This window comes from uncultured Anaerobiospirillum sp. (assembly GCF_902485895.1).
Taxonomy (GTDB): Bacteria; Pseudomonadota; Gammaproteobacteria; order Enterobacterales; family Succinivibrionaceae; genus Anaerobiospirillum; species Anaerobiospirillum succiniciproducens.
On the sequence record NZ_CABTML010000007.1, the window covers coordinates 57,672 to 164,667 of the forward strand.

The 106,996-nt window shown below is 43.9% G+C and carries 57 protein-coding genes, 3 tRNA genes and 1 pseudogene (1 of these 61 running past the window's edge); 27 read left to right on the forward strand and 34 right to left on the reverse strand.

Annotated elements, in window-relative coordinates; translation table 11 throughout:
- Positions 1-45, reverse strand: the beginning of a protein-coding gene (locus RDO37_RS00575; protein WP_273325660.1) for a hypothetical protein. Its footprint begins 354 nt before the window's first position; the window shows 45 of its 399 coding nt (coding positions 1-45); it begins with the start codon at positions 43-45; its stop codon lies beyond the left edge, outside the window.
- 468 nt (positions 46-513) lie between these two features.
- Here RDO37_RS00575 and RDO37_RS00580 point away from each other — a divergent pair, with 468 nt between their 5' ends.
- On the forward strand, positions 514-1,785 hold the full coding sequence (locus RDO37_RS00580) for an O-acetylhomoserine aminocarboxypropyltransferase/cysteine synthase (RefSeq protein ID WP_308497750.1): 1,272 nt from the start codon (positions 514-516) through the stop codon (positions 1,783-1,785).
- Between the two features lie 247 nt (positions 1,786-2,032).
- Here RDO37_RS00580 and mpl read toward each other — a convergent pair whose 3' ends face one another.
- The 3 genes from mpl to RDO37_RS00595 all read right to left on the reverse strand — a co-directional run bounded on the left by mpl (position 2,033) and on the right by RDO37_RS00595 (position 5,709).
- Positions 2,033-3,406: a UDP-N-acetylmuramate:L-alanyl-gamma-D-glutamyl-meso-diaminopimelate ligase gene (mpl, locus tag RDO37_RS00585; RefSeq protein ID WP_308497751.1), complete on the reverse strand. Its 1,374-nt coding sequence runs from the start codon at positions 3,404-3,406 to the stop codon at positions 2,033-2,035.
- A gap of 385 nt (positions 3,407-3,791) precedes the next feature.
- A complete protein-coding gene (locus tag RDO37_RS00590; RefSeq protein WP_308497752.1) occupies positions 3,792-4,919 on the reverse strand; it encodes an FAD:protein FMN transferase in 1,128 nt (375 codons plus the stop codon).
- 499 nt (positions 4,920-5,418) lie between these two features.
- Positions 5,419-5,709: a hypothetical protein gene (locus tag RDO37_RS00595; RefSeq protein WP_308497753.1), complete on the reverse strand. Its 291-nt coding sequence runs from the start codon at positions 5,707-5,709 to the stop codon at positions 5,419-5,421.
- 494 nt (positions 5,710-6,203) lie between these two features.
- Between RDO37_RS00595 and RDO37_RS00600 the strand changes: the two genes are divergently transcribed.
- From RDO37_RS00600 to RDO37_RS00615, 4 genes are all read left to right on the forward strand, one after another.
- Positions 6,204-7,931, forward strand: coding sequence for a proline--tRNA ligase (locus RDO37_RS00600; protein WP_308497754.1), 1,728 nt, complete (start codon positions 6,204-6,206; stop codon positions 7,929-7,931).
- A 1,571-nt stretch (positions 7,932-9,502) separates the two neighbouring features.
- Complete coding sequence (locus RDO37_RS00605; RefSeq protein WP_273326329.1) at positions 9,503-10,531, forward strand: galactose ABC transporter substrate-binding protein; 1,029 nt, start codon at positions 9,503-9,505, stop codon at positions 10,529-10,531.
- Positions 10,532-11,471: 940 nt separating this feature from the next.
- Complete coding sequence (locus tag RDO37_RS00610) at positions 11,472-12,974, forward strand: sugar ABC transporter ATP-binding protein (protein WP_308497755.1); 1,503 nt, start codon at positions 11,472-11,474, stop codon at positions 12,972-12,974.
- Between the two features lie 10 nt (positions 12,975-12,984).
- On the forward strand, positions 12,985-14,205 hold the full coding sequence (locus RDO37_RS00615; protein WP_308497756.1) for a beta-methylgalactoside transporter permease: 1,221 nt from the start codon (positions 12,985-12,987) through the stop codon (positions 14,203-14,205).
- A gap of 770 nt (positions 14,206-14,975) precedes the next feature.
- Here RDO37_RS00615 and RDO37_RS00620 read toward each other — a convergent pair.
- Entirely contained in the window at positions 14,976-15,743 is a 768-nt protein-coding gene (locus RDO37_RS00620; protein ID WP_308497757.1) for a basic amino acid ABC transporter substrate-binding protein, read from the reverse strand.
- Between the two features lie 702 nt (positions 15,744-16,445).
- On the opposite strand from RDO37_RS00620, the gene RDO37_RS00625 reads away from it, so the two are divergent.
- Together RDO37_RS00625 and RDO37_RS00630 are read left to right on the forward strand one after the other, a co-directional pair.
- Positions 16,446-18,959 (forward strand): FAD-dependent oxidoreductase, encoded by a 2,514-nt coding sequence (locus RDO37_RS00625; protein ID WP_308497758.1) that lies wholly within the window; start codon positions 16,446-16,448, stop codon positions 18,957-18,959.
- Between the two features lie 619 nt (positions 18,960-19,578).
- Positions 19,579-19,941, forward strand: a complete 363-nt coding sequence (locus tag RDO37_RS00630; protein ID WP_027939449.1) for a MarR family winged helix-turn-helix transcriptional regulator — start codon at positions 19,579-19,581, stop codon at positions 19,939-19,941.
- Between the two features lie 543 nt (positions 19,942-20,484).
- On the opposite strand, the gene RDO37_RS00635 is transcribed toward RDO37_RS00630, so the two are convergent.
- The 5 genes from RDO37_RS00635 to RDO37_RS00655 form a co-directional block, all read right to left on the reverse strand.
- Positions 20,485-21,588, reverse strand: a complete 1,104-nt coding sequence (locus tag RDO37_RS00635; protein WP_308497759.1) for a flagellar basal body P-ring protein FlgI — start codon at positions 21,586-21,588, stop codon at positions 20,485-20,487.
- A 130-nt stretch (positions 21,589-21,718) separates the two neighbouring features.
- Entirely contained in the window at positions 21,719-22,411 is a 693-nt protein-coding gene (gene flgH / locus RDO37_RS00640; protein WP_308497760.1) for a flagellar basal body L-ring protein FlgH, read from the reverse strand.
- 229 nt (positions 22,412-22,640) lie between these two features.
- Complete coding sequence (flgG, locus tag RDO37_RS00645) at positions 22,641-23,426, reverse strand: flagellar basal-body rod protein FlgG (protein ID WP_027939452.1); 786 nt, start codon at positions 23,424-23,426, stop codon at positions 22,641-22,643.
- A gap of 15 nt (positions 23,427-23,441) precedes the next feature.
- Entirely contained in the window at positions 23,442-24,188 is a 747-nt protein-coding gene (locus RDO37_RS00650; protein WP_027939453.1) for a flagellar basal body rod protein FlgF, read from the reverse strand.
- A 1,341-nt stretch (positions 24,189-25,529) separates the two neighbouring features.
- Complete coding sequence (locus tag RDO37_RS00655) at positions 25,530-26,669, reverse strand: flagellar hook capping FlgD N-terminal domain-containing protein (protein ID WP_308497761.1); 1,140 nt, start codon at positions 26,667-26,669, stop codon at positions 25,530-25,532.
- 432 nt (positions 26,670-27,101) lie between these two features.
- Here RDO37_RS00655 and RDO37_RS00660 point away from each other — a divergent pair, with 432 nt between their 5' ends.
- A complete protein-coding gene (locus RDO37_RS00660) occupies positions 27,102-27,683 on the forward strand; it encodes a flavin reductase (RefSeq protein WP_308497762.1) in 582 nt (193 codons plus the stop codon).
- A gap of 264 nt (positions 27,684-27,947) precedes the next feature.
- The gene (locus RDO37_RS00665; RefSeq protein ID WP_308497763.1) at positions 27,948-28,142 is read left to right on the forward strand and encodes a hypothetical protein; all 195 of its coding nucleotides are present in this window, start codon (positions 27,948-27,950) and stop codon (positions 28,140-28,142) included.
- Positions 28,143-28,301: 159 nt separating this feature from the next.
- Here RDO37_RS00665 and flgC read toward each other — a convergent pair whose 3' ends face one another.
- The 4 genes from flgC to RDO37_RS00685 form a co-directional block, all read right to left on the reverse strand.
- Positions 28,302-28,760: a flagellar basal body rod protein FlgC gene (flgC, locus tag RDO37_RS00670; protein WP_027939457.1), complete on the reverse strand. Its 459-nt coding sequence runs from the start codon at positions 28,758-28,760 to the stop codon at positions 28,302-28,304.
- 173 nt (positions 28,761-28,933) lie between these two features.
- Positions 28,934-29,362, reverse strand: a complete 429-nt coding sequence (gene flgB, locus RDO37_RS00675) for a flagellar basal body rod protein FlgB (protein WP_027939458.1) — start codon at positions 29,360-29,362, stop codon at positions 28,934-28,936.
- A 922-nt stretch (positions 29,363-30,284) separates the two neighbouring features.
- Positions 30,285-31,595, reverse strand: a complete 1,311-nt coding sequence (locus RDO37_RS00680) for a protein-glutamate O-methyltransferase CheR (RefSeq protein WP_245580442.1) — start codon at positions 31,593-31,595, stop codon at positions 30,285-30,287.
- Positions 31,596-33,044: 1,449 nt separating this feature from the next.
- Positions 33,045-34,013 (reverse strand): chemotaxis protein, encoded by a 969-nt coding sequence (locus tag RDO37_RS00685; RefSeq protein ID WP_308497764.1) that lies wholly within the window; start codon positions 34,011-34,013, stop codon positions 33,045-33,047.
- Positions 34,014-35,083: 1,070 nt separating this feature from the next.
- Here RDO37_RS00685 and flgA point away from each other — a divergent pair.
- Positions 35,084-35,842, forward strand: coding sequence for a flagellar basal body P-ring formation chaperone FlgA (gene flgA, locus RDO37_RS00690; RefSeq protein WP_308497765.1), 759 nt, complete (start codon positions 35,084-35,086; stop codon positions 35,840-35,842).
- 1,131 nt (positions 35,843-36,973) lie between these two features.
- Positions 36,974-37,303 (forward strand): flagellar biosynthesis anti-sigma factor FlgM, encoded by a 330-nt coding sequence (flgM, locus tag RDO37_RS00695; protein WP_273326874.1) that lies wholly within the window; start codon positions 36,974-36,976, stop codon positions 37,301-37,303.
- Positions 37,304-37,768: 465 nt separating this feature from the next.
- On the opposite strand, the gene RDO37_RS00700 is transcribed toward flgM, so the two are convergent.
- From RDO37_RS00700 to RDO37_RS00725, 6 genes are all read right to left on the reverse strand, one after another.
- Positions 37,769-39,343 carry a PAS domain-containing methyl-accepting chemotaxis protein gene (locus RDO37_RS00700; RefSeq protein ID WP_308497766.1) on the reverse strand — a complete coding sequence of 525 codons (1,575 nt, stop codon included), beginning with the start codon at positions 39,341-39,343 and terminating at the stop codon, positions 37,769-37,771.
- A gap of 729 nt (positions 39,344-40,072) precedes the next feature.
- Complete coding sequence (locus RDO37_RS00705) at positions 40,073-47,137, reverse strand: AAA family ATPase (protein WP_308497767.1); 7,065 nt, start codon at positions 47,135-47,137, stop codon at positions 40,073-40,075.
- A gap of 102 nt (positions 47,138-47,239) precedes the next feature.
- Positions 47,240-49,852: a hypothetical protein gene (locus tag RDO37_RS00710; RefSeq protein ID WP_308497768.1), complete on the reverse strand. Its 2,613-nt coding sequence runs from the start codon at positions 49,850-49,852 to the stop codon at positions 47,240-47,242.
- Positions 49,853-50,743: 891 nt separating this feature from the next.
- Positions 50,744-51,214, reverse strand: coding sequence for a flagella synthesis protein FlgN (locus RDO37_RS00715; protein ID WP_052338925.1), 471 nt, complete (start codon positions 51,212-51,214; stop codon positions 50,744-50,746).
- Positions 51,215-51,492: 278 nt separating this feature from the next.
- A complete protein-coding gene (locus RDO37_RS00720; protein ID WP_308497769.1) occupies positions 51,493-51,951 on the reverse strand; it encodes a hypothetical protein in 459 nt (152 codons plus the stop codon).
- 26 nt (positions 51,952-51,977) lie between these two features.
- Positions 51,978-53,225 (reverse strand): FlgO family outer membrane protein, encoded by a 1,248-nt coding sequence (locus tag RDO37_RS00725; RefSeq protein ID WP_308497770.1) that lies wholly within the window; start codon positions 53,223-53,225, stop codon positions 51,978-51,980.
- 547 nt (positions 53,226-53,772) lie between these two features.
- Here RDO37_RS00725 and RDO37_RS00730 point away from each other — a divergent pair.
- The 10 genes from RDO37_RS00730 (at position 53,773) to RDO37_RS00775 (ending at position 68,446) form a co-directional block, all read left to right on the forward strand.
- Entirely contained in the window at positions 53,773-54,951 is a 1,179-nt protein-coding gene (locus RDO37_RS00730; RefSeq protein ID WP_308497771.1) for a flagellar assembly protein T N-terminal domain-containing protein, read from the forward strand.
- 144 nt (positions 54,952-55,095) lie between these two features.
- Positions 55,096-55,170: transfer RNA gene (locus RDO37_RS00735), tRNA-Arg, on the forward strand.
- A 520-nt stretch (positions 55,171-55,690) separates the two neighbouring features.
- The gene (locus RDO37_RS00740) at positions 55,691-56,221 is read left to right on the forward strand and encodes a DUF805 domain-containing protein (protein ID WP_308497772.1); all 531 of its coding nucleotides are present in this window, start codon (positions 55,691-55,693) and stop codon (positions 56,219-56,221) included.
- Positions 56,222-56,344: 123 nt separating this feature from the next.
- Positions 56,345-57,028 (forward strand): DUF805 domain-containing protein, encoded by a 684-nt coding sequence (locus RDO37_RS00745; RefSeq protein ID WP_027940302.1) that lies wholly within the window; start codon positions 56,345-56,347, stop codon positions 57,026-57,028.
- Between the two features lie 102 nt (positions 57,029-57,130).
- The gene (locus RDO37_RS00750; RefSeq protein ID WP_308497773.1) at positions 57,131-57,568 is read left to right on the forward strand and encodes a DUF805 domain-containing protein; all 438 of its coding nucleotides are present in this window, start codon (positions 57,131-57,133) and stop codon (positions 57,566-57,568) included.
- A gap of 582 nt (positions 57,569-58,150) precedes the next feature.
- Entirely contained in the window at positions 58,151-58,756 is a 606-nt protein-coding gene (locus RDO37_RS00755) for a DUF805 domain-containing protein (protein ID WP_308497774.1), read from the forward strand.
- Positions 58,757-59,004: 248 nt separating this feature from the next.
- Positions 59,005-60,237 (forward strand): DUF805 domain-containing protein, encoded by a 1,233-nt coding sequence (locus RDO37_RS00760; RefSeq protein WP_308497775.1) that lies wholly within the window; start codon positions 59,005-59,007, stop codon positions 60,235-60,237.
- A 616-nt stretch (positions 60,238-60,853) separates the two neighbouring features.
- Complete coding sequence (dctP, locus tag RDO37_RS00765) at positions 60,854-63,970, forward strand: TRAP transporter substrate-binding protein DctP (RefSeq protein ID WP_308497776.1); 3,117 nt, start codon at positions 60,854-60,856, stop codon at positions 63,968-63,970.
- 950 nt (positions 63,971-64,920) lie between these two features.
- The gene (locus RDO37_RS00770) at positions 64,921-65,589 is read left to right on the forward strand and encodes a winged helix-turn-helix domain-containing protein (RefSeq protein ID WP_027940275.1); all 669 of its coding nucleotides are present in this window, start codon (positions 64,921-64,923) and stop codon (positions 65,587-65,589) included.
- Positions 65,590-66,043: 454 nt separating this feature from the next.
- Positions 66,044-68,446 (forward strand): ATP-binding protein, encoded by a 2,403-nt coding sequence (locus RDO37_RS00775; RefSeq protein ID WP_308497777.1) that lies wholly within the window; start codon positions 66,044-66,046, stop codon positions 68,444-68,446.
- Between the two features lie 151 nt (positions 68,447-68,597).
- Here the strand turns inward: RDO37_RS00775 and RDO37_RS00780 are convergent, their stop codons facing one another.
- The 3 genes from RDO37_RS00780 to purL form a co-directional block, all read right to left on the reverse strand.
- Positions 68,598-70,082, reverse strand: coding sequence for a sigma-54 dependent transcriptional regulator (locus RDO37_RS00780; protein WP_303074007.1), 1,485 nt, complete (start codon positions 70,080-70,082; stop codon positions 68,598-68,600).
- A gap of 454 nt (positions 70,083-70,536) precedes the next feature.
- On the reverse strand, positions 70,537-72,540 hold the full coding sequence (locus RDO37_RS00785; RefSeq protein ID WP_308497778.1) for a PAS domain-containing sensor histidine kinase: 2,004 nt from the start codon (positions 72,538-72,540) through the stop codon (positions 70,537-70,539).
- A 918-nt stretch (positions 72,541-73,458) separates the two neighbouring features.
- Positions 73,459-77,358, reverse strand: a complete 3,900-nt coding sequence (gene purL / locus RDO37_RS00790; RefSeq protein ID WP_308497779.1) for a phosphoribosylformylglycinamidine synthase — start codon at positions 77,356-77,358, stop codon at positions 73,459-73,461.
- 725 nt (positions 77,359-78,083) lie between these two features.
- Between purL and RDO37_RS00795 the strand changes: the two genes are divergently transcribed.
- The 4 genes from RDO37_RS00795 (at position 78,084) to RDO37_RS00810 (ending at position 82,755) form a co-directional block, all read left to right on the forward strand.
- The gene (locus RDO37_RS00795) at positions 78,084-78,221 is read left to right on the forward strand and encodes a hypothetical protein (protein ID WP_156907587.1); all 138 of its coding nucleotides are present in this window, start codon (positions 78,084-78,086) and stop codon (positions 78,219-78,221) included.
- 499 nt (positions 78,222-78,720) lie between these two features.
- A complete protein-coding gene (gene fliS, locus RDO37_RS00800; RefSeq protein ID WP_052339006.1) occupies positions 78,721-79,206 on the forward strand; it encodes a flagellar export chaperone FliS in 486 nt (161 codons plus the stop codon).
- Positions 79,207-79,470: 264 nt separating this feature from the next.
- Entirely contained in the window at positions 79,471-79,815 is a 345-nt protein-coding gene (gene fliT, locus RDO37_RS00805) for a flagellar protein FliT (RefSeq protein ID WP_027939898.1), read from the forward strand.
- Between the two features lie 525 nt (positions 79,816-80,340).
- Positions 80,341-82,755 (forward strand): 6-hydroxymethylpterin diphosphokinase MptE-like protein, encoded by a 2,415-nt coding sequence (locus RDO37_RS00810; RefSeq protein WP_308497780.1) that lies wholly within the window; start codon positions 80,341-80,343, stop codon positions 82,753-82,755.
- Between the two features lie 368 nt (positions 82,756-83,123).
- Here RDO37_RS00810 and RDO37_RS00815 read toward each other — a convergent pair whose 3' ends face one another.
- From RDO37_RS00815 to parE, 11 genes and pseudogenes are all read right to left on the reverse strand, one after another.
- Positions 83,124-85,007: a ProQ/FINO family protein gene (locus RDO37_RS00815; RefSeq protein WP_308497781.1), complete on the reverse strand. Its 1,884-nt coding sequence runs from the start codon at positions 85,005-85,007 to the stop codon at positions 83,124-83,126.
- Between the two features lie 1,267 nt (positions 85,008-86,274).
- A pseudogene (der, locus tag RDO37_RS00820) lies at positions 86,275-87,846 on the reverse strand (ribosome biogenesis GTPase Der); the annotation flags it as partial.
- A gap of 1,179 nt (positions 87,847-89,025) precedes the next feature.
- Positions 89,026-90,675: an outer membrane protein assembly factor BamB gene (gene bamB, locus RDO37_RS00825; protein WP_308497782.1), complete on the reverse strand. Its 1,650-nt coding sequence runs from the start codon at positions 90,673-90,675 to the stop codon at positions 89,026-89,028.
- A gap of 250 nt (positions 90,676-90,925) precedes the next feature.
- Positions 90,926-91,618: a tetratricopeptide repeat protein gene (locus RDO37_RS00830; protein WP_273320214.1), complete on the reverse strand. Its 693-nt coding sequence runs from the start codon at positions 91,616-91,618 to the stop codon at positions 90,926-90,928.
- Between the two features lie 143 nt (positions 91,619-91,761).
- Complete coding sequence (hisS, locus tag RDO37_RS00835) at positions 91,762-93,036, reverse strand: histidine--tRNA ligase (RefSeq protein WP_273320211.1); 1,275 nt, start codon at positions 93,034-93,036, stop codon at positions 91,762-91,764.
- A 642-nt stretch (positions 93,037-93,678) separates the two neighbouring features.
- Entirely contained in the window at positions 93,679-94,764 is a 1,086-nt protein-coding gene (gene ispG, locus RDO37_RS00840; protein ID WP_044121837.1) for a flavodoxin-dependent (E)-4-hydroxy-3-methylbut-2-enyl-diphosphate synthase, read from the reverse strand.
- A 424-nt stretch (positions 94,765-95,188) separates the two neighbouring features.
- Positions 95,189-96,715 (reverse strand): RodZ domain-containing protein, encoded by a 1,527-nt coding sequence (locus RDO37_RS00845; RefSeq protein WP_308497783.1) that lies wholly within the window; start codon positions 96,713-96,715, stop codon positions 95,189-95,191.
- Between the two features lie 114 nt (positions 96,716-96,829).
- Complete coding sequence (rlmN, locus tag RDO37_RS00850; RefSeq protein WP_027939891.1) at positions 96,830-97,975, reverse strand: 23S rRNA (adenine(2503)-C(2))-methyltransferase RlmN; 1,146 nt, start codon at positions 97,973-97,975, stop codon at positions 96,830-96,832.
- A gap of 572 nt (positions 97,976-98,547) precedes the next feature.
- Positions 98,548-101,103: a glycogen/starch/alpha-glucan phosphorylase gene (locus tag RDO37_RS00855; RefSeq protein WP_308497784.1), complete on the reverse strand. Its 2,556-nt coding sequence runs from the start codon at positions 101,101-101,103 to the stop codon at positions 98,548-98,550.
- A gap of 1,327 nt (positions 101,104-102,430) precedes the next feature.
- Positions 102,431-103,567: a flagellar biosynthesis protein FlhB gene (gene flhB / locus RDO37_RS00860; protein ID WP_281710797.1), complete on the reverse strand. Its 1,137-nt coding sequence runs from the start codon at positions 103,565-103,567 to the stop codon at positions 102,431-102,433.
- A gap of 609 nt (positions 103,568-104,176) precedes the next feature.
- On the reverse strand, positions 104,177-106,087 hold the full coding sequence (gene parE, locus RDO37_RS00865; RefSeq protein WP_308497785.1) for a DNA topoisomerase IV subunit B: 1,911 nt from the start codon (positions 106,085-106,087) through the stop codon (positions 104,177-104,179).
- 678 nt (positions 106,088-106,765) lie between these two features.
- Between parE and RDO37_RS00870 the strand changes: the two genes are divergently transcribed.
- Both RDO37_RS00870 and RDO37_RS00875 read left to right on the forward strand, forming a co-directional pair.
- Positions 106,766-106,841 (forward strand) — tRNA-Ala (locus RDO37_RS00870).
- Positions 106,842-106,867: 26 nt separating this feature from the next.
- Positions 106,868-106,943: transfer RNA gene (locus RDO37_RS00875), tRNA-Ala, on the forward strand.
- Positions 106,944-106,996: the final 53 nt, after the last annotated feature.

Consider the following 106,996-nt stretch of genomic DNA (forward strand, 5'->3'; position numbering starts at 1 on the left):
AGAACTACCTAGCACAAGCGACACGATCTTTTTAGAAAGAATCATAAAACACCTCAACATTCTAAATGAGTAATGAATAGCATAACTCAAGATCTACAGCCTAATCTTAGCTGCACAAGATCACTAACCTATCCTTCCTAGCATCCGTATACGAGAGCAGCCTGTATCAATATGGCTACTCAATGCACATTCAATACAGCACTACAGCTTATATGTACTATGGCTTTACAGCTATGCAAAGTTTTGTAAGGCAATACGTTTAGATGCTAAATATCTCCCCATAAGTGCGCAATATGCTGGCCATTATGGTTTAGCGCCCTATTTTTGGCTCAAATTTAGTGCGAAATAGCTAAAACCATAGTTCTATCCTTGTGAGCTTGTGATGGAGGTGCATATTATTGAGACATGATTTAGAGCACAAACCGTAAGGTTATCGGCTTACCTGAACTGACTATTGTCAGTGCCGCGTGCGCAACTTACATTGGCAATCAATTGCAAAGAAGGATAAATCTCATGGAATTTGCAACTAAATGTCTTCGCGCAGGTTATCAGCCAAAGAACGGTGAACCAGGTGCCCTTCCTATCGTACAGAGTACAACTTTCAAATACGACACCACTGAACAAGTTGCTAAGCTTTTTGATCTGCAGGCTGCAGGCTTCTTCTACAGTCGCTTAGCTAATCCAACCGTGGATAGTGTTGAGCAAAAGATCGCCGCTTTAGAAGGCGGTGTTGGTGCAATCTGTACATCATCAGGACAGGCCGCCGTGTTCCTGTCCATTATGAACATCGCGCAGTCAGGTGACCACATTGTCGCCTGCTCCAACCTCTACGGCGGTAGTATTAATTTACTGGCCGTTACCTTAAAGCGTTTTGGTGTAGAAGTAAGCTTTATTGATGAGTCATTACCTAACGAAGAGTTGTCAAAGGCTTTCCGTCCAAACACTAAAGCCGTTTACTCAGAGACCATTGCTAACCCATCTACTCGCGTTTTAGATATTGAGCGTATAGCTAAGCTCGCTCATGACCATGGCGTACCTTTAATTGTCGACAATACCTTTGCTACCCCTTACTTATGCCGTCCAATTGAGTACGGTGCAGACATCGTAATGCACTCCACCTCTAAGTACATTGATGGCCATGCTTTAAGCATAGGTGGCGTAGTAGTTGACTCTGGCAATTTCGATTGGCTAGCTCACAAGGATAAATTCCCTGAGTTTGCTCAGCCTGATGAGTCCTATCATGGATGCAAGTATGTAGAGGCCTTTGGTAAGGCAGCTTATATCGTTAAAGCTCGTGTACAGCTCATCCGTGATCTTGGCTTTTTACAAAGCCCGCAGAACGCTTTTTATATCAACCAAGGTTTAGAGACCTTACCTTTAAGAATGGATCGCTACTGCTCTAATGCTTTAGAAGTTGCTAAGTTCTTAAAAGGTAATGACAAGATCGAATCTATATACTACCCAGGCCTCGAAGATCATCCAGATTATGAACTGGCCCAAAAGTATCTGAAGAAAGGCAGCTCAGGCGTAATCTCTTTTGATATCAAGGGTGGTCGTGATGCAGGTGCTCGCTTTATTGATAGTCTCAAGCTTATCGACCTTAAGGTTCACGTAGCCGATATCAAGTCATGCGTTCTTCATCCTGCCACTTCAACACACCGTCAGCTTACTGATGAGCAGCTTGAAGCTTGCGGCATTAAGCCTGGCACAATTCGTCTGTCCGTTGGTCTTGAGGATGTTGCCGATATCATTGCTGATCTTAAGCTGGCACTTGAGCATGTCTAGCACTAGTTAAACTTAGAATCTAAAACAAATAATTTAGCCAAGTATTGCTTCACTAAGAGGCCAAGTACAAGGCTCAAACAGAACCACTACACAAAATAACACGTCTTAGATGGCGTGTTATGCGTATTAAGTCTAAAAGGCCCTGAGCATTGCTGCTCAGAGCCTTTTTTCTTGGATACAAATTACTAAAAAGCTAGTTACTTATCTTTAGCGTCCTCTAAAGATTTAGAACCTACATTCTAAGTAACTAAGCCTTAGCTGCCTTAAGCGCATCAGCTAAACGGCCCTTTACATTCTCAAAGCCACCATTACTCATCACCACTACAGTAGTGTTGTCATCGGTTGCCTTTACTACCTCATCAATTAAATCTGCAGTGCTAGTTTCAACGATATGAAGAGGCTTGGCGCAGTCTTTGACTAGCACAGACATATCCCAGCTTACAGCCTCATTGTGGTATACAAAAACCTCATCGGCATCGTTGAATGATGCACCAAGCAGTTCACTGTTGCCACCCATTTTCATGGTATTGGAGCGAGGCTCAAATACGCACACAATACGGCGATCTTCGCCAACATGCTTACGTAAACCATCTAAAGTAGTTTTGATAGCAGTTGGGTGGTGAGCAAAGTCGTCATACACTTCTACAGTTCCGATCTTTGCGACTAACTCCATACGACGCTTTGGCATCTTGAACAGAGCCATAGCCTCTGCACCCTTAGCAAAAGGAACACCAGCCTCATGAGCTGCCAGTAATGCCATGAAAGCATTACGGGCGTTATGCATACCGGTGGCGTTGAGCTCAACTTCGCACTCTAAAGCACCAGAGGTATTGAGGATCTTAAACTTAGAACCATCAGCAGCAGTGATCTCAAGCTTGTATGGGCAATTTTCTGAACCAACACCAATGTCTTTAGACCACAGGCCCATCTTAATGGTGGAGAGGGCATTAACATCATCATATGGATAGATAACTGCGCCGTTGGATGGAACGATACGTACCATGTGATGGAACTGCTTTTTGATATCTTCAATGGAGTTGAAGATATCGGCATGATCAAACTCAATGTTATTGATGATGGCGATATCAGGGTGGTAGTGAACAAACTTAGAGCGCTTATCAAAGAAAGCACAGTCGTACTCATCAGCCTCGATAACAAAGTACTTGCTATCACTACCACGAGCAGAGTAGCCAAAGTTCTCAGGAATACCGCCAACCAAGAAACCTGGATTTAAACCTGCATGTTCTAAAATCCATGTAAGCATTGCAGTTGTGGTGGTCTTACCATGAGTACCGGAAACAGCAAGCACAGTCTTCTCACGTAGGTACAGCTCCTCAAGGAAACCAGGGCCTGATACATACTTTAAGTGCTCATTAAGCATACGCTCAATTACCGGCATGCCGCGCTTCATGACATTGCCAACCACAATCAGATCTGGCTTAGTGTCGAGCTGCTCAGCACCGTAGCCTTGGTAGATTTCAATGCCAGCCTCTTGGAGCTCATCAGACATTGGTGGATAGACATTTAAGTCTGAACCAGTAACCTTGTGACCTGCCTGCTTGGCAATTAAAGCGATACCACCCATGAAGGTACCGCAGATTCCTAGAATATGAATGTGCATGACTAGCGCTGCCTGAGCATCTGTGCATCAGCTTAAGCATAAGCATATCCCTCACAAGCAAGCCTACTTTAATTAGGTCTAGCTGTTATCGGAGCTCTTGCTTAAATGAAGATGCAATAACAAAGAAGAATAAAATTGATTTTATGACCACAAAAATGGCCAGCATCCTCAAGCCTAAGCGGCTGAAAATGACTGGCCTATTGTAGCAAATGTACTTAGCTTTAAGTATGTAAGCTTGCTATGTACGAACCTTAGCTTGACGCAATTAAGCTCTCTAAGAGCTTGACTGCTAATTGCTCGAGCAATGCTATGGTCTGCTGTTAATTGCTCTCTAAGAGCTGTGCGCTGCAAACTCTATGGCATGACCTCTATGGGGAGATAATGACTATGGCTTTGGCATAGATGGCATGATGTTAGGGTCAACGACGCACTTTAAGTATGGCTCAAAGGCACGTGAGTAAGTAGCTACTGGCTTACCATCCTTATCAATCTCAATAGCATAGACAGCAACAGAGTTCTTCTCGCCCCACTCAACTGCTTTTTTAGCGCCTAACACTAATAAACCAGTATCCACTGCATCGGTAATTAAAGCGCTACGATCAATGACTGATACAGAAACAGTACGGTGGCTAATTGGCTTGCCAGTCTTAGTATCGATAATGTGGGAGTAGAACTTGTCAGTATCTTTATCTAAGAAGAAGTTACGGTAAGAGCCAGCAGTTGAAATAGCCATAGACTGTGGGCAGGCAACGGCAAAAACCTTAGAACCTTGGCTTAATGGGTCTTCAATACCTACACGCCAGAGCTTACCATCAGGATTTGCGCCCTTAGTACGAATAGCACCCGCAACAGCAATCATGTAGTTTTCAACGCCCTTTTGATCCATGAGTGCAGCAAGCTCGTCTGCAGCTAAGCCCTCACCAATGGTAGATAAATCAAGCTCAACACGAGGATCAGTCTTCTTTAAGAAAGCACCCTCATCACCTGCTCTGTAAAGACCAAAACGCTCTAAACCTACATACTCTAAGGTGTTCTTAATATCCTCTTCGCTTGGAGATCGGCTAACTTCGCCTTTTGGACCAAAGCCCCACAGATTTACTAATGGGCCGACAGTTGGATCCATGGACTGTTCCACGCGACGAGACTGCATAACCACTTCTTCAATAACATCAGCTAAATAAGAGGTAATGATAAAAGAGTCAGTGCTCTTGAACTCATTAAAGCGTGCAATTTCAGCCTTTGGATCGAAAGTTGAAATGGCATCAGAAACCTTCTTGAAGACAAACTCAGCATCAGCACGTAAAGTCTCTTCACCGCCTGGATAGCCACCTGGTACGGTTACATAGTAGAAAGTGCCGAAAGTCTTGCCATCGATCTTAGTAACTTGATCGAATTTTTGTGTCAGAACATCGCTCTTTGGAACTTCTTTATCTCCACCGCATGCACTTAAACCTAAAGCGAGTAACGAGGCAACTACACATTTAACTGCCGTTGAAACAATAGAAGCTTTCACGATATTTATCCTTCACACAACAAATAATATGCGCCAATCAGTAAATCATCATTAACTTGATTACTAATCAGCAATCTTGAGTTATCAGCCTGTCGCTCGATCAACCGACGCTTGAGTATGAATAGCTCTATCGAACTAAGCATGAGCGTAAATTCAAGCTAATAGCTGACTAAAACGATTATGCCGCTTTTGAATCAATTTATAGAGCTAAAGAACGGGCAATTGCAAGTTAGACTAAAATTTTTGTCTAGCAAAATAAGCTCCTATGCAACTTGTCATGCCATTAAGTTCAATAGATAGCCCATGTAAACTAACATTGTAGCCATCTAGCTATTTAAGACAAAAAAAGCCTGCATTAGCCTTCAACCTAGAAGTGCTGTGCAGGCTTCGTGGGACAAATGACTATCAACCAACCTAAAGGAGAACATTATGACTATCATCTAAGCAATCACGCTAGACAACACACTTTAGTCATTTGTCATTCTTTAAGGCGGCGAGTTTAGACTTCCTTGAAGCTAATTTCGCACTGACCAGTTGAACAACCGGTGCCCTGTAAAGCTGTCTTAGTAGTTAAATTCTCTTCAGTCTTAGTGAGGCAATTCTTAGTAGGCTTACGGTTCTTCTGGCCATGGAAGCCGCAACCGCTATTGCTACACATAGCGCAGCTGATGCCCTCTAAAATCTCATGGGCTTCACTTTCGCTCTTTAAGCCACCACGCTTGAAGATAAGTCCGAGTGATAAGAAAAAGATGAAGACACAGAAAATGCCGAAAGATAAAAGATAAATCATACAAACCTCAAACTGTGCCGACTCAAACTAAAATCCTCTATCGGCGCTGCAATAACATAGCATAAAAAACCATAATATCGCTTATACATGACAATTTTTAACGCATTAATGCCATCACATGTTTGAAGTTGTGACCACTAGCACCCCTTGAGTACGATGAATCTGACAACACAAGGCTATTAAATTCGCTATGAAGCTCTGGCCATAATCGTATGTTTGGCGGCAGTAATTCACGCTATGAGCAAATAAAGTCCCTATCAAATGGCTTTTAGATAGGCCAATTACACGAATGTATATGCAAATCTATTGAATGTATGCCGTTCGACTACTACAATGACCAAGATCACTTAACGAGTAATCTGATTTAACGTGCCATGGGTTCGTAAAATCAGATTGCTCTTGTTAAGAGCTCTCTTAGCAAGCTTAAGCATACTGCTACAAGCAAATGATTAAAGAGCGCTCTTGTAGTTACTTTTTTAAAGGTTTGATTTTCAATGCGCACTAGTCGTTACATGCTCGCAACCTTAAAAGAGAATCCAGTTGAAGCAGCTGTTGATTCTCATCGTCTGATGTTACGTGCCGGTTTAATCCGCCAGGTTGCCTCTGGTATTTACACTTGGTTACCGACCGGCCTTCGCGTCTTACAGAAAGTAGAAGCCATCATCCGTGAGGAGATGAACGCAAAGGGCGCTATTGAAGTTTCCATGCCTGTAGTTCAGCCTGCTGACCTGTGGCGTGAGTCTGGCCGTTACGTAAAATACGGCCCAGAACTGTGCCGTTTAAAGGACAGAAAGGACAACGAGTTCGTATTAGGCCCAACCCACGAGGAAGTCATCACTGCTTTATGCCGTTATGAGATCAAGTCTCCTCGTATGCTGCCTATGAATCTCTATCAGATTCAGACTAAGTTCCGTGATGAAGTACGTCCACGTTTCGGTGTAATGCGTGGCCGTGAGTTCATCATGAAGGACGCATACTCTTTCCACATGGATCACGAGTCTTTAACTCAGACCTACAATGACATGTACGATGCTTATTCACGCGTCTTCACCCGTTTAGGTCTTACTTTCCGCGCCGTAGAGGCTGACACTGGTTCAATCGGTGGTAACCACTCTCACGAGTTCCAGGTATTAGCAGACGCTGGCGAGGATACTATTGCTTACTCTGATACCTCAAACTATGCAGCCAACATCGAAATGGCTGAGGCTTTAGCTCCAAACGAGCAGCGTGGTGAGGCTAAGGATCCATACTCTAAGGTTGCAACCCCTGGCTGCCACACTGTAGACGAGGCTGCTCAGGCTTTAGCAGAAGACACTAACAATGTACTTAAGAGCTTAGTTGTTTTAGGCGAAGAGAAGGAAGATGGCTCACGCGAGCTTATCATGCTCTGCCTGCGCGGCAATCAAGAGTTAAACGAGATCAAGGCTGGCAAGCTTAGCGGTGTTGCTGATCCTGTTGAGTTTGCAACTGATGAGCAGATCTTTGCTTTCACTGGTTCTCACACCGGTTCATTAGGTCCTGTTGGCTTCAAGGGTCGTATCGTAGTAGATCGCAACGCCAATGTTATGAGCAACTTTGCTTGCGGTGCTAACGAAGATGGCTTCCACTTAAAGAGTGTTAACTGGGATCGTGATGTTCCTACATACGAGGTTGCTGATCTGCGTAATGTTGAAGAAGGCGATCCAAGCCCAGATGGTCAAGGCACTCTGCACCTACGCAAGGGTATTGAGGTTGGTCAAGTCTTCATGCTTGGCACTAAGTACTCTGAGGCTATGGGCGCAACTGTTACCGATAAGGATGGTAAGAACATCCCTATGCTGATGGGCTGCTATGGTATCGGTGTTACCCGTGTAGTTGCTGCAGCTATTGAGCAGCACCACGATGACTACGGTATCGTATGGCCTGACTCTATGGCTCCATTCTCTGTTGCCATTGTAGCTTTAGGTCTTGGCAAGTCTGAAAAGGTTAAGGAAGCAGCCGAGAAGCTCTATAACGAGCTTGAGTCTCTTGGTATTGAAGTTCTTTACGACGATCGCGATGAGCGTGCTGGCGTTATGTTCTCTGATATGGAGCTCATTGGTATTCCACACATTATTACTGTTGGTGCTAAGGGCTTAGATCAGGGCGTTATTGAGTACAAGAACCGTCGTACTATGGAAAAGGAAAGCTTTGCTGTTGCTGATGCTGTTGCATCAATCAAGGCTAAGCTTGGGCTTAACTAAGATCTCCAACTTATATATAGCTGCATTATCAGCACTCAGGTAATGCATAAGCATCACCTAGAAATATAAGATCTCACATGGCGATCTTAAGATCGCTATGTATACTCACAAAGCCCGCATAATGCGGGCTTTTTACTTTAACAGTAATAAGATCACACCAGACAAATCCCTCTATAAGATCACGCATGATCTCATGCTCACACCACCTCACTCACGATCTCTCTACATATATAGCTGTTTAAAACTAAGATCGCTAATGCCTCGAGCATGCATATACTCTTGACTAGACGCAGCTAACACAAGATCGCTCTGAACGTTCAAAACCCCATAAAATCAATCATCCCACGATCTGCACGCTTTAACTACAGCACCATAAGATCACCACATTATTTAGAGCTGCAACAACAAAGATCGCCCAGATCATTAGTGAATCGTTTCTACTTAATGGATTACAAATGTTGAGCTTTTGCACTTGCTTTGACAGATGCTGAGATCTTGAGAGTAGAAAAAGAAAGATCAAATACCAAGGCAAAGTTTGCTTGGCTAATTATGACGTGTTTGTGTAACAAAAATGTCATCTATGCCAACCATATGATTACTATATTTTTTGTTGTAAACCGCATATATCTCTTATTTATAGGTAATTCTCAAGAGACTGCATAAGTTTTACTTATGTAAACGTTTACACAGTCTCTAAACCCTGTATATTTTGGATCTACATCTTAAAATCGACATAATTTAAAGATACAGACTGTAGCTTTTTGAATGTTAATAATGAGATGTACAACAAAGTGTTACTAATTTATTAATCATTTTCATTTTAAACACACCCAACAAATGCCTTATATATCGTATTTATGTTAAAAAACCAGTCATACCAACAAGATATAATTAAGTTGTCATACCCGTACGATATTGCACTGTATTGGTAATATTTTCAGTTTGAGAGAAATGCACCAATTTCCGTGCACGAACACACCTTTATAGATTGGCTTATCTACGGCAAATTTTACACAGCACTGTTTTAGTGCTTAAAGAGCACGCATCTATTCGGCGATTCACTTAAACCTGCCTATCTTTAAGAAAGTATTGTTTATACACAACTTATTTTGCAATACTTTTGGTGAGTTGCCTCACATTTTTTAATTGAAACTAGTGTGTAAACGTTACCATTTTGACCTATGAAAATTTGTAACACTAGCTTATTTATCGGACAAAACCATAGTTTTAATAGCAAACTTAGCTATTTGTATAACAAAAGCCACATATTGAAAGTGGGAGAGGCCTCTCACTTTTTATCTAGACAAATCACTATCATGGTATCGAACTTAAGGTTCTTTGTGCCTTGGCTTCAAAACTCCCTGACTTGATGCATCTGTGCTTATGTTTGTCTCACACAGCTGCTAAAAGTTAGAGAACTTAGGGCACGAAAAGATGCACCGCTTAACTTTGCTACCTCATTTGAGGATTCTTAAGCGGATAGTGAAGCACTTTATCTTCAACGCTTCATTTGCATCGACTGTTGTTAGTGCCTTAAGAAATCTTTGTTTCCTTTGGAGGATTAAATCCATATGAAGAAGTCTCTTACTGCTATCGCCGCTGCCGCTTTATTTGCAACCGCCGCTGTTGGCACCGCCCAGGCTGAAGACGTCCTTATCGGCTCATGCATTTACAAGTTCGACGACACCTTTATGACTGGCGTTCGTAACAACATGCAAAAAGCAGCTGAGGCTGTTGGCGCAGAGATTGAGTTAGTAGACTCACAGAACCGCCAGCCAATGCAGAATGACCAGGTTGATACCTTCATCACCAAGGGCGTTAACGCTCTGATCATCAACCCAGTAGACCGTTCTGCTGCTGGTCCTTTAGCTGACAAGGCTAAGGCTGCTGACGTTGCTATCGTTTACATCAACCGTGAGCCTGATGCAAAGGTATTAAAGGGCTACGATAAGGCCTTCTACGTAGGCGCTCGTGCTGAAGAGTCTGGCACTATCGGTGGTCAGTTAATCGCTGAATACTTCAAGGCCCACCCAGAGGCAGACAAGAACAAGGACGGCAAGTTACAGTACATCTTAATCAAGGGCGAGCAGGGTCACCAGGACGCTACCTTACGTTCTGAGTACTGCGTAAAGGCAATGAAGGACGCTGGTCTTGACATCGTTGAGATTGGTTCTGACAACGCTAACTGGGATAAGGTTCAGGGCCACGACAAGATGAAGAACTTCATCACCTCTTTAGGCGTTGAATCAATCGAAGCTGTTCTTTGCAACAACGACGACATGGCTTTAGGCGTAGTTGAGGCTCTCAAGTCAGAAGGCTACAACTTAGGTACCGATGGTAAGGATCCTTCTAAGTTCATCCCAGTTGTTGGTGTTGACGCTACCGCTCCAGCTCTTCAGGCTATTTCTAAGGGTCAGCTCTTAGGTACTTCCTTAAACGACGCTGTTAACCAGGGTACTGCTGCTGTTCGTATCGCTAACCAGGTTGCTCAGGGCAAGCCAGTTGACGAGGCTTCAATCGGCTACACCGTAACCGACGGCAAGTACGTTTGGATTCCATACGTACGTGTAACTGCTGAGAACTACAAGGACTTCCAATAATCCTTCTCTCAGAAGTTAAGCTAAGCAGATAGGACTTTGCTTTAGCTGAGTAACCAATCTGTACTTCAAAACGGGGCCTACTCAGGCCTGTCCTGAGTAGGCCCTTGTTCTTAGTGCAAAATACAATCTATCTGTTTTCACGCTGCGCCTCATGATCCTTTGGGTCATGGGGCTGAGTGCGTAGAAGCGGGTGAGTTTTCACTCGCTCAAAGGTTCATAAAGTTATTTAAGGTTTTGCCCAAAGATAGCTAACGGGCCTTTGGATAGTGGCAGTAATTCATACAGCCACTGGGTAAAAGACTGAAGTTTTAGATATGTAAATGAGGGGTTAACTACAGCGACACTCGCTTTAGTTAGTTCTTCTATAGCAAGATGTAGAACTTTCAAGCACTAATAGACATTCGTTCATTTGCTTTTCAGAAGATAAGGTTCAAAGGTTTTTAATGTGGACTCTATCTTAAGATAAGCCCACATCTTTTCTTCACTTGTAGCGCTTTTCACTTTCAGCATTGCGCTGAATCATAGCCTGCAAGCATTAGAACCTCTTAGACATGAAGATACAGTTCTGACAATACTACTTGTTAGTCAGTATCTTAAGTCATTTTGTAGTATCGATACTTGATACTTTTTCTTAAGAGGCTCAAAAATGCTCTTACAAGGTGGTTTTTTAAAAGCTCCTAAGCCGAAAAAACCGCATGCATGCAAGACATCGTAGCATTTTGGTGAATATTACGATTTACCAAAGTGCTTAACAATGACGATGTTGGTAAGGGCTAAAACAAGAAAACTAATTGAATGTGATTACTATTAGTCGCCATCTTAAGCATCTATTGTCATGGTTTACCGTGGTTACAAGGTGACAAGATTGCCAAGCTAGTGGAACTACTCAAGCTATCCTCTTAAGATTTTCAGTCTGGTTGCAGTAAGAGGATCTTTTTTCATGAGTCAGTACGTCCTTGAGATGAACGACATTGTGAAGCGCTTCCCTGGTGTATTGGCACTCGATCATGCCAATCTAAAGGTAAGACCTGGTACTGTTCACGCTCTTATGGGTGAGAATGGTGCAGGTAAGTCTACGCTCATGAAATGTCTATTCGGACTGTATCATCCTGATGAGGGCACCATTTTATACAATGGTAAGAGCATCAATGATATTCCGAACACCAAAGCAGCTCTGGCCATGGGTATCTCCATGATTCACCAGGAGCTTCACCCAATCCGTTTCCGTTCTGTTATGGAAAACGTATGGATTGGTCGTTTCCCTACCAAGTTTGGCTTCGTTGATCACAAAGCTATGTACGATCAAACCGTTGAGCTCTTCAAGAGCATTGGTTTGGACGTAGATCCAGCAGTTAACGCAGGTAAGGTTTCTGCCTCTAAGTTACAGCTGGTGGAAATTGCTCGCGCTATCTCCTACGACGCTAAGATCATCATCATGGACGAGCCAACCTCTTCTCTTACCGAGAACGAAGTTGAGTATCTGTTCAAGATTATCAACAAGTTAAGAGACGAAGGCCGTTCTATCATCTATATCTCTCACAAGATGGAAGAAATTTTACGCATCTCTGATGACGTAACCATCATGCGAGACGGTAAATTTATCGGCACTTACTTAGCTAAAGATATTGATCAAGACTTCATCATCAAGAAGATGGTGGGTCGTGATATGTCCAACCGTTTCCCTATACGTGATACTGCTCCATCTGAAGAAGTTATTCTTGATGTTAAGCACTTCACTGCTGAAGATAAGCGTTCTTTCAAGGATGTTAACTTCCAGCTGCACAAGGGCGAGATCTTAGGTATCGGTGGTCTGGTTGGTGCTCAGCGTACCGAGCTGGTTGAGGCCATCTTCGGTCTGAGAGCTTTAGCTGGTGGCGAACTTTACAAGAATGGTAAGAAGATCGAAGTTAAGTCTGTTCGTGACGCTAAGCGTAATGGTATTGCGCTGCTCACTGAAGAGCGTCGTCAAAACGGTATCTTCGGCATTCTGTCAATTCTCGACAATACCCTTATTGCAGCACAAAGCACCTTTGCCAAGATGGGTGTTCTTGATGATGCTAAGCGTATTCCAGCTGCTGAGGCCTCATGTAAAGAACTGCGCGTTAAGACCCCTAACTTAGATACTCCAATTAAGAACTTATCTGGTGGTAACCAGCAGAAGGTTCTGATTGCTCGTTGGCTCTTAACCAACTCTGACATCATCATCTTCGACGAACCAACTCGTGGTATCGACGTAGGTGCTAAGTACGAAATCTATACCTTAATGCTTGATCAGGTTAAGCAGGGCAAGTCAATCATCATGATTTCCTCTGAAATGCCTGAACTTATGGGTATGTCTGATCGAATCATGGTTATGTGCGAAGGCCACGTAACTGGATTTGTTGATAAAGAAAACTTTGACCAAGTAGAAATCATGCGCTTGGCTTCAAGCTTTAAGAAGTAGAGAGGGCTTTATGGCTAATACTATTTCACAGAACTCTTACTACAAGGCTCTGACCGGCCTGGGAGTTGCTGTCGTTGTTCTGGGCGCAATTCTTTTCTTCGCTCATATCAAGACTTTATATGATCTTCCAATCATCCTGATGATCATCGGTGCTTGGATGACCCTGCAAAATGGCTGGAGATTAACCCACCCACGTGCAGGTGCTGCAGACATTATTATTAACTCTAAAACGCTGAATAACGTTTTAACCAACTACGCCATCATCATCGCGATGGTTGTGCTGGTCTTAATCATCTGTATCATGCAGCCTCGCTTCATGCAGATCCGTGTGGTACTCGACATTATGACTCAGTCATCCACCAAGTTGATTATTGCACTGGGTATCTGCTTTACCTTAGTAATCGCAGGCTGTGACCTTTCAGCTGGTCGTATTGTAGGTTTAGCTGCAGTTATCTCAACTTCCATGTTACAGACAGCTGATTATGGCAACCGCTTCTTCCCTGAATTAGCTCAGTTACCATTATTCATCCCAATTCTTGTAGCTGTATGTATCTGTATGTGCTTCGGTGCCTTGAACGGCTTCTTAGTAGCACAGTATGAGATGCACCCATTCATTGCAACTCTGGCAACTTCTGTTATCGTTTACGGTTCTTGCTCACTGTACTTCGACTTACCACCTAACAACTCACAGCCAATTGGTGGTGTACGTCCAGACTTCGCAGCTTTAGGTCAGACTAAGTTCTTCCAGGGCGGCGGCTTCCCAGGCGTATCCATTCTGATTCCTATTGCTGCTGTTATCACCGTTGCTATCTGGTTCGTACTGAACAAGACCATCTTCGGTAAGAACGTATACGCATTAGGCGGTAACCGTGAAGCAGCTGTTGTTGCTGGTGTTAACGTTTACGCTACCAACCTCTTCATCTTCATCCTCGCAGCTGGCCTCTATGGTATCGCTGGTGTGCTCGAAGCAGCACGTACCGCTGGTGCTACTAACCAGTACGGTATGGGTTACGAGCTTGACGCCATCGCAGCTTGCGTAGTAGGTGGTGTATCTCTGATGGGTGGTATCGCAACCGTATCAGGCATTATCGCTGGTGTATTCGTATTCACCATTATTACTTACGGTCTGCAGTTCATCTCCGTATCCCCAATGTGGCAGCAGGTTATTAAGGGCATCATTATTGCCACCGCTGTTGCTATCGATATGGGTAAGTATCGTAAGAAGAACTAATCATTTAGTTCTCTTATTAAAAAGAGGCGTCCTTTATAAAAGGGCGTCTTCTTTAAAACCAAATCTCTTAGCTAAAGGCACAATTGACTTTACGATAGTGCCTTTAGTTAGTTACTCCAAGCTTTAGCAAAGCGCTTTTCATGCTCAATGCTTGTGACCTTATAAGGCAAAAGCATGTAATCAAAAGCCCATGCCTAAGCTTGTAAAGTAAGACACCGTTTAAACCTTGTCTTATAGATGTCACACATGCATGTGATGTCACCAGGGGTGTAGTCTTCTCTACGCCCTTTTTGTGCTCCCTCCTCTAGCTACTCCCCATCTTCTAACTAATCACATCTTCATCAATTCACTCTACCCGAGATCTTTTACTCAAACCAGCTCAATCCGCGCTACCCAAGCTGTTTTCACTCAAACCAGCTCAATCCACGCTACCCAAGCTGTTTTCACTCAAATACTCATCAATCTACGCTACCCAAGCTGTCTTCATTTATCTGCAGCAACCACATTCCATCTGGTGCTTTAACTATAACTATCTTTCCTACTACATCAGCGACCATTTTATTTCTTATGCTTAAGCTAAGCGTGTAATTGCTTTGCTAGTGCAGCTCTTTAGAGCGCCCGCCCCCGAAGCTTCGCTACTGTCTCCCTCTGTCTCTTAAGCCATTAGAGTTGTGCCTGATAAGTAAAAGACAAAAAAATACCGCAGGGCTGTAAAGCTGCTGCGGTACTTTTGAATGGCTTATCGCCAAATGATTGAGGGGCGTTTGAGATTACTTGGTATTTTCAAGGCCCTTGCCGAACCACTTAACGTGCAGAGCATCAAGCTCGCCAGAGGCAGAAATCTTCTCAAAGCCTTCATTGAGCTTCTTTAACAGCTCTTCATTGCCCTTACTTACAGCAACACCGAACTGATCTACATTGTCCTTGAACTTAGGATCAACAAACTCAACAATGTCTTTTAAGTTAGACTTCTGCAGGTAGTAAAGGTTAACTGGACGATCGTTAATCACAGCCTCACAACCGCCGTTAGATAACTCCATAATCGCATCGGACTCATTGTTTAAAGCCTTAATGTTATCTTTGGAGATAGTCTCAGCAAAAGCGTGGCCAGTGGTACCGATTTGCACGCACAGAGTCTTGCCCTTAAGTGCATCAGCAGAAGTGTACTCAGCCTCCTTGTCCTTCTTAATGAGGATAGAAAGGTTTGAGTTGTAATAGCCCTCAGTGAAGTCTACACGCTTCTGACGAGCCTCAGTAATGGTCATGCCAGAGATGATAGCATCAATGTTGCCAGTAATCATTGATGGAATCAGACCATCAAATGGCATGGACTCGATCTGAACAGTATCACCATTTGCCTTAGCAATAGCATTGATGAGATCGATATCAAAGCCAACTACATTACCGTCCTTATCTACAAACTCAAAAGGAGCGAAAGTTGGGTGAGTACCAACCTTAATGGTGTCTGCAGAGGCAGTAGAGGTAAAACCACATAAAGCTGCGCCTAAAGTTAAGGCTACTAAGGTATTCTTAAACAAGATAAAACTCCAAATGTTCAATAAATAGGTTGAGCTGCCGAGGTCTATCTCGTTTATGGAGATGATACTTACCAAGAACTATTTCTAATAGCTAAACTATCATGCTCCAAACAGCTGAATGTATCGGATTGTAGCACCCGCAAACCGTGCTGCTTTAAAAGTGTACATGTGAGGGCATAAATGCACCTATTACATGCACAATCGTCTATATATGCACTGTTATGGACTAAGCAAAAACTAGCAAATACATAATTCTCAGGTGCATTAGCCCTACTCGTGAGCAAGCTAAGACACTGTGCAAGCAATGGGTTCACTGCCTAAGGGGCTATCTGTTTATTCCTTGTCTGTGCTCTGAAATCTTTACTTTTGCATGATGAATCGCATGTATTAGTGATGTCTTTTCTGAGGTTTTGGCGATCTCACTTTTAGCAAAAGCTGATATTTATAGGATTTATAAACACAAAGCGTGAGATGGATATTATTTATCGATCTTTCACTGTTTTAATGTTTGACTTTATCCCGAGTCACAATTATTCTTAATATCAATAATTTGTTGTGTTAAAAATTTCCATTGGAAATAATCATCAGCAAGTCATAATTCTTCTATTAGACGAGTTCGACTTTGATTACTAGTTGGCCATAGAGCCAATTTTTTTAGCAAACTTAATTTCCATTAGAAACTTTTGCAATAAGGAACTAAACATGAAGGTTGTAATTATCGGTGGTGTAGCAGGCGGTGCAACAGCTGCAGCCCGTATGCGTCGTAATTGTGAAGATGCAGAAATCGTCTTAATTGAGCGAGGTGATTACATCTCTTACGCCAACTGTGGTCTTCCATACTATTTAGGCGGCGTGATTTCCGATCGTGACGACCTTTTTGTTCAGACCCCAGCAAGCTTTGGTAAGCGCTTTAATGTTGACGTTCGTGTACAGCAGGAAGTTACAGCAATTGACAAGGACGCCAAGAGCTTAACCATCCGCACGCGTGACGGCAAAGAATACACCGAGAGCTATGACAAGCTCTTACTCTCCCCTGGTGCCGCTCCAGTTCGTCCACCACTTCCAGGCATCGACAACGAGGGTATCTTCACCCTGCGTAACGTACACGATACTGATGCTATCAAGTCATACATGCAGACTCACGATGTACAGCAGGCTGTTATCGTTGGTGGTGGCTTCATCGGCCTTGAGATGGCTGAAAACTTAGTTCACTCAGGTGTAGAGGTTTCTGTAGTTGAAATGGCCAACCAAGTTATGGGCCCTATCGACTACTCCATGGCTGCCATCGTTCACCAAGAGCTCGTAAATAACGGCGTTAAGCTCTACTTAGAGCAGGCTGTTGAGTCCTTTGAAAAGGTTGATGCTGGTTTACAAGTTAACTTCAAGTCAGGCATCAAGACTCAAGCTCAGCTCGTTATTCTCTCTATTGGTGTTCGCGCTGAGACCAAGCTGGCTGTTGATGCTGGCATCGAATTAGGCGAGATGCGTGGCATTAAGGTAGATAAGTACTTAAAGACCTCTGCAAATGATGTTTATGCAGTTGGTGATGCTATTGAGTACCCACACCCAATTACCGGCAAGCCATGGCTCAATTTCTTAGCCGGCCCTGCTAATCGTCAGGCCCGCATAGTTGCCGATAACATTATCTTCGGCGATAAAGTAGTTTATGAAGGTTCAATTGGTACTGCAGTAGCCAAGGTCTTTGGCCTTACTGTAGCCTCTACCGGTCTGCCATCAAAGCGTCTTGATTTAATGGGCATTGACCACATCGGTTCATATACCCACAGCGCAGCTCATGCCTCTTACTACCCAAGTGGCGGCATGCTCGACATCAAGATCACCTTTGATAAGAAGACTGGTCAGCTTTATGGTGCACAGGTTGTTGGTCCTGAGGGCGTAGACAAGCGCATTGATGAGTTTGCTATGGTCATCAAGCACAAGGGCACCATCTATGACCTGATGGAGTTAGAACATGCTTATGCTCCACCATTCTCATCAGCTAAAGATCCTGTAGCTATTGCTGGCTACGTTGCTTCCAACCTGATTGAGGGTCGTTGTGAAGCCATCGGTTGGCGTGAACTTAGAGACATCGATCGAGACTCTATCGCTCTTATCGACGTACGTACCCAAGAAGAGCACTCTGTGGGTCACATTCCAGGTGATGTAAATATTCCTCTTGATAGCCTGCGTGATCGCCTCAGTGAGATCCCTCGTGATAAGAAGGTGGTTATTTACTGCGGTGTTGGCCTGCGTGGCTATGTTGCCTGTTGTATCCTCAAGGGTCATGGCTTTAACAACGTTGTAAACCTCAGTGGTGGTTTACGTACTTACAGTATTGCAAATGCGAAAGTTCCTATGCCCAGTAGTAGCTCATCCGTAACTAAAGCATCTAACTGCAGCTCCGGCTGCTCCACCGCCTCATCTCAGGTAGCATCAGGTGAGGTTGATTTAAGCAATGTAGAGAAGGTTATTGATGCCCGTGGTCTGCAGTGTCCAGGCCCTATCCTTAAGCTCAAAAAGGGTATTGAGGAGTTACAAGACGGCCAAGTAGTTCAGATCACCGCTGCTGAGGTTTCCTTTACTCGTGATGCTGAGTCATGGTGTAAGTCCACTGGTAACACCTTCATCAAGGCAGAGAACAAGGACGGCGCATGGCAGGTATTCATCCGTAAGGGTGGCACCACTGCACTTGCCGAGGCTCAAGGCTCCATGAGTGCCTGTGCAGCAACTGCTTTAGCTCCAAAGAATGATGGCAAGACCTTCATCATGTTCTCAGATGATCTGGATAAGGCATTAGCTACCTTTGTTCTTGCTAACGGCGCAGCAGCAACTGGTAAGAAGGTAACCATCTTCTTCACATTCTGGGGCTTAAACGCTATCAAGAAGATTGATAAGCCAGCCGTTGAGAAGGACTTCTTTGGCAAGATGTTCGGCATGATGCTGCCATCAAGCACTCACGGCCTCAAGCTCTCTAAGATGCACATGATGGGCGCTGGAACTAAGATGATGCGTTACCTCATGAACAAGAAGGGTATTGAGTCACTCGAGTCCTTACGTCAACAGGCTATCGACAATGGCGTTGAGTTCATCGCCTGCGAGATGTCCATGGATGTTATGGGCGTTAAGAAGGAAGAGTTACTCGATAACGTTACCTTAGGCGGCGTTGCTACTTACATGGAACGCGCTGACCACGCTAACGTAAACCTCTTCATCTAGCAACTAAAGTGTATGCAGCTAAAAGTCGCTTAAAACTGCATACCTTAAAGCGGTAGAGAAAATAACCTCTACCGCTTATTTAAAAAGATTTAATCCCTCTTTACAAAGACATCTTGCAATTGCAGCTAAGTGACGCATCTTTAGGCAAAAGTTCACCTAACACTGACAAGTTAGCTGCAGTTTCAAGATCTATTAAAGAGTAAAAGTTTTCAACAAAGCAAGCGCAATCTGCAGGCGGGAGCTAGTTGCTACCGCCTGTTCCTATTTGTATGGTATACAGTAGATTTTTGACACTTGCTATTTGACACCTGCTTACTCATGGGGGAAGCACCTTAGCCTGTGCTCTTTCATGATTGGTACATGAGGTGAATTTATAACCTTAGTTTCTGTGCTAACTGCGCACCTATCAGCAACTATTGCCTAGAAAAGAGCGATTTGGCCTTATCTAGGAACATATACAACAAACATAAGCCCCAAATTATTTGCTCTTAAAATAGCGCTTAATTTTCTAAGCTTTATTGCTTGTTGCATCTTTTAGCTTTCAAGTGCACGCGTAATGGTTTAGCATATGTCGAACTATCAAATAGTTTCGCCACAATGTAACTGGAGCCTCGAATCGATGGAAAAGATCAAGTGCATTTGTCTCATGCGAGACCTGTTTAGGGCTCTATCAGTTTTTGAAGAGCGCTTAACTCAAGCTTACGGCGTAAGTCTCAATGAGGCTATGGTTATGTGTTCTATTGGTAAAGAGTATATTGCTGCAAGCACTATCTCTGAGCGCACCGGCCTTACCGCCTCTCACACTTCTAAAGTAATCCGCTCAGCAGAGGAAAAGGGCTTACTAGTCCGTAGCCTGTGTGATGAAGATAAACGTAAGATGTACTTTTCTTTAACTGATGAGGCTAAGGCCATCTTAGAAAAGATTCGTAACCAAGGCGTTGAAATCCCAGAAATGCTTCAGCCTCTCTTCGACAGCCACTAAATTACCTTTGCTATCAGGCCTCACGGCCTGATACATCTTCCCAAGATATATTGTCCCCAGATATTTTTCCCAAGCTATATTTTCCCACCCCCAAACATCTCCACTGCAAGCGCATTTTGCCAAGTACGCATTACGCTTAAAGGCCCCATCTACGCTAAAAGACCCAATCTAAGCTCCAAGCACTCATCTATGCTCTTGGACCTCTTAGCGTATTAGCCCCAATCAGGCTACTGCTATCACCTTTTCTTATACTGAGGCATTGGATTGGTTAACTAATACAGCTGTAAATAAGCATCGGATTGTTTTAATAATGTTAGGCTGCACATACTTTTGAATGACGTTTTGCTCGCGCTTAATGGGCTAATGAGATGGGATTGCAGCTTAGAAAGCTTAGCTTAGTTTGTCTGGCAGGAGCTCTAGTGAGCGTGTGTTTACATGCTTTAGACTAAAAAAAACGCGAGCTAATGCTCGCGTTTGGAATACTGCTGCCAACAGCCAAATATGAGGCTATGGGCTGTTGCAGGATTAAGTGATGGTAATCGATTAGATGATCACGAGACGACCTTCGATAGCACCTGCTTGATCAAGTGCCTCTAAGACTGACATGAGATCACCTGGAGCCAGACCAACTTCATTGATAGCTCTTACGAGGTCATCAAGAGTGGTGCCGGTGTCAAACTTGAACATACGGCCCTGCTTTTCTTCAACAGCGATACCTGAGTTAGGAACAACAGCGGTACGGCCTCTTGAGAAAGGTGCAGGCTGAGAAACTTGTGGATCTTCGTTTACAGTAACAGTTAAGCCACCGTGGGTAACTGCAACTGGACGCAGTCTAACTGATGCGCCAACTACGATGGTGCCAGTACGAGAGTTAACTACGATACGGGCCTCTTCCTTACCTTCAGTGATGTCGAGATTCTCTAAAGCTGAGAGGAACTCAACACGCTTAGCTGGATCACGTGGAGCGCTTACGCGGATGGATACAGCGTCCTGAGCTAAAGCTGAGCCGGTACCATAAATAGAATTGATAGTATCAGCTACATTCTTAGCAGTGGTGAAATCAGCACGGTCAAGGTTAAAGGTAATGGAATCGGTGAGGTTGAAATCGTTAGGGATTTCACGCTCTACGGTAGCGCCATTTACGATACGACCAACAGTTGGGGTGTTTACAGTTACACGAGAACCGTCAGCGCCTTCAACACCAAGACCACCTACAACTAAGGAGCCCTGAGCGATAGCGTAAACGTTGCCGTCAATACCACGTAGCATGGTCTGCAAGAGTGAGCCACCACGTAAAGAGTCGGCTTCACCAATGGCAGATACTGTTACATCAATAGTCTGACCAGGCTTTGAAAATGGAGGCATTTCAGCGTGAACTACTACTGGAGCTACGTCAGAGATCTTGATACTGGTGTTATCAGGAATCTTAATGCCGAAATTGTTGAGCATGGAACGGAAAGACTGCTCAGTGAACTTTGAGTTACTCTCACCAGTTCCAGTAAGACCAGCTACCAGACCGTAACCTACCAGCTGGTTGCTTCTTACGCCTTGTACAGAGGCCAGATCCTTTAAACGTGCAGACTGAGCTGCAGTCATAGCCAGGCCAACTACACAAGTAAGGGCGACTAAAATCTTAAAAAGACGCATATTGAATCCTTGCAGCCACAAAAGCTGTCATGCAAATTGATTCATCTGTGCAAATGAGTTTTGTCAGCGCTTCACAACATCCTCTAGATGATGCGCTCTTGCATCATCATAAAGTAGCTACAAAACAAAACTAGAAGAAGACGTTGAATGCACTGTTAAAGAAGCGGCTTAACCAACCACGCTCTTGGGTGTTAGCAAAGTCACCAGTGCCACCGTACTGAATACGAGCGTTAGCAATACGCTGTGATGAAACAGTGTTGTCTGAGCTTACGTCTTCAGCACGAATAATTCCGGTTACACGGATGTACTCGTTACCATTGTTAAGCATCAGCCACTTTTCACCGCGTACTACGAGGTTGCCGTTAGCTAAAACCTTTACGACACTTACAGAGATGTTACCCTTCAAGCTATTTGACTGGTTAGCATCTGAAGTACCGTTGAAATCGGATGAGTTAGAGAGACCTAAAGAAGTATCGTAACCACCTGCAGTAATTGGACGACCGCCCACAGTAACTGCGCCGATGTTTACGTTATTCTCTTTGCCTAAAGAGGTACCTGCATTCTTAGAGGCGCTAGTACGCTCTTCTAATACTACAGAGATTAAGTCACCAACTTTATGCGCACGGGTATCTGTGTATAAGCCATTATTCGACGAATATGGATTGAACAGACTTCCTGTAGGCACAGCAGTGGTGTAGTCCTCTTCAGGGAGAGCAGGAGCAAAGTCAGGATCATCTGGCTGAGGCCCCATAGCATCGAGTGCACAGCCTGTCAGGATGAATGGCATGAGCGCAGCAATAGCGCATACCTTAATATTCGTCATAGCTTTCACCATCGGTAAACTATCAGTTTTGCCAAATCCAAAGATCCCCACTACAGCGTTGCTGTTTAGTGGCAGCAAATCTTTAGCTTGGTTTCTTAGCATACAAACTAAAAAGCGCCTCTAACTAGGCCCAGATTTATTAACACTGAGCCTAAGTTTTGGAGGCTATGCTTTAGTTTGCAAGTTAAGCTAAGCCATATAAAGCTTAGCTTTAAGCGCTTACTAAGCTTTAAACTGACTGGATTAAAGAACCCATCATAGTGTCTACGGTGGTCAGAACCTTGGAGTTCATTTCGTAAACACGCTGAGCCTGAATCAGGTTAACGAGTTCTTCGGTAACCTTTACGTTAGAAGTCTCGAGCTGGCCCTGACGAATGGTACCAATACCGTTTTCGCCTGCTACACCCTGAATTGGGTTACCAGATGCGGAGGTCTCTAAGTAGAGGTTGTTACCGATTGGCTCAAGACCGCTCGGATTGATGAAGTTGGTTACGGTAATCTGGCCGATGTCCTGAGACTGAGTCTGACCTGCAGTCTGAACAGAAACCTGACCATCGATAGAAATACTAATACCGGTAGCGTCCTCAGGAATGGTGATCTGAGGTAAAAGGGTATAACCCTCGGCAGTTACAATGGTGCCTTCTTCGTTCTTGGTGAACTGACCATTACGGGTATAGGCTGTGGTGCCGTCTGGCATTTCGATCTCGAAGAAGCCAGAGCCGTTGATCATAATGTCAAGAACGTTATCAGTTGACTCTACGTCACCCTGAGCGAAGTTCTTCTGAGTTGCAACTACGCGGGAACCTGCACCTACCATTAAGCCTTCAGGTAAGAAAGCGTCAGCAGTGGAACGACCACCTGGCTGATTTACCTTTTGGTAGAGCAGATCTTCGAAAATTGCACGTGACTTTTTAAAGCCGACAGTTGATGCGTTAGCAAGGTTATTAGAAGTCACAGAGATATTGGTCTGCTGTGAATCTAAACCAGTCTTACAAATCCATAAAGCTGGGATCATGATTACATAGCCTCTTTAATCATAGCTTAATAAACGGTTCTGCGCGTCGTCCATCTCACCGGCAGACTGCATCATCTTTACCTGAGTATCGTATTGACGCTGAATACGGATAAGACTAGTCAATTCTTCGACAGGATTAACGTTGGAAGCTTCAAGCATACCGCTGCGAATTGCTACTGTGTCGTCCTGATCTAAAGGTGCGCCATTGCGACCACGGAACAGACCGTCATAGCCCTTTTCAATGCTACGAACGTCAGGGTTTACAAGCTTGATACGCTGATAGGTTTCTACCACGTTGGCATCTGCGCCCATTGGCTTGCCAGTGATATAGCCATCAGAGTTAATATCGATCTGATCTAATGGAGCTGGGAGTACGATCTGATTGCCGTCCTCATCAAGAACGTCAAGACCGTTAGAGGTACGCAGCACACCGTCGGAACCTAAAGATAAGTTACCGTAGCGTGTGTATGCCTCACCACCAGTCTTATCGCGAACTGCAATAAAACCATCACCTTGCAGTGCGATATCCAATGTACGACCAGTAGTCTGCATGGCACCACCGTCAAAGTTGTAACCAGGCAACTCGGTCATAGCAAAGGCACGAGTAGGATAAGCATCACCAAAGACGCTCATTGCACGGGTATTTTCAAACTCTGCCTTGAAGCCAGTAGTGTTAGCGTTAGCAAGGTTATTTGAACGTACGGACAAGGAATGGAAATTTTCCTTGGCTCCGGCCATTGCGACCCATAACAAATTATCCATTTGGACCTCCGAAAAACATTAGATCACACCTAATTGTGCAACTGATGTGCCATACTTGTTAAACCGCATATATAAGCCGTTTATAAGGCATAAAAAGTCATTTTTTTGAATCTAAAACACCCCCAAAACTCATACTTTTCATAACTTTTTTAAAATATCCTCACCACCGCCCCACAGCCCCCGCTAAAACATGATAAATATCGCATCCATCTCGAATATCAAACTTCTTCAAAAAGATCATCCTTAACGATGATCACTCGATCATTGTTAAGATCTTGACCACTAGTAAGATGACGATCCCAAACTCACAAGCACACTGCTACAGCTACAGCGCAACTCCCAAGATCAATATTCACATCTAAGTTCACTTAACCATTAGCGCTTTATCACCAGAGAAGATCGCATAAATTTCGTGTTTACAGCGCATCTCCATACGGCCAGGTAGAAAAGATCTCTAATAGCGACCAAAGCTTAGTTAAGATCTTTGATCTGCAAACCACTAGTGCCAACATTTTGGCCCTCGACACTAGACCACGCTTAGGTTTATGAGTGTCAAGAAAGCGATCACATCCACTCAAAAGATCACAGCCATTCACCCCTGGCGATCTTAAAAACCGTCACAACCCTACTCTCTCTAAGATCTCAAGTTCACTGCCTGCCACCAGTTCAAATAAGATCTTATGAATGACTACTAAACTCTACATAAGATCTCAAGATCACAGGTCACCACCAATTCAAAATAAGATCTTAGGAATGACTACTACTAAACTCTACATAAGATCTTAAGATCGCCAATAAGTCGGCTAAAAGAGAGCTCAAGATCGCCGATACCGATAGCTGCTAGCAATCTTAAGATCACTACTTCGTCTATACCTAGTGAGATCTTATGAAGACAGAGCTATACGGCTTTATTTTCAGATCGTGAGTCAATGAGCTCATTAGACAGGCATGACGCTATAAACGCCGTGTTCTTATTCATTACCCATGACACGATCTTGCTTAGGGCTTGATAGTGTTACTTTGTCGAAGAGCTGGTCAATGATCTTATGTTCAGGACATTAATGGTTAGAAGTGTACTTCGAGCGCTTTAGAGAGCCTGATGCTAGGCTTGGAAAGGTGGGATGTAAGCGAAGGCTTCAGCGTTAACGTTAACGTTAGCTTCAGCGTGAGCTTAGCTTAGCTTAGTTAGGTGAGCAGTAGTTGCAGTTAATGGGTGTTTTGGTTGCGCTCAAAAAAACAAAGGCCAGCATGAGCTGGCCTTGTGCGAGGATAGTGGCGTGAAGCCCTGTGCAAGGGCTACTGCGTTGCAAACAATAGCCTTGTCTATCAAATAAGATAAGACTACAGGGTAACGCGGTTTGCCTTTTCGAAGGACATTTCGCCTAAACCTGACAGGTTGAGCATGGTGTCCTTTAAGGTCTTGCCAAGGGTAACTGAGGATACGAAGCCTAAGCCCTTGGTCTTTAAGTTAACTGACTGGCCGTTGCTTGCGGTACCAGTTACTTCGATTACATAGCGACCTGGGTTGCAGTAGGTGTACTTGTTCTCTTCACCTTCTGGCTTGGTCTCGCCATCTGGCTTAGTTTCTGGCTTTGCATTTGGATCAGTTGGCTTGCCATCAGCATCTGTACCTGAACCGTTTGCAGCAAGCTTGGTAGCTGGATCCTTATCGCCACCGGTGCCACCAGTAGTGCCGCCTTCGGTAGTACCACCATCAGGCTTACCCTCTGGCTTACTCTCAGGCTTAACAGGACCATCCGGAGATAAAATGCCTGGCCATGCATACTTGATTTCGCCGGTGATGGACTCAGCAGTATCAGTGTATACAACCTGACCAGTAACAGAATCTTTAATAGTGAGCTTAACATCGGAGTAAGTCTCATCGCCTGCGTCAATTGACCATAAGGCAGGGGATGATGGGGAACCACCGAAGTAGCCCTGGTTCTTATCGGTGTAAACGTAAGTACCGATAAGGTTAGTTGCGTTCATTGCAGATGAAGCACCTACAGATGAAAGCACATTATCCATGTTGCTGTTAATGGAGTTTAAGCTCTCAACCATGGATAACTGTGACATCTGAGAAACCAGCTGGTTGTTATCGGCAGGCTTGGTAGGATCCTGAGCCTGAAGCTGGGTAGTCAGAAGTAATAAGAAGTCTTTCTGGGTAAGGACTTGATCCTTTACCTTACTAGCAGCGTCTTTGATGTCCTCTTGTGGCTTAAGACCAGCAGAACCGTAATCAAAGTTACCATTGCCGCCCTGGCTCTGGTCAGGAGCTGGTGCAGTGGCACCACCGTTAGTACTAGAAGTGCGGCCCATTGGGTTAAAGCCAGTATCTGCTTTAGCACCTGCATTGTTTAAGGTGTTTCTAGCAAGATTGTATGGATCCCATGCGGATCCGCCGTTTTGGCCACTACTTAATGGATTAAAGCCTGGCATGATTTCCTCGCTAATAAATTCTGCGCGTAAGCTATGCCTCATGAACATAGCAAAGCATTGTTGTGCCCAAGCTAAGTAATAGATCGATTTGCAACAGATGATCTGACATAGCTTTAGCCAATACGATTACTCAGTTATATACACTTTTTGTGCCAAATCATGCCCTAACACCTAACCTTGCAAACAATCATGATAGATAAGCCTCGCAAATAGCCTTAAGCCTCATCAATTTTCCTTAAACTCAGCCTCTGTGTCTCAGCTTTATATGTGTTTGCTCATGCTAATACGATCTGTCAAAAACACGGCCATACATGTAGCCACAATCTGATCTCTAGACATTTTTCAAACAAGTATATTTTTCAAACAAGCCTATTCATGCGGCTATTTAGGCACAGATCTTAAATTACGAGGCTATAATCAAACAAAAACGATTTGCCTAGAATCATCATCAAAACTAGGTATTAAGGAGTCTATATGTCAGAGCTTTTACAAGAACAGGACGTTGCCAAGTCATATCGTATTTTAGGTTTAGGCGCTACTACCTTAGTTGGTGCTGCGCTTGATGGCGATGTTAACTACATGGCTGCAGCCTGGGCTGGCGTGAGTGACTTTGATAAGGGCTACGTTGTAGTGGCAAAAGATCACTACACGCGTAAGCTCATCGAAAAGTCAGGCCGCTTCTTACTTTGCTACCCTGGTGCAGGCATTGTTGAAACAGTCATGAAGCTCGGTACTGTCTCAAAAAATGATGAGAGTAAAAAGCTTGAGCTTTCTGGTGCTCAGTTCATCGAGCAAGAAGGCTTTTCTCTGCCACTGATCAAAGGCTGCTCAGCTTACTTAGAGTATGAGGTTATTAAAGAGCCTCATATGGAAGATGAGTACGACATGTTCTTTGGTAAGTGCTTACGTGTAGTTACAGACTCACGTGTCTATCGCGATAACCACTGGCACTTTGATAGCGCTCCAGATGAGCTGCGCACCCTGCACTATGTAGCAGGTGGCCATTTCTACACCATCGGCAAGGAGCTTGTGCTCCCTCAATATGGTGACGAATGATCTCAATATCTTCAATCATGAAGCACAAGCAGCTCTGGATTGAATCCAAGCTGTTATTGACATGAGCTCGAGGATTTAAATCTCTCCGATCGCAAAAGATCACAACGTGGCGCTACACTGTAGCGCCATGCATTGCCTAAATAACCTACGCCTATTTTCGCCACGTTATTGCAAGCCCATCCTGAAAATTAATAGCTGTACATCCGCTATTTACAGTGATTATTTTATTACTCAGCCGTGATCTATGATAGGCAAATTGGCTATTTGTCAGTTGAAGCTCTAGATGAAATGGGCGTTAAGCTCTTGATGTGCGACTATGTTGAGGATGTTTTAGATAAGTGGTGTGAATTAGTAAGCTACGATCGCGACGATGAGGATGTTGATGAGATGCTTGAAATCATCAATACCTATGAGGACGAACATGAAAACACCAAGATTAAGGCAGGCTTAGTTGAATAACTAAAGCTGCTCTTAAGCTTAGTCAATCAACACTTTCATTTGGGTCTTTATGAGACCCATTTTTTTTGTCTTGCGCTAATAAAAAGCCCAGCACAAGGCTGGGCTTTGAATTTGTATATGCTTGGAGGAATTGACAGCAATTGCTATCAAAAACTGGTTTTAGCTCTGACCTAAACGTAAGGTCTGCAGGAGCATGCTCTTAGCAGAGTCAGCTACCTGAACAGCGGTCTGATAAGAACGCTGAGCACTCATCATATCGGCCATTTCTTCAACTGGGTTGATGTTAGGACGGTAAATGTAACCGTCAGCATCAGCTAAAGGATGGCTTGGGTTGTATTCTTTAATGGTTGGAGCGTCAGACTCAATGATGCCCTTTAAGGAAACACCAATACCGTATGGCTCACCTGAAACTGGGTCTACTGGCTCACCTTGCTGGTTGTTACGTGCAATAGCCTCTTCCCAAGCTGCAGAGAACAGTGGGCGACGAGCCTTGTAAGTAGTCTCAACTGAAGAACTAACGGACTCGGCGTTGGCTAAGTTAGAAGCAGTAGCATTCAGACGAACTGATTGGGCGTTCATTGAAGTACCAGCGATATCTAAAATTCTGAAAACACTCATGATGCACTCTAAAAATCTGTCGTGGCCTAGTTGCTGTACTGTAGTCTTACCTTGTCACTTTTGTGACATCGCATAGCACTAGCGGGCCAAAATTCTGTTTAAGCTCAACTCTACTTAGAGTTTAAAGCCTGTTTTAAGCACTAAATAAAAAGTACTTAGCTAATTGGGGTCGATTACTGACCGCCCTTGAGAGCAGAACGCAGCTTTGAAATACGGCCGTTTAAGAACTGCATAGTGGCCTGGTATTCAATATTGTTGCTAACGTAGTTCATACGCTCGGTGCTGACTTCTACGGTATTACCGTTACCAGTATCTGGCTGGAATGGATTACGGTACTTTAAGGTCAGCTTTGGATCCTTTAAGGCATCCAGATCAGAAAGATCCATATGACCAGCAGTAGTCTTGGTCATAGGTGCATTGTTGTTGACAGTCTGAAGATACTTTGACTGTTGAGTCAGAGCTTCAGCAAAGTCGAGATCACGAGCTTTGAAGCCTGGAGTATCAGCATTTGCAAGGTTACCTGCAAGTACTTCTGCGCGGTTGTTACGTACGCGCATGGTGTGCTGATGAACACCGAATACTTGATCGAAACTAAGAGCCATTTAAACCTCCAACGACGCGTCAAACTTTCTGAACGCGTACAAGCATATGACCCCTAAGTATCAAAAGGCGTGCCATGTCATATAAAGCCGATATATAAGCCATTTATCAAGCAATTTTTAAGACTTTTGACGACTTTTTAACACTTGCAAAATGACGCCACTACTAATTTTAAAAAACCACTCACTTAAACAGAAAAGTAACATCTACTCCACTTTTTAGACGCCCTCCAGTTAACTGCTACTCATCAACAAATCTCACTCATGCTTTAAGATCTTTAAAAATCTCGCGATCTTAAGCATAAAGATCTCATTTAAGTGGTAATTATGCAGCGCACAAGACTGTCGACAGATCGTCAGATCGCATGATTATGAGATCTCAAGATCGTGAGATCTTACGATCGTCAAAAATAAGATCGTGAGATCTTAAGATCACGCTTTTACTTGCTAGATCTTGGCTTTATGCTCGCATAGTAGAAACTTGTGATCCTGGCTTTTGGCGATCTTATGACGTACCTTCTTGTGTTGTTACAACTGATCTTGCGATCTTAAAAGGTGAGGTGCCAAGAGGCTTAGTGTGTAGCCAAAAGAAAGACCATATAGAATCTATAAACAATCGAGAAAGATTTTGAGATAAACCTAAACAGCTTGAGAGCTTTGCGAATGCTAGGCCGTGCTCGTGTGGAAAGGCTAAGTCTAAGGTTGCAGCTGAGGTTATGGCTGGTGTTCTTAATGTTGCTGGGGCTGATGATAAGGCTGAGGCGGTTGCTCAGGGTGCTGCTGAGACTGATCTGGGGCTTTGGTTTTGCGTGAGCAAAAGTGGTGGGGTAAAAATAATAACAGCCCGCAAGGAGGTGACCTGGCGAGCTGTGGGTGTTCAGACATACATCTGAACGTGAGGTAAGTTTGTGTTCTTAAAATGTAATTATGACTTCAGGCGGTAAGCGATACCTGGGTTGCAGCGTACCATTTCGTACTTATCTGACAGACCCTGAATAGACTCTGAAGAACCTAAGATGAGGTAACCACCTGGGTTTAAGCAAGCTGAGAACTTCTCTAAGATCTGTGCCTTAACTTCATTAGAGAAGTAAATGAGCACGTTACGGCAGAAGATAACATCGAACTTGCCTAATAAGCTGTATGAACCTAAGAGGTTCATCTGCTTGAAGGTAACCATGTTCTTAACAACGTCATCCACGCGCATTACGTTTGGATCTTCAGTTGGCTTGAAGAACTTAGCCTTACGCTCAGCACTTAAGCCACGAGCAAGAGCATGGTTGTCATAGTGGGCAAAACGGGAGCGCTCGAGCATCTCAGGGGAGATGTCGGTGCCGATAATCTGACATGAATCAGGATTTACACGTACAACAGAGGTAGCCTGCTCACGTACGACCATAGCGATAGAGTAAGGCTCCTGACCTGATGAACATGCTGCAGACCAAATACGAACTGGATTCTTGTTAGCCTTTGCCAGCTCAGGAAGAATCATGTTCTTTAATGCTACATATGGATAGGTATCACGGAACCATAAGGTCTCATTGGTGGTCATTGCGTCAATTACAGCACCACTGATCTCTTTGTAGATGTTTGGCTGCATTGCACGGTTAATGAGCTCATCAATGGTTGGCACCTTAAAACGGAGCAGCAGTGATGATAAACGGCTGTTTACTAAGTAATGCTTGTTATCGCCTAATACGATACCGCTTTGCTCTTCAACATACTGAGCAAAACGCTTGTACTGCTCATCAGAAACACTACGTGACTTAACATTGAGGCGATCAGTAGTAGTAGGAACGAAACCAGGGTTACGAGCTGCAACAGAGTCGTAACCTGCACGCTGTGATGCGATAGCCAGACGACCTGCGCCTGGATAGGTGCTAGGAGTGAACTGAGCACGGTTTGGCACATCAGCAGTTTTCTTCAGAACGGAAGCAATAGCGTTGCCGCTGTGACGAGAGGTAGAACTACTGCTGAATGCAGATGAACCCGAAGTGCGGGAACGTGAAAAAGGAGAATTATTGTTTTGCATGTAACTCGTGGTTCTAAAACTTGAAGCGTTGCTGTTGTTTGAAGCAGCTGTTGCTGATGATGAAATAGAGCGAGCGGCTCCTATGGAGCTATCCTGAAGATCACTTGTTGATGATGGTGATCTGCTACTGGAGTATAAAGACCCGTCGGTTCTTGAAAAAGAACTAGGACGATCGCTACTGAAACGATTACGCGTATTATCAGACATACTTACCTCGATAGAAAAGACAATGTGCTTAACTTTGTCTTTTCATTATTCTGACTACTTATACACATTAAGTTGAGAAGATCAGTACATCTCATTAACTAAATACGCTTAATCCCTTTGATTGTCGTTCTCATAGTCCTTATGCATTGCTAAAGCACAAAGAATCTTCAATCACACCTATAAGGGCAAGTATCAAAGATACTTAAGCAGTACAGAATCAATAACCAACTGACATCTGTTGACTGTCAAACTACATTTAAGCTTCGAAGATGAACTTTAGTTAAGCTAGCTGCGTTAGTTCATGCACTCAAGGTGGCGAACTTTAGTTATATGCTTGCTAGCAAATGCAAAGTTCAAGTTTAGCCTATATAGACACTGACAAAACTTAGACTTAGTTAGATGTGAATTGCTCCGGCCAAATCTTACGATTATTGCGTGAGCTTCATGGCGTCGTTGCGCCAAATCTCATACGGTTAACAAGTTACCCATATCGGCTGAAACACGCAGCCGCTATCAAATAGCTTCTTTACAGAAGCATTTTGAATACTTTTCTAATGATATTAACGTTAGAAAGATACTAGGCTTACATCTCCACCTAAACTCTTCGAGTTATAGGTGGAGAATTACGCCTATTTGTTAAATCTAACTTAACAACACAAACTTTATAGCCGTTCTATCAGTGCTAAAGCACAGTAGAATTGGTTAACAATAGGCATTGACATGTGAGATTACAACCATTCTACACACTAACTTTCAGTGAAGCTTACTAAAAGTAAGCACTTGCATCTTAATAAATGCTCGCAATATCTAAATGAAAGTGTGCTTTGCAATGATTGAATATAGCCCAAAAGGATACTTTTTTCCATATCAAGTCACTAATCAAAGCAAATTAATTTGACATAGCACACGCTTGTGAGCTTATGTATTGTCAATGGCTAGACTAGTTCACTTATCTGTCTAAAGACATACCCTAATACGCGCTATAGTATACCTGTTTTGGAAATATTTTTCTGTATCTAGAAAAGACTTTATGCATAAGTAAGATATATACCTACTTTGCAAGCCTTTTAACTTATACGACGACCGTCAAGTAGCTTGGCAAAATAGCTATTTTTACAAATTTTGCCATATGACAATACACATAACAACAGGCATTCTTGCAAAGTTTTGCAAAAAACTACCAATTGCACCGTTAATCACTTCAACCAACACTAGATAAAGCAAAGATAAAAATTTTTTCCAAATTTTACAGATGTGCGCTTAGCAAGGTAACGTTCAACTTAATCACAGCTTAAATTTCTACACAAAATTAACCTCTATGAAGGATCACTTAGAAAAAGCGACTTCAAACTATCGCTATAGCGGACGTGATCTTTAAGCACAAAAAAAGCCCTGCGATGTTGAGCATCACAGGGCTTTTTTTCAATTTCTAGCGATCGCTAGATACAATTAAGTATTCTTACGACGCATTCCGCAGTCAGCACCGGATACACCACTGCCAGTTAAATCCAGGCCTCTTTCTACAGCACCTGCAAGCTCTTCTGGGTTGAACTTAGGAATGAAGTCGTTAGCACCTGCCTTAGATACCATTGACTCATTGAAGACACCTGATAAGGAGGTGTGGAGGATCACGTAAAGATCACGGAGGTTTGGATCGTTACGGATGTTGGCACACAAGGTGTAACCATCCATCTCAGGCATTTCAACGTCTGAAATGACCAGAGTAAGGGTCTCTTTAATGTTGTGGCCGTTTCTAACCATCTCGTGCAGAGTATCAAGAGCTTCCTTACCGTCGTGGCACTCGATAACATCAACACCGATTTCAACTAATGCACGCTTGATCTGCTTTAAAGCGATCTTAGAGTCATCAGCAACCAATACGCGGGTACCTTCAGGTACTGACAGCTTCTTAATAGCGTCGGACTCTAAAGCTCCACTAATAGGAGCAATTTCGTCTAAGATCTTTTCTACGTCTAAAATCTCGATGAGCTCGTTATCGATTTCGGTAACAGCAGTCATGTAGTTGGAATGACCGGCACCCTTTGGAGGAGGCATGATCTTATTCCAGTTCATGTTGATGATGCGTTCAACACTTGAAACGAGGAAGGCGTGGGTAGAACGATTGTACTCAGCAATAATGATGTAGGACTTTTCGTAGTTCTTGGTCGGACGACCACCAATAGCATAAGCCAGATCGATAACACTTAAAGTACTACCACGGATGTGAGCTACACCAATAACGAACTGGTGAAGACGTGGCATTACAGTCAGCTTTGGACAAGGTAGAACTTCACGTACCTTGAACACGTTAATACCGTAACGCTGTGAAAGACCTGACAACTTAAAGAGCAAAAGCTCCATACGGTTTTGACCAACCAGCTCAGTGAGCTGATTGACTTTATCCATTACGCCTGCCATACATTCCCCTATATTTGCAATGACTGACTTAGGTCATCAGCAAAACAACCAAGCCCGAAAGAAGCTGTAAGCGCATGCCCGTTAGATGCGACCATGGGCTTACAGCTCCCAAGCGGGCATCCGCTTAGAAGCACCTACTGATAGCATGTCAAAAGCCGATGCGGCAGATTTCAGCTTTAGCCTTAGGTAAGGAGCTTATCAGAAACAAGTAAAGCAATATGAACACAACACGCTCATCTTACTTAGTAGAGTAAGTATTATTGCAAAAGCACTATTATTTGACAAACACAACTGATGCTTTAGCGCACAAAACTGGCCTTAGATTACACTTTTGGTATAACAGAAATCATGCAACGTTGCCTAGGTCACATCTTTTCAAGATACGATAAACAAGGCAATCTACATAAAGTGTTAGCTAAAAGTTTCAAACTTACAATCTAGATACAAAATGATAAGAAATCCTAGTTTTTCTGCACAAAATGTATGACAGTTACGCGTTTTTATGGGGCAATAACCATCTAAAGTCGCAACTTTGCCCACTTATTAGAAGCTAACCTCTTAGCAGCTAACCTCTTCTCGTGGACTAAAGAGCAAAATCTAAATAATTAACCTGACTTTATACTGTTAATTGCTCTACAAGAGCTTTTAGCCGCCTTTGAGCAATTTCCTAAGCTTCAGATAAGTTAAAAGCGCGATAATGCTAACAGCAATAGAGCGGCATACGCTGCATTACGGCCCAAAATCGTAGCATTGCATTACCAACATAAATCTTGGAGCTAAATTCCAACCTAAATCTTGCTTGGTGCTGCGCTACTGACCCAAATCGTGGCAGCGCACTTAGTACTTTGTTTCATGGTTTGCATGTCTTAACGTTTGTATGCATACTTAGTGACGCGCTGTAGTTAACTTGCGTAATTACCAATCTAAAGCAGTACAGCACCATACGCTTTAGAGCATTGCGCTTTATCTTAGGCGTATTTTGCACCCTAGCCTTTTTGGCCCGTCTATCTTAAGACTAGCTATATTGGCCCTACCTAAATGGGCATTAGTATTAGGAGTTCGTTGTTAACATGATTAAGAATACAGGCTTTGCAACAAAACTCAGAGCCGCCGCACACTCAGCTAAGAGATCTGTAGGTGCTGTTGTTATGGGCGCAGTAGCTTTCTCAGCCACAACTCCTAATGCCATGGCTACTCCACAAGAGGCAGAGTTCTTACGTACTGTAGCTGAACAATATATCTTGGCTCAGTTTGAACATCAGGACATGGGCAACAAAAAGATTTCTGTAACTGCAGGCAAGCTTGATGATAGACGTAACTATGGTGGCCGCTGCACCGACTATTTAACTGCAGAGTTAAGAGGCTCTGAGATCAAGAGCACCTCACAAGTTAAGATCACCTGCTCTAAGCCTGGCAATCAGTACACCCTCTACATCCCGGTAAAGGTATCTATTTTAAGCCCTGCTTTAGTTGCCTCTCGTAACCTAAGTCGTGGCCAAGTTATCGCTCCTTCAGATTTAGAAACAGTTTATCTAAATGAAGATACTAATCTCACTACTGCAGTGTCAGATGCTGACATGCTCGTAGGCTCCCGCCTCAAGCGTGATGTTAAACAAGGCGATCAGATTCGCTCCAACTCATTTTGCGTAGTCTGCAAGAACGACAAGATTAATATCATTGCTAGAAGCGGCGGTCTTTCTTTAAAGACCAGTGGCATCGCATTAGATGATGGCACCGTCAATCAGTCAGTTCGTGTTAAGAATCTTAAGACCCAAAAGATCATTTCAGCTGTAGTTTCTGCACCTGCTGAAGTTGAAGTAGTGTTCTAAAAAACACTGCTACCCTTTTGAAACACTCATACTATTTTCAAACACTCCTACCCTTTTCGAGCCTGGCGCTCTGTCAGGCTCAATCCAACATCCCCGACCTACCCTTTAACAGCTAGTCCTGTAGCGTTGCCCCCCTTTTATTGTGCGCACTTTCTATCTTTTGCCAAAAAGCCATTAATTCACTGTGGATATCTATTATCTAAGGCTTCAAATAGATGCATTTGGTTGAGGCACAATCTGCTATGGCCTTATAACCTTAAGCATATAGTTACAACTCAAACCTTAATTGATGATGGTTTAATTACCAAGAATTTATACACGTGCTCAAACTAGATGAGTCCGTACTCTGCGTGAATTGTGATTGCTTTTATGTCTTATTTTTATTAATTTTAACCATACGTAATAGCCATTTTTGTAAGCGTTTTTAAGCGCAAAATGTTGTATCTATACAATCGCTTTTAAGCTTAATTATCCACCTGTATGAATACATGTGTAAATTAGCATAAACACGATTTATACGGGGGATGTATGGATACTTACATTTCAGTGTTGTATCTATATAACAATCACATTTGTAGGCAATGAATGTTGTAACTAGAGTTAGATAAATGTTTCACAGTGTTTAAAACACATTTTTCATTACTATTTAACAAAACCATGGAGGATTAACTTAGGTACTCTCAGGAGTTAGAAGGGGCGATTTTTGGAATAGGATGGCTTTGTGCAAACGCTTATATATGGGCTTTACATACACTATGCATTGGAAAATGCATAGTTAGAGGGGAGTTTTATGATGGGGGTAAGAAATAAGATTTGCACCATTTTTGTGATCAAGGATCTAGTTTTTTAGCCATTGTTCCTCAACAAATATATTTTCAGACCGTATAAGAAAGCAAAGAGAGAGAGAATAAATCAGCGCAGCAGCGCCTTGAAGTTTGTTTTAAAGCTTGAAGGTCGTAACTAAGCAAGAGATTAATCCTTAGCTTATAACTGCTGAATAATAAGAGTTCATAAATTAGCTGACTCTCAATCAATTTCTATTAAGCATTTACTTTAGTGAAACAGTCACTTGTAGCCATAGATTGCGGCTTTTGTAATGCTTGTAACGTTTGATTCGTGAGGGATACAACCATGGCAATCGACTTTTTGCGTGATCGCGCAGTTAAGGCCATGCCCGAGAACCTGGCCTATGCCCAAAAAATCAAGGCCGCTAAGGCAGCTAGCGAAAGCGCAGCTGTAACTAAGGCTGAAGCACCTAAGGTAGCAGATACTGACGTATCTCTTACTCCTGAGGCAAAGCTCTATGCTAAGGCTACTGAAGTAGCTATGTCCTCTAGCGGTGTTGATGCTGAGAAGGTAGCACTCTTACGCCAGCAATTTCTCGACGGCACCTTAGAGTTCGATTACGATCGTATGGCAGATAGCATTATCGAAACTTCTCTTGAGATGTACGAGGGCTAGACTCGTCCTACAGGTCAATGTGGTAGCCCCTGCGCTATCAGCGAAAAAACCGGCTGCGTTATAGCAGACGGTTTTTTTGTGCCTAAAATTTACCCGCAATCACTGCGCATTTACCCTCTATCTCTGATGCATTTACCCGCCATCACTGCGCATTTACCCGCAATCTCTGATGCATTTAAATGCCATTACTGCGCACTTACCCGCAATGTCTGATGCATTTACTTAGCATCTCTGCACTCGACGCCTTGGCATCTTTACCGCAACATATAAAAGATAAGATCATAAGCAAGCCTTGCAGTTCGGCTCTGCGTATACAAAGATAAAAGTACGTCTAGCCAAGACCAGGCTAAACGTACTTATGGTATGCGCCAAGACTATGAGCTTGTGCCTTAAACGAATGCATGGGGTGCTCTTGTATGTCTTAGCGCATGACGTGCTTATTTGCCACTTTGTGGCTATTGAAGCTTAGTTGTGACGATTGGAGAAGCGATCAACCATAGAGGTTAAATCGCTAGTGTAACTACTGATCATATGCGAGCCATCAAAGCTTTCTTCTGAGCTATTGAGGTTGTCCTCCGTAATAGACAAGATATGCTGAACTTTAATATTCACCTCTTGTGCAGTTGAGGACTGATCTTGGGTTCGTGTAGCTACTTCACTAGCTAATCGTTGAATATTACTAATCGCATCTAAGATCTCATCGAGCTTTTGATTGGTAAGAGCTACCTGCTCAACACCATTGTTAACATGCTCGTGCCCTGACTCCACCATAGCGACAGTCTTGCCGGCAATGACCTTAAACTCATTAATAAGATCATGGATTTGAACGGTGGTGCTCTCAGTGCGTAAGGAGAGGGATCGCACCTCATCAGCAACCACAGCAAAGCCACGACCTGCCTCACCAGCACGAGCTGCCTCAATGGATGCATTTAAAGCTAAGAGATTGGTTTGACTTGCAATACCCTTAATTAAGGCTGAGGCTTTTTCAATATCATCAACGTGGGCTGCCAGAGTGTTAATTAAGGTACGAATTTGATCGGATACTTCTTGTAGGTCATTAATAGCATCCTTAGTGGCAAAGGCTACCTCTTTGCCTGAACCCACAAGATCACGGGCGGCAGTGGTATTGTTAGCAGTCTCTCTAGCTAAAGAGCTAATATCAAAAACCATGTGGGAGATGTTCTGACCAATGTCTTTCATCTCATTCATAAGATCAGTGGTAAAACGACTACGTCTTTGTGCCTCGCTTAAGCTATTGGACTGATCTTCTAATCGATCTTGAGCTACCTGATTGATATGCATAGCCGAGCTTCGTACTCGAGTTAAGATCGTATCAATCTCTTTAAGCCTATACATGACGTTGTAAACGCGCTCTGATTCTTTACCGGCACGATTGGTATAGATCAATGTATTAATGACATTAGGCTCAGCTGGGAAAACACGCGTGATGAAATCTAAGATAGAACGGCGACGATAAGAGCCGTAGATGAGCAGGCCAAATAAGACCACAAAGCTTGCGGTAGTCACATACTGATCGTGCATCACGATAGTTAAGATATAGGCTAGTGCAAAGAAGACATAGAAACACCAAGATGGGATTTCAAAGCGTAAGCTAGTTGGAACCTTACCTTCATTAATCATCTTGTAGTAATGCTTTGCACGAGCAATTTGAGTTTCAGTAGCTGCAGTTCTCACTGATTCATAGCCAACGATCTCGCCATTTTGAATAATCGGCATGATCATAGCGTTAACCCAGTAATAGCTACCGTCTTTGCAGCGGTTCTTGATGATGCCCATGAATGGACGACCAGATTTGATGGTCTTCCACAAATCTGCGAAGATCAGAGCAGGCATGTCAGGATGACGCACAATGTTTTGAGGTTGACCAATGAGTTCCTCGCGAGAGAATCCACTCATTTGTACAAAAGTATCATTAACCTCAGTGATAATACCCTCTCTATCCGTCACCGAAATAATCTTAGCGTTGGGGTCGCTAGGAAACTTGTGCTCAAAATCTGTTACAGGGCCATTATTTTTCATTTATCGAACTCACAGCAGCGCAAAAAGTATGGGATATCAAGTCTTAACACAAGAGTGCATATATAGACGGGCACTTCGCATCAATAAGGTCAATCCCTCAACTGACAATGAGATCAGATCTATTGTGTCGAGAGTCGACCATCTTATCCTCTAATCAGATTCAAGATGGCGATTCTAATTGAGCACAATTAACTAAAAATTGAGCATCAAATTCCAATTCACACACTTAGATGCAGAGATTTTTTACAACGCTCCACTCATAAGATACTGCATTATGTATCTATGCCATCGAATGGTGTGAGTTTAATTGCGTAAACTTAGCTTAGACTTAGTGATATTGCTGGCAAAACATTTTCATACATAATTATTTTCAAGATGTGATCTAGATACAGAATATTTGTATGTCATAACCACCTCTATACTGCCAAACACTCGTCTTTAGCAGGTAACATGACACTTTGTTTGTGAGTTAATAAAAAATTAAGCAAGTCCATAAATATCAAAATCTACGTCCAAAACATTCACTATTTCTTAGCAAAGCTATATGCAAAGCCTCTTGCTTCTCACAAGACCTTACTAAGATTCACAATGCCGTTGTGATCCACATAGCAGGCGCTAGAAAACAACACACTTTCTACTCAAGATGACAGCTTTCTTAGTCATATATAAAGCAGATGTACGTTAACTAGCGCTTGCTAAAGGGACAAATGCCCAATGTTCTAATTAAACCTACTCTGTCTTTTCAGTCTCCTCGGATGCATCAGATAAAAGAGCGGTCGATGCTGTTGAGTCAGGCTCTGCAAAGGCAGCTGCAGATACTTCAGATGCTGCAGCTGAGGACTCAACACTCTCCTCAAGCTGAGCCTCTTTTACTTTGGCGCTATTAGTTCTACGAGTACGCTTTAGCTTGGTAGCTACTTCATTGCTAGTTTGAGCAGCACTATCGGCTACTTTAGCTGAACCATCAGCGCTAGCAGATGCTACACAAGTAGCAGCGACATCAGCGCCCGCACTAGTTGAGGCTGTGTCATCAGAGCACTGGGCTGATGTTTCAGATACGCACTTGGAGTCAGTCTTCTTGGACTTGGCTTTTGACTTTTTAGCCTTGCTTGAGGTGCTCTTGTCATCCTTTGCGCTCTTATGCTCGCCATCAAAGTCCTCAAAGTTACGCATAGCCTGATCTATAGCAGGATAATTAGCACGTAAAGCTAAGTAGTTATCATCCATGGCAACATTGTGTGGCAGCTGATTAAAGCCAGAGCCATAACCAAAGATGTCGTAGCTAAGACGCAGTACAAACTCATACTCATCAGGAGGGAGACGAGAAGCAAAGCCAGCATCAATGCACTCTTGTACGCACATATGAGGGTAATTGACATAGAAACGGCAGATACGCAGTAATGAACGCTCAGATAAAGGAGCTGAGATCTGATTACCGGAGTAGTTAACTGACTCATGCAAGGTCATGTTCATGGCACGCTTAACTACATCAATAGTAAGCTCGTCTTCTTGAGTTGCTGAGATCTCAGCATCACTAAGATCAGTACTCTCGTTGCCTGAAGCGCTCTCATCATCAGATGACTTCTTGCGCTTGCCCTTAACTTTGCTAGGACCACCCTTTTCACGTAAGAGCTTTAAGTACTCTTGATCCTCTTGCTTGTGAGCCTCCTCTTCCTCGTTGCTGCTATTTACGGCATTACATATAGCTGCAGCAATGTCTGGTAAGTCCTCAGTTAAAAGATCACTGCTCTTGTTCTTGTTAGCATTCTTCTCAGTTAAGAAGCGATCATAGACCATGAATGTCTTTAACACTGAGTTACGAGCGCTGTGAGGAATGGTGTCACTGCCGTAACGAATTACATTTGCCCAGCGTAATAACAGCTTCACAAAATCCCGATTGATAGAAGGGAATGCAGCGCTGATCATGGCAAACTCTTGCTTGTTGCTTGAGTAATTGCACTCAATAAAATGCCAGCGATCTAAGAAAGCCTGATTTTGAGATCTTGCGCCCTGATAAAAGCCAGTGTCATCACCAAAGCCTTTGGTATTTGCAGTGGCAATAATTCTAAAGCCTTCACCTGGATAGAGCTTCTCGCCACCATTACCAACTACAGTTAAAGTCTTACCTTCAAGCACATCATTGAGAGCAGAGAGCTCACCTGGAGAAAGTAAGTCAATTTCGTTGAGTAATAAGATCTCACCATAAATCATGGCTTTAGCTAGTGGTCCATACTCATAAGTAAGCTCGCCGTTACGCAGCACATTGCGGCCAATTAAGTCAGCCACCTCAGTTCTTTGCGATAAAGTGATGGACTCTAAAGGCCACTTTAAACGCGCAGCAATTTCAAACACTACTGAAGTCTTACCACAACCTGATGGACCAGCTAAGTACAAGGAGTCATGACCTGGGTTGTCTAAGAACATTAAGATGTTGGTAAGTAACTCAGGCTCAAAGACATAGCTGTGGTTGATAAGAGGCACATTACTTAAGCACTCAGGTGCATGGTATGGGACTTTAACCATAGGCAGCTTGCCATCGAACATACCAAAGGCTGCATTACAGTCGACAAGCTTTGGCTTTTGCTCCTCGCTCTCACTTTCTGAGGACATGGCACCACTCTTAAGCACGCTCTCTACTTTCTTGGAAAGAAGGCTCTTCACGCTACGGCCCTGATAAACCTCAGATGCAGCACTATCAGTGCTTGCTACATCTTTGCCCAGTTCCTTAAGATCAGCCTTAGCTGTATCAGCCACCTCACAGGCCTTTAGATCACCAGACGACATTGCACCACCGCTAGCCTTATCATCCATATGCTCATTACAAACTGCGACAGGAGCGCTATGAGTAGCAATCTTGTCATCAGGATCTGCATTAACACTTGAATGAGCATTCTGATGTTCATTTGTAACAGCTACAAGATCAGCATTGGCTTTATTGGCCTCATTCATGTGCTCCTGTACATAGGCTGCATTTTGAGCCTTAAGCTCTTGCATCTTATGTACAGTAGCGTGTGACTGAATCTTTGCGTTGAGCTTGTTTAAATACTCGTTATTGGCATGAGCTAAAGTGCTATTAGCATCTAACAGGCCCTGTTCTGCACCAGCACCATCAGCAACTACACCACCATTGGCTTGAGCAACACTTGCTGCACCCATTGCTGCAGCATTAGCTGCTGGCATTTGAGCTGATGCTTGAACGGGTACTGGAACTTGAGCAGAAGCATGGCTTACCACTGAAGCTGTAGAGGTGGTAGCTGCAAGCTGTGGCTGCTGCTGTAGTTCTTGTGATCTCTGCTGAGGCTGAGCAGCAACACGTGGCTGCTGCTGTACTGGTGCTGCAGCACGTGACTGCAGCTGTACTGGCTCTGCAACACGTGGCTGCTGTGGAACTGGGTGTAGCTGCTGCATGGTGTTGTTCATGCAGGCGCTGTTTTGTGCACCTTTGTATTGGGCACCCCCCTGAGGGTAATTCCATGCATTGGCAGAATTACTTGCGCTCATGCCGTCTTTAAATGAGCTGTTAACACTGTAGTCAGCAGTGCAGTCGTAATGCTGAGCCTGAGGCATACAAGCATAAGGATTCATATAAGCTGCAGATGGGCCATAGTTTTTTGGACTCATCTGATTTGCTGTTTGAGGCTGATTTGCTGCTTGAGGCTGGTTTACTTGCTGTGGCACGTTGCCATATGGAGCTTGTGCTCTACCTTTTGGCATTTGCTGATAGTTATTGTTTACAGCAGGAGCGTTACGCATTTGTATCGCTGGCTCATTCCACTTTGAGTTGCTTGCAGCCATGTCAGGCCGGCTCATCATTATCTGACGATCCTGGCTGTAAGGAGCATTAGGACGAGCATAGCCGGTAGCATAGTTATTTAGAGGACGTGCAGAGTTATTGGAGTTCATTCCCTTTGGCAGTGGAGAGTAAGCCATGGTACGAGGATCCATAGTCTGTCCTTGAGTGAAGTTATTCATGGCAGCATTAGGAGTTTGGTTAAAGATAGCCATGCCAAAGCATGGAGCGCCTGCTTCGTTAGTGATGCTAATTTCATCAATCTCACGGCGATCGCAATTGCACTTGGAGGTCTTATCACTGTGCTTATCCATTAATGCACCGACCATCTGATGACGCTTACTTTCATGGAAAGTTGCATTAGCAATGCGCTCCATAGCCTGGTTATAAAAACGCTCACTAACCTCGTCGTCCTCATACCAGTGTTTGCCTGATCCCTCTTCATCAAGCTCAGACTCGCCAGAAAGCTCTGCTTCAAGCTCCATTTCATCTAGCTCAAACTCTTCAAGCTCACCAACGTTGATCTCATCATTAAGATCATCCTCTAATGAGACTTTCACGTGGTCATCAAAATCAGATAAATCAACGCCCGCACCAAAGGTTGAAGCTACGCTCTCCTCAAGATCTTGAGCACTATTGCTCTTACTATCCTGAGTGGCAGCAGCCACTGTCTTGCAATTAGAAGCATCAGCTCCATGTACATCACCACGCAAAGCATGAGTAGACTTCTCATCAACAAAATTTGAGCTGCCTGCATTAGAAGCTAAAGTTACGCTGTCTGCATTAGAAGCTGAGGATGGGTTTACCTCATCAGCTAAAGATGAGTTACATACCTGCATGCGCTTAAGGTCGCTCATAAAAGCAAGCTCTTCAGCACTAGCAGTGCTGTTTACGCCCATGCCATTGGAGGTAGATTGAATTTTCATAAATGTCTCCCTGAGCAGTGTCCTCAAAAAGTATTCAAAGGCACTGACTCTGATCTCTTCAATTGATTTGCGTTCTTTCTCGACCGGCATAACAGCCCACATGAGGCTCTTTCTGTCGTAGAAGCGCGGACGCTCAGGAATGAACTGTTCACTAGGACCAATGGCACAGATATCTGCAAGACGCTTGAGGCGATTAGTGTTAGTGATCAGAAGATTAGTGAGGTTATAGCCGTAGAGTGCTTGGCACTCTAAAAAAGTGACACTCTCATTTGAGTGCCGCTCTTGATCAGCACCGCTATACGGTGTAATGGTCAATATGTGTTTGAATTTGCTGTCTTCTAAGCTCCTTTGTGTTTCAACTGTTGTAGTGACTGACTTACCCACATCTGTAAAGCTATCGTTTGCTGCCTGCTGTTTATGCTCACTAGCCTCTGTCGGTATAAGAGCCCTAGCCCCCATATTTAAAGGAGCACTAGCCCTCACATTTAAAGGAGCACTAGCTCGCGTATTCATGGGCGCAATTGCTTTTGAATTTATGGGAGGTGGTTTTGCCTCTACATCATGGGTTTTCTCAATTGCTCTAGCCGCTTGTAACAAAGGAACATCTTTGATGTGATCCTCTTGTAGTTCTTTTAAGATCTCAAAAGTGACATCCTTGCCAACGAGCTGCTCATCATGAGCTTGTATAGAGTCATCACTCTGTCCATAGCCCCAGGCTCTAGCTGCATTACTATCTGAGTTAACCTGGCTATTACCTGCCAAAATGACGGGTATGGAGCACGGCTCAAACGAACTAAGATCGTTATTAGCAGCAACGCTCTGTGGCTTATCACTTGTGGCACTTAAAGCTACGAGCTCTCTTTTGAGCTGCTCATGCCTACCCTCGTTTAGTGAGTTATCTACACTCAGTAAAGCTTGTGCCTTAAGTGACTTAGCTAGATGCTTATCGATATCAGAAATAAACTCATCGTCATGTTGCTGCCCATCATTTGAGGATCTAACTAGAGGAATGATTAACAGCACGCTAGTGCTATGGTCGGTACTCAAATCATGAGAGGCTAATGAACCTAGACTGGGACATAAGCTATTTGAGATATCTAATTGACTAAAGATGGAAGATCGCTCAGCAGCGCCCGCTCTTAGCGGAAATGAATCATGTTTAAGATCACCTCTATGCATGCCCTGAATGGCTGCATTAACCTTTGTGCTAGCAACTAAGCCATAGATAGAAGAGTCAGATAAGTCATCAAATGAACAACAAGTAGCAACACAAGTTGCTGCATTAAAAAACTTTGGGCGACCCAAAAGATCACGATCCTTAGCTACCAGGCCAAAGTCATAGCCCGCGTCGCGTCCTGCTACTTCTTTAACCTGCACACCTGCTATAAAGTCATTAAGATCGCCATCTTCATCAGCAAATATGTTCACTGCAGCACTAGGCCTATCTGCAAGATGTTTTTCTGCACTAGCACTAGTCTTATCCTCAGGCGCTCTCTCAATTACTTGGGCATAAGGATTGATATCTAAGAGCTCCTCATAGAACAATGCCTCTGAGTTAGCAGTCACTTGAGATGCTGGTACCTTCAAACAGTGTAGTAATACGCGTTCAAAATCATCCTGCACACACCAAGAGCGACTCTTAAGTGAGGATGCATATACATGATTAAAATCTCTGTACTCATTAGAGATCAGATTTTTGCTTTGATCAGGATCAGTAAGATCTTCACCAAGTTCAACATCGCCATAGCTAAGATCAGTAGATGTAGTTTCCTTAGATGTGATTACATAAGGTTTATAGGCACTGCTGATAGAGTCGAGATCATTTAAGAACACACCGCTATAGCGCAGCATAAAGTCTCTAAAGGACAAGCTCAGGTCTGTATGCAGGTTAAGGGTGTGCTGATCTACCGTCTTATCTTCAAACACACATTCAAAGCGAGCATTAGCTACTGCATATGCATAAGAACAGCTCTGCAATGACAATGCACGTGGTGCAATATGCAAATCCTCAAGATCACAACAGCGTTGTACAGCAGTACTTTTAGCTAAGTACTGATCAATACCGAAGCTTAACGGACGCTTATCTTTAGGCATGGCTATGACATATGAACCTGCCTGCAGATACCAGCCACTACCACCATGCTTTTGAACATCAACGCATGGTCTAAAGCAATCATGCTGATCTACTACAGTTCTGTATAAGCTTTGCTGCTCTGCATTTAGTAACAAATCAGCGTATGAAAAATATGGATAGTCATCTTCATTTGGCAGATGAATGTACTTGGTATTGTCAGACACACAAGGAGCATCAACATGAGCTTCATGCGATCTCTGTTTTGGAGCGGGCGCTGCAAACAAGGCAAGATCAATAAGCTCAGACTCGTTAGGCATAAGATCATATGGAGACACATAAGCGCTATTATCAGCATCTAATGAAGTGCACTTAGTTTCATTACTAGCTGCGATCTTAAGATCTTCAACAAAATTGCTTAGATCGTGATCTGCATTAATTACATTAAGATCACTTGCACATCGTTGAGCATCGCTTGCCATATCAGCTTGATCGCTAATTGATAGGCTGCTCTGAGCGCTCTTGGTGCCACTAGCAGGATCACTCATGGATGTTCTAGTAGCAGCGATCTTGGTGGCACTAGCAGGATCACTGATGGATGAGCTAGTAGCAGCGATCTTGGCACCACTAGCAGGGTCGCCGATGGATGAGCTAGTAGCAGCGATCTTGGCACCACTAGCAGGGTCGCCGATGGATGATCTAGTAGCAGCGATCTTGGCACCACTAGCAGGGTCGCCGATGGATGATCTAGTAGCAGCGATCTTGGTGGCACTAGCAGGATTGCTTGTAGCGGCTTCTTTACCTTCATCATGAGTAAAGAGCGGCATATAGAGATCACTAATGTTGACCTTATGTGTAGCCTGATTATCAGCTAGAGCTAAGAGCTCGGGATCAGCTGCGACAGCTGCATCCTCTAATAGATCTTTGGCGGCAAATTTGTAAAAGATCTCCGTGCCTACAGAGCTAGTGGTGATTGAAGCAACAGTTGTTGGTAAAACGCGTAACATGAATAAACAAACCTCAAGAACAACGATGTTTTCTACTAAGTTATGAACTGACTAAGCCAAGCACTCTTCTCAGATACAGCTAGATAACTTTGCGCCTCATGACTAAGGAGTAGCTTTGGATGCACTTATCTGCTCAGCAGTATTGGTAGGAGGCTGTTCTTGGGTTGCTATTTGCTCGTGAATCTTACTTATGAGCACACTCTTAAGCGGCTGAGGGCTTAAACCTATGCTCTGTAGACGTTTACTAATCGCATCGTCGCTAGCAGCTACATTGCATCCCTGATGGAATTGGCTGTCATGCTGTGACTTGTATAAGGCCTCACAATCGACAATGCTGTCTAATGACTGTTTAAAGACTTCTGGTTTAACCGGAGGCTCTCTTAACTCCTTAGCAAGTAACTCAGCTAAAGCGCCCTTAATATCAGCAGAGAGAATGAGCTGATCAGCAAGCCTTGTAGCAGTATTTGCAGCAGCTACTGCTTCCTTGCATACATCTACAGATACATGCTCTAAACTTGAGGAGCTAATAGCACCATTAGCATCTGCACTTGAGACTGCACAAGCATTGGCATCTACTGCTGTTGAGGTTGTGGCTAACTGAGTGCTGCTTAGCTCTCTAGCACTTGCTTTAGTAGCTGCAGCTACATCAGTGGAGGTTGGCTTAGTCTGTGAGCTGTTATTTTTCTCTCGGTCTGATGAATTTTTAGAAGTGTTATATGAATCATCTACGAATACTTTGTGATCAGTGCCAGTGTTATCTACACTATGCTCAGAAGTATTCTCAGCTCGTTCATTTATCTCTAAAAGCTGATGTTTATCATCTTTAGGAGCGCTAAAAACTTTTTTTGATGACTCTTGATTTTTGCCAACACGATCACAAGATCTAAATTTTTCTTCCACTAAAGATACGCATAGTAGGTCATTTTTACGATCACCATTGCTATTTGTGTCTTGCTCTAACGCTATGTCATCTTCAGTTTGGCCGCTCTTAGCATCAATCTCTTTAACTAAGCTAGGAAGATCGCAACTAAGGTTGAGGCTAGCTTGATTAGTACCTTCACAATTAGCACTCTTAGATGCAGTCAAATCCTTATCCAAGATGCTTTCATCACTGTTTGTAGCAGCTACACAAGGCATTAGAACAAGAGCATCAAGCCCAAGCAGCTTAGCAGGCACTATCTCTTCTTCATCCAGAGAATATGTAGCGCTGCTCGCCTGAGAGGCGCTGCTTGCTCTAGAGTCCTTTGACTCTACAAATGATGATGTAGAGACACTGGTGCTAGTTGATGAGTCTGATGATGTTGCGGCAAGGCTAGAGCTGAGCAGGTTGCTAGAACTGGACATGTTGCCAGAGCTCAGGCTAGAGCTAAGCATGGTGCTAGAACTGGACATGTTGCTAGAGCTGGACAGGTTGCTAGAGCTGAGCATGGTGCTTGTGCTGGTATTGCTGAGCATGCTGCTCGTATCGTAGACATATGATGTAAGTGAGCATGGGGAGGCTGACTTGATGTAGAGCTTCACAATGACATTTACAACAGCGTCGTAGTAAGGGTTATCTTTATTATCTTGACCATATGGCAGCACAGTATTGAGCTTGCACAAAGCGACTATCTGACAAGGCAAGAGTGAGCTTATAACATTACGTAGCCTCTCAAGCTCGTCCTTGCTGCCGTAATAACGTAAGTAGCGCTCAGTTACTACCTGATTCTTATCGCAATTAGGCTTAAGTCTTTGAGCATCAGTAGTGCTCTTGGCGTAGTCTAGAAGTAAGTCTGTAGCTCTTGCGTGCTCTAAGGAGTACTCGCACTTATTAATCTCATCTTCAAGGTTCTTCTCTATAGCATTAAGCTCACTTGAGATCTGGACAAGATCAGAGGCTTTTTTAGACTTCTGCGAGCGCACCGAGGCAATACTATCCTTGGTATCTCTTAAGAATTTGAGATAGGAGAGCTTATCTAGATTATTAGCCCCCAATCTAAATTTAGATGCACCTACTGCGCTCAGATCATCAATCTCGTCAACAAGTGCAGATGACTTGCCTTCATCCTTAATATCGCCGCTATCTAAAGCGTGGTAGCGATTATTGGGGATGAAAGTTGAAGCACTATAAGCACTAGCAAGAGCCGATGCCAAGGCATTGCTGTTATCATAGAGATCTTTTGTGTTGGCAGCACTCTTAGTTGTCTTAGTAGCATCACTTTCTTTGCTGTTGTGGCGCGGGCGTCGATATGCAGCTGCACTTTTCTCATCAAGCTTGGCTGCCTCAATAAGCTTATCCATCAGATCATGAGGTAACACACCATGACTGAGCATAAGCTGTGAGTAGCTTTCAGTGAGCTTTTGCGCACGCTCGAAGAGCTCAAGATCACCGCTTTTATCTAATGATCTTTGCTTAGCTTTATTGGATGCACGCGCCTTCTGTTGTGACTCTGCTAAAGGCAACATGAGTGCATTACTATCTTGGCTCTTAGTGATCTGATCTTTTACTGATAAGTCGTCTTTAATCTTAGCTGTAGCGTTGAGCGAGTAGTTTTCAAAGAACTCTGCTGGCTTAAGTTCAAAGCCACTATCAACTAAGGTGCTATGCAGTGATCCCTCTTCATAACTTAAAAAGCGCACATGTACTTCAGCATAGATTCTGCCTTTACTATCGCGCTTGATCTTCGGTGCAGAGGTTACAACGCCGCACTGAGTAGAAGTATTGTTACAAGACATGCCTATACCATCGAACTCAGAATTAAGATTTAGGTCCTGAGCTGCTATCAAGGTATAAGCACCTTGCTATCAGCTCGTGCCTTTTATCTTGCACCTTTCAATTGATGGCAGAATGAAACTATAAATTATACTTATTTAAAGCGCGATTTTTTGCATTTGTAAAGCTGATGTTTATCTATTTTTACAAAATTTTTGCGATATTGATCATGTAATTTTGTACGTAAAAATTTGGTAATTTAAAAATTGAATTGGTAAATTTCGATCTTTTTTAGGTCTGAGACGCACACGTTTTCTCTTCAAAAAATTTGGCCATCAGAAATGAAATACTCACAATTTCCACGAAAATGTACTAAAAGTGGCAAAAATCGCAATTTTTAGCATAATCATTAAACTAATGCTAAAAAATGCGTTTAATGCTGATGCTATTAATCTTAGTGATGGTTCCAAGATAACGATTTGACTTATTTGCAAAAAAGGGATCTGCAAAATCAAACTACTGTTAGACACAAAAATCCCATAAATAAGCCACTCTTATGTAACTGCTTTAACTGAGGCTAGTGCCCTCACAATAAAACCACGACGGAAGCGATATTAATGCTTGGGATTGGTTGGTTGGTTGCTCGGTTGGTTGGCTGCAATGAGTTGGGACTGCTTAGTTTGCTCGTTGGTTGGTTGGTTGGTTGGTTGGTTGGTTGGTTGGTTGGTGGCGCTAAGCGATATTGCTTGGACAGAGATGATGAGCAGCCTTTAATTAGATTGATACCTAAATGCGGCGAGATGTGAGTTATAAACTCTATTTGATGGCTGTTATCGTTATGCCAGCTTAGAAAAACGAAGGCCAGCATGATGCTGGCCTGGTATGAGAATCTTGAGTGAAAGAAGATCGCTATCTTAGGCGTTGATGTTAACGCGCAGTGGTCCTGTAGCTACAGTGTTGCCCTTGTCGTTGTAAGTCATGTTACGTGACATACGATCACGTGCTGACATGAGCACTGAGGTTAAGCGACGGTTTGCAGCTAAGCATAAGGAAATGAGCTTGCCGTTGGTCTCATTCATGGTCTTGCACTGATTGAGCTTCTCTTTTAATGCATTGACACGATCTGCATATACGGTCTTGAGCATTGGAGCATCAGGATGCAGCTTAAGGCGTTGATCATTGGCCTGAAGCTTTAACATGAATGATGACTTATCTTCAGCAATGGTCTCGAGATCTTCTAAACGACGATCTTTAATCGCGGTGTACTCACGTCCGAGGATACGGATTACGGCATCTAATATTGCATCCTGCTCAGTTAAGTAGTCTTCTAATGACTTAATTGCTGATACAGGTTTTGCTTTATTGATTGAACGACGTGTAATCATGAGAGTACCTATGACTATGGCCGAAAAGTGCCAAAAAGAAACCTATCGTGAACAGTCAAACAAAGGCAGACAATGATTTTAGTGAGCCTGAGTGTTTGATCTTAATGCCAAACAAACTGCTCGCTAAAAGTAACAATACATCCAACCTTGTTAGCAAATCACGCACTGTCAATTACAAAAGACAGCGTGAAATATGATACATGGAAAGGCCCATAAACGCAAAAGGCAGAGCCGAAGCTCTGCCATTAATGCTATGTGCTCTGCAAAATCAGTGGCAATTAGAGAGCGCCACGGATTTGGTACAGTTCGTAAATGCGCTTGGTATCCATCTCAAGCTCGGTAACATAAGTGTCACCCAGTGGATACTGACGAACTACACGTGCACCATGAATTAAGCCTTCAACTTCAGCGCTTAAACGATCTTCGCGCTCGATGTTGTCAGAATTACGATTCATAGCCTTGATATATACGCCAGATACCTGCTCGGTTAACTCGCGATATGCTTCCATCTTAGAAGCTCTCATGGCATTAATCTGCTTCTCAGCTAAGGTTGCACCCTTTTGACGTGATAAAGGAGCATAGCCAGTAGCACGTAAAATTGGGAAGTCGTCTAATTCATTAACACCAGTGTCAGTGTAGTGAACCACCATGGATGCATTCTTCATAATAGTGCTGCAGCCAGTGGTGCTCATTACTAATGCGGCGCATAAAAGTGATGCTTTTAGAAACTTATTCATAATTCAATCTACCTTAATGCCCTACATTACTTGCTAACGCGTCTATAACCGCTTTCATCAGCAGTATCGCGAACTAACATAGTGTTGTGCAGATAAGTGTTAGCAGGATAAACAACTGGATCCTTACACTTACCTAAGATACAGGTAGGCATAACGTTGTCTGAGGCAGTATCCTCAAGATATACATCGTAGTTACCGCGTGAAGTAGCGCCTACAACAACATTATCCTTGAAACGTGGATCAGGCTTGGTCTTTGGGCCCTCATCAGAGCTGTCAAAGAAATTGTAGTTCTTACGCTCTTCTGGGGTAGCGGTAAAACCAGTAGTACCTGAGCTAGCGGTGGTTGCCTTAGAACCGTTAGCGCTTGAAGTTGTGGTCATTGCCACACTGGGAGCAGCATCAGCAGAAAGGTATACACCGCCTAATGGCTTGCCATTAGAAGAAACAATCTGAGCCTTGGTAATAGCCTTTTGAGCACGGGCGCGTTCTGCCTTAACAGCAGCGCTATTAGCAGTTAAAGCATCAAGCTTGCTCTGTGCCTCTACATACTTAGTCTTGTAGTAGTTGGCCTCACGAATCTGCTCTTTTGACAGATAGCCGCCAGCACCAGCAAAATCACACTGCTTAGTTACAGTACGATAGCAAGCTGGTAACAGATTGTATGGGATGAAATCTGTTGCTGAAGAGATGACCTGGCGAGTCTGCATGTTAATTACACGAGACACTAAAACCACACCTGAGTTGTTACGGGTGATGGTACCGCCAAGCAGATACTTAACATTGGTATCCTTAGCAATCTTCTTCCAGTTACGAGACAGAATGAAATCACCATCCTTAGTAACAGAAAGGCTGCCAGTTAACTTGTACTCAGTTACTTCAAAACCACGTGATGACATCTCATGGGTGAAGAACTCAGCTAATGCACGACCTAAGTAGCCTGCATTTTCAAAAGTATCAGTATCTACAAATGAGGTAACAGCGATGCGTGGCATGGTCACAATTTTGACATCGCCTTTCTCAGAAGTGCGATCTACTGGAGCATATGGGAGCAGATAGTGGAGCATGTGCTCTTGCATGGTGGTAGCCATACGAGAGGTAACAGCACTGATCTCCATACCCTTTTGCTGGTATACAGACTTATCGCTTTGAACGGAGCTAACTCCCTGAATACGAGCGTTAGACGGTATGTTTGATTGATTATTACTAACCGCAACACAGCCAGGAAGTAATAAGCTCGCACATAAAGCTACGAGCAATGATGACTTAAATTGCATCTCCTGAACCTCAATCTCTTTGAGCAGCACATAGCTGCGGATAGCATTATATCCGCCGCATCTATAAATGAATATTGCGACAAGGTGCAATAACAGTGCCATGATACGATGACAACTGTCTAGCAGATCTTTTGACGATTACGATCGCCTAATTCGCGTCATTGCACTATTGTGTGCATCTTACAAATGTTTGCATATTTCTTGCTCTATACCAAAGCTAGTTGAGGGTATTGCCGCTTCAATGGCTTTTTTATGAGCCATTGCGTGGGTATAGCAGTAAATATGACAAACTGTGCTCAGACAAAAATTTGTTGTCTTGCAACATCTTTTGTACAGCGTATCTTACATTTTGTAATATCACTGCATATAGTTGTCGTACTTGAGCAAGAATGTGTTGTAGATAACTTTGCTGTTACTCACTTGCACCTTCTATTCAAACAATGACCCGATCAGCAATGATCTTTTGATGTCAGATGGGCACAGGCTTTATGTCTGATCCAATACTGCAGGATCATGAGGCAATCTCGTAATCATCGGAGAGATTAAAATGCGAGCTTCTTTAAAAGCTTTATGTATTGCTCTGTTTATGGCTCTGTTTAGCCAATCAGCATTTGCAGGTTGGTATACATCCCATGGATCAGCAGCCATTATTAATGGAGATCGAGCTGCAGCACGTCGCGCTGCTATTGACGATGCATTACGCAATGCCTCGTTACAAGCAGGTGCTGACATCAGCATCGAGCAGGTTTTAGAAAACGGTACCTTACTTGATGAAAAGCTCCGTATTAAGGCTAAGTCACCTATCCGCCGTATGCAGGTAGTTGAAGAGCAAGAAAACGGCAAGGTTATCACCGTATTAGTTAAGGCTCTCATTGATGATGATTCAGTTTTAGACTGCTATGCAGGCAACATTAAGAAGACTATCTTACCTTTTAAGTTCCGCTATCAAGATCCTGAGGCTTCAGCAAGTGCTGCAGGTTTAGAGGACTTTAATGAGTACTTAAGTAAGATCATCTACTCTGGTGTCGCACAAAGCCCTGCTTTAACCATTTTACCTGCTGATAACTCACGACTTCTGACTCATCAGGGTTCATCAGGTCCAGATTACAACTTACAGCGTACTTTAGACTCTATTTCTCGTCGTACTCAGGCTCAGTTCATCATTGTTGGCAACATTAGCTCTATTGCTAAGTCCGATACCGGCAATAATGAGTTAACTAAGATGTGGTACAGCCCTGTACGTACCATTCGTTTTAACGTTCAGGTTTATGACGTCTACAACGGCCGCCAGATCTTAAATAAGGAATACACCGGAGATGCTGAGTGGAATCTTAAGGGTGCTGTAAACATTCGTACTGATCGTTTTGCCTCATCTGACTACGGTCAGAGAGTTAATCAGATCGCCAAGTACGCGATTGCTGACATCGTTTCTAAGTTACGTTGCCAGGTTCCATACGCACGTGTTGTACAAATTAATGACGAGCACATCCGTATCAACCTCGGTGAAGGCGCTAATATCAAGCCTGGTATGAAATTTAGTGTAATTCACCGCACTGATTACACCGATCGTCACTCTATGACCTACTTCCAGAACAACACCACTAAGAGCACTTACAAGGTAATCAACGTATCTCCAAATGCTGCTACCTTAGCACCTGTTGATATGAACAACTCCTTAATTAACGTAATGCTTGACGACCTAGTAGTGTTAAAAGAAGAGATGTAATTTAAGTTATTAAGCTTTATTTAGGCTATTGAAAAGAGCTGATCTTAGATCAGCTCTTTTCTTTTGCACTCCTTGTTAAGGCTTATAAACCATGCACGCGTAACTCTTTCAACGTTTCGTGTTTTTGCATATAATATGCGCCGTGTCCCCATAGTTAAATGGATATAACAAGCCCCTCCTAAGGGCTAGTTGTAGGTTCGATTCCTACTGGGGGCGCCACCTTCATTCTTTATATACTCATGTATATATCTTCTTACCAATCCACATCATCACTTCTAAAAGCCTTAAGCGCCACCACATTTGCTCATCTGCAAAGACAAGTACTCCAACCCTAAGCAAGCTTTTCATACCGCGTTAGCACCACGATCTGACAATTTCGCGACACTGACTTTCATGTATGCTTAGTCTATGCATGCGTTAGATCGTCAATCCACACCGCCATAAAACGTCTTGCCTTTTTGTATGCTGCTAAATTTGCCTACTCTCGATTGCAGCGTGCCCCTTAACTAAATCTATCCAAACTAAGTGAAACTTTAAGATTGCAGCTTACCCCTTAACTAAATCTATCCAAGCTAAGTGCAACTTTAAGATTGCATCTTGCCCCTTAACTAAATCTATCCAAACTAAGTGCAACTATTAAGTCTTTTACAATTATGTGAGCACTGTGGTCTATACAAAGCCTACTTTTAGCCATGCTCTGCCTTATAATTAACTTACTTTGCTGTATTTAGGAGGCGTCATGCTCAGTATTAACGAAGCCTTTTCACGTGCTTTTAGTAAAGGCATCTCTATGGAAGGTCGTGCCATACGCTCTGAGTTTTGGTTTGTTTACCCTGTTTGCGTCATTGTCATGGGCGTTTTAGGCAGAGGTGGCGCTATGTTTGGCAGCTACGGTGCTTTAGTCGCTTGGATGGGTACTGTAGTAATCTTTCTCTTTACTATTTGCTTAATGGCTCGTCGCCTTCACGATCGCAATATGAGCGCTTGGTGGTTAGCACTGCTCATCATCCCAACTATTGGCTTGTTAATTTTGCTCTTTATCTGTGCTCTGCCAGGAACTAATGGCACCAATCGTTTTGGCCCTGATCCTCTTGGTCAAGATGACGGATCTAATAGCTTTTACAATCAAAACAATGAGAATGATTATTCTGATGGCCCATACCATAAGAACGACTTTCCTTTTGATACTGGCAGTAGTGAGACAGATAAGCTCAATGATGATTTCAAGCGCAAGCTACGCGGATCATTTCAAGATAAAGACGATAAGTAGCCATTCACTATACAAATTGCTATGTGAGACTGCTTTGCGAAAGTAAGATCGTCACAGCACTAATTTACCAACAAACATTTGTACTTATCAAAGATCAGTACTACAAGATATGCGGAGCCACTAGTGAATATTAAAGAGGCCTTGATAGCTGGATTCAAAACCAAAGGACTACGTTTTTACGGTCGTTCTAGCCGTGCAGAGTTCTGGTACTTCTATATAGCTACCATGATCTTCATTGGTGTATCTTTTAAGCTCAATGCTATCCCAACAATTGGTTCACTACTGCAAGCAGTAGCGATCATTGCCATTATTGCCTGTCAATACACAGCCACGATCCGTCGTCTCCATGACACTGACATGGCTGGCAAGATCGTAGCTGTTCCTTATTTATTTACCTTGGTATATCTGATCTCTTGGGGTCCTTTAAATGCGCTGCAGCCAGAGTATGGACCAAAGATCTTAGATGGCATTATCACTGTAATTACTTTAAGTTACTTTTATATTCTCTTCCTCTGCGCCAAGCCTGGTACTAAAGGCAATAACAAGTACGGCACTGATCCTTTAGATACAAGCAAAGAGTCTCAAGACTTCATTAATCCTGTGCACATGGAGGTACCTCAGTATTTAGGTGATCCATGGGCGAAGTTTAAAGCTCGTGTTGCTCGCGACAAACAAAAGCAGCAAGAAAAAGAAGAGGCTATCGCTGCCGGTAAAGAAGTTGAAGAGGAACCTAAATACGTTAGTGTTCCAACCCCAAAGAGCGATAACAACAAGCCATCCCGTCGCGATCGCAACAAAAATAAATAGGCCCTAGCTCTACCATAGACATTTGCAGCTAAATCTATACAATCTAAATGCAGCTTTTATAAGCTACTGATCTACATTTGTATATTGAATACAGGAGATATCATGTACGGCTTAATATCCGCCATCAAAGTTTGTCTTAAGGACAAGTTATTCATCACAGGCGGTCGCGCAGGACGCGCTGAATTTTGGTGGTTTACTCTTTTTGCTATTGCTGTTCGTGTTGTCTTTTTGCCACTTAACACCATTCAGTACTTAGGCATTATTTACTCTGTCATTAACTTCATTGTATTCGTAGGTCACTACACTGTAATGGTTCGTCGTCTTCACGACACCGGTCGTTCAGGCTTGCACATCGGCCCAATGCTCGTTGGCCTTTTAGTTTCTTTTGCAGGCTTCGTCATCGTAATGCCACTAGCTGTAACTGTAGGCGAGATCATTGCTGGCTTAGGCGCTCTTTACGTACTTGTTCTGTGCGTTCTTAAAGGTGATGCAGGCGACAATCTCTTTGGCCCACCATCCCCACTGCCAAGCAAGGCCTAATAAGACCATCTTCCATCTAACACGGCAGCATCCACCATCTTAATCTACATAGTTTTAAGATCGCTGCCGTGCCCCACCGCACAAGCTAACACCACAAATCTACGATTCCCACGATCCATCAGAGCAAGCTCAAACCACCTCTATTCAAAGCTGCCAAAGTGTAGTCAAAACACCTTTGACGAACTCACTCTTACAAAGCTCACAATCCTAAGAACTACTAGTAGCAGAGCCTTCTAACTAAAGCACTAAATCACATCACTAAACAAAGGCAAGATCCTAAAACCATACTGTATTGAGCCACGATCTATTCAACCTAGGTATACGGTACAAATGCTTATTTTTGGTGCACACTCAAAACTATGGTTCCAAATAAACATATCTATACAAGCGAATGAAATTTATATGTGAGATATATCACAATACTAGTGCACATTATTATCATCTAACATTGCCATGCTATATTTGCTGCAAATTTAACGAACGATCTTAGCTCTTATGCAATCATAAGCACTAAGAAGACGTTATCTGTTCACAAAATGTATCCGTTCTTAGATTTTTAGTGCAAAACATAAGGATTTTTAAATGGACTTCAAGCAGGCGTTTATCACTTGCGCTATAGAAAAGCGTTTCAACTGGCAAGATCGTGCATGCCGTAGTGAATTTTGGTGGTTCTATTTAGCTACCGTCGCTATTGGCATCATCGCATCTCTTTTCAATGCCATTCCACTTATCGGCCAAGTCATTGCCTTAGTAATTAACATCGCCATTTGGTGGTTATCTACTGTTGCAGCTATCCGTCGTTTACACGACATTGATAAGAGCGGCTTTTGGCTCTTATTACCAGCAGGCGCATCTATAGTTGGCATTATAATGATTGTTATGGGTGTTTTGGGTGGATCAGACTTATTATTTGCTCTTGGATTCATTGTTGCTTTAGGCGGCTCAGGCTATATGATCTTCTTACTTGTTCAGCCAGGCACCCCAGGTCCAAACAAGTACGGTCCAAATCCTCTTGCTACTGCAGCATACAATGCACCTGATATGTCAGCCACTACAGCTAATGATATGTCCGCTCCAGCAGACAACAACATGTCAGAGCCTGCTGCTAACGAGACTCTTGGTGCAGCTAATGAGGAAACTACTGCAACAAGTGAAGCTCAGCCTCAGGACAAGAACAATCAGCAGTAATAGTTATATTGCTAAGCAGCTTTATTTTTAAGCTTGCTCCAGACGCTTATAAATGTCACAAAGCGGCCCCGCTATTTAATAGTGGGGCTGTTTTGTTTGTAATGGATGCGAGTCGTGTTAGATTTTGCTCAATGAGTTTGAGCATGGCTTGGTGATTTTTGATACGATCTTTAGTTACTGCCTCATTACACATATTTATCTAACAGATATGTACTGACAGTCTAATCAAGAGCATTGAGGATTGGTTTATGAATTTTCAGCGTGCCATCAAGGTTTGCATGGTAGAAAAACCTTTTAATTGGAAAGATCGTGCATCAAGATCTGAGTTTTGGTGGTTCTATCTGTTCACAATCTTATTGAACATCCCTCTTAGCATCCTCACTTATTTGAGCACTATCGGAGAGATTCTCAACCTTATTGCCTCAATTGCGATCTCTTGGCTAATTTGGATGGTCACTATCCGCCGACTGCATGACACCAATAAGAGCGGCTGGTATTCAGTTATACCTTTTGCCACACTCCTTGCAATGGTGCTCCTTGCTCTTATTTTTTCCGATGCTTTTGAAACTGAAGCATCCGCAGTTGGTCTCGCGGCGGTATTGATCATAGGGTGGATTGCTGTCCTTATTTACATGATCGTGCTGCTAGTCCAGCCAGGAACCGTAGGACCAAACCGTTTTGGCCCTGATCCTTTAATGGAAAACTACCAAGACTACAACTTCAATAACGGCGGCCAATTTAACGCCAATGGCCCTGCCTTTAATCCAAATGGACAAGGCTTTGGCCCTAATGGCCCAGGCTTTAATCCAAACGGCCCATTCAACGGCTATGGTCCAAATGGTCCAAATGGTCCATTTAATGGCCCAGGCCCTCAAGGCGGCCCTGGCGGTTCAGGTTTTAACCCAAACGGATTTAACCCAAATGGCCAAGGCTACGATCCTAACAGCCCGTTTAATGGCCAAGGAGGCCCAGGCGGTCAAGGCTTTAACCAAAACGGCTTTAACCCAAATGCCCAAGGCTATGATCCTAACGGTCCATTTAATGGCCAAGGCGGCCCTGGCGGTCAAGGCTTTAACCAAAACGGCTTTAACCCAAATGGCCAAGGCTACGATCCTAACGATCCATTTAATGGTCAAGGCGGCCCGGGCGGTCCAGGCTTTAACCAAAACGGCTTTAACCCAAATGGCCAAGGCTACGATCCTAACGGTCCATTTAATGGTCAAGGCGGCCCGGGCGGTCCAGGCTTTAACCCAAATGGCTTTAACCCAAATGGCCAAGGCTACGATCCTAATGGTCAAGGTTTTGATCCACACAGCCCATATAATGGTGAGCCTAATAGATCTGAGCACGATAATTTTGCGGCTAATGATCCGCGCAATGATCAGGATGTTTACCGAGGCGATCAGAACAACGCTGATGCCAACTTTAACGATCCATATAATGACTCAAACAACTCTAACGACTCGCATCATCGCTTCTAGAGCTTAGCGACTAAAAACTAAAACTATTACGATCTTTATCTAAAGCAGCCCTGTCCACAAAGACGGGGCTGTTTTTGTTTTGTCTCAGAAGGCTATAGTCAAAATAGTGGAGATCAAATGTTAATTTTTATGTTTAGTTTGGGTGCAAGTTAATTCAAAAGTCGCAAAAACACTATCAACTAAGCTGAAATTGAAGTGATCAAGAACTTTCTTTACAACAGAGATCACTTTTTATCAAGCCGTGTCTGACGTGGCTTTATAGCTTTGCTAGAATGATGAGGATATAGGTCTAAATGTAGACTTGTTATCATTGTTTATTACAACAAATTCAGAGTTAACCTTTTCTGACAGAAGTTGCACTTGAGCTACCGCAATAAAAGCTAATGGCTAGATGATCTATGAGCTTTGATTAGATCTCTTTACGCTCAAGCCTTAAAGAAAAGTACTCATATAAATGTTGTAAAACGAATTCTTAGGGGAATGGTACTGATTCGGCCACTGGCCGTTGCCATACCGCCAATGCTGCCGATTTTCAGTATAAGCTCATCTCAAAACCAACTTATATACATAGAAGTTAAGTGATTTTGATGAGTGCTCAGATGTAGGAAGGGGTCTGATGTTTTCACAAGTCGTATCATCACCGAAAGGACAATTCACAACAGTATTCGGTGCTTGCATTGTTTTAACTGCTGTTTCAACTGTAGTTTCAAACTTATCTGAGCCGGATTACTCCGTAACCATTCGTCTGTCACACGCCCGCACTGCTGGTTCATATGTTGACTTAAGTGCCAACAAGTTCAAGGAGCTCGTTGAGCAGAAGTCAGGCAATCGCGTTACTGCAGACATCTATCCAAACAATGGTCTGGCTGCTGGTCAACAAGATCGCGTCATGGACATGCTAACAAACGGCAGCATCGATATTCAGATTGCATCTGCAACCGATCTGTACAACCTCGATAACCGTTTTGGCACCTTCTGGCTTCCTTTCCTCTTTGAAAACGATGAGCAGATCAACTACTTCGTAAATGACGAAGAAGTTTTCACCACCATGCAGTCATGGTTAGATCCTCACAACATTTCTTTAAAGAGCCTCTACTCTGCCGGTGCTCGTCAGATCAGTAACAATGTAAAAGAAATTACATCCCCATCTGATCTTGAAGGCATGAAGTTCCGTGTACCTCCTTTCAATGCACCTCATAACATTTTCAAGACTCTTGGTGCTGAACCAGTTAGCATGAGCTTCTCTGAAGTTCCTTATGCTATAGAGAAAGGCCAGATCCAAGGTCAGCAAAGCAACTTAGCTCTGTTCTTAACCTCCAAGTTATACGAGACCCAGCCTTACGTAACCATGTGGAATGGCATGTACGACATCCACGTATGGCTTGCCAATAAAGACACCATGAGCAAGATGAGTAAGGCTAACCAGAAGGCTGTTGATGAAGCTATTAAGGAAACCATTGCTTGGCAGACCAACATGGTTGAGAACTTCAATAAGCTCTATCTCAAGACCTTAGAGTCCAAGGGCGTAAAGATTACCTTCTTAACCCCAGAACAGCTTGCTGCTTTCCAACAGAAGGCATTCCCAATCTACCAGGATTACGTTGCTAAGTTTGGTACCGACACCTTAAACTTTGTCCTGAGCCACCGTGGTAAGCTTGGCAATACTGATAATGACGCAGTATCCATCGACGCTGTTGTAGAGCAGACTGCCGTTGAGGCTGCCGAGAAGTCCTTAGAGGCTGCTCCAGAATTAGTTAGTAATGTTGTAGGCGATAAGATCGAGACCCTTCCTGAGGGCGCTGTAGCCGCTGAGCAGGCAGCTCCAGCTCCAGAAGCTGAACAAGCTGCACCTGCAGCCGAGCAGGCTGCCCCAGCACCTGTTGCTGAGCAAGCAGCTCCGGCCCCTGAGGCAAAGCCTGCTGTTGAGCAGGCTGCCCCAGCACCTGTTGCTGAGCAAGCAGCTCCTGCCCCTGAGGCTAAGCCAGCTGTTGAGCAGGCTGCCCCAGCCCCTGTTGCTGAGCAAGCCGCTCCTGCCCCAGAGGCTAAGCCAGCTGTTGAACAGGCTGCCCCAGCACCTGCTGCTGAGCAAGCCGCTCCTGCCCCAGAGGCAAAGCCAGCTGTTGAACAGGCAGCTCCTGCACCTGTTGCTGAGCAAGTAGCTCCTGCCCCTGAGGCTAAGCCAGCTTTAGAGCAGGCTGCCCCAGCACCTGTTGCTGAGGAAGAAGTTGAGACTACCGATGATGAGGCTGTTGAGGCTTTCGATAAGGCCGCTGCACAAGAGCAAGCTGCTGCTCAAGTAGCTGCAGCACCAGTTGCTGAAGTTACAACTCAGGTTCCTCTCTCACTGTACGCTGAACTCCCAGTGGTTGCTGATCTCGTAGCCATGGCTAATGTAGTTGAGGTTGAAGTAGCTACTGTAGAAGCTGCTGTTGCTCAAGAGAAGGCAATGGAGACCGCTCCACAGCCAGAGTTATACGCTGAAGAGCTCAAGAAGGAAACTGCTGAGCCAGTTGCTGAAGAATTAGTTAAGGCTGAGACTGTAGCTGCAGCTGCTGCCGATGCTGTACTGGCTGTTGCTGGTGATGCACTACCAGAGACCACTGCTAAGGTAGAGGCTGTACAAAAGGCTTCTGAGGCTGTAGTTAAGGCTGTATCAGCTGAGGCTGCCAAGGACCGTAACGTAGTAATTGCTAAGGATCAGCCACAGGTTAAGGGCTTTAAGCCAATCTATGAGGATGTTCCTTCTGTTTCTGGCTTCAAGCCAATCTTAGAGGACCACCCAACTGTTCAGGGCTTTGATCCAGTTGTTATCGATCAGCCACAGGTTAAGGGCTTCTACCCATCCCAAAAGCAGGCAACTCAGGCTCCAGTTCGTCATCCAGCTATGACCGCCCCAGCTCCAGTTGCTCCAGTAGGCCTCCAGCCATCACTGCAGTTTGTTCCAGTTGGTGAAGCTACTATCCAGTACATCGAAGTTGCACCAGGTCAGTTCCAGGCAGTTCAGGTTGTTCCAGTACAGCCAGTTCAGATCCAGCCTTTAAACACCAAGACCTACGGCAACGTTCACTACCAGCAAGTAGTTCCTGCTCCAGAGGCTAAGGCTGCTCCTGTTGAGGCCGCTCCTGTTGAGGCTGCTCCAGCTCCAGTTGCTCCTGTAGCTCCTGAGGCCGCTCCTGTTGAGGCTGCTCCAGCTCCAGTTGCTCCTGTAGCTCCTGAGGCTGCCCCTGTTGAGGCCGCTCCAGCTCCAGTTGCTCCTGTAGCACCAGAGGCTGCCCCTGCTGAGGCTGCTCCAGCTGCTGTAGCTCCTGTTGCTCCTGCAGCTGTTCAGGACGGCTTTATGAACATTGTTCCTCTCAAGCCAGCTGCTCCAGCAGTTAAGGCTGCTCCAGCCCCTGTAGAGGCTGCCCCAGCTGCAGTTGCTCCTGCAGCTCCAGTTGAGCAGGCCCCAGTTGCTCCAGAGGCTGCAGTTGTTGTTACTGAGCCAGCAGCAGTTGAGCAGGCTCCTGTAGCTCCACAAGATGCATACGCTGATGGCTATGAGTATGTTGAAGGTGCTGACGAGTACGAGTATATGGAAATCACCCCAAGTGCTGATGGTGCTTCAAACATGGATGACTTACCAGATCCAATCATCATCATGCCAGACTCAATCCCTGAGAATCTTCCAGAGGGTGTAACTCCAGAAGACTTAGTTGGTACTACTTACCCAACCATCAAGCCAAATCAGGAATAAGCTTTCTAGCTAAATCAATCGCTATTTATTAGCAGCAAGAACCCAGGTTTATCCTGGGTTTTTGCGTTTTTAAGCCTGATAAAGCAAGGCGGCCTTGAACTATTTGGCTCTGCAGTCACGCTTGAACTATGTGGCTTGCAGTCTTCAAAGCTCTGCATGTATTACATGTATGGATGCTAGGGGTGGTTAATTTAGTGGTTTATGAATGGTTAACTGATCGTTTGGCTCATGAAAGCTATTATTAAGATTGTGGTTATTTGAGCGATTTTTGGGGCTAGGCGGTATCTATAAAGTCTGGTTTTATGGCTAAGATACCTATTTCGGATGCTAATTTTGGCGATATTTGTGGGATTTAACTTAGATTTAACTTTTGTAAGACTGCAAGCTTAACTATTCTCAACTAAGATGCTCTTCAAACAACAACAATAAAAGTATGCCCGACCTTAGAGACATTAGCTAAGCTCTTATGAGCTTACTCACCTGTGGTGGTTCTCTTTGGTTTGGCTGCTTTTTTTATGCTTGCTGTACAGAGAAGATTACTTTAAGTAAGTCTTTAATCTTACAGCTACAAACAGAATTCTCCATAAGTAGTTGCTTGTGTGCGATCTAGCTTTGCAAAGTTAACAGCCTTAAGCACCACCGCTTAGAACGTCCTCCCTACTTTGCTATCTTCGCCTGTTATCTACACAATGCATCTTTTATAGTTGCGCTTGCTCCATCAGCTACCATTTTTAAGCCATTGCATAGCAAGTAATGATTAAAGCTATGCACGAGTTTAGATAGGCTTTACAATGGATTTAGACTTATGTAAGTGAGCTATTGAAAGTTCAAAGAAATTTATTTTACCCTTTGAACTTGACAACAAGTATAGAGTAACGCAACACTAACCATTAGCACTTAACGGTGTTCTACTACCCTTCAGCTTGAGTTTAAGTCTGATCGAGGACCCTATGATCTTTTACGTAGAAGATGACAACAGCATTCGCGAGATTGTTTTATACACTCTAAGCTCTATGGGCTTTGAAGCAAAAGGCTTTGAAGATGGCCAAAGCTTCTTAAAAGCTCTTGAAACAGAACGCCCATCTTTAGTAATGCTTGATGTAATGCTGCCAGATTATGATGGCGTTGAATTGTTAAAGCTCCTCAAGCGCAACGCCCGCACCAACGATCTGCCAGTGATCATGGCCACTGCACGTGGCGCTGAAATCGAAAAGATTCGTGCCTTAGACTTAGGCGCTGATGATTACCTTGCTAAGCCATTCTCCATGATGGAGATGGTTGCTCGTATCAAGGCTGTATTACGCCGCTACAAGAGCGAAAAGCCAAAGGTGCTTGAGGCCTCCAACTTAACCTTAGATGAAAGCAGCCATACTGTTAAAGAAGGCGATCGCTCTATTGAACTTACTTACAAAGAGTACGAGCTTTTATCTTTACTGCTCAAGCATCAAGGTCGCGTTTATAGCCGTGAGCAAATCCTCGATCTCATTTGGGGTCACAACTACGACGGTGAGAACAGAACTGTAGACGTTCACATCCGTACTTTACGCTCCAAGCTTGGCGATGCAGCCTCATTAATCAAGACTGTTCGTGGCGTAGGCTACAAGCTCGAGTGCAGCTAAGAGTTTATAAGGCCCCGATGGCCTAAGCATACATTTCCTTTTGTTCACAAAGGCCATGAGAGCTAATCTTATGGCCTTTTTTGTCAGTATCTTATAAAGCCAAACACACTTTGCGCGATCTTTAATTTAGCTTGTTTTAGTGCTCCTAGTATTTTTAGGTTAAAGCCTAAATATATGGGATTTGTCTGTCAAAATTGTCGCGCATTTGCTTAACAAATTCTTAATGATCGTGTGTAAGAATCTATCCGTTCGACAAGCCTTAAGTCCTGTTCTAAAGGCAAAGGATATAATCGATTTTTTGTATAACAATACATTGTTAAGTACGATCGTGACTTAACAAAGCAATGTGTGCTGTTAATTCTTTTGTTAATTAATAGCCACTTAGCTATCTACTTTTGATAGCTTAACCTCTTATATACTAGTACTTACGTACCTACCATGGTTGGAAAGAGTTGTGCGAAAGAAGATCTTTAAAGCCTGTCTGCAACTGTCTATCGGTCTGATGGCAGTGTTGTCTATCGCAGCAGTATTGATTCATCAGTTCTTAAAGACACAAGAAGATCTCTCACGTCTTGAGAATTTTGGAAGTGTCATTGCCGATGCTATTGATCTGCATGGTATCGACTTTCTCAAAGATAACACTTACTCCTGGATGCGTATCTCTGTCATTTCCCAAGATGGCACCATACTTTATGACAGTGCTTTTGATGAGAATACTCTTGATAATCACCGCACCCGTGCAGAGGTAGATGATGCTATTCACAAGGGCAAGAGTACTATAAGCCGCTATTCTAATACGCTCAAGAAGCAGACTTACTACCATGCTATTCATCTTAAGAATGGCTATGTGCTACGCCTGTCTTTCTCAAGTGACAGTGTCTATCTGTACACTCTTAACTTTATGGCATTCTTAGCAATACTGCTGTGCATTTTGATCGTGTTCTGCTATTACATTGCCACCTTACTGTCTCGCTCCATCATTGAGCCTATTGATAAGATCAACCTCAATACCATCAAGCCTAACTCAGATAGCATTGATAATGTGTACAACGAGCTGCGTCCGTTTATAAGACGTATTACCTCACAGCAGCTTAAGATCGACGAGCAGTATCAAGAGCTCCGTTTGCGTGCTAATGAATTCCAAGCCATTACTAAGAGTATGTCTGATGGCTTAATCATGCTCAATGCAGATGGCAATATCATCTCCATTAACAAGATTGCCCGTAAGATCTTCGCGGTTACAAAAGAAGACTGCCTCAATCAAAACTACTTGGCTATTGATAACTTTGAGTACCTCAAAGATATGATGGCTCAGGTAAGCGAGAAACCAAAGCAGACCCGTAATATCGTCCGTGATGGTAGAGATTATGAGCTGCGCTTTAGCCGCATTGAAGATAGCGGCATCTGCATTGGCTATGCGATCATAATTTTAGATATAACCGATAAGAAGCGTACTGAAAAGCAACGTCAAGAGTTCACTGCTAACGTATCTCATGAGCTTAAGACCCCATTGCAGTCAATTATTGGTTATTCAGAGATGATGGCCAATGGCTTTGTTAAGGCAGGTGATATTAAGCACTTTGCCACCCGTATCAATAAGCAAAGCAGCCGCCTTAAGACCTTAATTGAAGACATCATTTTCCTCTCACAGCTTGATGAAGGGCAAGTTGCGATTATGGAGCCTATCTCCATTAATCAAACTTGTCGCGAGGTATTTGATAACTTACAAGAAAAAGCTCAAGAGCATGGTATTACACTGAGTGTTGCCGGTGCTGATATTAAGTTCATTGGTGTAAGCCGTTACATCTACGAGCTTATCTACAATCTCACAGACAATGGTATTCGCTATAACAAAGAAAACGGTAGCGTCACCGTTTCCATGCAAACTACTAACAATAAGTATTTGATCACTGTTGCTGATACCGGCATTGGTATCGCGCCTGATGAGCAATACCGTATCTTTGAACGCTTCTATCGCGTAGATAAGTCCCACTCACGTCAAACTGGTGGCACGGGCTTAGGCCTGTCTATCGTTAAGCGTGTGGTACTCTATCATCAAGGTAAGATTCGTATTAACTCAGAAGTTGGTAAAGGAACTACCTTTACTATCACCTTCTACAAGGACAAGTTAGCTGAGCTTAAAGAGTCTAATGAACGTCGCCAATTAGAACTCCTAAAAGAAAGTGAAAAGGAGATGGCTATCTCCGATGCTATTACTGCAGAGCAAGCTATAGAGAACTTCCGCCTTAAAAAGCAAGAACTCGAAAACTTATCTAAAGAGGCCATGATCTCAATGGCCGCCGATGAGCTTGCAGCTAAGAATAAAGCTACAGCTGCTCAAAGCAGTGAATCAAATGGTAAAACAAGTGCTATCGTAGCTGATGGTGATGAGTTAAATGCTGTTTTTGAAACCCCTGATACCACGCTTAGCGTGAATGATGATTTAGATGCTGCTAAGAAAAATCATGCCCCAAATAGCCTTGTAGATATCCAAAGTAAGGATGCCTTGCTCAAAATATCAGATGCACTATCAGAGCCTAGAGATATCTCATCCTTAAGCCATAATGAAGTTACCTCTAAAGCTTATGATGAGTTAGCTGATAGTGATTTAAAAGCTAACCTTAGCTCTACCACAAGTAGTTATGAGATAGACGCAAGCAAGATAAGCGAATCCACGACTGCCTCAAAGAGCAGCCATAAAGCCGCTGACAAGAAGGTCAGCACTCGGGCCACTAAGTCTGCATCAGCTAGCAGTGCAGCTGTAAAGAAACCACGTACTAGAAAAACTACCACTAGTACCAAAAGCCGCACTAGGACTAGCAAGGCTAAAGGCCCAAGCGAAGAGCCATCTAAATAAACTTAAGTCATGATCTCATTAAGTTTAGGTCTGAGATCTAGTAAAGATAGAAATAAATCTCTTCATCTCAGGCCTTAACTAGTGATCACCAACGAAAAAGCTCAGCAAATGCTGAGCTTTTTTCTTTTAGCTAAAGTATGGTTGCGTGCTATTAGCCTGGAATGATCATACCTTCATCACGCATCTTAGCGATCTTGTAACGTAAAGTTCTTGGGCTGATGCCAAGCTTTTCAGATACAGCCTGACGATTGCCACGGCACTCTACTAAAGCATCTAAGATGATTTGGAACTCTTGCTGCTTAAGCTCGCCGCCTAATGACTTAGGAATGCTTTGATTCCTAATCATGTCCATGGAGTTATTGGCCATACCATGCTGGCTTAATAAATCATCATCGCCCATGCTTACAGGTGCTTGAGGCTGTGGAGGAACATCTACTACCTCTTGAACTTGCTCTTGAGCAATAGTTGGAGCGATACCAGCCATAGATCTTTGCTGATCTTGAGAGCCAATGGCGTCGTCTAAGATAAGATCGCTAGGCTTGATCACACCGCCGCTAGCTAAAATCAGAGCACGCTGCATAACGTTCTCTAGCTCACGCACGTTACCTGGCCATTGGTAAGCCTCAAGACGTGCTATTGCCTCTTTAGAAAGCTCAGGAATGTTTTTAGAGCTCTCGGTAGCATGACGCTTTAAGAAGAACTGAGCTAAAGGCAGCACGTCCTTGCTACGTTGGCATAAAGGCTTCCAACGTAATGGGAAAACGTTTAAACGGTAGAATAAGTCCTCACGGAACTTGTTTTCGAGTACAGCCTGCTTTAAGTCGCGGTTAGAGGTAGCAATAACGCGTACATCTAAGGAAATAGTCTTACGACCACCTAAGCGCTCCACCTCTTTTTCCTGCAGCACACGTAAGAGCTTAGACTGCAGGCTTAAATCCATCTCAGTGATTTCATCTAATAAGATGGTACCGCCTTGAGCCTGTTCAAACTTACCTGGACAAGCTTGAATAGCGCCGGTAAAAGCACCCTTCTCATAACCAAAGAGAGTTGACTCAAGCATGGTGTCAGGGATAGCTGCACAGTTAATGGCAACAAAAGGACCAGAAGAGCGAGCTGAGTTGTCGTGCACGTAACGAGATAAAACTTCCTTACCTGAACCTGATGGGCCGGTAATCATTACGGTAGCATCGGAGGCAGCAACTTTAAGAGCTAATTGTAATAACTCACCAGTACTCTCATCTGCCCAAATAGGCTCGCGCTTAGTAATACGCTTAACTGGAACACATCTTGAGACCTGGCTTAAGAGCACCTCAGGTGCAAAAGGCTTAGCCAGATAGTGAATAGCACCATCGCGCATGGCTTTAACTGCGCCATCAATATTGGCATACGCAGTCATCAAAAGTACTGGAATCTGAGGGTACTTGTCGCGAATGCAATTTAGCAAGGTATGACCATCCATGCCATCCATCTGAATGTCAGAGATAACCATATCCACGATACGTCGATTGAGCAGATCCAGAGCCTCATCACCATTAGAGGCCTCAACACATGCATAGCCAGTAAGCTCGAGGGTATCTACAATAGCCTCACGTAACTGACTATCATCATCTACTACTAAAATTAGACTTGAATTCATAAAAAAATCGACGCACTAACCTCTGCCTTAATGCATTGGAGCAGCGCCCTCCTTTGTGCAATTCGGTTAAAACTTATCACCTAGCTTCACTAGCTAAACCAACCTTGTTTCTATGTCTGGTAAGACATATAGTGATTGGCCAAGAATGGCTCTAAAGCCGCTCCTTAGGTATATGGTTTTGACATAAATGCCATGGATCAATCATTTTAATCTGTTAGGCAATTGCATCGCAAGCTTACAAGGACTAGCTTACACAATATTATGTACACAATCCTACACATGTATAGCTTGTGACAGTATGTTGCTCAAACATACCTTTGTGTTTTCTGGATAAGACACCGCTATACAAGAGCTAGGCATACTTAAGTTCATCTAACCTTAAGAGCATATAAACTTACATACCTGTAGATTTAGACAATAGATCACCAGATGTGACAAAGACTTGGCTAAAAGGCTAGATCTCGTCTTCACTGCGACGCTTTTGAGATCTAACAGCGGCGGCAAATACTGCGTTAGCTGCGCCTACTGCTGAGCCCTTAGCAGACTTTGGATCTTTGACCGTAGATGTGCCATCGACATTGAGGTTTGACTCAAGCGCATTAGATTTATGCTGCTCGCTTGCATCGAGTAACTTATGCGACTTATCAACCTTAACCTCAACTTGGTTAAAGCCTGATACATCAGTATGCACTACCTGTGAGAAGGTATTGTGCTCAGAAGTACTTGCATTCTCACTAGCTCTTAGAGATTGCTGCTTACGTGCATAAGCTGCAAAGGCCTCTGAGGTGGCACTATTAGCTGCGTGGGCTTGCTGTGAACTAATACCTGCAGCTGTCTTTGGTAAAGATTGAGAAGATGCAGCATTAGCCATGAATGACATGCCTGAAGATGCATCATGGCCATATCCAACATCTTGATTGGCTATGCTTGCAAAAGATGAGCCGTGTCTTAAGGCATTGGACAAATCACTTGCCTCAGATGCAAAATCCTCAGCGTTATCATAAGAGCTAAAGCCACTGCTTGATGCAAATGAATTAACTCCAACATCAATAGAGCCAGTACCAATAGCTGTCTCACTAATACGATTATTACCGTGGGCACTCTCAGTTAAGATTGAACGTACTGCCTTGGTATCGTTAGAACCCATTGCACTTGCATTGCTTTGATTTTCAGTGGCACTCTTATGTGCCCCCATCGATGTCGCACGTAACAGTTCAGTTGCAGAGGCAGCAGCCGATGCCGATTGTGTAGAAGTAGCTGCTGACGATGTAGCCATTGGCGCGGATACAGCTGAGGTTGCTGATGCGTGGGCACTTGATGGAGCTTGGCCACTTAATGTACCAGCACCTAAAGCTGCAGATGCAGCGCCATCATGAGCTAAAGTATTATTGGAGCTAGATTGACTATGAGTGTGCGTAGTAGCGTTGGTTACTGCAGCAATTTGCTGAGCTGAGTCTTCTTCTGTTGCCTTGTGCAGAGGAATAGAGATCTCAAAGACTGTCGCAAAAGTATTATCCCAAGAATCAAGGCGCAAAATACCCTGATGCACTTTAGTCACTGCAGTGACAACAGCTAGACCTAAACCAGTGCCAGATGGCTTAGAGGTATAGAAAGGCTCGAAGATCTTCTCTTTGAGCTCTTCTGGAATTCTTGGACCGTCATTGGCCACAGCAAAAACAGCGCGATCGCCATCCTTACTTAAATTTAAAATGATGTTATGACCGCCAGCCTCAACTGCATTAGCAATCAGATTGCTAATCGCGCCAGTTAAAGCGGTGGCGTTACACATGATCTCCAGACCCTCATCTTCAATCTGAACATCTAAACGCGCCTCACCCTTAGTAAGTACAGCTGTGACATTATTAGCTGCTTGATCAGCCACACTAGTAGCATCAGTAAGCTTAGCAGTTTGTTCATTAGAGCGAGCAAACATCAAAATGTCACTTACTTGAGCTTCTAAAGCCTCAAGACGGCTCATGAGTTTTTCTTGGAAACGCTTACGAGCAGACTCTTGTAGATTGGCATTTCCTAAGTTAGCTGCATACAAAATAGCTGCTGATAGTGGAGTACGAATCTGATGGGCAAGCGATGCTGCCATACGACCAAGCGATGACAAACGCTCCATATGAGAGAGCTTGTCTTGCAATAGGCGGGTTTCGGTAAGATCGGTAACTTGAATTAAGTGGCCTGAATGCAGCGGTACAGTTACTACCTGACAACGTCGTCCATCACGAGTGGAGATCTCATGACCATCATCATTACGTGGACGGAATACAGTTGAGATCACCTCAACCCATTTGCGTCCCTCAAGATAGGACTCATTGAGCAAAGACAGAGCTGCTGGATTGGCTTTTCTAATGATTCCACCCTCATCGATGACCATGATTGCTGAAGGAGTCTTTTGCAAAACTTCACTCATCAGCTCAACGTCGCTTTGAGAATTAGGAATCGTACTCATTAACCAACACCACTTAGCAAGGGTAAAAAAATCGAGCAGCCTCATACTTGCAACATATCGGCCGCAGCTACACAATTATGCCACTACCTAGGCAACATCACCATGTTCTTTGTAGCGTTTAAGCAAAAAAATAACCTATCCCCTCACTCAAAAAGCAGCAAGAACCACTCTTACCATCGATCATTAATACCTAACATAGATAAAAAGTTAAGATCGCGATCTTAAGATCTTTCTTCACGATCGCCAACAAAACCTACCACAACCTCCAATCAAAAGATTGAAGATCAGAATCAGCGATCTTTTCGTAAAGATCACGGCATTGCATTTTAGACAGTTAGACATTGTGATCTGCGATCTTTTTAGTAAAGATCACGGCATTGCCGTTACTAAAAGGTGACGATCGCGATCTGCGACCATTTTAGTAAAGATCACGACCTTGCAGTTACTAAAAGGTAGCGTTCGCGATCTACGATCTTTTCAGTAAAGATCGCAGCATTGCCGTTACTAAAAGTTGACGATCGCGATCTGCGATCTTTTTAGTAAAGATCACGGCATTGTCTTTAGTCACAGTTGACGATCGCGATTTGCGATCTTTTTTAGTAAAGATCACGGCATTGTCTTTAGTCACAGTTGACGATCGCGATCTGCGATCTTTTTTAGTAAAGATCACGGCATTGCCGTTACTAAAAGTTGACGATCGCGATCTGCGATCTTTTTAGAACACGGGCAATGGGATCAGTGCTTTGTAGATGAGATGGCATGTATGAATGAGGATGGTAGTGCGTGGGGTTGATAAACTTGGGATTAAGATGAGTGTGGTGGCAATTAAAAAGGCCCTCGCAGCGTGAGCTTGGAGAGCCTTTTAGATAAGGCGCATTATAAGATCGCCTTACCTTGATTGCGCTTAATGTGTAGCTATTAGCCGATGTAACGACGTGCGTTGCGGAACAGACGCATCCATGGGCTAAAGTCACCCATGTTGTCTGGGTGGTAAGAGTTAGCAACGGTACGTACTACACGCTCTGGGTGCGGCATCATAATAGTGAAGCGACCGTCAGCGGTAGTTACAGAGGTAATACCGTTTGGTGAGCCGTTAGGATTTAATGGGTAACGCTGTGCGATCTTACCGTAGTGGTCGATGTAACGCAGTGCTACTAAATTAGCATCCTCTAAAGCCTTAACGTGTGAGTCATCCTTGAACTCAGCACGACCCTCACCGTGTGAAACCACGATTGGCATGCAAGAGCCTTCCATACCTTGATAGAAGATAGATGGGCTCTTTTGTACCTCAACCTGAACAAAGCGAGCCTCAAAGCGCTCAGACTTGTTGGTTACGAAGCGAGGCCATAAAGAAGCACCTGGAATGATGTCACGTAAGGTAGACATCATCTGACAGCCATTACATACGCCTAAAGCAAAGGTGTTGTTACGATCGAAGAACTGAGCAAACTCAGTCTTTGCACGCTCGTTGAATAAGATAGACTTAGCCCAACCCTCACCAGCACCTAATACGTCACCGTAAGAGAAGCCACCGCAAGCTGCAAAGCCCATGAAATCAGAAAGCTTAACTGAGCCATCTAAGATCTGGGACATGTGTACGTCAACTGCGTTAAAGCCAGCACGGTAGAAAGCGTGTGCCATTTCAGCTTGGGAGTTAACGCCCTGCTCACGTAAGATAGCAACCTTTGGAGAAGCGCCCTTGTTGATGAATGGAGCTGCAACGTCTTCTTCGTTATCGAAGGTAAGGTTGAAGAATAAGCCTGGATCCTTCTCGTCAGCCTTGTCTTCAAACTCTTCTTTAGCGCAAACTGGGTTATCACGCAGAGACTGCATGTGATAAGTAGTGGTGCCCCAAATGGTACGGTAGTGAGTACGGGTGTTGTTAATAACATCCTTACCGTCACGAGTGAAGACGATACGGTCGTCGTCACGTAAGGTACCAATAACGAAGCTGATGTTAGCCAGACCGTGACCAGAGAGAATGTTAAGAACCTTCTCCTTGTCCTCACGCTTAACCTGGATAACAGCACCAAGCTCTTCAGAGAACAGAGCGCTTAAGTTATCTTGGTTGAGCTGATCTAAGGTTACGGATACACCAGTGTGACCAGCAAAAGCCATCTCAGCAATAGCAGTGAATAAACCACCGTCTGAAATGTCGTGGTAAGCCAAGATGAGATCAGACTTGTTTAAGAACTGAATTGCATCGAACAGACCCTTTAAGCGAGATGCATTTTCAAGGTCAGCAGGCTTGTTACCAAGCTGTCTGTAAACCTGAGATAAAGCAGATGCACCTAAGCGGCCCTTACGCTCACCTAAATCAATGTAGATTAAATCGGTGTCGCCCTTATCGGTTCTTAACTGTGGAGTTAAGGTCTTGCGTACATCCTCAGCACGTGCAAAGGAGGTAATGATGAGGGACATAGGAGCGATAACATCGCGCTTAACACCGTCCTCTTCCCATGAGGTCTTCATGGACATAGAGTCCTTGCCTACTGGTACGGTAATGCCAAGCTCAGGGCAAATCTCCATACCTAAGGTCTTAACGGCGTCAAACAGACCTGCATCTTCGCCTGGGTGACCATTTGCAGCCATCCAGTTAGCAGATAACTTAACGCGGTTTAACTCACCGATATATGCAGCAGCTAAGTTGGTTAAAGCCTCACCAACAGCTAAACGAACTGATGCCTTGTGATCAAGCAGAGCAACTGGAGTACGCTCGCCTACAGCACAAGCCTCACCATTGTATGAATCGTATGAAGCAGCGGTAACAGCTACGTCAGCAACAGGAACCTGCCATGGGCCAACCATCTGATCACGAGCAACTAAGCCAGTAACAGAACGGTCACCAATGGTGATAAGGAAGGTCTTCTCAGCAACTGCTGGCAGAGCTAAGACGCGCTCGGCAGCCTCACATGGGCAAATGCCAGTAGCATCGAACTCTGGGCTGTTGTGCTGAGCATGCTCAACCTTCTTAAACATACGAGGTGGCTTACCTAAGAGGATATCTAAAGGTAAGTCGATTGGGCAGTTATCAAAGTGCTCATCGTGAAGTACTACACGGCGCTCTTCGGTAGCCACACCAATAACAGCAAACTGAGCACGCTCGCGCTTACAGAATGCCTCAAATACAGGGAACTTGTCTGGATCTACAGCTAATACATAACGCTCTTGAGACTCGTTACACCAGATCTGCAGAGGAGACATGCCTGGCTCGTCGTTTGGAATAGCTCTAAGCTCGAAACGACCGCCTACACCACCGTCGGATACTAACTCAGGCATTGCATTAGATAAGCCGCCTGCACCAACGTCGTGGATGAACATAATTGGATTATCAGCACCTAACTGCCAGCATGAATCGATAACCTCTTGGCAGCGACGCTGCATTTCTGGGTTACCACGCTGTACAGATGCAAAGTCGAGCTCCTCTGAGGACTGACCTGAGTTCATAGAGGAAGCTGCACCACCGCCAAGACCGATATCCATTGCAGGGCCGCCTAAAACGATGAGCTTAGCACCTGGGTTGATGTGATCTTTTTGGATGTGCTCACGACGAATGTTACCCCAACCGCCAGCAAGCATAATTGGCTTGTGGTAGCCACGGATTTCAGTGCCGTTGAAGCTTGAAACCTGCTCTTCGTAAGTACGGAAGTAGCCAGTTAAGTTTGGTCGACCAAACTCGTTGTTAAATGATGCTGCGCCTAATGGACCTTCGATCATGATGTCCAGAGCAGAGGCAATACGAGATGGCTTGCCAAAATCATGCTCCCAAGGCTGCAGATAGCCAGGGATCTTAAGATTGGATACGGTAAAGCCGCACAGACCAGCCTTTGGCTTAGAACCTACACCAGTTGCACCCTCGTCACGGATTTCACCGCCTGAGCCAGTTGCTGCACCAGGGAATGGAGAGATCGCAGTTGGGTGATTGTGGGTTTCTACCTTCATTAAGATCGGCATGTCTTCTTGATGGAATGCCCACTCACGGGAACCATTTTCAGCATAGAAACGACCAGCCTTAGAACCTTCCATAACAGCTGCGTTATCACGGTAAGCTGATAACACATAATCTGGAGTGGCCTCAAAGGTGTTGCGCACCATGCCAAATAAAGACTTATCCTGCTCAACGCCGTCGATTTCCCACTTAGCGTTGAAGACCTTGTGACGGCAGTGCTCGGAGTTCATCTGAGCGAACATGTACAGTTCGATATCAGAAGGATCACGGCCTAAGTTCTTAAATGCATCAACAAGGTAGTCGATCTCATCGGCTGACAGAGCTAAACCTAAATCAACGTTAGCCTTTTCAAGTGCAGCCTTGCCACCACTAGTCAGTGCAACAGTCTTAAATGGAGCAGGGCTTTGTGCGGAGAACAGAGCCTTAGCATCGTCAAAGGAGTACAGAACAGTCTGTACCATGCGATCGCAGATCATTGAAGAAATGATCTTCTTTTGCTCTTGAGTAAAGGCGTTACCGTCTTTTGCGCAAATGTAGAAAGCCTCACCGCGCTCAATGCGATGAATGCTATTTAAACCACAGTTGTGAGCAATATCGGTGGCCTTAGTAGCCCAAGGAGAGATGGTACCGATACGTGGTACAACTAAGAAAAGCTCACCCTTGTCCTCGTGAGCAGTATCAACTGGGCCATAGGTAAGGATCTTAGCTAAGACATCCTTTTGAGCATCTGTAAGCGGTTCAGCACAGTCAATCAAATGCATGAAAGCAGTAGAAATGCTGGAAACCTCTACACCAGCTTGAGACAGTGAGAGGATCAGCTTATCGATCTTGTAATCTGATAAAGCTGAAGAGCCGCGTAAAATATCCATTCTTGTAAATTCCCGCAAATAGGCTACACAAACAAAAGCTGCCCCATTTTAACAGAAATTTGAAGATCATCCCCATAAATCCCACATCCGTCACAGATTTGCACCTTAACCAGCCGTTTAAGACCGTCTAAAAGGCAATGTACACCGTGTTTTTGATAAAAATGAGTTCCGCAAACTAAGCCAATCAAACTTACACTTGTTAATTAGTAAGTTTTTGCCCTTGTTTGGTATTTTTAGCGATAATCTTGCTCAAAAGTGCATCAAACGGGCTTAAGCAAACATAAATTTCATGATGCATAACACAAAAGCTACTCAAATCCTAATCTTGCGCTAACAATGGAGGTCTATAATGCACGTGACCCAAATGATTCAATGTCAGCCATGATTTGGCATTCGGGCTCATCAGATATAAGTATTAGAGAACTATAGATATACGTCTATAGCCGTGTTTTCCGTTAAGCACTACAAGTGCAAAAGCACAGACAAGCTTAGTTAAAGGCACACAAAAGCTTAGTTAAGGGCTAAGAGACAAGCTTACACAGGTACTAGCTTAAGCTGCATTTTGACAGGTCTTACTAAAATGCCGCGCTAAAACTAAGTAGAAAAGCTCAAGAGCTAAACTTTGCTACTTGGCGCTAAAGACGTACCTAGCTAAAGATCGTGTTAGACAATCAAGTTCATGTACTACTCTTGATGTAGCCACTCAAGATAGGAAAGTTTTTATTATGAGACGTTCAGCTCACCTCAAAGGCCACCGTTCATCTATTCGCCGTTCACATCGTCGCCGTTTACAGTTTAAGAATATTCGTCGTGTAGCTCATCACCGCCGTTTATCATTCTTCTTACAAGAGAACATTTTATAATTCTTAAGGGTTAGATCTCTTGATAGGCTCAGCATTAAAGCAACTATCGTTTATGAGCCACTTAAGACGCAGCCTAGGCTGCGTTTTTTATATCCATAGCACGCAAACACAGGCTAGACAAAGTACAGACTGCTATACCCAATGCTCACGCAAACTTTTGCCAGCTCAAAAGCTCAAGTATGCCTAGCGGCAAAAGACTTCCGCACCATAAGCAGCCACAATCAGTCTATAAACAGCCTATTTATCAGGTTTTATCTGCTTAATGTCTCTTTTATGTACATGGCATGTTGCGTGCAATATATCTATCTTAGGTCAATAAGTCCGATCTAAACTATACATCGCGGCTATGAGTTAAACATGGCTGTTATGCTTGCAAGGATTTGCCAGAGCAAGTGAGAAAAAAGCATCAGTGCTAGCTTACGAAATGCTATATAATGGTAAGTTATAACTACACAGTTTTTTTGCTTTTTGCCTTTGCTTGTGCAGGAGTAGAGAGATAATGTTTATTACAAAACCTCAGGATATGATGAAGGAGTACCGCAAGGCCTCAGTTAACGCTGAACTTGCTGTTGCAGATCCTTACACTATTACAAAGGCATTATTCAACGGTGTCTTTGAACGCCTGGGCCAAGCTAAGGGTGCGATTGCACGTGGTGATTTAGAAGAGAAGGCAAAGAAGATTGCCTCAGCTACTGCCATTATTCAGCACCTTAAGGACACTCTTGATCCTACCCACGCTCCTGAAATTGCAAGAAATTTAGCTCTTATCTATGACTTCATGTTAGATAAGCTTGCTGATGCTTCTATTCAGGTTAGCGAGGCTCCAATCGATGATGCACTCAAGGCCTTCATGCCAATTAAAGAAGCATGGGACAAAATCCCTCTTGCTTCTATCAAGGAGGCTCAGGCTAAGATGCGTAGCGATCAGGATCACTTCCAGCATAACTACGATCCTGCAAATAAGATCATCGACGGCTCAGTCTAAGATTTACTCACTAGCACAAAAGGCTAATGCCCTTTTAAGCTAGATAGACTTCATCTAAAGCCGGCATAAGCCGGCTTTTTGTTGTCAGCTTCAAAGCATGTGGCCATTAGCTCCATGCACATTAATACAAGCTCTGCTAACCATAAGATGGGCTAGCTTTTAACTAGAATAGTTGGCATCCACTAAGCGTGGATTAAAGTAGACCTATGCTTATTTGCATATGGTTTATGACGCGCTTGGCTTTCATATCACAAAGGGGACAGTATGAACCAGGAACTGCTTGATCTTGCAAGAGAAATTGATGATAACGAGGATGCTATTGCTGATGCGCTCGAGGCTGAAGACTTTGATACTGCAGCAGCTTTAACTCAGGATAAGGTTGCTCTCTTCCGTCGTTTAAACGATCTTGCTCAGACCATTGAAGATAAGACCGAGCTTAATGAGTACTTAAAGTCTCTGCTTGAAGTTACAGTAGAACAGCGTGATCTTCTTGACGATGAGTTCAAGCGTGTACGTCAAGAGCTCTACAAGTTCCAAAAGGGCAGCAAGGGCAAGAATCAGTACTCCCAAGTTGATGGCTACGGCAAGCCTAAGTCAATTTTCGAATAAGAATTAACAAGCCAAGACTCTAAGGCTCATAAGCCTTGAAAGCTACAAGCTTATTTAAAGCCCCGCTTCTCTTGTCAGCAGCGGGGCTTTGCTTTTTGGGCAGTTTAATTACCCTACCATCCATGATCTGTGCGATGGAGTAATTGTCAGGCTCGCCACTAACTTATTGACGGTGATTTTGGCTTTAAAGATATCAGCACAGCGAAATTTAGGTTATCCCTAGCCCTAGTTACAAAATTTTTAGCATCTATAAAGTGCTTATATACGCCGTTTTACTATTAGCAATGAGAGCTACCTTGTCAAAATTCTCATTATTAGCGTGAATCTTGCATAACTAGGAGGCTGACAAGTAATCATATAGCCTCATAAGGCTTAAATTAGAGCGCTAAGCTTACTATTAATGATTGCATCGTTAAAACTAACTCAGGTGCGAGAGCAAAATGCCACTGCAACACAGGACATTTTGCTGTTGCCCCTTTCGATTATGTAGCTTCTAAGATAACTAGTGGCTAAAAGGACATTTTTATGGTTAAGGAAATAGAGCCAACTGCTAGCAACGGTACCACTGAGTACAGTGAGCCACCTAAGGCATGGGAGAACATCGACGATAATGCTGCTCCTTCTGCGATTGACGCACAGCTGAAGACTCGCGAAGAAGTTGCTAATGAGTTCAAGCAGGAGCTTGGCTTTGACCCATCTGATCTTGATGAAATGTCCAAGCACGTAACTCAGATGGACGAGAGCTTCTTAAAAGATCACGTCTATCAGCTCATCGAGCTGCAAAAAGCCATGACCGAAATGCTGATTGCACGTTTTGACAATAACATGCAAGCATTTAAGAAGTTCATGCCGGACATCTATGAGCAGTTTAAGAACTTCCGCCCAAGTGAGCCTTTAGAGTTCATGTGTACCTCTAATGGTGTGCCTAATCTGTACTTCCCGGCACGTGGCGAGTTCTTCTACAAAGTTTATGATCCAGTTGAACTGTGTAACTCTCAGGTAGATCTCGTTTTAGAGCGCTCTCCTTTTAGACAGTTAAACTACGGCTTAGACGCTGAGCAATTAGGTCAGATCCACCACCGTTACTTAAACCACATGGTGGATTTTAATAAGCAGCACATTCCTAACGTTAATAATCCATCAGTTACTGGCTCATGCCCTATCTGTATTATCGTAGGCTGCGGCTTGGGCTATCACTTAGGCCATCTCTATGAGAAGGTTGATATTGGTAACCTCGTACTTATCGAGCCTAATATCGATCTGTTCTTTGCCTCATTACACGCCTTTGACTGGGCAAACCTCTTAAATTACTTAAATGAAAACAACCGTGGTATTTACCTGATGGTTGGTCAGACTAAAGAAGAGGTGTTTGAGGATCTTAACAACTACTATCAGCGCCATGGCCGTATGCTCGCTTGCTATATGTGGTCAATGGTTCACTACCGCTCTAAGGAGATTAACGAGATCTCCGATCGTATCGTTGAAGACTACGAGCGTGCTTATGCAACCTTAGGCTTCTATGACGATCACCTCTTTGCGGTTTCTCATGGCATTAGCCACCTGCACAACCATGTTCACTTCGTTAAGCGCAACGTCGACTTCCCTAAGAAGTGGCAAGAGGACACACCTTTTGTGGTGGTTGCAAATGGTCCATCCTTATCTCATGATCTGCCTTTCTTACGTAAGATTCAGGATAAGGTCGTTATCTTAGCTTGCGGTACTGCTGTTGAGACCTTGTATAACGCAGGTATTCGCCCTACTTTCTATGGTGCAACTGAGCGTTTACGTATTGTATCCGAGCACTTAAGCCTCATCCCAGATCGTGAGTTCTTAAAGGATCTCATCTTAGTTACCGGTGACGTTATTCACCCTGAGGTAGTTAAGTTCTTCGATCACACTGCCATATTTGGTAAGGGTGATGAGACCTTCTTCTGGCTGGCTGCAGGTAAGATTTACGATCAGTGGCGTGAGGTTATGCCTATCTCCTTAATGAACCCATTAGTGGGTAACTTAGGTGTAGCTGCAGCAACTCAGTTTGGCTTTAAGAACATTTACTTATTTGGTGTTGATAACGGCACTAAGCGTGATGACTTAAAAACTCACCCTGATGAGAACCTCTTTTACAACCGTGAAAGTAGTGACAGTGATGATCCTGTACCAAGCTACAAGCGTCTTGTTTACTCCCTTGAGGGTAACTTTGGTGGTGTAGTTTACTCTGACTACCTGTACAAGCTCTCAGCTCGTTACATGGAAGTTATCATCCGTAACGCTAAGGCTAATAACAAGCTTAACTACTTCAACTGCTCTGATGGTGCTGCCTTAAAGGAAGTAGAGCCAGTCCACAGCGAAGATCTCTTAGAGAAGTGGCTGGCGCTGCCTGACTTTGACCGTGATGAGTTTGTACGCTTCATGGACGAAGAGAAGACCTTTGCCATTGAGCTTACTGAAGAGCAAGACAAGAGCCTTATTGACAACGATACCTTCGATTACATCTGTCACATCATCATCAAGCTGCTGACTAAAGAAGAGCGTCCTAAGACTCGTATCGATTACGTTTTCATGCTGCAGAGCGTTTCTGAGATGCTCAATAAGATTCACGAGACTCGTGACTACTATATTGCAGACTTCTTTGACGGCTCACTTGCTGGTATGTTTGCGATGGTAATGCGTACTGTTTACCTCGTAAAGAACGAGCAGTTAGCATTAGATCTTGCTGATCAGCAAATTCAGTTCATCGTCTACTTCATCGAAGATGCTATGAAGCTCTATCGCTTCATGCCTGACTACCTTGCTGAAGATCACCAAGTTCACTTAAAGGGCTTAGTTGGCTACAACCACGGTAACTGCCATGCACATAAGCTTGACCCACGTAAACCTTATGTAACGCAGGCTGATACTGACAAATACCCAACCCGTAAGTTCGTTAAGCGTTACGAATAAGCACTCAACAACATAAGATCTTACTAGATGCCATGCGTGCCTTACGCACGCATGCATGCATACACGCACACTTGCTTGCACGTATGTGCGCTTGCTTGCATCCATGCACGTACGCTTGCATAGCAGCTACCAAGCTCGCCACGCAAAGCGTTACTGACGCATGCAGATCATAGATGCTAAAAGATCGTGCGTATCTTAGTGCTTGCGACAAAAAGGCCTCAGCGCATTAGCGTTTGAGGCCTTTTTTGTGGGTAATTTGCTAGTTTGGGTCTGAAAAAAAAGCCTCTGGGATCATGGCGATCACAGAGGCTTTTTTTTTAATTAAAGCAAGCAGCTAAAAGATATGGATCGTTTAATCTGCTTTAACCTTACTGATCATTCTTTTTGACGGTATAGACACGACGCTTAGTAACTGTAGTGCTAGGAGTAGCCTGATTACCACGGTTGTCGTTATTATCCTGGTAGCGATTGCGATAGCCACCATTGTCATTGCCGTTTGAATTGTAGTTTTTGTTGTAGCCATTCTGCTGATAAGCAGTAGTAGCTCCGTTATAACCTTGATTGTTACGGTAACCGCTATTGGAACCACGGTAGTTATTTTGCTGATAATTACCCTGGGAGTTGTTGTTATAACTGTTGCCGTTGTTCTGGTAACGGTTTTGGTAATTACCACGATCTTGGTAGTTGCTCTGGCCATTGAAAGCACCAAGTCTACCTTGATAACCAGTCTGCTGATAATTGCCCTGATTACCATTGTTGTTATAACGGCGTGGCTGGTAATTTCCCTGAGAGTTGTAATTACCTTGGGAGTTGTAGTTATTACCGTTCTGATAGCGGTTCTGGTAATTGCCGCGATTGCCTTGATTGTTGTAACCGCCATTAGCCTGATTGTTGTAACCACTGTTGCCTTGGTAGTTGCCACGATTTTGGTAGCCTTGGTTATTGTTAGGCTGACCGTTATTGAAACGACGGTTGTTGTTATTTGGTCTACCGTTGTTATTACCAGTACCCTTAAAGAAGCGCTTGTTTTGACCGTTGTTATTGTTCTTAGCGCGGTTTACTGCAGCATCAATCTGCTTACGAATGCGCACGATCTCTTCTTTAGCGTTCTCACGGTGTTCTGGTTCGATCTCGCCTGCTGGATTACCGTCTAAGTCGATACGGGTAACACCTTCAGCAACTCTCTCAAGGTATGGTAAAGAGTGACAGTAGTTATGCAGAATCTTATAACGCTGCTTATCAAAGAACTTGTACTGAGCATCCATACCCTCAAGACGCTTTAAGATATCTTGGGCGATACCGATCTTAAGTGGTACACGTTCATTACGATCAATAAAGATTGCCTTTGGGAAAGCTAAAGCTAAGAAATTTAAGAACTTTATGCGCTCTTCTTTATCGCGCATACGGCGCTCTTCACCAGCCTTACGCTCAGCCTCAACACGGGCACGACGCTCGGCACGCTCTTCTTCGGTTAAGACAGGACGTAAATCGCGCCAAGAGAACTTCTTTTCTGGCTGTGGCTGTTCTTCGCCATCAGCTGCCTTACTCTCGCCATCAGCTGCCTCAGCTGCCTTGCTCTCGCCATCAGCTGCTTTACTATCACCGTCAGTTGCCTTAGCATCCTTTTCATCAGAAGTCTGATTATCTGCCTGTGCTGCACTTTCCTGAGTGTCTGCAGTCTCTTGACTATCTAATGAGACTTCATCATCACAAGCATCGTCAGAGCTCTCAAGCTCTGCCTTTTCCTTGTTTTGAGAAAGGGCATTAGTTAAAGCTGCAACAGCAGTAGGATCTAATTGACCAGACTCTTGGGCCTGCTTAGCAAGCTGCATGAGGAGATCAAGCTGCACTCCTTTTTCAGCAGCCTCGGCAGCTTTATCAGCTTCAATCTGAGCTTTAGTACGACGAGTACGCTTTGGCTTAGCCTCTTGGATCTGAGAGTCTGCTTCGATCTGGGCTTTAGTGCGGCGGGTACGCTTTGGCTTTTCTTCCTCTGAATCTGGACAAGCCTCGAGAGCAGCAGCTTTGGCAGCATTATCTGCTTCGATCTGCGCCTTGGTACGACGAGTGCGCTTTGGCTTTTCAGCCTCAGCACCATTTTCTTTAGCGGCTAGAGCTGCAGCATTATCTGCCTCAATCTGAGCCTTAGTGCGACGTGTGCGCTTTGGCTTCACAACCTCGCCATCTAATTCTTCTACTTTCGTAACTTCAGAAGGAGATAACTCATGGTTATCAGTTACTTTAGCGTCCATTTTGCGTTTCAATCCTGTGGTACCGAATTAGTCAGTACAAATCAACAAAGGCACACCGCTATACCCAACTACTTTAGAACATCTAAAGTCACCATAAGTAAGCGGTAAAGCAGACATATATCTGCATTAGGCCAAAGCAAAAAAAATAAACATGCAAACAACTACTCTAAAAACCCATACAGGTCATTAAGAAGCAAGAGAAGCTCGCTTTAGCCGACGACTAACTTAATTATTCTTGATCTTAACTAAATAATTACAAGGCATAAGCCTTTAAGTGTACCTGTTACATTATGCTAAAACACAACTCAGTAGCTCTAAGTTCAATGCTTGGCACATTATAAGTAGATAACTACTGACTGTAACATGGTATGAGTAGAGCATGTCTTTTCAAACAAAGCCCTTACCATACTAACACTAAACATAATCTCTAAAATAGTTCTAGAGAATTTAACTTACTCCGTGAGGTTTGCTCAGTTGCATCCTAGTTACTTTAATTATGAAAACTAGAATGAACCCTGATAAGGATAGCAAAAACTTAAGCCATCACTAAATAGTGTGCACAAATAAATACCAGTTGTTGCGCTTTGGTAGTATTCATGCCCCACCTTGGTGATCAAGGATGCTATACAATATTACAAAACTGCATTAAGTAATATGAAAATTAGAGCATCATAGCTACAAAAGCCGATGAATATCACAGTTTGCGCAACTTTTGGGTAATAAAAAACAGCAGTGAGGGCAAAGATTCGACGCTTGCCATCTTTTGATGCGTAATTGATGCAGCAATGCAAAATGCTAGTGAAACATTTACTGAATAGCCATACCTAATTAATCCCACAAAACAGCCACTTCCGACAAAAAGCGCCCACTTTTACATACTGTACTTTACACAAATAAAGTCCAGATCCCTAAAGGCGTTTTTCATGACTAGATATATACAACAAAGCCGCCTGGATCAAAACTAAGAACCAGACGGCCTTGAACATAAATGGGCTAGCTATTTAGCTACGCTGCACTGAGTGTATACATCTAAGCGTATTGCTTTGAGTGCATGCCTATGGGCTAAGAATTACTTCTTACCGCCTTTCTTGCCAGCGTTCTTTGGCTTGCCTTGACCATTGCTTGGAGCATTGGATACTGCAGATGCCTTTGGACGCTTTTTGAGCACTAAACCTGCACCAGTACGCTTAGCCTCAGCGATCTCACGATTTTGAGCACGCTCAGCCTTTTGAGCAGCACGAGCATAACGACGCTCAGTCTCTGCCTTTCGCTTATCAGCTCTGATCTTAGACTGAGTTAAGCGCTTTTGTGCTGGCTTCTCGTTTGCGTATGGGTTATCACCCTCTTTAAACTCAAGCAACACTGGGGTACCCATGATCTTGAGTGACTTACGGTAGCAGTTGATGAGATAGCGCTTATAGCTATCAGGCATCTTAGATACCTTATTACCATGGATAATGATTCGAGGTGGGTTATAGCCACCAGCGTGAGCGTACTTAAGCTTAATACGACGGCCACCAGATACAGGAGGCTCATGCTCTTGAGTTGCAGCAGAAAGAATGCGGTTCAGCATTGAAGAGCTGTTACGACGAGTAGCAGACTCATAGGCCTCTAAGATGGACTCAAAGAGATTGCCAACACCGGTACCGTGCAGAGCAGAGATAAAGTGAACGCGGGCAAAGTCAACGAAGCCTAAGCGCTGATCGAGTTCAGCCTTGATCTCGTCTTTGTATTCTTGAGTGAGACCATCCCACTTGTTAACTGCAATAACTAAAGAACGGCCAGAGTCGATAATGAAGCTGAGCAGTGACAGATCTTGATCAGTAATATGCTCGCGAGCATCGATAACTAAGATAGCTACGTTACAGTCTTCAATAGCCTTAAGAGTCTTAACGATAGAGAACTTCTCAACGGCTTCATTAACCTTACGACGCTTACGTACACCAGCAGTATCGATAACAATGTACTTCTGATCTTCACGCTCTAAAGGAATGTAGATAGAGTCACGGGTGGTACCTGGCATATCAGCCACAACCACACGCTCTTCACCAAGCATACGGTTAGTCAGAGTTGACTTACCTACGTTTGGCTTGCCTACTAAAGCAAACTTAATTGGCAGGTCAGCAAATGGAGTCTTAGTGCTCTGCTCAGCAGCCTTAAGCTCTTCTTCAGAGTGCTCACCCTTAGCATGAGCACGTTGTGCCTCACGGAAAGCGTGCCAGTCAAAGCCACCACCAGTTCTATCTACTGGAACATTCTCTAAGAACTCAAAGCCAGTTTCCCACTCAGAATCATCATCGTCTTCATCTTCAATGATGTCGCTATCAAGAGGGCCTTCTTCACGTAAAACTGGAGCAACTACTTCCTCAAGCAGAATATTAACGCCACGACCGTGCACAACAGCAGTCTGGAATACTTCGCCTAAACCTAAGGCATAGAAGTCAGTACCAGCAATATCAGGATCCATACCGTCGATCTTATTTGCAACAACGGCACATGGCTTACCTGACTTACGAATGTAGTCAGCAACTGAATAGTCGCCCGGCATGATGCCAGCACGGGCATCCACCATGAATAACACGAGATCGCACTCATCAATAGCTAAAAGAGCCTGAGAGGTCATGCGATTGGTTAAATCTGATGGCTGCTCTGCATCTTCAGCAATACCACCAGTATCAATAACAATGTACTCACGGCCATCGTACAGAGCGCGGCCATACTTACGATCACGAGTAAGACCTGGAAAATCTGCCACTAAGGCATCACGGGTCTTAGTTAAACGATTGAACAGTGTAGACTTACCCACATTTGGGCAACCTACTAAGGCTACTACCTTCATTTGCAATTCCTTGATCTACGAGCTCATGCACGATCTTTAGCTAACTTAAGCTAAACAAACGCCATGATCTTCATTAGACCTATCGCGATACAACCTGGTTTTGCAACAGTAAGACCGCGCTACCCGCGCTATCTTCTGCCGTTCAGATCTTAAACCTACGCCATGATTTAGTGTTAAAGAGAAAAAGCTCCCTTCAAAACACGCTCAGCACTTTGACGCCTCATATAGCCATGCAGCTATACAAGCTTGTGGCAACTGCCCTTTAGCTAATGCCATGCAGCTACGAAAGCTTGTGGCAATTGGGCTGTAGCTAATGCTATGCAGCTACACAAGCTTGCGGCAATTGGTCTGCTGCTAAATGGGCCTTAAGCTACAAAGCTGTAATCAATGAGCATCGTGCACATAGAGTCTTATGGCAACTCTAGTGCTCATAACGTATGTAAAGACCGGATAACTAGGCCTAACAATAAGCAAACAACATCCTCACGACCGACACTCAAGCTTATCTAGGCACATAAGCATTTTTACCGTCTCCACCAAAGCCTCTTGTAAGATCAAAAAATCTCAATATGGCTTTAGTAAAGGCCTAGCTTTTAAACTGCCTAACTGTATTTTTATAGCTTGTGGTATCCCCGCTATCCAAAGGCTTAACTGTGATGAGGTCTGTTTTGATGACTTGATTGCAGCTCATGGCAGCTAGCACACTCTTTTGCTGCATGGTCATCTGTTAAAGGAAATGTTTTTGCTCGTGACACATTTGGATCAAGGCCTTAATGTGGCCGTCCAATAAATGGCAACCCTTACCCATAAACTCAAAGTCTAGGCACATTAACCTAGCTTAAGGTTGCCTATGTTGATGATATGAGCCCCTCTTACCAACAATTGCGGTCACACATCACATGACACTGATGCGCTACAAGCGTACCAGCTTTTAGAAACAAAAGACGTGAATAGTATGCAAGGCTTAAGTATCCATGCTCGTCTTATGAATCTAAAATTTTTGGACAGAAACTCTGCCTCAAAATCTGTGGTGTATTTTGCCCGCAATTGTCTAGAACTGCAAGCAAAATCACAAAAAACAAAGCCTGCCTAGAAAATCTAGACAGGCCTGTTTTTATGGCTCTAACAGAGCACAAAATTTAGTAAAGCTTAGGCGTTCTTGACCTTAGCTTGAGTACTTTAGTAGATACCAAAGCCTGATGACTTGGTGTTGTCATCTTCTGAGTCGTTAGTAGCTGACTCAGTAGTTGCCTCAGTATTGTTCTCCTCTACGTACTCAGTATCGGCACTCTCACTTGCAGTATCTTCAGCCTCATCAAGATCGGAGCGGATACCCTGAGCAATACCGAAGCCAGAGAGGCGCTCACGACGCTCTTCTTCATAAGCGGCACGACGCTTCTCGTACTCAGCACGAGCACGCATAGCCTCTTCAGCTGCACGTCTTTGAGCAGCAATCTGAGCCTCTTGCTGAGCTACAGCACGAATAATAGCAGCACGACGTTGCTCTAAAGCCTCCTGGCTTACACCAGATGGAGCGTAAATACCGCCATCGTAAACACCAGGGTGATTGAGGGTCAGACCAGCTGCAGCACTTGCAGCTAACATGTCATTGCTCTGCTCAACAGATACAGCAGCACTTGCACGACCTTGGTCTGTGTAGCTGTAAACATTTAATGAGCCGTCCTTTGCCATTACATAGAGCTTGCCGTTTTGTACCTTTGGCTGAGCGCTAATACCAGAGCTGTCAGATTGCTCCATGTAATCAATCGAGCCATCTTGCATGTCGAGGAAGTAAATATAACCCTCATAATCGCCAACCACTGCGTAGTTGCCAAAAACGACTGGAGCGGTTACCTGACGATAGCCTAAAGAGGTATTAGCCCAACGTTGTGAGCTGTCAGCACGATTGATACAAGAGACGGTACCATCATCAGCAGTTACTAAGATGGAGTGCTCGTCATAACCTAAATCACGGCTTGACTGATAGCCTAAACGCATGATGTAGTTGAAGGTAGACAGATCGTACTGCACCATACCGCCTGAAAAAGAAGTTGCGTACAGAACGTTGCCTAAGATGAGTGGGGATGAGGACACATCGGCAATACGCTCAAGAGCGGTCTTGCCTACAGACTCACCAACATTAACCTGATTTACAGTAGAGCCATTAGACTGCAGCAGAATGTTGACCTTGCCTGAGGAAGTGCCAACTAATACATACTCATCGCCAACAACTAATGGATTTGACTGGGCTCTTAAGCGCAGCTCCTGTGGAGCATCACCAGTAACCCACAGCTTAGAACCATCTAAGGCATTAAAAGCAGTAAAGTTACCACGAGCATCTAAAACAAACAGCTTATCGCCAGAGGCAGAGAAAGCAGGACGAGCAATTACCTCAGCCTCAATGTACTTCTTCCAAAGAATAGAGCCATCTTTAGCATTAAGTACATAGACATAGCCGTTTTCAGAGCCAACAGCAATCTTGCCACCGCCGAGAGCTACACCACCAGAAACACGAGCAGAACGACGCTCATCGTTCTCATCCTCGTCAGCCAAGTCAACTGACCAAACCTTAGAGCCAAGATCTAAAGTCAATGCCATTACATCGCCATCGCGAGATGCAGTGTAGACATTGTTAGCATCGAAAGCTACGGTAAGCTCTGAATAGAAATCACCAGTACCACCAGTTGAGCTAGACCATACCTCATCCAGGCTGAACAGATTTTTGATTTCAGGAGCATCAACAGGATCGTAACGGTTGTCATTAGTAGAACAACCCACGATAACTGGTAAAGCTAGCATTAAGGCAAAGGCTGGTTTTAACTTTAACATGGTATTAACTTCCGAAAATTCAGGCTTGCATGAGGTATTGTAGCTGTATTAGCCCTATCTTTTAAGCCTTTTTAGACTAAGACAACTACTTTGCCAGTACCTAAGCTAAGAAAATGAAAGAAGCACTATTGTAGCCTAGTTAACATCAACAATAGTGTCACGCTCATAATTGAAAACCAAAGGCCTCATGAGATCTCATTATGTCTCATCAAGCTACTCTCTTGAGCGCTTTGGCCTATGGCTTTAGCAATTACTGAGCTGAAACTGCTGACATTTCCTTAGCCTGCTCAGCGACAATCTTGTAGGCTGGAGTATCACCCTCAACAATTACATTATCGAACTTGAGCTGTAACATTGGGCTAATCTGAATCTTGTCAGCCTTGTTAGTATTGATGGCATCAAGATATGCAGTACGTGCATTAGCACGATCGTTTAATGACATGTAGATGTCACCACGAGTTTCTGCAACCTCAGCCTTGTAGGCAGTTGACTTGATGCTATCAAGAGTCTTTAAAGCCTCATCAGTCTTGCCATCTTGGGTTAAGAGGCGTGCCTTGATGATGGAGGCCTGAGGAGCGATAAGATCACCACCATTAGCTGCAGCAAATGAAGCAAACTTTTCGGCTTCTACGTAGTTCTTAGCGCGGATCTGAGCATTAGCCATATCTAAAGCTAAGATGGCACCAAAAGCGTCTTTATGCTGATCTAAAAATGCCTGAGCATCGCTCATTGCATTTACGCCCTGAGTGGAGATCTGCTTTTGCAGCTGATAAACCTCATAGGCAGTCTTCTGATCTTCAGAAAGCTGATAAGCCTGGTACTGACGTACGCCCACGAGACCAGCAAGAGCAATAGTGACACCTAAGGCAATTGACTTCCAGTGCTCATGCCACCACTTTCGGACGGCCTCTTCTCTTTCATGCTCATCAGTTAAGATATCCATCTTGACCTCATTTAGTTGCGGCTAAGCTTATACACAAGCTCTGCCGTAAGTTGGGCTTAAGCAACACTAGCCTAAGCCATAATCAAATATTCGTTTAAGTAAGCATTAAATCCTACAGCTGCCTTGTGGCTGCCATGCAGTGCTTACTTGTTTAAGATAGCCTGAATAGCTGCAGCTGCATCAGTGCGAGATACAGTCTGCTGATCTTGAGCTGCCATGTCCTTAATTGACAGGGTGTTGTTCTTAAGCTCATCATCGCCAAAGATCACAGCCACCTTAGCTTGAACCTTGTCAGCACGCTTTAACAGCTTCTTGAAGTTACCGCCGCCGCAGTGGTTCATAATCTTTACACCAGGTAAAGCTGCACGTAAGTCACGGCATAAGAGTAATTGCTCAGCTTCAGCCTCTTCACCCATACCGCAAACATATACATCTACCTGTGGCTTAGGTGCTACTTTTTCTAAAGTAGTAAGGAGAAGCACTAAACGCTCTAAACCTAAACCAAAACCAACAGCCTTAGTTGCCTTGCCACCTAACTGCTCGACTAAGCCGTCATAACGACCACCGCCGCAAACAGTACCCTGAGCACCTAAAGCAGTAGTAGTCCACTCAAATACGGTCAGATTGTAGTAATCAAGACCACGTACTAAGCGTGGGTTAATCTTAAAGCTAATGCCTAAAGAGGTCAGGTGCTTTTGTAAGGTTTCAAAGTGGTTACGGCTTTCTTCGCCTAAGAAATCGTATAAGGATGGAGCGCCTTTTAAGATCTCTTGAACCTTTTCATCCTTGCTGTCTAACACACGCAGTGGGTTGGTGTGAGTACGACGCTTAGAATCCTCATCCAGATCCTCAAAGTGAGCCTCTAAGTACTTAACTAAGTTCTCTTTGTAAGCAGCGCGTTCTTCGGCATTGCCCAAGGTATTGAGCTCTAAACATAAGTGCTCGCTAATACCTAACTTTTGCCAAATCTCATTGCTAAGGGCAATGATCTCAGCATCGATGTCTGGACCATTTAAACCAAACACTTCAACGCCAAGTTGATGGAACTGACGGTAACGACCCTTTTGTGGACGCTCATGACGGAACATTGGGCCCATGTACCACAGTCTTTGCTCCTGATTGTAGATTAATGAGTGTTCTAAGGCAGCACGCACACAACCTGCTGTACCCTCAGGACGCAGTGATAAGCTATCACCTGAACGATCCTCGAAAGTGTACATTTCCTTTTCTACAACATCGGTCACTTCACCGATAGCACGGCAGAAAAGATTGGTCTGCTCAACGATAGGCATACGTACTTCGCTATAGCCAAAAGAGGCTGTAGTGTCACGTAAGACCTTCTCAACCTGCTGCCAGACGGAAGTATCCTCAGGAAGCAGATCGTTCATACCGCGAATTGCCTGAATAGACTGGGCCATTACTCTCGATCCTTTAACTTGATTCTTCTAAAACCGACAGAACCTTTAGCAAATATCTCGCTTTTGACTAAACAAGGCATTTGCTAACAAGTCCTGCTCATTGCACAGTAAACAGCTATTGTACGCGATTGTGCTTAGCTATAACTTAGTCTTAGCCGAAAAAATGCAACTGTTAAGATTATGAAAAGACACGCCCCGTTGCAAGCACTATTTCATACAATCGGCAAAGATAAGCTCAATTTGTCCTCAATCCACATAAGTTAAGGCATCAGCTAGCCTCATAACACAGACTAACTACCACCTCATATTTGTTCACATACCATCAAAAAGCAAAACGGCACACCTTCAAGCTAAGAAGATATGCCGTTTTCAATTGTTTGCATTGCGCCACCATCAAGCAAACCTCAGGAGCTTGCTGCTTGCTAGCTTATTTGGCAGCCTCAAGCGCTATATCACGTTACGCGTGTAAACAAGCTTGCTAGATTATTTGGCAGCCGCTAAGCCGTCAACCGATTGCGCATAAACAAGCTTTCTAAAATATTTGTGGGCGCAACTATCTAAATTATTTAGTGGCAGCGATGGCACGGACACAACTATCTAAATTATTTGGTAGCAGCGATGGCGCGGACACAACTATCTAAATTATTTGGTAGCAGCGATGGCGCGGACGCGGCTTTCTAAACGATCGATGATCTCTTCGTTCTTGATGCGACCCATCATTTCGCCGTTTTCGTAGATCATGGACATGCCATTCTTACCGCCACAGATAGCAACATCAGCACGTAATGCCTCACCTGGGCCGTTAACGATACAGCCCATCACAGCAACCTTAACAGGCTGACGAATGTCTGAGAGCTTTTCTTCTAAGGACTTAACAGTACCAACTACATCTAAACCACGACGTGAACAAGTTGGACAAGCAACCACGTTAATACCACGGGTTCTTAAGTGCATGCTCTTTAAGATAGCCCAACCTACCTTAACCTCTTCAATTGGGTCGGCAGCTAAAGAAACACGCAGAGTATCACCAATACCCTTAGATAAGAGTAAGCCTAAACCGATAGATGAAAGTACGGTACCGCCAGTTAAACCACCTGCCTCAGTAATACCTAAGTGCAGAGGAGCATCACACTCAGAAGCCAGCTTTTCATAAGCAGCGACGCATAAGTTAAGCTCAGATGCCTTTACAGAGAAGGCGTAATCTCTAAAGTTGTGGCTCTCTAGAATATCAGCTGAACGTAGTGCAGCCTCAACCATTGCATCAGGGGTTGGAGAACCATACTTATCGAGCAGATCCTTATCTAAGGAGCCTGCATTTACACCCACACGAATTGGCAGACCGTGGTCTTTAGCTGCCTGGCACACTGCCTCAACTTTTTCACGTGAGCCGATATTGCCTGGATTGATACGTAAAGCTGCAGCACCATTCTCGGCACAAGCAATAGCAATACGATAGTCAAAGTGAATATCTGCAACGACAGGAACCTTAGATTGCGCACAAATGCTCTTAAAAGCTTCGGCAGCAGGTAGTGTAGGAACAGATACACGTACGATATCTGCACCAACATCTGCAAGATCATTAACCTGCTTTACAGTAGCCTCAACATCTAAGGTCTCAGTGCAAGTCATACTCTGAACTGAAATTGGAGCATCACCGCCAACAAGTACTGAACCAACCTTGATCTGACGTGACTTACGACGCTTGATCTCAGGAGCCTGCCATTCCATTGATATTCCTCTCAATAAGGTAGTTCAAATGCACCAAGCAAAGCACCATATACAGCTTTAGTCTTGGTCTAGCCTACCTATCCTGCCAGCTTTAATGTAAAGACATTGCCTCTTTACTTTATCTGGAGTACAGCAAAATAAAACTATGTGCCCGCACCATTGCACAAATACAGCAAAGCAATGGCCAAGCTTAATCTTCATAATGTACTACACAAAATTAATCTATGCAGCAAAGTTGCGCTAAAAGCTCAATCATACCGACAAATCTAGGCTTTATGCAGCAAAAAGGGGTAACAACAAAGCCATAGGCTCTGCAGTTACCCCTTTAAAAAGCTCATAGCATCATCAAGTAGCAAAGCCTAAGAATTAGCCCTGTTTTTAATGATGCTTGTCATCACCAGCCATATATATGGCTTTATTTCTTTTAGCGCATTGGCAGGTCGAACTTAACTTGCTTACCTGCTGGCATAGAGATATGACCGCCCATGTATGAAATCTTCACCGCGTCAGTTGAAGAGATCTGTACATTAATTGGCGGAATACCAGTTACCTTCACGCTATCGCCATTGTCGTATGTACCAGAGGCTAACACCTTACCGCTGCTATCAACAACCTTTAAGGCAACTCTCTTGATTACGCTAATCTCGGCACGATTTAAAGATGCTAGACCATCACGGTTTACCACGCGAACAGAACTTGAGATGTTCTTGAGGTTACCACTTAGCTCCACATCCTTGGCAGCTTCCTTTGCTTTTGCCTCAGCCTCTGCTTTTGCCTTAGCTTCTGCCTCAGCTTTGGCTTTAGCTTGAGCAAGCTTTTCATCCCTTTGCTCGGTAGCAACAGTCATATTAGTCTGTGCTGGCGCAGTGATATTGGCATTGCCTATGTTGGCATTGCTCATATTGACATTGCCGTTGTTGGCATTGTTAGCAACTGTGATATTGGCATTGCCAATGTTGGCATTGTTAGCAACACTTATGTTGGCATTTGGAGGAAGGTCAAGCGGAGACTTCTCCTTTGCTGCCTGAGCAGGCTTCAAATCGATAGAGCCATCAGCACTTTGCTGCATAGCCATTTGCTGAGCAGTAGCACGAGCAGTATTTTCATCAACTACACGTACCTCAGGACCATTTTGGTTATTAGGATCCTGAATCACTACTTGGCCTTGGCCGTTCTGTGGTGCGTTTGAGGCATAGATCTCTACAGCACTTTGAGTGGTATCAATCTGTGCGTTCTGTGCTATTTGAACCTTCTGCTCTTCATTTTTGCTTGCCTCTTGAGCAGAGAAGACAAAATAGCCTGCAGTAGCCACTAAGACTACTAACACCACCATCAGCCAACTACGCGCAAGCTGAATATCAAACTTCTTTTTTGGCTTTTCATCAGAGATAACAGTAATGCTCTGAGCAAGCTGCTTACGATAACGCGCAATTAAATCATCTTGATCCAGACCAAAGAGCTTGCCGTAACGACCAATAAAGCTCTCAGCAAAATCTTTAACGGTATGGAAACACATACGATCGTTTTCGATATCAGCAACAGTAGCTGGGCGAGCACGAATCTCGTTGGCAACTTCGTTGATTGACATCTTGCGCTTAATACGATGAGAACGTAACAGCTGTCCTGCAGTAAGCTCTTCATAAGGCTTCTTTTCGTTCTCTTCGTCAGACTCGTAAGTGTAAGGGTTAACCTTTGGAGGCTCGAGCGCATCAGGTTTGACTTTGAGGTTCTCGTCTTTCTCATTTTCCTCTAAACCGGAGGTATCGATTCCTTGAGGAAAGAAAGACTTAGAGCGCAAAGACTCTGATTTAACTTCACCACCTTTAGCGTTGGACTTCTTCTTCTCAACGAGCTCTGGATTGTTGGCAACTTGAACACGTGACTTTTCGATAGCGTCCTCAAGGGTCATGCCGCCAGATTTTGACTTGTTTTTGTTGGACTTTGCTGCCATTTTTTAGCCTCATGTACGCGTGCTTTGACACGCTGCAGCAGAATTTTGCTAAGACTGACACAGTTGTTTGATAAACCCATTACCTAGCAAATTTGAGGTAATGGTGTATTTATCTTATTCCTTACCTGTGCTGACCTTAGCCTCAATCTTGGTGTCTTTGAGCTTCTCAAGCTGCTCATTTAAACCGCGCAGACGACGCTGCTGAACTTGACCAGCAAGCTGACCACAAGCGGCGGCGATATCATCACCACGAGTGGTACGGGTAATCACAGTCATACCGTACTGTTCAGTGAGCACCTTAAAGAAGCGATCGATACGGCTGTTACTTGGGCGCTTATATTCAGAATCCTCATGAGGATTGAATGGAATTAAATTGATCTTACAAGGAATGTCCTTTAAGAGCGCGGCAAGTTCATGGGCCTGATCGGTTGAATCGTTTACATGATCGAGCAGTACATATTCAATAGTGACTCGACCACAGTTGGCATTGGAATTATCAATGTAATTACGTACTGCAGCTAACAGATCCTTAAGTGGGAACTTCTGATTAACTGGTACGAGCACGTCACGTAACTCATCGTTCGGAGCGTGTAAGGATAATGCTAAAGCCACGTCTACCTTGCCTGCGATCTTATTGAGGGCAGGAACAATACCACTTGTAGAGATAGTAACGCGGCGCTTAGATAAAGCAAAAGCATTATCAGAAAGCAAAATCTTGGTTACAGATAAAACGTTTTGTACGTTTAATAAAGGCTCACCCATGCCCATCATTACGATGTTGGAGATTGGCTTGTACTCACCATTCTCGCTAAAACCAACACGGGTAGCAGCACGCCATACCTGGCCAATGATTTCACTTACAGTAAGGTTGCGGCTATAGCCTGACTTACCGGTACGGCAGAATGAGCACTTAACCGGGCAGCCTACCTGAGTAGAAATACATAAAGTGTTACGATCAGGCTCTGGAATTAATACAGTCTCAACTAATGAGCCATCGCCTACATCTAAAGCCCACTTAATGGTGCCGTCTGCAGATTTTTGTTCACTTACGATCTCAGGAGCCTGAATAGTAGCTACCTTCTTTAACATGGCACGAGTGTCTTTTTTGATGTTGGACATCTCATCAAAGTCAACTACGCCCCATTGGTAGATCCACTTTAAGATCTGAGTTGCTCTGAATGGCTTTTCACCATGAGCCACACAAAACTCTTTTAAGCCATCTGGATCAAGGTTCATTAAGTTGACAAGATTCTCTGACATAACACCTCTCTGGAAAAACGCAGCTACCTTGGGGTAAGACGTTTTTCAGCGCATCTGCGCTGCAACCACATTAAAACAGAATCCTAAAGAATTTAGGAGTAAGGCCTTAACTAGACCACTACCATGCTAAGAGCAGCCGTGATCTACTAACGCTACTTATAATTGACTCAAAAAAGACAGTTATAGTGCTTGTAAGTTTTGGCACAAACACTAAATTATACAAAAATTTTGCGACATACAACGCAAAAAAACCGCAACAATGACAGCTATTCAGCCAAAATTTACCAATAACGGCCCAAGAGGCCTCAGGCATTAAATTACACCCAATTTCCTAAGCTCAACTAAGCTAGACCTTCCTTTAGAAATTCATATTTAGCTATGGGATTATGCAATCTTTAGAAAGTCATATTTAGCTATGGGATTATGCAATCTTTAGAAAGTCATATTTTGCTATGGGATTATGCAATCATTCAAAAGCAAAAAGGCCTTGTCTCAAGCATGTTAAGTGAGACAAGACCTTTTGTAAGGTAGATATGGGCTCTACCTTGTAATTGAACTAAGCTTTAGCTTAATTACTTGTTATCAGCAACGTCAAAGCTCTTTAAGGACCAAATGTTGTGTACATAGTCCTCGATGGAGCGATCTGATGAGAACTTGCCCATAGATGCAGAGTTGATGATAGCAGCGCGTGCCCAACGCTCCTTGTCCTTGTACATCTCTTCTACGCGCTTGTGAGCATCGCGGTATGAAGCAAAGTCAGCAAGTACTAAGAATGGATCACCGTGATCTAACAGTGAACGCTTGATGGAGGATAAGGCACCGGCCTGACCTGGGGTGAAGTAGTCAGTGTCTAACCAGTCTAAAGCTGACTTAAGAACTGGATCGGCATTGTAGTAATCCCATGGGTTGTAACCACGTGCCTTGAGCTCTTGAACCTCTTCAACTGACAGACCGAAGATGAAGTTGTTCTCTACACCGGCCTCAGCAACGATTTCGATGTTTGCACCGTCCATGGTACCTAAGGTTAAGGCACCATTCATGGAGAACTTCATGTTAGAAGTACCAGAAGCCTCATAACCAGCAGTAGAGATCTGCTCGGAGATGTCAGCAGCTGGAATGATCTTCTCAGCTAAGCTTACACGGTAGTTAGGAATGAAGACAACCTTAAGCTGGTTACGGATGCGGTGGTCATTGTTAATACGCTCACCAATCTTGTTGATTGCGTAAATAATGTCCTTAGCAAGAGTGTAAGCAGGAGCAGCCTTAGCGCCGAAGATGAAGACCTGAGGAACGATGGTCTTAGCAGGATCAGCGAGCAGCTCGTTGTATAAGCTTAAGATGTATAAGAGGTTTAAGTGCTGACGCTTGTACTCGTGCAGACGCTTAACCTGAACGTCAAACAGAGCGTTAGGGTCAACATCAACACCACACAGCTTCTTGATTTCAGCAGCTAAAGCAACCTTGTTTGCGTGCTTAACATCCATGAAGCGCTTGCGGAAGTCTGCGTTGTCAGCGTATGGACGCATCTTAGCGCAAGACTCAAGGTGCAGAGGCCAATCCTTACCAGAAACCTCGTTGTAGAGCTCAGCTAAGCCTGGGTTACATGCTAATAACCAACGACGTGGGGTAACACCGTTAGTTACGTTGCAGAAACGATCTGGCCAAATAGCAGCAAACTCTGGGAAGAGCTGCTCACGAACGAGCTTAGAGTGAATCTCAGCTACGCCGTTAACGCGACGGGATGCGATAACACACAGGTTAGCCATACGAACCATGCGGCATGGGCCTTCCTCGATAATAGAAAGCTTAGCACGCTTTTCGTTATCACCTGGCCACATACGCTCAACGTCACCGTCTAAGAAGCGAGCATTGATTTCGTAGATGATCTCTAAGTGACGTGGCAGGAGACGCTCAAAGAGGTATACAGGCCACTTCTCTAATGCCTCAGGCAGCAGAGTGTGGTTGGTGTAAGCAAATACCTCAGTTACGATCTTCCATGCTGCATCCCATGATAAGCCTTCCTCATCAATGAGCAGACGCATTAACTCAGGAACAGCAATAGTTGGGTGAGTATCGTTAAGCTGAATAGCAATCTTGCTTGCAAATGAAGAATAGTCGTGGTGATGAGCACGATTGTAACGACGCAGAATGTCCTTTAAGGAACATGCGCAGAAGAAGTACTGCTGAGTTAAACGCAGCATCTTACCTGCTTCAGTAGAGTCGTTAGGATAGAGAACCTTAGAGATGGTCTCGCACTGAGCCTTTTCTTCCTGTGCGTCTACGTAACCGCCAGCGTTGAAAACGTCCCAGTTGAACTGCTCAGTTGCACGAGATTCCCACAGACGTAATACGGTAACAGATGCGCCACGGAAACCTACAACAGGGATATCCCAAGGTACACCCTTAATCATGTGAGCAGGGTGCCATACTTTCTGCACAGTACCATCAGGAGCAGTCTGAACCTCAACGTAACCGCCTACAGGGATTTCCTGGGTAGACTCAGGACGGCAAACTTCCCATGGGCAGCCGTACTCACGCCATGAATCAGGACGCTCAACCTGGCGACCACCACGGATTTCCTGACGGAACAGACCGTTCTCATAGTGCAGACCGTAGCCGATAGATGGGTACTTTAATGTAGCTAAAGAGTCAATATAGCAGGCAGCAAGACGACCTAAACCACCGTTACCTAATGCCATATCTGGCTCTTCATCGCACAGCTCGTTGATATCGATACCAAGCTCAGCTAAAGCTTTCTTACAGGTATCGTAAACTTCGAGGTTGCACATGTTGTTAACAGTCAGACGGCCCATTAAGAACTCAGCTGACAGGTAGTTAACAGCACGGGTATCGTTAGATGCGTGGGTGAACTGGGTCTGAGTTAAACGCTCAAATACGAGCTCGTTTACTGCATAAACCACAGCCTGCCACCAAGCTAAAGGAGAGGCCTTCTTCTCAGAAGTACCAATAGATCTTCTTAAGTGAGTAGTAATAGAGTCTTTAAATTGCTCTACTGTTGGGTGGAATAAGTCATTAGTGCATGAGCACTCTGCAGCAGTATTTACTGCATCAGCCACAGGGGCCTTTGCAGTGGTGTTAGCAGTCTTCTTAGAATGCTTGCTTGCCATTTAATCCTCCGAAAGATTGATTACGGCATATGAGGACAAACGAGAGTAATAAAACCACTCCAAGTTTTCTTGTGACTAAACTAGTCCTCAAGTATGTTGTTTTAAATAGCTTTAAGTAAAAACTTAGATAAGCTTTACAACACACATAGCGTGTACAGAGTCCTGTGCAAAACTATCTATACCGCAAACCTGCCTTACAACAAAAGCAAGTAAGTCGGCTGCCTCGTCAAACTTTAAGGTCAGTGCGAGACATATCACCCTACTAAGAGCTCGCCGTGCATAGTTGACCAAGATAAACTTGGCACCAGACTTACCTTTTATTGCATGGCGTTGCCTAACGGAATATCACTCAGGTGCATGAGCGCCATAAGTTGAAGCAATCAAGCTATCAAACCATGATTCCATCAGGATCGGGTATAGATTTATTAATGCACTATGGTTCTGTGCAACGCGTGAATACTTTAGGAAGTACGATTACGCTCGTCTTAGTAAACACGTCTTTGAGCACACAAAGGAGAGTGTCTCAAGCTTCATAAAAACACCTTATGGAAGTATGAACACTTGAGTGCATAGATGAGTAGATAGCTTTTATTGCTATCTTGTTTGAATGGCAAAACTACATAAGAGTCATTGAGCAATAGCCAAAGCTAACGCAGCAAAGAAACACCTACATAGACTCCCAAGCTTTGTCTGATTGTTCAAACCTTGATAAAGCTTTAGTAAAAGCTACCAAAGCGCTATTAAAGCGTTGTCAATCAGTAAAAAAGCAACCTAGGCTTTTGCACCCACCATGTATGTGCTTGTAGGTATGTTTACCAACTGAATAATTTGTATACCAATACAAAAATAATTCATATCAGGCATATATAACGCCTAGCTAGGATTGTAGCACATAGCTTCTGTAAAAGATGTGCTGTTGCTTACAACAAGTGCAAATACACGTACTTTTCACCAAAATTCAGCACAAGTTACATCATGATTTACAAGGCAGATCACACTCTTGCTACCCACGTTATCCCACCTGCCTTTAAGTTAGCATAAGCTAACATATTGCATTTTCTACAATCACTATACCCAGCACCATTTACCCACATCAGAGCACAATATGACGAGTTCAAGCCAAAACAGATCCACCGTAGCCTCTCCATCTTAAAGGCCACACCAACCCTCGCCATGATCTTAACGATGGCATAATCGCAAGATGAGCTCATTTTGATTTTTTGAGGAGATCTTAAGATCTCTCTAATTTTGACATTTTTATAGACTAAAAATGAAAAAGCCCCGTAGAGCGTATCTACAGGGCCTTTTTTGCAAGATCCAAGTTTTCCTAGAACTTAAGTTCATCTGGAATTGGCAGATCTTTATCAAGATCTCGAGGTCGATTAGGAGCCTTGCCTTCGTTATAAGCTTTAGTACCCATAACCCATGCTAATACTTGTGCCACAGCTTGGAACAGACCACGTGGAATTTCTCTGTCTAAGTCGGTGGTGTAGTACAAAGAACGAGCTAAAGGCGGCAGCTGCATAACTGGAATCTTGTACTCGCGAGCAATCTCTTTGATCTTCTCTGCAACCTCATCAACACCCTTAGCTACAACCACTGGTGCTAATTCGCCATTAGGATCATAAGAAAGAGCTACCGCATAGTGAGTTGGGTTTGTAACAACCACGTCTGCAGTTGGAACCTTTGACATCATGCGTCGTGCAGCCATTTCGTACTGCATACGCTTCATACGGCTCTTAATCTGAGGGTTACCCTCAGTCTCTTTCATTTCATCCTTGAGTTCCTGCTTGGTCATACGTAACTGCTGACGATATTGCCAATACTGGAACGGCACATCGATCATAATGATCGGAATCATGGCGCTCACGATGATCACCATGAAGATGAAGAGAATATTCATCGCATCACGTACTGCGGCAAATACATCAATGTATGAAAGACGCAAGATTTCGTTGATACGACCACTAATCAAGAAATAACAAATCGAACCGATACAGGCTACTTTAGCAATACTCTTAATGAGCTCAACTATCGAGTTCATCGAAAAGATTCGTTTGAATCCATTGATTGGGTTGAGCTTGTCTGGCTTTGGCATCATTGCTTCTGTGGAGAAGTTCATGCCACCAATCATGATATTGCCAATGAATGCTGCAACGAGCATCGAAAAACAGATCGCAAGCAAAGGAATGGCGACGAGCACAATGTCCTGGAAGAACACACGTCCCATTTCATAAGTATCAAATGCTTGAGACTTAGTTAAAGTAAAGGAATGCTTCATCAAGGTGGTCATTCCTTCACCTAAGTAAGGAGATACCAGCCAAATGGAAGCTACGCCTGAGAGCAGCACAAAGAATGTTCCTGCCTCTCTCGATCGTGGGAGCTGACCTTTTTTACGCGCATCCGATATTCGTTTACCGGTTGGCTCTTCGGTCTTCTCCTGTCCGTCGGACGACTCGGCCATTTCATCTCCTCTGTCATTGCTAAGGACAACTAAAGACCAAGACGTATAACGTCGTACTCATCATGCACAAGCATGACAAGACACCAGATTACCTATATTGATGAGTACTACTGCAAGATTTGAGATCTCAATTTACGTGCAGTGCTGTAATAAGGTGGGCTTTAACTGACCTAGGCTAGGAATACTATGGACGCATCCATAGTACTGGCACTAAAGGTGATTCATACGATCGCAAGCAGACGCTATCTATAAAGCGCCTCAAGCCTTGCAGACAAAACAGCAAGCTCGTGTTTTATGCGATCAATGTGTACTCATCCACGCAATTCTACAAATTTTGTTCTCTTATTACCACCTGATGTAAGCGCAAACTAGACAAATATCACCTAGGCAAGCACATGTACCTATTGCTATGCACCATTTTGCCCATCATAAGAACAAAAATAGCCTGTAGCATTGCTCCGCCCTTAGTGTAGTTTTTGCTAGCGCAACTTATCCATAACTTATCGCCCATAAAAGCACAAAAGCCTAGCTTTCATGTTTAGAAAGCTAGGCTTTTGCTTGAAGACTAAGTGCTTAAGAACATTTGCACGTCTTAATATCTGTTTGTGCTTAGTCTAAGAGATCAGCACGGTTGCCATTAGCCTCAAGCCACTGACGGCGATCGTCAGAACGCTTAGATGCAAGCAACATGTCCATAAGACCAAAGGTTTCCTCTTGGTTCTCTTCATCTAAGGTCAGCTTAATAAGGCGACGTGACTGAGGAGCTAAGGTGGTCTCATGGAGCTGCTCTGGGTTCATCTCACCTAAACCTTTGAAGCGCTGAATCTTAATTGATTCTGGCTTAGCACCACGACGTAAAAATAGCTTTTGCTTTTGCTCAAGCTCAGCTTCATCTAAGGCATATGCCTTATCTTTACCGCAGTCGATACGGAAAAGAGGAGGGCATGCCACATAGACGTGACCTTCTTGAACTAACTTAGTAAAGTGACGCACGAACAAGGCGCACAGTAAGGTACCGATGTGCAGACCGTCTGAATCAGCATCAGCAAGAATACAAATCTTGTTATAGCGCAGGCCCTTTAAGTCATCAGAGTCTGGCTCTAATCCGATCGCTACTGAAATATCATGCACTTCTTGTGAAGCTAAAGCACGAGAGCCCGATACTTCCCAAGTATTTAAGATCTTGCCACGCAGCGGCAAAATAGCCTGGAAAGTTGCATCACGAGCTTGACGAGCAGAACCACCTGCAGAGTTACCCTCTACAATAAAGAGCTCTGAGCGTGAAGGATCGGTTGAGGTGCAATCTACTAACTTACCAGGCAGCTGAGGACCACGGGTAGCCTTCTTACGCTCTACTACCTTTGATGAAGCCTCTCGAGACTTAGCGTTACTAATAACACGATTAGCTAAAGCTGTTGCTGCCTCAACATTGGAGTTGAGATATAAGGAAAAACGATCTTTAACCGCGTTATCGACTAATTGAGCACACTCACGAGAAGAGAGCTTCTCTTTAGTCTGACCAGCAAACTGCGGATCGCGAATCTTAATTGACAGAACAAAAGAACAGCCAATCCAAATATCATCTGCAGTTAGCTTAAGACCACGTGGCAGCAGATTATGTAAATCGCAAAACTCTCTCATAGCAGAGAGTAAACCTACTCTTAAGCCATTAACGTGGGTGCCACCCTCAGCAGTTGGAATTAGGTTTACGAATGACTCGCGTACTGGCTCAGCATGTTCAAGCTCCCAAGTAACTGCAAAGGCTACTTCAGAGTCTTCGGCCTTCACTACCTCTGAGTATGGAGGCGCAGGCAGAATCTTACGGCCATCACACTGATTTAACAGGTAATTACCTAAAGAGCCCTCATGAGTCCAAGTAAATTCTTCACCGGTCTTCTCATTAACAAAATGTACTGAGAGATTTGGGCATAACACAGCCTTTGCCTTTAAAAGATGCATTAAGCTCTTAAAGGCAAAGTGTCCATTATCAAAGTACTTAGCATCAGGCCAGAAACGAATAGAAGTACCAGTATCTTTCTTGTTGCAAGTACCAATGCTATGCAGATCTTCTACCTTATAGCCATTTTCATAGGCAATAAACCAGATCTTGCCCTCACGCTGAATCTTGGCTTCAAGACGGGTAGACAGTGCGTTAACCACGCTCACACCTACACCATGCAAGCCACCTGAGAAGCCGTAGTTTTCTTTATTGAACTTACCGCCAGCGTGCAGCTTGGCAAAGATAAGCTCAACTGCAGGAACCTTTTCAGTAGGATGCATATCAACAGGCATACCACGACCATTATCGGTAACCTCCAATGATTCATCATCATGAAGTACAACCTCTATATGGGAGGCATGACCTGCTAAGGCCTCGTCAACCGAGTTATCGATAACTTCCATACCCAAGTGATTTGGGCTGGTTGTATCGGTATACATACCAGGTCTGCGACGTACAGGCTCAAGACCTTCAAGCACCTCAATCGAGGAGCCGTCATAAGTTGATTCTGCTTTTGCCATACCGACAGAAAATCCTATAAAGACATCAAGATCATCAAATTAAGCAAAGCAACAATGCAATCGACTTATTTGATGACATAAAAACTAGGAGAGCAAAGATAGCACAAAGATGACTGCAAGCCAAAAACAATCAGCATAAGATGTACTACACACAGTCCATCACATAAAACATCATCTAGCTTAAAGCTATCATCCTTATATAAGGAGTGCTATCTTTCTAATGGGCTCTTAATTGCACGTCATGCTAACCCCACTTTAAGGCAAAGATGTGCAAAGTGGGAAAAAATAGCTTAAAGACCATCTCAAAGCTAACTTGAGCTACTGTAATCGGTTAAGTGCTCCTTAAGAAATTAAGATTGCATGTCTTAGACGTTAGATCTTGACTAAAAAGCCATCACAAATAAGGCTTATCTGCCTTATTCTGCATGTAAACCTTGCAATAACCCCATTAGAGGCTCCTTTTAAAAACCCATGAAAAGGCCATTCTTAGGCAAAATGAGCGCCAAATGAGCTCTTTTGGAGATCCTTTTAGAGCCAACTTTGCACTCAATAATTTGATATATATGCCGTTTATCATGATCTTAATAAGGGTAATTGGAAAAAAGATGTAAAATTTTTGTGAAAGTTGTTGACAGTGTGAAAGCACACTGTATAATGGGCAACGTTTTCTGACGACGTGGGGTTATAGCTCAGTTGGGAGAGCGCTTGCATGGCATGCAAGAGGTCATCGGTTCGATCCCGATTAGCTCCACCATTAAGTTAGAAACAAAAACCACCGATGGGGGTATAGCTCAGTTGGGAGAGCATCTGCTTTGCAAGCAGAGGGTCTACGGTTCGATCCCGTATACCTCCACCATAGATTCGGGGTTATAGCTCAGTTGGGAGAGCGCTTGCATGGCATGCAAGAGG

Coding starts and splice junctions, on each gene's coding strand:
- dctP (WP_308497776.1), top strand. CDS start 60,854: ATGTTTTCACAAGTCGTATCATCACCGAAAGGACAATTCACAACAGTA.
- RDO37_RS00810 (WP_308497780.1), top strand. CDS start 80,341: ATGGTTAAGGAAATAGAGCCAACTGCTAGCAACGGTACCACTGAGTAC.
- RDO37_RS00780 (WP_303074007.1), bottom strand. CDS start 70,082: ATGAATTCAAGTCTAATTTTAGTAGTAGATGATGATAGTCAGTTACGT.
- flhB (WP_281710797.1), bottom strand. CDS start 103,567: ATGGCCGAGTCGTCCGACGGACAGGAGAAGACCGAAGAGCCAACCGGT.
- RDO37_RS00630 (WP_027939449.1), top strand. CDS start 19,579: ATGGAAAAGATCAAGTGCATTTGTCTCATGCGAGACCTGTTTAGGGCT.
- flgA (WP_308497765.1), top strand. CDS start 35,084: ATGATTAAGAATACAGGCTTTGCAACAAAACTCAGAGCCGCCGCACAC.
- purL (WP_308497779.1), bottom strand. CDS start 77,358: ATGGATATTTTACGCGGCTCTTCAGCTTTATCAGATTACAAGATCGAT.
- RDO37_RS00655 (WP_308497761.1), bottom strand. CDS start 26,669: ATGAGGCATAGCTTACGCGCAGAATTTATTAGCGAGGAAATCATGCCA.
- fliT (WP_027939898.1), top strand. CDS start 79,471: ATGAACCAGGAACTGCTTGATCTTGCAAGAGAAATTGATGATAACGAG.
- RDO37_RS00815 (WP_308497781.1), bottom strand. CDS start 85,007: ATGGACGCTAAAGTAACTGATAACCATGAGTTATCTCCTTCTGAAGTT.
- RDO37_RS00760 (WP_308497775.1), top strand. CDS start 59,005: ATGAATTTTCAGCGTGCCATCAAGGTTTGCATGGTAGAAAAACCTTTT.
- ispG (WP_044121837.1), bottom strand. CDS start 94,764: ATGGAATGGCAGGCTCCTGAGATCAAGCGTCGTAAGTCACGTCAGATC.
- RDO37_RS00725 (WP_308497770.1), bottom strand. CDS start 53,225: ATGCAATTTAAGTCATCATTGCTCGTAGCTTTATGTGCGAGCTTATTA.
- RDO37_RS00770 (WP_027940275.1), top strand. CDS start 64,921: ATGATCTTTTACGTAGAAGATGACAACAGCATTCGCGAGATTGTTTTA.
- RDO37_RS00635 (WP_308497759.1), bottom strand. CDS start 21,588: ATGCGTCTTTTTAAGATTTTAGTCGCCCTTACTTGTGTAGTTGGCCTG.
- RDO37_RS00600 (WP_308497754.1), top strand. CDS start 6,204: ATGCGCACTAGTCGTTACATGCTCGCAACCTTAAAAGAGAATCCAGTT.
- rlmN (WP_027939891.1), bottom strand. CDS start 97,975: ATGTCAGAGAATCTTGTCAACTTAATGAACCTTGATCCAGATGGCTTA.
- RDO37_RS00715 (WP_052338925.1), bottom strand. CDS start 51,214: ATGATTACACGTCGTTCAATCAATAAAGCAAAACCTGTATCAGCAATT.
- RDO37_RS00750 (WP_308497773.1), top strand. CDS start 57,131: ATGTACGGCTTAATATCCGCCATCAAAGTTTGTCTTAAGGACAAGTTA.
- RDO37_RS00720 (WP_308497769.1), bottom strand. CDS start 51,951: ATGAATAAGTTTCTAAAAGCATCACTTTTATGCGCCGCATTAGTAATG.
- RDO37_RS00610 (WP_308497755.1), top strand. CDS start 11,472: ATGAGTCAGTACGTCCTTGAGATGAACGACATTGTGAAGCGCTTCCCT.
- RDO37_RS00685 (WP_308497764.1), bottom strand. CDS start 34,013: ATGGCAGGCGTAATGGATAAAGTCAATCAGCTCACTGAGCTGGTTGGT.
- mpl (WP_308497751.1), bottom strand. CDS start 3,406: ATGCACATTCATATTCTAGGAATCTGCGGTACCTTCATGGGTGGTATC.
- bamB (WP_308497782.1), bottom strand. CDS start 90,675: ATGTTAAAGTTAAAACCAGCCTTTGCCTTAATGCTAGCTTTACCAGTT.
- RDO37_RS00785 (WP_308497778.1), bottom strand. CDS start 72,540: ATGAGTACGATTCCTAATTCTCAAAGCGACGTTGAGCTGATGAGTGAA.
- RDO37_RS00650 (WP_027939453.1), bottom strand. CDS start 24,188: ATGGATAATTTGTTATGGGTCGCAATGGCCGGAGCCAAGGAAAATTTC.
- RDO37_RS00755 (WP_308497774.1), top strand. CDS start 58,151: ATGGACTTCAAGCAGGCGTTTATCACTTGCGCTATAGAAAAGCGTTTC.
- RDO37_RS00700 (WP_308497766.1), bottom strand. CDS start 39,343: ATGAAAAATAATGGCCCTGTAACAGATTTTGAGCACAAGTTTCCTAGC.
- flgB (WP_027939458.1), bottom strand. CDS start 29,362: ATGGCTCTTAGTTTCGATCAAGTATTCGGTGTTCATCAGCACACCATG.
- RDO37_RS00615 (WP_308497756.1), top strand. CDS start 12,985: ATGGCTAATACTATTTCACAGAACTCTTACTACAAGGCTCTGACCGGC.
- RDO37_RS00625 (WP_308497758.1), top strand. CDS start 16,446: ATGAAGGTTGTAATTATCGGTGGTGTAGCAGGCGGTGCAACAGCTGCA.
- hisS (WP_273320211.1), bottom strand. CDS start 93,036: ATGGCCCAGTCTATTCAGGCAATTCGCGGTATGAACGATCTGCTTCCT.
- RDO37_RS00605 (WP_273326329.1), top strand. CDS start 9,503: ATGAAGAAGTCTCTTACTGCTATCGCCGCTGCCGCTTTATTTGCAACC.
- flgC (WP_027939457.1), bottom strand. CDS start 28,760: ATGAGTGTTTTCAGAATTTTAGATATCGCTGGTACTTCAATGAACGCC.
- RDO37_RS00795 (WP_156907587.1), top strand. CDS start 78,084: ATGAGACGTTCAGCTCACCTCAAAGGCCACCGTTCATCTATTCGCCGT.
- RDO37_RS00705 (WP_308497767.1), bottom strand. CDS start 47,137: ATGTTACGCGTTTTACCAACAACTGTTGCTTCAATCACCACTAGCTCT.
- RDO37_RS00660 (WP_308497762.1), top strand. CDS start 27,102: ATGTCAGAGCTTTTACAAGAACAGGACGTTGCCAAGTCATATCGTATT.
- flgH (WP_308497760.1), bottom strand. CDS start 22,411: ATGACGAATATTAAGGTATGCGCTATTGCTGCGCTCATGCCATTCATC.
- RDO37_RS00830 (WP_273320214.1), bottom strand. CDS start 91,618: ATGGATATCTTAACTGATGAGCATGAAAGAGAAGAGGCCGTCCGAAAG.
- parE (WP_308497785.1), bottom strand. CDS start 106,087: ATGGCAAAAGCAGAATCAACTTATGACGGCTCCTCGATTGAGGTGCTT.
- RDO37_RS00855 (WP_308497784.1), bottom strand. CDS start 101,103: ATGGCAAGCAAGCATTCTAAGAAGACTGCTAACACCACTGCAAAGGCC.
- RDO37_RS00595 (WP_308497753.1), bottom strand. CDS start 5,709: ATGATTTATCTTTTATCTTTCGGCATTTTCTGTGTCTTCATCTTTTTC.
- RDO37_RS00680 (WP_245580442.1), bottom strand. CDS start 31,595: ATGTCTGATAATACGCGTAATCGTTTCAGTAGCGATCGTCCTAGTTCT.
- RDO37_RS00580 (WP_308497750.1), top strand. CDS start 514: ATGGAATTTGCAACTAAATGTCTTCGCGCAGGTTATCAGCCAAAGAAC.
- RDO37_RS00730 (WP_308497771.1), top strand. CDS start 53,773: ATGCGAGCTTCTTTAAAAGCTTTATGTATTGCTCTGTTTATGGCTCTG.
- fliS (WP_052339006.1), top strand. CDS start 78,721: ATGTTTATTACAAAACCTCAGGATATGATGAAGGAGTACCGCAAGGCC.
- flgG (WP_027939452.1), bottom strand. CDS start 23,426: ATGATCCCAGCTTTATGGATTTGTAAGACTGGTTTAGATTCACAGCAG.
- RDO37_RS00845 (WP_308497783.1), bottom strand. CDS start 96,715: ATGGCAGCAAAGTCCAACAAAAACAAGTCAAAATCTGGCGGCATGACC.
- RDO37_RS00740 (WP_308497772.1), top strand. CDS start 55,691: ATGCTCAGTATTAACGAAGCCTTTTCACGTGCTTTTAGTAAAGGCATC.
- flgM (WP_273326874.1), top strand. CDS start 36,974: ATGGCAATCGACTTTTTGCGTGATCGCGCAGTTAAGGCCATGCCCGAG.
- RDO37_RS00710 (WP_308497768.1), bottom strand. CDS start 49,852: ATGTCTTGTAACAATACTTCTACTCAGTGCGGCGTTGTAACCTCTGCA.